The 113496-nt window shown below is 71.9% G+C and carries 111 protein-coding genes, 1 pseudogene and 1 riboswitch (2 of these 113 running past the window's edge); of the genes and pseudogenes, 69 read left to right on the top strand and 43 right to left on the bottom strand.

The genetic code is table 11. The features are described from left to right. Positions 1-571 carry the 3' portion of a cell division protein PerM gene (locus FXF68_RS39005; RefSeq protein ID WP_246179188.1) on the top strand. It extends 1340 nt beyond the left edge of the window, so the window shows 571 of its 1911 coding nt (coding positions 1341-1911); the start codon falls outside the window, past its left edge; it ends in the stop codon at positions 569-571. 9 nt (positions 572-580) lie between these two features. Here the strand turns inward: FXF68_RS39005 and FXF68_RS39010 are convergent, their stop codons facing one another. Further along, positions 581-1111 (bottom strand): hypothetical protein, encoded by a 531-nt coding sequence (locus FXF68_RS39010; protein WP_148767861.1) that lies wholly within the window; start codon positions 1109-1111, stop codon positions 581-583. A gap of 163 nt (positions 1112-1274) precedes the next feature. Between FXF68_RS39010 and purN the strand changes: the two genes are divergently transcribed. From purN to FXF68_RS39025, 3 genes are all read left to right on the top strand, one after another. Further along, positions 1275-1970 (top strand): phosphoribosylglycinamide formyltransferase, encoded by a 696-nt coding sequence (gene purN, locus FXF68_RS39015; RefSeq protein WP_148767862.1) that lies wholly within the window; start codon positions 1275-1277, stop codon positions 1968-1970. Next, the gene (purH, locus tag FXF68_RS39020; protein ID WP_148767863.1) at positions 1951-3516 is read left to right on the top strand and encodes a bifunctional phosphoribosylaminoimidazolecarboxamide formyltransferase/IMP cyclohydrolase; all 1566 of its coding nucleotides are present in this window, start codon (positions 1951-1953) and stop codon (positions 3514-3516) included. Before purN ends, purH begins: the two co-directional genes overlap by 20 nt. Positions 3517-3676: 160 nt before the next feature. Further along, entirely contained in the window at positions 3677-3856 is a 180-nt protein-coding gene (locus FXF68_RS39025; protein WP_148767864.1) for a hypothetical protein, read from the top strand. 6 nt (positions 3857-3862) lie between these two features. Here the strand turns inward: FXF68_RS39025 and FXF68_RS39030 are convergent, their stop codons facing one another. Then, on the bottom strand, positions 3863-4456 hold the full coding sequence (locus tag FXF68_RS39030) for a GNAT family N-acetyltransferase (RefSeq protein ID WP_148767865.1): 594 nt from the start codon (positions 4454-4456) through the stop codon (positions 3863-3865). Between the two features lie 91 nt (positions 4457-4547). Beyond that, a riboswitch (ZMP/ZTP riboswitch) is annotated at positions 4548-4633 on the top strand. Between the two features lie 24 nt (positions 4634-4657). On the opposite strand from FXF68_RS39030, the gene FXF68_RS39035 reads away from it, so the two are divergent. Further along, on the top strand, positions 4658-5509 hold the full coding sequence (locus FXF68_RS39035; RefSeq protein WP_148767866.1) for a bifunctional methylenetetrahydrofolate dehydrogenase/methenyltetrahydrofolate cyclohydrolase: 852 nt from the start codon (positions 4658-4660) through the stop codon (positions 5507-5509). Between the two features lie 164 nt (positions 5510-5673). Here the strand turns inward: FXF68_RS39035 and FXF68_RS39040 are convergent, their stop codons facing one another. Further along, positions 5674-6399 (bottom strand): FHA domain-containing protein, encoded by a 726-nt coding sequence (locus FXF68_RS39040; protein ID WP_083980548.1) that lies wholly within the window; start codon positions 6397-6399, stop codon positions 5674-5676. Positions 6400-6604: 205 nt separating this feature from the next. Between FXF68_RS39040 and FXF68_RS39045 the strand changes: the two genes are divergently transcribed. The 7 genes from FXF68_RS39045 to FXF68_RS39075 all read left to right on the top strand — a co-directional run bounded on the left by FXF68_RS39045 (position 6605) and on the right by FXF68_RS39075 (position 17499). After that, on the top strand, positions 6605-7033 hold the full coding sequence (locus FXF68_RS39045; RefSeq protein ID WP_148767867.1) for a DUF3017 domain-containing protein: 429 nt from the start codon (positions 6605-6607) through the stop codon (positions 7031-7033). 215 nt (positions 7034-7248) lie between these two features. After that, the gene (locus tag FXF68_RS39050; RefSeq protein ID WP_148767868.1) at positions 7249-8466 is read left to right on the top strand and encodes an NADP-dependent isocitrate dehydrogenase; all 1218 of its coding nucleotides are present in this window, start codon (positions 7249-7251) and stop codon (positions 8464-8466) included. Positions 8467-8731: 265 nt separating this feature from the next. Further along, positions 8732-9721: a malate dehydrogenase gene (locus FXF68_RS39055; protein WP_148767869.1), complete on the top strand. Its 990-nt coding sequence runs from the start codon at positions 8732-8734 to the stop codon at positions 9719-9721. 202 nt (positions 9722-9923) lie between these two features. Then, the gene (locus tag FXF68_RS39060) at positions 9924-10226 is read left to right on the top strand and encodes a trypco2 family protein (RefSeq protein ID WP_187438339.1); all 303 of its coding nucleotides are present in this window, start codon (positions 9924-9926) and stop codon (positions 10224-10226) included. A gap of 1 nt (position 10227) precedes the next feature. After that, a complete protein-coding gene (locus tag FXF68_RS39065) occupies positions 10228-12864 on the top strand; it encodes an ATP-binding protein (protein ID WP_148767871.1) in 2637 nt (878 codons plus the stop codon). 118 nt (positions 12865-12982) lie between these two features. Beyond that, positions 12983-14800, top strand: a complete 1818-nt coding sequence (locus FXF68_RS39070; protein ID WP_148767872.1) for an HSP90 family protein — start codon at positions 12983-12985, stop codon at positions 14798-14800. Next, positions 14797-17499 carry a hypothetical protein gene (locus FXF68_RS39075; RefSeq protein WP_148767873.1) on the top strand — a complete coding sequence of 901 codons (2703 nt, stop codon included), beginning with the start codon at positions 14797-14799 and terminating at the stop codon, positions 17497-17499. Before FXF68_RS39070 ends, FXF68_RS39075 begins: the two co-directional genes overlap by 4 nt. Here the strand turns inward: FXF68_RS39075 and galK are convergent. Both galK and galE read right to left on the bottom strand, forming a co-directional pair. After that, complete coding sequence (galK, locus tag FXF68_RS39080; protein WP_246179189.1) at positions 17474-18661, bottom strand: galactokinase; 1188 nt, start codon at positions 18659-18661, stop codon at positions 17474-17476. The two genes, FXF68_RS39075 and galK, sit on opposite strands and share 26 nt — an antisense overlap. Then, entirely contained in the window at positions 18637-19590 is a 954-nt protein-coding gene (galE, locus tag FXF68_RS39085) for a UDP-glucose 4-epimerase GalE (protein ID WP_148767874.1), read from the bottom strand. Before galE ends, galK begins: the two co-directional genes overlap by 25 nt. 81 nt (positions 19591-19671) lie before the next feature. Between galE and FXF68_RS39090 the strand changes: the two genes are divergently transcribed. From FXF68_RS39090 to FXF68_RS39105, 4 genes are all read left to right on the top strand, one after another. Continuing rightward, complete coding sequence (locus FXF68_RS39090) at positions 19672-20757, top strand: hemolysin family protein (RefSeq protein ID WP_246179190.1); 1086 nt, start codon at positions 19672-19674, stop codon at positions 20755-20757. Positions 20758-20775: 18 nt separating this feature from the next. After that, positions 20776-21858: a tryptophan--tRNA ligase gene (gene trpS, locus FXF68_RS39095; RefSeq protein ID WP_148767966.1), complete on the top strand. Its 1083-nt coding sequence runs from the start codon at positions 20776-20778 to the stop codon at positions 21856-21858. 133 nt (positions 21859-21991) lie between these two features. Further along, positions 21992-22519 carry a 2'-5' RNA ligase family protein gene (locus FXF68_RS39100; protein ID WP_148767875.1) on the top strand — a complete coding sequence of 176 codons (528 nt, stop codon included), beginning with the start codon at positions 21992-21994 and terminating at the stop codon, positions 22517-22519. Positions 22520-22615: 96 nt separating this feature from the next. Beyond that, positions 22616-23815: a YihY/virulence factor BrkB family protein gene (locus tag FXF68_RS39105; protein ID WP_222870304.1), complete on the top strand. Its 1200-nt coding sequence runs from the start codon at positions 22616-22618 to the stop codon at positions 23813-23815. Here FXF68_RS39105 and FXF68_RS39110 read toward each other — a convergent pair. Together FXF68_RS39110 and FXF68_RS39115 are read right to left on the bottom strand one after the other, a co-directional pair. Then, complete coding sequence (locus FXF68_RS39110) at positions 23785-24213, bottom strand: nuclear transport factor 2 family protein (protein ID WP_148767876.1); 429 nt, start codon at positions 24211-24213, stop codon at positions 23785-23787. The genes FXF68_RS39105 and FXF68_RS39110 overlap by 31 nt on opposite strands. Positions 24214-24421: 208 nt before the next feature. Next, positions 24422-25669: a D-alanyl-D-alanine carboxypeptidase family protein gene (locus FXF68_RS39115; RefSeq protein WP_246179191.1), complete on the bottom strand. Its 1248-nt coding sequence runs from the start codon at positions 25667-25669 to the stop codon at positions 24422-24424. A gap of 483 nt (positions 25670-26152) precedes the next feature. On the opposite strand from FXF68_RS39115, the gene FXF68_RS39120 reads away from it, so the two are divergent. The 10 genes from FXF68_RS39120 (at position 26153) to FXF68_RS39165 (ending at position 38745) form a co-directional block, all read left to right on the top strand. Next, complete coding sequence (locus FXF68_RS39120) at positions 26153-27319, top strand: glutamate--cysteine ligase (protein ID WP_148767877.1); 1167 nt, start codon at positions 26153-26155, stop codon at positions 27317-27319. A gap of 481 nt (positions 27320-27800) precedes the next feature. Next, a complete protein-coding gene (locus FXF68_RS39125; RefSeq protein WP_187438349.1) occupies positions 27801-29045 on the top strand; it encodes an amidohydrolase in 1245 nt (414 codons plus the stop codon). Between the two features lie 318 nt (positions 29046-29363). Beyond that, a complete protein-coding gene (locus FXF68_RS39130) occupies positions 29364-30425 on the top strand; it encodes a BMP family lipoprotein (protein WP_148767878.1) in 1062 nt (353 codons plus the stop codon). A gap of 113 nt (positions 30426-30538) precedes the next feature. Next, complete coding sequence (locus FXF68_RS39135) at positions 30539-32077, top strand: ABC transporter ATP-binding protein (protein WP_148767879.1); 1539 nt, start codon at positions 30539-30541, stop codon at positions 32075-32077. Then, positions 32074-33288 carry an ABC transporter permease gene (locus FXF68_RS39140; protein WP_148767880.1) on the top strand — a complete coding sequence of 405 codons (1215 nt, stop codon included), beginning with the start codon at positions 32074-32076 and terminating at the stop codon, positions 33286-33288. Before FXF68_RS39135 ends, FXF68_RS39140 begins: the two co-directional genes overlap by 4 nt. Further along, entirely contained in the window at positions 33285-34640 is a 1356-nt protein-coding gene (locus FXF68_RS39145; protein WP_148767881.1) for an ABC transporter permease, read from the top strand. Before FXF68_RS39140 ends, FXF68_RS39145 begins: the two co-directional genes overlap by 4 nt. A gap of 5 nt (positions 34641-34645) precedes the next feature. Further along, a complete protein-coding gene (locus FXF68_RS39150) occupies positions 34646-35053 on the top strand; it encodes a cytidine deaminase (RefSeq protein ID WP_148767882.1) in 408 nt (135 codons plus the stop codon). A gap of 3 nt (positions 35054-35056) precedes the next feature. Next, complete coding sequence (locus FXF68_RS39155; protein WP_148767883.1) at positions 35057-36325, top strand: thymidine phosphorylase; 1269 nt, start codon at positions 35057-35059, stop codon at positions 36323-36325. A 52-nt stretch (positions 36326-36377) separates the two neighbouring features. Continuing rightward, complete coding sequence (locus tag FXF68_RS39160) at positions 36378-36758, top strand: hypothetical protein (protein ID WP_148767884.1); 381 nt, start codon at positions 36378-36380, stop codon at positions 36756-36758. A 139-nt stretch (positions 36759-36897) separates the two neighbouring features. Then, on the top strand, positions 36898-38745 hold the full coding sequence (locus FXF68_RS39165) for a Xaa-Pro dipeptidyl-peptidase (protein ID WP_148767885.1): 1848 nt from the start codon (positions 36898-36900) through the stop codon (positions 38743-38745). A gap of 46 nt (positions 38746-38791) precedes the next feature. Here FXF68_RS39165 and FXF68_RS39170 read toward each other — a convergent pair whose 3' ends face one another. Both FXF68_RS39170 and FXF68_RS39175 read right to left on the bottom strand, forming a co-directional pair. Continuing rightward, positions 38792-39076, bottom strand: a complete 285-nt coding sequence (locus FXF68_RS39170) for a hypothetical protein (RefSeq protein ID WP_148767886.1) — start codon at positions 39074-39076, stop codon at positions 38792-38794. A gap of 96 nt (positions 39077-39172) precedes the next feature. Continuing rightward, positions 39173-39403, bottom strand: a complete 231-nt coding sequence (locus FXF68_RS39175) for a hypothetical protein (protein ID WP_148767887.1) — start codon at positions 39401-39403, stop codon at positions 39173-39175. 121 nt (positions 39404-39524) lie between these two features. Between FXF68_RS39175 and FXF68_RS39180 the strand changes: the two genes are divergently transcribed. The 3 genes from FXF68_RS39180 to FXF68_RS39190 all read left to right on the top strand — a co-directional run bounded on the left by FXF68_RS39180 (position 39525) and on the right by FXF68_RS39190 (position 41298). After that, positions 39525-40358, top strand: coding sequence for a helix-turn-helix domain-containing protein (locus FXF68_RS39180; RefSeq protein ID WP_187438341.1), 834 nt, complete (start codon positions 39525-39527; stop codon positions 40356-40358). Then, a complete protein-coding gene (locus FXF68_RS39185; RefSeq protein WP_148767889.1) occupies positions 40355-40567 on the top strand; it encodes a DUF397 domain-containing protein in 213 nt (70 codons plus the stop codon). The genes FXF68_RS39180 and FXF68_RS39185 overlap by 4 nt, the downstream gene beginning before the upstream one ends. Before the next feature lie 266 nt (positions 40568-40833). Continuing rightward, positions 40834-41298, top strand: coding sequence for a hypothetical protein (locus FXF68_RS39190; RefSeq protein ID WP_222870305.1), 465 nt, complete (start codon positions 40834-40836; stop codon positions 41296-41298). 304 nt (positions 41299-41602) lie between these two features. Here FXF68_RS39190 and FXF68_RS39195 read toward each other — a convergent pair whose 3' ends face one another. Next, a complete protein-coding gene (locus FXF68_RS39195; RefSeq protein ID WP_148767890.1) occupies positions 41603-42448 on the bottom strand; it encodes an SCO6745 family protein in 846 nt (281 codons plus the stop codon). Between the two features lie 244 nt (positions 42449-42692). Here FXF68_RS39195 and FXF68_RS39200 point away from each other — a divergent pair, with 244 nt between their 5' ends. Beyond that, positions 42693-43160, top strand: coding sequence for a BP74-related protein (locus FXF68_RS39200; RefSeq protein ID WP_246179192.1), 468 nt, complete (start codon positions 42693-42695; stop codon positions 43158-43160). 95 nt (positions 43161-43255) lie between these two features. Here the strand turns inward: FXF68_RS39200 and FXF68_RS39205 are convergent, their stop codons facing one another. The 3 genes from FXF68_RS39205 to FXF68_RS39215 form a co-directional block, all read right to left on the bottom strand. Then, positions 43256-43858 carry a hypothetical protein gene (locus FXF68_RS39205; RefSeq protein WP_187438342.1) on the bottom strand — a complete coding sequence of 201 codons (603 nt, stop codon included), beginning with the start codon at positions 43856-43858 and terminating at the stop codon, positions 43256-43258. Positions 43859-44043: 185 nt separating this feature from the next. Further along, positions 44044-44664 (bottom strand): hypothetical protein, encoded by a 621-nt coding sequence (locus tag FXF68_RS39210; RefSeq protein WP_148767892.1) that lies wholly within the window; start codon positions 44662-44664, stop codon positions 44044-44046. A 155-nt stretch (positions 44665-44819) separates the two neighbouring features. Further along, entirely contained in the window at positions 44820-45467 is a 648-nt protein-coding gene (locus FXF68_RS39215; RefSeq protein ID WP_148767893.1) for an MOSC domain-containing protein, read from the bottom strand. A 168-nt stretch (positions 45468-45635) separates the two neighbouring features. On the opposite strand from FXF68_RS39215, the gene FXF68_RS39220 reads away from it, so the two are divergent. The 4 genes from FXF68_RS39220 (at position 45636) to FXF68_RS39230 (ending at position 49041) form a co-directional block, all read left to right on the top strand. Next, the gene (locus tag FXF68_RS39220) at positions 45636-45989 is read left to right on the top strand and encodes a cupin domain-containing protein (protein WP_148354312.1); all 354 of its coding nucleotides are present in this window, start codon (positions 45636-45638) and stop codon (positions 45987-45989) included. Between the two features lie 104 nt (positions 45990-46093). Next, a complete protein-coding gene (locus FXF68_RS39225) occupies positions 46094-46606 on the top strand; it encodes a hypothetical protein (RefSeq protein ID WP_148767894.1) in 513 nt (170 codons plus the stop codon). Positions 46607-47161: 555 nt separating this feature from the next. Continuing rightward, positions 47162-47317: a hypothetical protein gene (locus FXF68_RS42850; RefSeq protein ID WP_187438343.1), complete on the top strand. Its 156-nt coding sequence runs from the start codon at positions 47162-47164 to the stop codon at positions 47315-47317. A gap of 212 nt (positions 47318-47529) precedes the next feature. Then, positions 47530-49041 carry an acyl-CoA dehydrogenase family protein gene (locus FXF68_RS39230; RefSeq protein ID WP_148767895.1) on the top strand — a complete coding sequence of 504 codons (1512 nt, stop codon included), beginning with the start codon at positions 47530-47532 and terminating at the stop codon, positions 49039-49041. Here FXF68_RS39230 and FXF68_RS39235 read toward each other — a convergent pair. The 6 genes and pseudogenes from FXF68_RS39235 to FXF68_RS39260 form a co-directional block, all read right to left on the bottom strand. Further along, on the bottom strand, positions 49038-49619 hold the full coding sequence (locus FXF68_RS39235; RefSeq protein ID WP_246179193.1) for a GAF domain-containing protein: 582 nt from the start codon (positions 49617-49619) through the stop codon (positions 49038-49040). The genes FXF68_RS39230 and FXF68_RS39235 overlap by 4 nt on opposite strands. A gap of 128 nt (positions 49620-49747) precedes the next feature. Next, positions 49748-50308: pseudogene (locus FXF68_RS39240) on the bottom strand (GTP-binding protein); the annotation flags it as partial. Continuing rightward, a complete protein-coding gene (locus FXF68_RS39245; protein WP_067888749.1) occupies positions 50289-50651 on the bottom strand; it encodes a DUF742 domain-containing protein in 363 nt (120 codons plus the stop codon). The gene FXF68_RS39245 and the pseudogene FXF68_RS39240, both read right to left, overlap by 20 nt. Next, positions 50648-51082 (bottom strand): roadblock/LC7 domain-containing protein, encoded by a 435-nt coding sequence (locus FXF68_RS39250; protein WP_222870306.1) that lies wholly within the window; start codon positions 51080-51082, stop codon positions 50648-50650. The genes FXF68_RS39245 and FXF68_RS39250 overlap by 4 nt, the downstream gene beginning before the upstream one ends. 31 nt (positions 51083-51113) lie before the next feature. Beyond that, the gene (locus FXF68_RS39255; RefSeq protein ID WP_246179194.1) at positions 51114-52763 is read right to left on the bottom strand and encodes a sensor histidine kinase; all 1650 of its coding nucleotides are present in this window, start codon (positions 52761-52763) and stop codon (positions 51114-51116) included. Positions 52764-53099: 336 nt separating this feature from the next. Next, the gene (locus tag FXF68_RS39260) at positions 53100-53762 is read right to left on the bottom strand and encodes a maltokinase N-terminal cap-like domain-containing protein (RefSeq protein WP_148767899.1); all 663 of its coding nucleotides are present in this window, start codon (positions 53760-53762) and stop codon (positions 53100-53102) included. 102 nt (positions 53763-53864) lie between these two features. Between FXF68_RS39260 and FXF68_RS39265 the strand changes: the two genes are divergently transcribed. Continuing rightward, positions 53865-55361, top strand: a complete 1497-nt coding sequence (locus FXF68_RS39265; RefSeq protein WP_148767900.1) for a M28 family peptidase — start codon at positions 53865-53867, stop codon at positions 55359-55361. Between the two features lie 2 nt (positions 55362-55363). Here FXF68_RS39265 and FXF68_RS39270 read toward each other — a convergent pair whose 3' ends face one another. Beyond that, positions 55364-56113: a TetR/AcrR family transcriptional regulator gene (locus FXF68_RS39270; RefSeq protein ID WP_148767901.1), complete on the bottom strand. Its 750-nt coding sequence runs from the start codon at positions 56111-56113 to the stop codon at positions 55364-55366. A gap of 141 nt (positions 56114-56254) precedes the next feature. Between FXF68_RS39270 and FXF68_RS39275 the strand changes: the two genes are divergently transcribed. From FXF68_RS39275 to FXF68_RS39290, 4 genes are all read left to right on the top strand, one after another. Beyond that, entirely contained in the window at positions 56255-57220 is a 966-nt protein-coding gene (locus FXF68_RS39275; protein ID WP_148767902.1) for an ATP-binding cassette domain-containing protein, read from the top strand. Next, positions 57217-58044, top strand: a complete 828-nt coding sequence (locus tag FXF68_RS39280; RefSeq protein ID WP_148767903.1) for an ABC transporter permease — start codon at positions 57217-57219, stop codon at positions 58042-58044. Before FXF68_RS39275 ends, FXF68_RS39280 begins: the two co-directional genes overlap by 4 nt. A gap of 112 nt (positions 58045-58156) precedes the next feature. After that, on the top strand, positions 58157-59248 hold the full coding sequence (locus FXF68_RS39285) for an adenosine deaminase (protein WP_148767904.1): 1092 nt from the start codon (positions 58157-58159) through the stop codon (positions 59246-59248). A 7-nt stretch (positions 59249-59255) separates the two neighbouring features. Next, positions 59256-59903: a PH domain-containing protein gene (locus tag FXF68_RS39290; protein WP_148767905.1), complete on the top strand. Its 648-nt coding sequence runs from the start codon at positions 59256-59258 to the stop codon at positions 59901-59903. Here the strand turns inward: FXF68_RS39290 and FXF68_RS39295 are convergent. Genes FXF68_RS39295 through FXF68_RS39305 form a run of 3 tightly spaced genes read right to left on the bottom strand, consistent with a single transcriptional unit; the run spans position 59896 to position 62787 of the window. Then, positions 59896-61527: a phospho-sugar mutase gene (locus FXF68_RS39295; RefSeq protein ID WP_148767906.1), complete on the bottom strand. Its 1632-nt coding sequence runs from the start codon at positions 61525-61527 to the stop codon at positions 59896-59898. The two genes, FXF68_RS39290 and FXF68_RS39295, sit on opposite strands and share 8 nt — an antisense overlap. Further along, positions 61524-62324: a purine-nucleoside phosphorylase gene (locus FXF68_RS39300; RefSeq protein WP_148767907.1), complete on the bottom strand. Its 801-nt coding sequence runs from the start codon at positions 62322-62324 to the stop codon at positions 61524-61526. The genes FXF68_RS39295 and FXF68_RS39300 overlap by 4 nt, the downstream gene beginning before the upstream one ends. A gap of 10 nt (positions 62325-62334) precedes the next feature. Further along, complete coding sequence (locus tag FXF68_RS39305; RefSeq protein ID WP_067889720.1) at positions 62335-62787, bottom strand: gamma-glutamylcyclotransferase family protein; 453 nt, start codon at positions 62785-62787, stop codon at positions 62335-62337. An 83-nt stretch (positions 62788-62870) separates the two neighbouring features. Here FXF68_RS39305 and FXF68_RS39310 point away from each other — a divergent pair, with 83 nt between their 5' ends. Then, the gene (locus FXF68_RS39310; RefSeq protein WP_148767908.1) at positions 62871-64256 is read left to right on the top strand and encodes an NAD(P)H-quinone dehydrogenase; all 1386 of its coding nucleotides are present in this window, start codon (positions 62871-62873) and stop codon (positions 64254-64256) included. Between the two features lie 31 nt (positions 64257-64287). Here FXF68_RS39310 and FXF68_RS39315 read toward each other — a convergent pair whose 3' ends face one another. Beyond that, the gene (locus FXF68_RS39315) at positions 64288-65571 is read right to left on the bottom strand and encodes an ArsB/NhaD family transporter (protein ID WP_148767909.1); all 1284 of its coding nucleotides are present in this window, start codon (positions 65569-65571) and stop codon (positions 64288-64290) included. A 22-nt stretch (positions 65572-65593) separates the two neighbouring features. Beyond that, a complete protein-coding gene (locus FXF68_RS39320; RefSeq protein WP_148767910.1) occupies positions 65594-66052 on the bottom strand; it encodes a CBS domain-containing protein in 459 nt (152 codons plus the stop codon). A 369-nt stretch (positions 66053-66421) separates the two neighbouring features. Between FXF68_RS39320 and FXF68_RS39325 the strand changes: the two genes are divergently transcribed. Beyond that, on the top strand, positions 66422-67081 hold the full coding sequence (locus FXF68_RS39325; RefSeq protein ID WP_148767911.1) for a response regulator: 660 nt from the start codon (positions 66422-66424) through the stop codon (positions 67079-67081). On the opposite strand, the gene FXF68_RS39330 is transcribed toward FXF68_RS39325, so the two are convergent. The 3 genes from FXF68_RS39330 to FXF68_RS39340 all read right to left on the bottom strand — a co-directional run bounded on the left by FXF68_RS39330 (position 67078) and on the right by FXF68_RS39340 (position 71533). Then, positions 67078-68079: a sensor histidine kinase gene (locus FXF68_RS39330; protein ID WP_148767912.1), complete on the bottom strand. Its 1002-nt coding sequence runs from the start codon at positions 68077-68079 to the stop codon at positions 67078-67080. The genes FXF68_RS39325 and FXF68_RS39330 overlap by 4 nt on opposite strands. Positions 68080-68225: 146 nt before the next feature. Beyond that, entirely contained in the window at positions 68226-69656 is a 1431-nt protein-coding gene (locus FXF68_RS39335; RefSeq protein WP_148767913.1) for a hypothetical protein, read from the bottom strand. A 116-nt stretch (positions 69657-69772) separates the two neighbouring features. Beyond that, positions 69773-71533 carry an acetyl/propionyl/methylcrotonyl-CoA carboxylase subunit alpha gene (locus tag FXF68_RS39340; protein WP_148767914.1) on the bottom strand — a complete coding sequence of 587 codons (1761 nt, stop codon included), beginning with the start codon at positions 71531-71533 and terminating at the stop codon, positions 69773-69775. 183 nt (positions 71534-71716) lie between these two features. Here FXF68_RS39340 and FXF68_RS39345 point away from each other — a divergent pair, with 183 nt between their 5' ends. Further along, complete coding sequence (locus tag FXF68_RS39345; RefSeq protein ID WP_148767915.1) at positions 71717-72259, top strand: hypothetical protein; 543 nt, start codon at positions 71717-71719, stop codon at positions 72257-72259. Positions 72260-72527: 268 nt separating this feature from the next. Then, a complete protein-coding gene (locus FXF68_RS39350) occupies positions 72528-72797 on the top strand; it encodes a WXG100 family type VII secretion target (protein ID WP_067888689.1) in 270 nt (89 codons plus the stop codon). Between the two features lie 132 nt (positions 72798-72929). On the opposite strand, the gene FXF68_RS39355 is transcribed toward FXF68_RS39350, so the two are convergent. After that, positions 72930-73655 carry a winged helix-turn-helix domain-containing protein gene (locus FXF68_RS39355; RefSeq protein ID WP_187438344.1) on the bottom strand — a complete coding sequence of 242 codons (726 nt, stop codon included), beginning with the start codon at positions 73653-73655 and terminating at the stop codon, positions 72930-72932. A gap of 584 nt (positions 73656-74239) precedes the next feature. Between FXF68_RS39355 and FXF68_RS39360 the strand changes: the two genes are divergently transcribed. From FXF68_RS39360 to FXF68_RS39390, 7 genes are all read left to right on the top strand, one after another. Then, positions 74240-75019 carry a hypothetical protein gene (locus tag FXF68_RS39360; RefSeq protein ID WP_148767917.1) on the top strand — a complete coding sequence of 260 codons (780 nt, stop codon included), beginning with the start codon at positions 74240-74242 and terminating at the stop codon, positions 75017-75019. 32 nt (positions 75020-75051) lie between these two features. Further along, positions 75052-75894 carry a hypothetical protein gene (locus FXF68_RS39365; protein WP_148767918.1) on the top strand — a complete coding sequence of 281 codons (843 nt, stop codon included), beginning with the start codon at positions 75052-75054 and terminating at the stop codon, positions 75892-75894. A gap of 330 nt (positions 75895-76224) precedes the next feature. After that, positions 76225-76485, top strand: a complete 261-nt coding sequence (locus FXF68_RS39370; protein ID WP_148767919.1) for a hypothetical protein — start codon at positions 76225-76227, stop codon at positions 76483-76485. Beyond that, positions 76454-76972 (top strand): DUF6879 family protein, encoded by a 519-nt coding sequence (locus FXF68_RS39375; RefSeq protein WP_246179195.1) that lies wholly within the window; start codon positions 76454-76456, stop codon positions 76970-76972. The genes FXF68_RS39370 and FXF68_RS39375 overlap by 32 nt, the downstream gene beginning before the upstream one ends. Positions 76973-76994: 22 nt before the next feature. Beyond that, the gene (locus FXF68_RS39380) at positions 76995-77849 is read left to right on the top strand and encodes a helix-turn-helix domain-containing protein (RefSeq protein WP_148767920.1); all 855 of its coding nucleotides are present in this window, start codon (positions 76995-76997) and stop codon (positions 77847-77849) included. Between the two features lie 90 nt (positions 77850-77939). After that, positions 77940-78395, top strand: a complete 456-nt coding sequence (locus FXF68_RS39385; RefSeq protein ID WP_148767921.1) for a glycine-rich domain-containing protein — start codon at positions 77940-77942, stop codon at positions 78393-78395. Positions 78396-78551: 156 nt separating this feature from the next. Then, positions 78552-79274 carry an aminoglycoside phosphotransferase gene (locus FXF68_RS39390; protein WP_187438345.1) on the top strand — a complete coding sequence of 241 codons (723 nt, stop codon included), beginning with the start codon at positions 78552-78554 and terminating at the stop codon, positions 79272-79274. Between the two features lie 27 nt (positions 79275-79301). On the opposite strand, the gene FXF68_RS39395 is transcribed toward FXF68_RS39390, so the two are convergent. From FXF68_RS39395 to FXF68_RS39405, 3 genes are all read right to left on the bottom strand, one after another. Further along, a complete protein-coding gene (locus FXF68_RS39395) occupies positions 79302-79856 on the bottom strand; it encodes an RNA polymerase sigma factor (protein ID WP_148767923.1) in 555 nt (184 codons plus the stop codon). 332 nt (positions 79857-80188) lie between these two features. Beyond that, positions 80189-80557, bottom strand: a complete 369-nt coding sequence (locus FXF68_RS39400; protein WP_222870307.1) for a hypothetical protein — start codon at positions 80555-80557, stop codon at positions 80189-80191. Positions 80558-80721: 164 nt separating this feature from the next. After that, positions 80722-81156, bottom strand: a complete 435-nt coding sequence (locus FXF68_RS39405; protein WP_148767924.1) for a nuclear transport factor 2 family protein — start codon at positions 81154-81156, stop codon at positions 80722-80724. An 83-nt stretch (positions 81157-81239) separates the two neighbouring features. Here FXF68_RS39405 and FXF68_RS39410 point away from each other — a divergent pair, with 83 nt between their 5' ends. Further along, complete coding sequence (locus FXF68_RS39410) at positions 81240-81620, top strand: winged helix-turn-helix transcriptional regulator (RefSeq protein WP_148767925.1); 381 nt, start codon at positions 81240-81242, stop codon at positions 81618-81620. 284 nt (positions 81621-81904) lie between these two features. After that, positions 81905-82453, top strand: coding sequence for a DUF1062 domain-containing protein (locus FXF68_RS39415; protein ID WP_148767926.1), 549 nt, complete (start codon positions 81905-81907; stop codon positions 82451-82453). A 66-nt stretch (positions 82454-82519) separates the two neighbouring features. Here the strand turns inward: FXF68_RS39415 and FXF68_RS39420 are convergent, their stop codons facing one another. The 4 genes from FXF68_RS39420 to FXF68_RS39435 all read right to left on the bottom strand — a co-directional run bounded on the left by FXF68_RS39420 (position 82520) and on the right by FXF68_RS39435 (position 89235). Continuing rightward, positions 82520-82726: a DUF397 domain-containing protein gene (locus FXF68_RS39420; RefSeq protein ID WP_148767927.1), complete on the bottom strand. Its 207-nt coding sequence runs from the start codon at positions 82724-82726 to the stop codon at positions 82520-82522. After that, on the bottom strand, positions 82723-83520 hold the full coding sequence (locus FXF68_RS39425) for a helix-turn-helix domain-containing protein (RefSeq protein WP_148767928.1): 798 nt from the start codon (positions 83518-83520) through the stop codon (positions 82723-82725). Before FXF68_RS39425 ends, FXF68_RS39420 begins: the two co-directional genes overlap by 4 nt. Before the next feature lie 245 nt (positions 83521-83765). Beyond that, positions 83766-88250, bottom strand: a complete 4485-nt coding sequence (locus tag FXF68_RS39430; protein WP_148767929.1) for an FtsK/SpoIIIE domain-containing protein — start codon at positions 88248-88250, stop codon at positions 83766-83768. Between the two features lie 43 nt (positions 88251-88293). Next, positions 88294-89235: an NAD-dependent epimerase/dehydratase family protein gene (locus FXF68_RS39435; protein WP_148767930.1), complete on the bottom strand. Its 942-nt coding sequence runs from the start codon at positions 89233-89235 to the stop codon at positions 88294-88296. A gap of 111 nt (positions 89236-89346) precedes the next feature. Here FXF68_RS39435 and FXF68_RS39440 point away from each other — a divergent pair, with 111 nt between their 5' ends. From FXF68_RS39440 to FXF68_RS39490, 11 genes are all read left to right on the top strand, one after another. Beyond that, entirely contained in the window at positions 89347-90057 is a 711-nt protein-coding gene (locus FXF68_RS39440) for a TetR/AcrR family transcriptional regulator (RefSeq protein WP_148767931.1), read from the top strand. Positions 90058-90311: 254 nt separating this feature from the next. Beyond that, positions 90312-91205, top strand: coding sequence for a CpaB family protein (locus FXF68_RS39445; protein ID WP_148767932.1), 894 nt, complete (start codon positions 90312-90314; stop codon positions 91203-91205). Between the two features lie 2 nt (positions 91206-91207). Beyond that, entirely contained in the window at positions 91208-92110 is a 903-nt protein-coding gene (locus tag FXF68_RS39450) for a hypothetical protein (RefSeq protein ID WP_246179197.1), read from the top strand. Next, complete coding sequence (locus FXF68_RS39455) at positions 92111-93409, top strand: TadA family conjugal transfer-associated ATPase (RefSeq protein WP_148767933.1); 1299 nt, start codon at positions 92111-92113, stop codon at positions 93407-93409. A gap of 19 nt (positions 93410-93428) precedes the next feature. Further along, complete coding sequence (locus FXF68_RS39460) at positions 93429-94415, top strand: type II secretion system F family protein (RefSeq protein ID WP_148767934.1); 987 nt, start codon at positions 93429-93431, stop codon at positions 94413-94415. Beyond that, positions 94412-95329 carry a type II secretion system F family protein gene (locus FXF68_RS39465; protein WP_148767935.1) on the top strand — a complete coding sequence of 306 codons (918 nt, stop codon included), beginning with the start codon at positions 94412-94414 and terminating at the stop codon, positions 95327-95329. The genes FXF68_RS39460 and FXF68_RS39465 overlap by 4 nt, the downstream gene beginning before the upstream one ends. Before the next feature lie 51 nt (positions 95330-95380). Further along, entirely contained in the window at positions 95381-95602 is a 222-nt protein-coding gene (locus FXF68_RS39470; protein WP_148767936.1) for a Flp family type IVb pilin, read from the top strand. Positions 95603-95661: 59 nt separating this feature from the next. Further along, positions 95662-96054, top strand: coding sequence for a TadE family protein (locus FXF68_RS39475; RefSeq protein WP_148767937.1), 393 nt, complete (start codon positions 95662-95664; stop codon positions 96052-96054). Positions 96055-96083: 29 nt separating this feature from the next. Continuing rightward, entirely contained in the window at positions 96084-96542 is a 459-nt protein-coding gene (locus FXF68_RS39480; RefSeq protein ID WP_148767938.1) for a TadE/TadG family type IV pilus assembly protein, read from the top strand. Next, positions 96539-96979, top strand: coding sequence for a TadE/TadG family type IV pilus assembly protein (locus tag FXF68_RS39485; protein WP_148767939.1), 441 nt, complete (start codon positions 96539-96541; stop codon positions 96977-96979). Before FXF68_RS39480 ends, FXF68_RS39485 begins: the two co-directional genes overlap by 4 nt. Before the next feature lie 64 nt (positions 96980-97043). After that, positions 97044-100136 (top strand): bacterial transcriptional activator domain-containing protein, encoded by a 3093-nt coding sequence (locus tag FXF68_RS39490; protein WP_148767940.1) that lies wholly within the window; start codon positions 97044-97046, stop codon positions 100134-100136. A gap of 66 nt (positions 100137-100202) precedes the next feature. Here the strand turns inward: FXF68_RS39490 and FXF68_RS42855 are convergent, their stop codons facing one another. From FXF68_RS42855 to FXF68_RS39510, 4 genes are all read right to left on the bottom strand, one after another. Further along, complete coding sequence (locus FXF68_RS42855; RefSeq protein ID WP_187438346.1) at positions 100203-101507, bottom strand: YncE family protein; 1305 nt, start codon at positions 101505-101507, stop codon at positions 100203-100205. A 106-nt stretch (positions 101508-101613) separates the two neighbouring features. Next, positions 101614-102675, bottom strand: coding sequence for an NYN domain-containing protein (locus FXF68_RS39500; protein WP_148767941.1), 1062 nt, complete (start codon positions 102673-102675; stop codon positions 101614-101616). A 108-nt stretch (positions 102676-102783) separates the two neighbouring features. Then, on the bottom strand, positions 102784-103023 hold the full coding sequence (locus FXF68_RS39505; protein WP_148767942.1) for an acyl-CoA carboxylase subunit epsilon: 240 nt from the start codon (positions 103021-103023) through the stop codon (positions 102784-102786). Positions 103024-103070: 47 nt separating this feature from the next. Beyond that, positions 103071-104663 carry an acyl-CoA carboxylase subunit beta gene (locus tag FXF68_RS39510; protein WP_148767943.1) on the bottom strand — a complete coding sequence of 531 codons (1593 nt, stop codon included), beginning with the start codon at positions 104661-104663 and terminating at the stop codon, positions 103071-103073. Between the two features lie 102 nt (positions 104664-104765). Between FXF68_RS39510 and FXF68_RS39515 the strand changes: the two genes are divergently transcribed. The 3 genes from FXF68_RS39515 to FXF68_RS42860 are packed head-to-tail and all read left to right on the top strand — an operon-like array spanning position 104766 to position 108021. Continuing rightward, positions 104766-107390, top strand: coding sequence for a phosphoenolpyruvate carboxylase (locus FXF68_RS39515; protein WP_148767944.1), 2625 nt, complete (start codon positions 104766-104768; stop codon positions 107388-107390). 5 nt (positions 107391-107395) lie between these two features. After that, positions 107396-107845 carry a GNAT family N-acetyltransferase gene (locus FXF68_RS39520; RefSeq protein WP_148767945.1) on the top strand — a complete coding sequence of 150 codons (450 nt, stop codon included), beginning with the start codon at positions 107396-107398 and terminating at the stop codon, positions 107843-107845. A gap of 11 nt (positions 107846-107856) precedes the next feature. Further along, positions 107857-108021: a hypothetical protein gene (locus FXF68_RS42860; RefSeq protein ID WP_187438347.1), complete on the top strand. Its 165-nt coding sequence runs from the start codon at positions 107857-107859 to the stop codon at positions 108019-108021. On the opposite strand, the gene FXF68_RS39525 is transcribed toward FXF68_RS42860, so the two are convergent. After that, positions 108018-108791, bottom strand: a complete 774-nt coding sequence (locus tag FXF68_RS39525) for an enoyl-CoA hydratase/isomerase family protein (protein WP_148767946.1) — start codon at positions 108789-108791, stop codon at positions 108018-108020. The genes FXF68_RS42860 and FXF68_RS39525 overlap by 4 nt on opposite strands. Positions 108792-108886: 95 nt before the next feature. Here FXF68_RS39525 and FXF68_RS39530 point away from each other — a divergent pair, with 95 nt between their 5' ends. Together FXF68_RS39530 and FXF68_RS39535 are read left to right on the top strand one after the other, a co-directional pair. Then, positions 108887-109759, top strand: a complete 873-nt coding sequence (locus tag FXF68_RS39530; RefSeq protein WP_222870308.1) for a biotin--[acetyl-CoA-carboxylase] ligase — start codon at positions 108887-108889, stop codon at positions 109757-109759. Between the two features lie 168 nt (positions 109760-109927). Further along, a complete protein-coding gene (locus FXF68_RS39535; RefSeq protein WP_148767974.1) occupies positions 109928-110965 on the top strand; it encodes an adenylate/guanylate cyclase domain-containing protein in 1038 nt (345 codons plus the stop codon). Between the two features lie 82 nt (positions 110966-111047). Here the strand turns inward: FXF68_RS39535 and bfr are convergent, their stop codons facing one another. Together bfr and FXF68_RS39545 are read right to left on the bottom strand one after the other, a co-directional pair. Then, positions 111048-111545 (bottom strand): bacterioferritin, encoded by a 498-nt coding sequence (gene bfr, locus FXF68_RS39540; RefSeq protein WP_148354260.1) that lies wholly within the window; start codon positions 111543-111545, stop codon positions 111048-111050. 97 nt (positions 111546-111642) lie between these two features. Continuing rightward, positions 111643-112017 carry a (2Fe-2S)-binding protein gene (locus tag FXF68_RS39545; RefSeq protein ID WP_222870309.1) on the bottom strand — a complete coding sequence of 125 codons (375 nt, stop codon included), beginning with the start codon at positions 112015-112017 and terminating at the stop codon, positions 111643-111645. A 172-nt stretch (positions 112018-112189) separates the two neighbouring features. Between FXF68_RS39545 and glgX the strand changes: the two genes are divergently transcribed. Next, positions 112190-113496: the 5' portion of a glycogen debranching protein GlgX gene (gene glgX / locus FXF68_RS39550; RefSeq protein ID WP_148767949.1), read on the top strand. Its footprint extends 856 nt past the window's final position; only the first 1307 of its 2163 coding nucleotides appear in the window; the start codon lies at positions 112190-112192; the stop codon falls past the right edge of the window.

Here is a 113496-nt window from a genome sequence, read left to right on the forward strand (position 1 = left end):
CTGGATGGTGCTGCGCCGCCCGGCCGACGCGCCGCCCGCGAAGCGGAAGCGCAAGAAGGCCGAGAAGAAGGCGGAGAAGCGGGCGGCGAAGGAGTCGGCGGGGCAGCGGAAGGGGATGCGGGAGCTTCCGGCGCCGCTGCCGGTGCCGCTGTCCGCACCGGTTCTGGGCGACTATCCGGAGCAGGCGTCCGCGCCGAAACCCGCGCCCAGACCCGCGCCGAAGGCCGCGCCGCCGAAGGCGCCGTTCGGGCATGATCCGCTGGAGTTCGAGGAGGCCGACCCCGTCCTCGCGCCGCGGCGGCGGCCCCGCCGCCCGCTGGACCCGCTGCCGGACCTCGCCGAGGAGGAGCGGCCCGCGCCCGCCCCGCCGCCCCGGGACGGCACGGTCGTCCTCGAAGGCCACCTCATGGACGACCCCATGGACGATCCCATGAACGAGGCGGACGAGCCCGTGCGGGAGGCGCCGCCGGACCGCGTCCCGCCGCCGCGCGAGGACCCGAGCCGCACCGAGAACCGGGGCGGCGCGATCTACGTCCTGCGCGAGGAGCCCGACGAGCGCCCCGACGACTAGAAACGGGGACTAGAGCAGGTCGCCGTACTTGTCCATGCTCCCGGCGGGCAGGTCGAGCTTCTTCTCGATCCGCGGGTAGTACTTGTCCTGGCACGCCTGCTTGTCGGCGGTCGTGTTGGACCCGCTGACGCAGCTCTGGTAGCCGCTGAGCTCCGACCACAGGTACACGGTCAGCGACACCGACAGGATCGAGAACACCAGCCCGATCGACCCGAGGACGATCCCCGGGACGGCCCCGGGAGCGGCCCCCCGGCTGCGCCGGGCCGCCCGCCGGGCGCGGATGCCGACGACGAGCGCGGCGATCCCGAGCACCAGGCCGAGCGGGTAGAAGAAGAACGCGGTGATCAGCGCGATGCCGCCGAGCCACAGCGCGCGCCATCCGGTGCGGTGCCGCTCCGGCGGCGTCCCACCGGGCACGCCACCGGGCACGCCACCGGGCACACCGCCGGGCATGAGGTCAGGGCCCGCGGGCGGCTCTCCCACCGGCCGCCCAGCGGGGCGGTCTTCGGGCGGGGCCGGACGGCCCTGGTGCTCGCTCACGTCTCGTCTCCTCCTGGCCCTGTGTGCGTTGGCGTGTCAGTCGGCGGGTCCGTTGGCGCGGGTCCCGTGCCCGGACGCCGAAACGCGGCCGACGTGGGTTCGGGCGCCGTCGAGCCCGCCCGATAGGCTGCGTGGTGTCCCAAGCTACGTCCACTGGGGAGTCATGGTGTCCGCCCGGCTCGTCGTCCTCGTCTCCGGCGCGGGGACCAACCTACAAGCGCTGCTCGACGCGTGCGCGGATCCAGCCTACGGGGCGACCGTCGTGGCCGTGGGGGCGGACCGTCCCGATATCGGGGGGACCGAGCGCGCCGAGCGCGCCGGCCTGCCCACCTTCACGGTGCGGGTCCGCGACTTCCCGTCCCGCGCCGACTGGGACGCCGCCCTCGCCGAGACGGTCGCGAAGTACGAGCCCGATCTCGTCGTGTCCGCCGGGTTCATGAAGATCCTCGGCCCGCTGTTCCTCGCGAGGTTCGGCGGCCGGACGGTCAACACCCATCCCGCGCTGCTGCCCGCCTTCCCCGGCGCCCACGCCGTACGGGAAGCCCTGGCGTACGGCGTGAAGGTGACGGGCTGTACGGTGCACTTCGTCGACGAAGGAGTGGACACCGGTCCCGTCATCGCCCAGGAGACCGTCCCCGTGCGGTGGCATGACGACGAGGACTCCCTGCACGAGCGGATCAAGCAGGTGGAGCGCAGCCTCCTCGTGGACGTCGTCGGGCGGCTCGCCCGCGACGGCTGGACCGCGCACGGCAGGCGGGTCTCGATGAAGTGCAGGACCTGTGGCGACGCGAGCGGCAGTGGCTCGTCCGCGGAATCCGATCAAGAGGGGAGCTCGGCCGGTGAGTCGGGTGGCGATTAAGCGCGCGCTGATCAGCGTGTACGACAAGTCCGGGCTGGAGGAGCTGGCCCGGGGCCTGCACGAGGCGGGCGTGGAGATCGTCTCCACCGGGTCCACGGCGGGCCGGATCTCCGCCGCCGGGGTGCCGGTGATGAAGGTGGAGAAGCTCACCGGGTTCCCCGAGTGCCTGGACGGCCGGGTCAAGACCCTGCACCCGATGGTGCACGCGGGCCTGCTCGCCGACCGGCGCAAGGAGGACCACCTCCAGCAGCTCGACGACCTGGCCGTCGAGCCGTTCGACCTGGTCGTCGCGAACCTGTACCCGTTCGCCGAGACGGTGCGGTCGGGCGCGACGCCGGACGAGTGCGTCGAGCAGATCGACATCGGCGGCCCGACGATGGTGCGGGCGGCGGCGAAGAACCACGAGAGCGTGTCCGTGGTCGTCGACCCGTCCGCCTACGGGACGGTCCTGGACGCCGTCCGCGCGGGCGGTTTCACGCTGGACGAGCGCCGCCGCCTGGCCGCGCAGGCTTTCGCGCACACCGCGTCCTACGACGTGGCGGTCGCGTCCTGGTTCGCCGGCGCCCACGCCCCGGACGAGACGGCCGCCGAGACCGGCTGGCCCGACTTCCTCGGCGCGACCTGGGAGCGCTCGAACACCCTCCGGTACGGCGAGAACCCGCACCAGCGCGCCGCCCTGTACCGCACGCCCGGCGAGACCGGGCTGGCCGGGGCCGAGCAGCTGTACGGCAAGGAGATGTCGTACAACAACTACGTCGACACCGACGCCGCGCGCCGCGCCGCCTACGACTTCGCCGAGCCGTGCGTCGCGATCATCAAGCACGCCAACCCGTGCGGGATCGCGGTCGGCGCCGACATCGCCGACGCGCACCGCAAGGCGCACGAGTGCGACCCGGTGTCCGCGTACGGCGGGGTGATCGCGGCGAACCGGCCGGTCACGGCGGCGATGGCGCGGCAGGTCACCGAGAGCTTCGCCGAGGTGGTCGTCGCGCCGTCCTTCGAGGACGAGGCCGTGACCGTCCTCAAGGAGCGGTTCAAGAACGTCCGGCTGCTGGTCTGCCCGGACGCGCCCGCCGGGGCGACCGAGTACCGGCGCGTCGACGGCGGCGTCCTGCTCCAGGGCGTCGACCAGGTGGACGCGCCCGGCGACGACCCGTCCGCGTGGGAGCTGAAGACAGGCCCGGCCGCCGACGAGGCCACGCTCGCCGACCTGGCGTTCGCGTGGCGGGCGATCCGCTCGGTCAAGTCGAACGCGATCCTGCTGGCCGCCGACGGCGCCACGGTCGGCGTCGGGATGGGCCAGGTCAACCGGGTCGACTCCGCCAAGCTCGCCGTCGCGCGGGCGGGGGAGGAGCGCGCCGCGGCCGCCGTGGGCGCGTCCGACGCCTTCTTCCCGTTCCCGGACGGCCTTGAGGTGCTGACGAAGGCGGGCGTCCGCGCGATCGTCGAGCCGGGCGGCTCGGTGAACGACGACAAGGTGATCGCCGCCGCCGAGAAGGCCGGGATCACGCTGTACTTCACCGGCGTCCGGCACTTCTACCACTGATCGCACTGCTCGACGGGCAGGCCCGGTGTGGCGCAGAACACCGCCGCACCGGGTTTAGCGCCGGATTTTTTGCTTTTTCCTCCGGGTAGCCTCGGCGCGAACCGCGCCTCCGCATGACCTGTGTCCCCCCTGGCGCGGGTGGTTGCGTGTTGGAGGCGCGATGGATCTGCTGATGTCCCTCATGCTCGGCTCCGTGTCCCAGGCGGACGCGCTGCTGATGGAGTCCCGGCAGCTCATCGGGCTGGCCGCGGCGATCCTCGCGGCGATGCTGGCCGCGCATCTCGGCTGGCACGGCACCGACCGCGTGATCGCCTGGCGCGGCCGCTCCGAAGAGGACTGACCCGCCTCACCGCAGCCGGGCGCGCAGGGCGGCGGCCGCCGCGGGCCAGTCGTCGTCGGTCATCCCGTACGCGGCGGTGTCGCGGATCGAGCCGTCCGCGCGGATCCGGTGCTTGCGGTGGACGCCCTCGAACGACGCGCCGAGCCGCTCGATCGCCGCCCGCGACCGCTCGTTCCGGACGTGCGTGTGCCACCCGACCCGGATCGCCCCGAGCTCGTCGAACGCGCGTCCCATCAGCAGGAGCTTCGCCTCGGTGTTCAGGCCCGTCCGCCACCACCGCGCGCCGAGCCACGTGTGCCCGACGCACAGCCCGCGATGCGCCGGGGCGACGTCGTGGTACGAGGTCGACCCGGCGACCTCCCCGGTAGCGACGTCGATCTGCGCCCACGGCACGCGGGCGCGCCGCGCGTGGTCGGCGAGCGCGCCGTCCACCCAGGCCGCCATCTCCTCGGCGGTCGCGGGCTGCCGCTCGCTCGTCCACGTCCAGATGGCGGGATCCTTGGACGCCGCGAAAAGCCCCTCGGCGTGCTCCCGCGAAAGCGGCTCCAGCCGCACGTAACGCCCGGTCAGGACGGGCCGCTCGAACCATGCGTCGGTCATGCGGACCACGCTACGAGCGTCCCGGCGGCGACCGGCAGGGCCACTCGCCGCCGATTTCCGCGAGCCACTCCGCGTGACGGCCGACTACGATGGATGCTCACGCGACTGGCGCGGTCAAGGTGGGGCACCACCGGGGAGCGAACCACAGTCCGTACACCGCGCGCCTGGGTGGAGGACGGGACCTGCCACGCGGAGGTACGCATGACCGCACAGATTCTGGACGGCAAGGCCACGGCCGCCGAGATCCGCTCCGACCTCAAGACCCGCGTCGAGGCGCTGCGCGACCGGGGCGTGGGCGTCGGGCTCGGCACCGTGCTCGTCGGCGACGACCCCGGCAGCCACTCGTACGTGAACATGAAGCACCGCGACTGCGCCGAGGTCGGCATCGAGAGCATCCGCCGCGACCTGCCCGCCACCGCGTCCCAGGACGACGTCGAGCAAGCCGTCGCCGAGCTGAACGCCGACCCCGCCTGTACCGGGTACATCGTCCAGCTCCCGCTGCCGAAGGGCCTGGACGAGCAGCGCGTCCTGGAGCTCATCGACCCCGCGAAGGACGCCGACGGCCTGCACCCCACCAACCTCGGACGGCTCGTCCTGATGCAGCCCGGCCCGCTGCCCTGCACCCCGAAGGGGATCATCGAGCTGCTGCGCCGGTTCGACGTCCCGATCAAGGGCGCCGACGTCACCGTCGTCGGGCGCGGCATCACCGTCGGGCGCTCCCTCGGCCTGCTGCTCACCCGCCGCACCGAGAACGCGACCGTCACCCTCTGCCACACCGCGACCCGCGACCTCGCCGCGCACACCCGCGCCGCCGACATCGTCGTGGCCGCCGCGGGCGTCCCCGGCCTGATCACCGCGGACATGGTCAAGCCCGGCGCGGCCGTCCTCGACGTCGGCGTCTCGCGGGTGGACGGAAAGCTCGCGGGCGACGTCGCCGCCGACGTCCGCGAGGTCGCCGGATGGGTCGCGCCGAACCCCGGCGGCGTCGGCCCGATGACCCGCGCGATGCTGCTCGCCAACGTCGTCGAGGCGGCGGAGAAGAGCCTCGCTTAGACGGCGGGCGTGAACGAGCGGGAGCCGCCACCAGCACCCCGGTGGCGGCTCCCGTCCGCGTTCTCCGCCGGACGGAGCCACGCCGTCACTTGCGCGGCCCCGCACGACCCGTCAAGCGATCGCCCTCCAGTCGCGCTGCCGTCGAGGGCGACCGCGGACCTACCTCAGCTCGCCCTCCGTCCCGCCGGGCTCGGCGCCGGGCGGGCGCCGGTGTGGTGGGCGTGCGGCGCGCCCGCCCGCCGCGTCTCGGCCGTGCCCCGGACCCCCGGTACGCGGCCGTCCATCGGAGGGCGGCCCTGCGGGACGTGCACCGGCGGCAGCGGCCGGACGAGGCCCATCGCGATGACCTCGTTGGCGAGCCTGGTCCGCCGGTTGGCGCCCTCGGGAATCCGGAACTTCTGGTAGAGGCGCAGCAGGTGCTGCTTGACGGCGGCCTCGGTGACGACCAGCTCCCCGGCGATGTCGCGCGCCGTGGCGGGGGCCACGAACGCCTCGTCGGACAGGGCTGGACGGCACAGCGAGGTCAGCACGTCGACCTCGCGTCGGGTGAGCTCCGGCGCGACCGCGCGCCGCAGTTCGACGTCCGGGTCGACCTCCTCACGGGGGATGCCCCCCATCCGGCAGCGCGCCGTGCCGAAACTCACGACGTCGCCGTCCTCCAGGACTCGGCGGGCGATCGGCCGCCCGTTGACGCGGGTCCCGTTGCGGGACAGGCCCATGTCCACCACGTAGACGTACGGACCGCGTCGGACGATCTCAGCGTGCAAGCGGGACACACTCGGGTCGTCGAGGCGGATATCCACTCCTCTCCCTCTCCCGACCGTCGTAACGTCGGGGCGCAGCGGCACCACCAGCCCGCTGTCCTCGATCCGCATGAACGGCCCCTCCACGGCAGTCCTCCCAGCTAGTTAGCGACCCCTGTCTGCCGGGTTACCCGGGCGCCGTGTGGTCACACCCTCCTACTGGCGAGTAGGCACGATGGCGCAAGGGATTCCGGCCTCTCGGACATCACCCGCGCCCCATCCGTCCCACCCCTTGGGGACGGTGGTCCGCCCGATGTCGTGCGGTGGGCCGAATCGCTATACCGTGAAGCCCATGAGCACCGAGGTGCGCAGGCGCCGCCGCAGGGCCCCGCGCCGCAGGGAGGCGGCGCCGCACTGGCTCGCGCAGCTTCCCTACCTGCTCGTGCTCAGCGGCGTGGGCGCGGGTCTCACGCTGTGCGCGTTCAACTACTTCCGCAAGGGGTCGGGGCTGATGGCCGCCGCGCTGCTGCTCGGCGCGCTCGCCCGGCTCCTGCTGCCGGAGTCGCAGCTCGGGCCGCTCGCCGTCCGCAGCCGCTCCATCGACTGCTGGACGCTCGTCATCCTCGGCGAGATGGTCGCGTTCGTCGCGCTCAGCATCCCGCCGATGAACAAGCCGGGGCTGATCCTCGCCGGGGCGTTCGGGGTGCTGATCCTGCTCACGATGGTCGTGCGCGGCGCGCGGCTCATCCTCGCCGGACGCCGGGAAGGTTCACCCAAGTAGGGCATCGCCCCAGGTCAGCGGGCGTTTCAGGGTGGGTTGGCGGTGGCCGGGTCCAGACCTTCCGGGCGGCTCGGCTAGCCTTGCCAGTTGAGCCTTACAAGGACTGAGTCTCTTCTCATCCGGCGCGAACCGGACGGCCGACACCGCCCCTCGCCCGCGGCAGGATGAGGAACAGCTCACTAGCTGGCCAGGTGTAGGAAAGGGACAGCAGCAGCATGCCCAAGATCAAAGTAGCGGGCCCGGTCGTCGAGCTCGACGGCGACGAGATGACCCGGATCATCTGGAAATTCATCAAGGACCAGTTGATCCTGCCCTACCTCGACGTTGACCTGAAGTACTACGACCTGGGGATCGAGCACCGTGACGCCACGGACGACCAGGTCACGGTGGACGCGGCCAAGGCCATCCAGGAGCACGGCGTCGGCGTGAAGTGCGCCACCATCACCCCCGACGAGGCCCGCGTCGAGGAGTTCGGCCTGAAGAAGATGTGGCGGTCCCCGAACGGGACGATCCGCAACATCCTGGGCGGCGTGGTGTTCCGTGAGCCGATCATCTGCTCCAACATCCCCCGGCTCGTCCCCGGCTGGACGAAGCCCATCATCATCGGCCGCCACGCCCACGGCGACCAGTACCGCGCCACCGACTTCGTCGTGCCCGGCCCCGGCAAGGTGACGATCACCTACACGCCGTCCGACGAGGGCGAGCCGATGGAGTTCGAGATCGCCGACTTCCCCGGCGGCGGCGTCGCGATGGGCATGTACAACTACGACTCGTCCATCCGCGACTTCGCGCGGGCGACGATGCGGTACGCGCTGGAGCGCGGGATGCCGCTGTACATGTCCACGAAGAACACGATCCTCAAGGCCTACGACGGCCGCTTCAAGGACATCTTCCAGGAGATCTACGAGGCGGAGTTCAAGTCCGACTTCGAGTCCAAGGGCCTCACCTACGAGCACCGCCTCATCGACGACATGGTCGCGGCGGCGCTCAAGTGGGAGGGCGGGTTCGTCTGGGCCGCCAAGAACTACGACGGCGACGTCCAGTCCGACACGCTCGCGCAGGGCTTCGGCTCGCTGGGCCTGATGACGTCCGTCCTGATGACCCCGGACGGCAAGACCGTCGAGGCCGAGGCCGCGCACGGCACGGTCACCCGGCACTTCCGCCAGCACCAGCAGGGCAAGCCGACGTCGACCAACCCGATCGCGTCGATCTTCGCCTGGACCCGCGGCCTCGAACACCGCGGCAAGCTCGACAACCAGCCCGAGGTCGTCGACTTCGCCCGCAAGCTTGAGGCCGTCTGCGTCGAGACGGTCGAAGCAGGCCAGATGACCAAGGACCTCGCCCTGCTCGTCGGCAGGGACACCCCCTTCCTGACGACGCAGGAATTCCTGGAGGCGCTCGACACCAACCTCCAGAAGAAGATCAACGGCTGACCGCGCCCGGTCTTCGAAGGCCGTCCTGGACGTCGTCCGGGGCGGCCTTCCGTGTGCGGGGCATGCCGGGTTGCGCACCTGGACGGTGGCGGGGCCGGGGCGCGCGATAGCCTGGCCCCGGACTATCTCGACGGCGAGAGAACGGCGAGAGGACCCGCGCGGCGGCGGGCTCAGGTCATCACCAGCCTCGGGTCATCACCAGCCTCAGGTCATCACCAGCCTCAGGTCATCACCAGCAGAGTCACAGCAGAGGATGAAGAAGGAAATGACGCGCACCCCAGTCACCGTCACCGTCACCGGCGCCGCGGGCCAGATCGGCTACGCGCTGCTGTTCCGCATCGCGTCGGGGCAGCTCCTCGGCCCGGACGTACCCGTCCGGCTGCGGCTGCTGGAGATCCCGCAGGCGGTGAAGGCCGCCGAGGGCACCGCGATGGAGCTGGACGACTGCGCGTTCCCGCTGCTCGCCGGCACCGACATCTTCGACGACCCGAACCAGGCGTTCCAGGGCGCGAACGTGGCGCTGCTCGTCGGGGCCCGGCCGCGGACGAAGGGCATGGAGCGCGGCGACCTGCTGGAGGCCAACGGCGGGATCTTCAAGCCGCAGGGCGAGGCGATCAACGCGGGCGCGGCGGACGACGTGAAGGTCCTGGTCGTCGGCAACCCGGCGAACACGAACGCGCTGATCGCGCAGCAGCACGCGCCGGACGTCCCGGCCGAGCGGTTCACCGCGATGACGCGCCTCGACCACAACCGCGCCCTCGCGCAGCTGTCGAAGAAGGCGGGCGTCTCGGTCGCCGACATCCGCCGGATGACGATCTGGGGCAACCACTCCGCGACCCAGTACCCGGACCTCTTCCACGCGGAGATCGCGGGCAAGAGCGCCGCCGAGACGGTGAACGACAAGTCCTGGCTGGAGAACGACTTCATCCCGACCGTCGCCAAGCGCGGCGCGGCGATCATCGAGGCGCGGGGCGCGTCGTCGGCGGCGTCGGCCGCGTCCGCCGCGATCGACCACGTGCACACGTGGGTGAACGGCACGGCGGACGGCGACTGGACGTCCATGGCCGTCGTGTCGGACGGCTCCTACGGCGTCCCCGAGGGCCTGATCTCGTCCTTCCCGGTCACGACGAAGGACGGGAAGTGGGAGATCGTCCAGGGCCTGGAGATCGACGACTTCTCCCGCGCCCGGATCGACGCCTCGGTGAACGAGCTGGCGGAGGAGCGCGACGCCGTCCGCAAGCTCGGCCTCATCTGACCCGGCGCGCGAACGAACGAACACGAGCCCCGGACCACGACCGGTCCGGGGCTCGTTCGCGTCCGCGTGAATTGGCCTTGTCCGGCCTTGTGTCTCCGAGCCGTTCCGCAGGGTGACGGAGGTCGTGGAGGATCGCGGCAAGGCGTCCGCGTCGCGGGGAGCGCCGCCGCACCTCGGCGAATCGCGGATACAGGGGGAATTGATGGGGCAGCTCGGACTTTCCGAAAGCATCGCCGCGCTCCGCGCCGAATTGCTGGAGGCATTGGAGGCGGGGGAGGGCGCGGAATTCGGTTTCGACGTCGGGCAGATCCAGCTCGAATTCCACGTCGGAGTCACGCGCCAGGCCGGGGGTTCGGGCAAGGCGAAATTCTGGGTCGTTGAGCTGGGCGGCGACGGTTCCTACCGGCGCGAGGAGATCCACCGCGTCACGGTGACGCTGGAGGCTCCGCGCGACGACGACGGGCGTCCGATCAAGGTGGCCCGCGGACTCGGCGTCAAGCCCTGAGATGCCCGAGCTCACCGACCGTGCCGTCGAGGTCCTGCGGCACGGCCCCGGCGGCAGGTGGACGGTCGGTTCCGGCTTCCTGGTCGGCCGCCGGTGGGTGCTGTCGGCGGCGCACAACGTCCTGGACGCCGGGGTGCTGCTCGTCCGCCTGCTCGACGAGTCGGAGCATCCGGCCGAGCCGGTCATGGTGGACGAAGCCGGAGACATCGCCCTTCTGGCGGTGACGGGGGACCCGCCGCTGGTCGACGTCCCCCCGATCCGGTTCGCCCGCGTCGACCGGTCGCGGACGAGCGTCCTCGCCCCCTGCTGGACGATCGGCTTCCCCCGGTGGAAGGAGCGCGAGCGGCGGCCGGGGAGCGTCCGGCTGCGCGAGAGCGCCCAGGTGGACGGCGAGATCCCCACGGGTTCCAACCTGCGCGCGAACCTGCTGGAGCTGCGGAGCAGGTCGATGCCCCGTCCGGCGGGCGGGCGCGGGCTGAGCGAATGGCGGGGGATGTCCGGCGCCGTCGTGTTCGCCGAGGATCCGGCGGGCGGCGCGTTCGCCGTGGGCGTGGTGTCGGAGCACCACGCGGCCCAGGGGAACGCGGTGCTCACCGTCGTCCCGCTGGACCGCTGGGCGGACGCCGCGCGCGGCACGCCCTGGGGCCGCGACCTCGGCCTGAACCACTTGATCGATCTTCCGCGCCCGGCCGCCGCGCTCTCGTCCGGGCACACGAACCTCCGCCGGTCGCTGCCGGACTTCACCGACCGGGACGAGACGATCGCGAGGGCGAAGGCCCTGCTCACCGACCGGCTGACCGAGACGTGCCCGCTGGTCGTCCTGCACGGGATGGCCGGGGTCGGGAAGACCGAGCTGGCCAACGAGGTGGCGCACCGGCTCGCCGCCACGTTCACGCACGCGCGGATCCGGGTGGACGTCGCCGCCGCGCCCACCGCCGACGCGGCCATGGTGGAGGTGCTGGCGGCGTTCGGGCTGTCCGGCGACGAGCTGCCGCGCGACCCCCGGCTGCGCCGGATCGAGTACCAGAAGCGGTTGCGGCAGGGCCCGTGCCTGCTGCTGCTCGACAACGTGTCCGAGGCGCGGCAGGCCGCCCCGCTGCTGCCCGAGTCGCCCGGCACGGCGGTGATCGTGACCAGCCGCAGCACGCTGGCCTCGGTGGACGGCGCCGACCGGCTCCGCCTGGAACCGCTGCCCGACCCGGACGGGCTCCGGCTGTTCGAGCGGATCGTCGGCCCCGCGGACGTGGCCGCCGACCGGCCGTCCGCGGAGCGGATCGTCGAACTGCTGGCCGGGCTTCCGCTGGCGATCCGCATCGCGGGCGCCCATCTCGTGATGCGGCGCGGTTCGCTGGCGCGCTATCTTTCCGCCCTCATGGACGAGAACCGGCGTATTTCCCGCCTCGAAGGCGAGGACAGGGGGGTGCGCGGCAGCTTCGAACTCAGCTACCGGTCCCTGCGGCCCGACACGGCGCGGCTCTTCCGCCATCTGGGCGTCCTCGCGGGCGCGGACTTCACCGCCGGGGTGGCCGCCCGCGCCGCCGGCGTCGACGACGAGGACGCCGAGCGCATGCTCGGCGAGCTGACCGACCGCCATCTGGTCGAGGTCTCGGGCGCGGACCGCTACCGGCTCCACGACCTCCTGCGGCTGTACGCGAGGGAGCGCCTGGCGGACGAGGAGTCGCCGTCCGACCGGCGCGCCGCGTTCCGGCGCTCGCTCGCCTGGTACGGCGACAGGCTGCGCGACTGGATGTCGCGGCCCGGCGCGCACGAGCAGCCTCCGGCGGAGGCCATCGCGTGGTTCGCCGGCGAGTCCCTCAACGTGCAGGCGAACCTCCGCGCCGCCGCCGAGGCCGGGGAGGACGAGCTCGTCGTCGGAATGGCGGAGTCGCTCTACGGCCTGCTGTTCTACCGCGCCCACTGGGAGGAGATGGAGGCGGTCAAGGACCTCGCCGTCGCGGCGGCGCGGCGCCGCGGGGACGCCCCGGCGGAGCTTGGATCGCTGATCCACCTCGCGGAGGCGCGCCGGATCCTCGGGCGCGGGGACGAGGCGCCGCCGCTGTACGAGCGGGCGCTCGAGGTCGTCCGCTCCATGGACGATCCCGGCAAGGAGGCGTGGGTGCTGGTCCACTTCGGCGACTTCCAATGCGATCTCGACCAGCCGGAGCGGGCCCTCGACCGCTACGCCGAGGCGCAGGCGATCTACCGGGCGCGGGACGACGCGGCGGGCGAGATCTGGCTGGCCGCGCACATCGCCGACGCGCACCGCCGGCTAGGTCAATACGCGGACGCGGCCCGCGTCCTGGAGCACGCGATGGCGATGGGCGAGCGGCGCGGCGACCGCGACGAGGTCGTCTGGTGCGCCTGGCATCTGGCACTGGCCTACGACGGTCTCGGCCGGTACGCCGACGCCGTGGACGTGCTCGGGCCCGCCGTCGCCTTCCACCGCGAGACCGAGAGCAGAAAGGCCGGGCTGGCCACGATGCTCACCATTCTGGGCGACGTCCACCGCCATGCCGGACGTCCGTCCGAGGCCCGGACCGCCTACTCCGAGGCGCTCGATCTGCTCATCGGCATCGACGCCCCGAGCAGGGTCCGCGAAGTGCGGGAACGCCTCGCGAACCTCCCCGGAGAGGGCTAGCGCCGGGCCTCGGAGCCCTTCCCCGCGTCCGGCCGGTCTAGGGGGCAAATGATCTGTGTGCGCCGGTATCGGTCGCTAGGGTGTGATCGCCAAGAATGGTGATCGGGGAGGCGCGCCCGTGGCGGAACAGGCATTCCAGGTCGATCTACGCGGCGTGGTGGATCTGCTGAGCCGGCATCTCTACGCGAGCCCGCGGGTCTACCTGCGGGAACTGCTGCAGAACGCGGTGGACGCGATCACCGCGCGCGGCGGCGACGGCGGCCGGGTCGAGATCGAGACCTCGGGCGGGACGCTCCGCGTCCACGACGACGGCATCGGGCTGACCGCCGACGAGGTCCACACGCTGCTCGCGACGATCGGCCGCTCGTCCAAGCGGGACGAGCTGGGCTTCGCCCGGCACGACTTCCTCGGCCAGTTCGGCATCGGCCTGCTGTCGGCGTTCCTCGTCGCGGACGAGATCGAGGTCGTGACCAGGTCCGCGCGGGGCCCCGGCGACGGGCGGGGCGCCGTCCGCTGGACGGGCCGCTCCGAGGGCAGCTACCGGGTCGAGCCCGGCGAGCGCGACGAGCCGGGCACGACGGTCACGCTGCGGGCCCGGCCGGGGTCGGCGGAGCTGCTGAGCCCGCCGGTCGTGGCCGAGCTGGCCCGCGTCTACGGGTCGCTGCTCCCCGTGGAGCTGGTCGTGGACGGCGTGCCGATCACCGGCGACGGCCCGCCCTGGCAGGTGCGGCACCGCGACCCGGCGTCGCGCCGCCGCGCGCTGGAGCGGTACTGCGAGGACCTCTACGGCTTCGTGCCGTTCGACGTCGTCGACCTGGAGGTGCCCGAGGCGGGCCTGACGGGCGTGGCGTTCATCCTGCCCGAACCGGTGTCCCCGGCGGCCCGCGCGTCCCACCGCGTGTACCTGAAGCGGATGCTGCTGGCCGAGGGCGTCGAGGGGCTGCTGCCCGAGTGGGCGTTCTTCGCGCGCTGCGTCGTGGACGCGGGCGAGCTGCGCCCTACCGCGAGCCGCGAGGCCCTCTACGAGGACGAGCTGCTCGACTCGGCGCGGCAGGGCCTCGGCGGCGCGCTGCGGCAGTGGCTCGTGCGGCTCGCCGAGACCGATCCGGCCCGGCTGCGGGCGTTCCTGCGGCTGCACCAGCTCGGCGTGAAGGCGATGGCGCTGCACGACGACGAGATGCTGCGGATCGTCGACCGGTGGCTGGACTACGAGACGTCCGCCGGTCCGATGACGCTGAGCGAGTTCCGCCGCCGCCACCCGGACGGCCGCTACACCGCGAGCGTGGAGGAGTTCCGCCGGCTGTCGGCGGTGGCGGGCGCGCAGGGCGTCGGGCTCGTCAACGGCGGCTACGTGCACGACACGGAGATCATCGAGCGGCTGCCCGACCTCGACCCGGACGTCCGGCTGTCCCGGCTGGAGGCGGCCGAGCTGACGACGACGTTCGGCGTCCTCGACCCGGCGACGGAGCTGGCGCTGCGGCCGTTCATCGCGGCGGCGCAGCGCGCGGTGGAGCGGCTCGGCTGCGAGGTCGTGGTCCGCGAGTTCGACCCGGCGTCGCTGCCCGCGCTGTTCCTGACCAGCCGCGACGCGCAGTTCCGCGAGGAGCTCAAGCGTGCGCGGGAGGAGGCGGACGAGCTGTGGGCCGACGTCCTCGGCGCGGTCGGCGCGAGCGCCGGGGTGGAGCGACCGCAACTGGTGCTGAACTACCGCAACCCGCTGGCGCGGCGCGTCACGTCCCTCGGCGACGGCGACACCGGCGGCGGCGCGGAGACGACCCACCGGACCGAGCTGGTCGAGCTGGCCGTCCAGGCGCTCTACGGGCAGGCGCTGCTGCTCGGCCACCATCCGCTGCGGCCCGCCGACACGGCGGTGCTGAACCGTTCCTTCATCGGCCTGCTGGAATGGGCCGTCCACTCCCCGGAGGCTCCCGAGTGACCAGCGATCCCAGCGAAGACGTCGCCGCCCTGATGGGCCGGGCGGCGGAACTGCCCTACGGCGAGGCCCGGACCGTCCTCGTCGAGGACGCGCTCCGCCGCGCGGAGGCGGCGGGCGACGAGGTCCTTGCGTTCCAGGTCCGGGTCCGGCTGACCAACGCGTACCGGTACGGCGGCGAGCCGCTGAAGGCGTTCGCGACGTTCAGCCGGACGCTCGCCGACCACGACCGCGACCCGGCCCGGTTCGACGAGACGCACGGGCTGATGTGGCAGATGAAGGCGGCCGTCAGCTCCCTGACCCTGTTCCCGGAGATCCCGCTCGACCGCGCCTACGCCGTCCTGGACGACATGGAGCGCCGCTACAAGGCGGGCGGGCACAGCCTCCAGGCCGTCTACCACTACCGCAACATCGTGGCGCGGCACGTCGGCGACGGCTCGGCGGACGAGTGGTACACGAAGTGGCGCGCGGCCGAGCGGGACGAGCTGTCCGACTGCGAGGGCTGCGACCCGACCGGCATGGCCCGCCATCTGGTGGAGGCCGGCCGGTACGAGGAGGCGTTCGAGGTGGCGGCGCCGGTGCTGAGCGCGCGGCTGTCCTGCAACGAGCAGCCGCAGTCGATGCAGACGACGCTCCTGCCCGTCTACCTGCGGACGGACCGCCCCGAGCAGGCCGCCGACGCGCACCGCCGCGCCTACCGGGTCCACCGGGGACGCCTCGCCGACCTCGGCGACATCGCCGAGCACCTGGAGTTCTGCGCGGTCACCGGCAACGAGGCGCGCGGGCTGGAGATCCTCCAGCGGCACGTCGGGTGGCTCGACAAGGCGCCGAGCACGCACGCGGAGATGGAGTTCTGCGCGGCGGCGGCGCTCGTCCTCGCGCGGGTGGAGGCGGCGGGGCACGGCGGGCTGACCGTCCGGCGGCGCGCCGCCCAGGACGGCCCGGCGGCGGACGTGCCGGTGCCGGAGCTGCGGGCCGAGCTGGCGGAGCGCGCGACCGAGCTGGCCGCCCGGTTCGACGCCCGGAACGGGACGTCCTGCCAGGGCGACAAGGTGCGCGCGACGCTGGCGGGCGAGGAGGTCTTCGACTACGTCCCGCTGGCCGCGCACCACCGGCGCCCGGCGCCCGCGCCGAAGGCGGAGAGCGTCCCGCAGGGCGGGCCCGGCGACGACCTCGCCTCGATCGACGACTTCGACGCGCTGCTCGGCATCGCCGACGCGCGGCGCAACCGTCCCGGCCTGGACCGCGCGATGGCGGCGTGGCGGCGGTTCGACGTCCTCGCCGAGACGGCCGAGCCGACGCCGCTGCAACGGGCCCGCCGCCTGGACGGCGAAGGCGTCCAGCACGCCGTGGCCAACCGCGACCAGGCCGCCGTCGACTGCTGGGAGCGGGCGCTCGCGCGGTTCGCCGAGCTGGGCGACGAGGCGAACCGGCACCGCGTGCTCAGCCGTCTCGGCGCGATGCGCGCGAAGGCGGGCGAGGGGCGCGGCCTGGCCGACATGGCCGCCGCCGCCGAGTACTTCGTGGCGAACCCGAGCGGGGAGGGCGACACGATCGGCACGCTCCTCCGGCTCGCGACCGCGCACGTGGAGCTTGAGCGGCCCGCCGAGGCGCTCGCCGTGCTCGACCGGGTCGTCCTGGACGAGGAGGGCGCCGACCGGGCGGGCGAGTACTGGTTCGTCCGCGCGCAGGCGCTGCTGATGTCCGGGCAGGTGGACGACGCGGTCGCCGCGCTGCGCAAATCGGCCGGGGAGGCGCGCCGGTCCGAGGACCGGGAGGAGGTCGCCGCGCCCGCGCTGCTGCTCGCCCGCACGCTCGCCCGCCGCGAGGGCGGCGCGGACGAGGAGACGTTCGCGCTGTTCGACGAGGCGCTCGGCGCGCTCGCGGGGCCGTCCCCGATGCGTGCGGCGGCGCACACCGAGCGGGGGCTGGCACTGCTGGCCCGGGACCGTCCGGGCGACGCGATCCCCGACCTGGTCGAGGGCATCGCGGGCTGGACGGCCGAGGGCATGCCGATGCGGGCCGTCCACCTGCGGGTCGACCTCGCCGCCGCCTACCTGTCGACCGGCCGGCACCTGGAGGCGGCGGAGGCCGCCGAGGAGGCGCTGCCCGCGCTGCCCGGGTTCGTGGACGCGGGCGACCCCGACGCGGAGCGCCGCTGCCGCCTGATCCTCGCGCACGCGCAGAAGGAGCTGCGCGAGGCGGACGCCGCCGCGTCGTTCGAGGCGCTCGCCAGGGACGCCGCCGAGGCCGGGCGTCCGGACGCCGTCGCGCACTTCCTCAACGAGGCCGCCGACGTCCTGACCGACCTCGACCGCGACGCCCAGGCCGCCGAGCGGTACGCCGAGGCGGCCGCCGCGTACGAGAAGGCGGGCGACCCGTACGGCGTCGTCCGGACCCGCCGCCGGTACGCGATGTGCCTGCTGTGGACCGGCGACCGCGAGGGCGCCGTCACGGCGGCGGAGACGGCCCGCGCCGCGCTGGCCGGGCTGCCCGCCGACAACGAGCCCGCCCGCGTCTGGGAGACGGCGTTGCTGTCCTACGACCAGGCCCGCATCCTCGCCCAGGCGGGACGGCTCCAGGAGGCGGCCGAGCACGCGTCCGCCGCCGTGGACGGCTTCACCACCCTGGACGAGACCGGCCCCGCCGAGGAGGCCGCGACCCTCCGCGACGACATCAGGGCAGCGCTGGCGGAGGACTGAGACGTTCCGCGCCCCCCGCCGGGACGGCGTCGATGAACCGGGGGGACGCCCAGCCGCGCCGGTCGTAGGCGGCGGCGACGGCGTCCCTCACCCGGTCGGCCCGGCCCGCCGGGGCGAGGACGAGCACCGACCCGCCGAACCCGCCGCCGATCATGCGCGCGCCGCGCGCCCCGGCGCGCAGCGCGGCGTCGACGGCCGCGTCCGCCGCGGGCCAGGACACCTCGAACTGGTCGCGCAGCGACAGGTGCGAGGCGTTCAGCATCGCGCCCAGCTCGGCGACGGCCCCGGCGCGGAGCAGGCCCACGGCGGCCTCGACCCGGTGGTTCTCGGTCACGACGTGCTGGACGCGCCGCCGCAGCACCGGGTCGCGGAGCGCGCCGAGCGCGGCGGGCAGGTCCGTCACGTCGCGGAGCGCGGGGACGCCGAGCAGCGCGGCCGCCTCCTCGCACTCGGCGCGGCGGCGCCCGTACTCGCCGCCGGTCAGCGCGTGCGCGGCGCGGGTGTCGACGACGAGGAGCGCCAGCCCGGCGGCGGCCGGGTCGAACGGGACGCGCGACGACAGCCCGCTGCGGCAGTCGAGCAGCAGCGCGTGCCCGGCCCCGCAGAGCAGGGACGCCGCCTGGTCCATCGGCCCGCAGGGGCTTCCGGCCTGCTCGTTCTCGGCGCGCTGCGCCAGCCGGGCCAGCTCGGGACGGTCGATCCGCACCCCGTGCAGGTCGCACAGCGCCAGCGCGGTCGCGCATTCCAGCGCCGCCGACGACGCCATGCCCGCGCCCTGCGGCAGGTCGGAGTCGATCAGCAGGGACGCGCCGCCCGTCCCGCGCTCGCGCAGCACCCGCGCGACGCCGACCGGGTACGCGGCCCACGCGCGGTCGGCGGGCCAGCCCTCGGACGCGACCGTCCCGCCGTCGACGGGCGCGGACACCGCGGTCGCGGCCTGCCGCGACCGGACCTCGACCACGCCGTCGTCGCGCCGCGCCCCCGCCACCGAAATCCCTTGGGAAATGGCGAACGGCAGGACGAGCCCGTCGTTGTAGTCGGTGTGCTCGCCGATCAGGTTCACCCGTCCCGGCGCCCGCCAGACGCCCTCGGGCGCGCGCCCGAACGCCTCCGCGAACGCCGTTTCGAGCGCCCCGGTCAGCGGGAGCGCAGGAACGTCCACGCGTCGTCGATCATGGTGCGCAGGTCCCGCTCGGGCTTCCAGCCGAGCTCGGCGCGGATCTTCTCGGAGGAGGCGACCAGCACCGCCGGGTCGCCGTCGCGGCGCGGCGCCACCTCGGTCGGGATCTCCCGGCCGGTCACCTCGCGGCACGCCTCGACGACCTCGCGGACGGAGTTGCCCGTCCCGCTGCCGAGGTTGAAGATCTGGTGGGAGCCGGGCGCGGCCGCGTCCAGCGCGAGCAGGTGGGCACGGCCGAGGTCGGTCACATGGATGTAGTCGCGGATGCACGTCCCGTCCGGCGTCGGGTAGTCGTCGCCGAACATCTTCACGGCGTCGCCGTCCCCCTGGGCGATCTTCAGCACGTTCGGGATCAGGTGCGTCTCGACCGTGTGCCGCTCGCCGTGCCGCCCGTAGGCGCCCGCCACGTTGAAGTACCGCAGCGAGACGCCGCCGAGGCCGTGCAGCCGCGCGTACTCGGCGAGGGTCGTGTCGATCGCCAGCTTCGACGCCCCGTACGGGTTCGTCGGACGGGTCGGGTCGGTCTCCAGGATCGGCGTCGACTCCGGCTCGCCGTACGTCGCGGCCGTGGACGAGAACACGATCCGCGGGACGCCCGCGACGCGCATCGCGTCCAGCAGGGCCAGCGACTCGCCGAGGTTCTTGTCCCAGTACAGGCCGGGGTTCCGCACCGACTCGCCGACCAGGGACTTCGCGGCGAAGTGCAGGACGGCGTCGAACCCGGCGCCCGCGAGGACGTCCGCCGCCGTGTCGCGGAGCGTGCCGCGCACCAGCCGGGCGCCGTCCGGCACCGCGTCCTCGTGCCCGGTGGACAGGTCGTCGAGCACGACGACCTCGTGCCCCGCCTCCAGGAGAAGAGCGGAGACGACGCTGCCGATGTAGCCGGCGCCTCCGGTGACGAGCAGCTTCACGAATGGACCTCCATGAGACGACTCTCTTACGGCGGGGTCAGGCCAGGCTATCCGCAACACGGGACGGGGAACGCTGAACTCATGGACAGGACGCCGTCGCGGCGGCCCCGGGGAGCCGCGCGGCCGCTGCTGTGGCTGCTGTCGGGCGCGGCCGACCTCGTCGTGCGGCTCTCGGGCGCCGACCCGGACGCGCTCCGCGAGGAGCTGACCGCCGAGCGGATGCGGGCCCTCGTCGCCCGGAACACCCAGCTCACCCCGGACGAGCGCGCCCTGATCGAGGAGGTGTTCGCGGCGGGGGAGCGGCCGCTGCGGGAGGTGCTCGTCCCGCGCACCGAGGTGGTGTTCCTGGACGCCGCGCAACCGCTGTCCGACGCCGCGCGGGCCGCCGCCGGGAGCCCGCACTCCCGGTTCCCGGTCTGCCGCGACTCGCACGACGAGGTGATCGGGTTCGTCCACATCCGCGACCTGCTCGCCCCCGACCCGCCCGCGGCGGACGCCCCGGTCGGCGAGCTGGTGCGGCCGGTGAAGTTCCTGCCGCCGTCCAAGCGGGTCCTGCCCGCGCTGTCGGAGATGCGCCGCGAGGGCTGCCACCTGGCGATCGTCATGGACGAGTACGGCGGCGTGGCCGGGATCGTCACCCTGGAGGACCTCGTGGAGGAGCTCATCGGCGACATCCGCGACGAATATGATGTCCAGGACGCGCAGGCGCGGCGCCTGCACGGCGGCGTGGTCGAGGTCGACGGCCTGCTCAACCTCGACGACTTCGCCGCCGAGACCGGCATCCGGCTGCCCGCCGGGCCCTACGAGACGGTCGCCGGGCACATCATGGCGGTGCTCCGCCGCGTGCCCGCCGAGGGCGACTCGGTGGACGCCGCCGGGCACCGCCTCGCGGTGGCCCGGATGGACGGCCGCCGGGTGGCCCGCGTGCGCGTCACCCCGCGGGCGACGCCGCCGCAGACCGTGACGGCGCCGCCCGGCACCCCGCCCGCGACCCCGCGGGCGGCCGTCGGCCCCGCCGCCACCGGCCAGGCCGCGACCGGTCCCGCCGGCACGGGCCCGGCCGCCTCCGGCTCCGCCACCGGTCCCGCGACCGGCGGCGCGGGCGGGCGGGCGGCGGGCCGGGCGCCTGGTGGGGCCACCCGCGGCGGCGCCTCGGGCGGCGCCTGAGAGAATCGGTCCGTGCACATGTCCGAAGCGTCCAGCCCCGCCGCTCCCGGCGCGTCCCGGCCCGGCGGCGCGCTCACCCCGCGCGTGCTGTCCGGCATCCAGCCCACCGCCGACTCGTTCCACCTCGGCAACTACCTGGGCGCGTTGCGGCAGTGGGTCGCCATGCAGGACACGCACGACGCCTTCTACTGCGTGGTCGACCTGCACGCGATCACGATCGAGCACGACCCCGCCGTGCTGCGCCGCCGGACGCTGGTCGCCGCCGCCCAGCTCTTCGCGATGGGCCTCGACCCCGACCGCGCCACGGTGTTCGTGCAGAGCCACGTCCCGGAGCACACGGAGCTGGCCTGGGTGCTCGGCTGCCTCACCGGGTTCGGCGAGGCCGGGCGGATGACCCAGTTCAAGGACAAGTCGTCCAAGCAGGGCACGAGCGGGACGAGCGTCGGCCTGTTCACCTACCCGATCCTCCAGGCCGCCGACATCCTGCTGTACTCGCCCGAGCCGGGCGAGGGCGAGCGGGCGCTGCGCGTCCCCGTCGGCGAGGACCAGCGCCAGCACCTGGAGCTGACCCGGACGCTCGCGCAGCGCTTCAACCACCGGTTCGGCGACACGTTCGTGCTGCCCGAGGCGCACATCCCGCCCGGCGCCGCGAAGATCACCGACCTCCAGGAGCCGGACGCCAAGATGAGCAAGTCGGCGTCCTCCCCGCAGGGGATCATCGACGTCCTGGAGGAGCCCGGCCCGATGCGCAAGAAGATCATGCGCGCGGTCACCGACACCGGCTCCGAGGTCGTCTACGACGAGGAGAAGAAGGCCGGGGTCACCAACCTGCTGCGGATCTTCTCCGCGCTGGACGGCGCCTCCGTCCCCGACCTGGAGAAGCGCTACGCGGGCTCCGGCTACGGGCAGTTCAAGAAGGACCTCGCGCAGGTCGTCCTCGACACCTTCGCGCCGATCAGGGAGCGCACGCTCACGCTGCTGGACGACGAGCGGCACCTCGACGAGCTGCTGCGGCGGGGCGCGGACCGCGCGTCCGAGGTCGCCGCGCGGACGATGGAGACCGTGCGCGAACGGGTGGGATTCGTGGGACGTGGCCGCTGACCGTCCGGCGCGCGACGATGCGGGGGGGCGACCCCCCGCACCCACCGGGACGCCCCCCGCACCCACCGGGACGCCCCGCGACGCGGCAGCGGAGGGCCCGAACGAGGCGCCCTCCGCGGCCGCCGCGCCCCCCGTGCCCGGCGAGGGCGTCCGCGCGATCGGCGTCGCCATTCCGATCCCCGACCCGCACGGCGCGTTCCTCCAGGCCAGGCGGGCCTCGTTCGGCGATCCGATGGCGCACGCCATCCCGACGCACATCACGCTGCTGCCGCCGACCGAGGTCGGCGACGCCGAGCTCGCCGCCATCGAGGAGCACCTGAGGGAGATCGCGCGCACCGAGCGTCCGTTCCAGATCAAGCTCCGCGGCAGCGGAACGTTCCGACCCGTGTCACCGGTCGTGTTCGTCGCGCTCGCCGAAGGAATCGGCGGCTGCGAGCGCGTCCAGGCGAGGGTTCTGTCGGGGCCGCTGGCGCGCCCGCTGCCGTTCCCGTACCACCCGCACGTGACGATCGCCCACCACCTCCCGGACGACGTCATGGACCGCGCGTTCAAGGACCTGGCGTCCTACAGCGCCGACTTCGACGTGTGGGGCTTCGCCCTGTACGAGCACGGGCTGGACGGCGTGTGGCGTCCCCAGCGCGACTTCGTCTTCGGCGGCTGATCCCGCCGGGACCCGTCCGCGCTGGTCACCCACGGTCGTTTACCACTCGATTACGGTCTGCCGCATCGAGTTACCGCATCGGGGTACGTTGCCGACATGCGCCAGGCGATCAGCGGGGTCCAGCGGAAGGCCGACGCTCTGTTCGGCGGCGCGAAGGACGCGCTGCGGGCGGCCCGCGCGCGGTGGCGCTGGGTCGATCACCAGGGCAGGGCGCTGCAACGCTACCGGGAGCGCCGCGGCGACCGGCTCGCCGCCGCCCTGACCTGCTACGGCTTCCTGTCGTTCTTCCCGCTGCTGGCGCTCGCGTACGCGCTGCTCGGCTACCTCGTCGGGATCAGCAACGAGGCGCGCGACTACTTCGTCCGGGCGGTGAACTCGCTGCTCCCCGGCCTCTCCGAGGACCTCCAGGTCGAGCAGATCGCGCAGTCCAAGACGACGGTCGGGATCATCGGGCTCGCCGCGCTGCTCGTCACCGGGCAGGGCTGGGTGCAGGTGCTCCGCGAGGCGCTGCGCGACATGTGGGGGTACGAGCCGGGCGGCGGCGGGAACTTCGCCGTCAAGCGGGTGTGGGACCTGGCCGTCCTCGCCTTCCTCGGCGTCGTGCTGATCTGCGGGATGGCCGTCTCGACGGTCACGACGTCGGCGACGCACACCGTCCTCGGCTGGGTCGGGCTGGAGGACGTCCCCGGCGCGGGCACCGCGCTGCGGCTGCTGTCGCTCGCCTGCGCGACCGCGTTCAACACCGTGATCTTCCTGGTGCTGTTCACCCGGCTGTCCGGGACGCGGGCGCCGTGGCGGCGGATCATCCGCGGCGCGCTGTTCGGCGCGGTCGGCTTCGAGGTCCTCAAGCAGATCGCCTCGCTGCTCCTCGCCCGGACGACCGGAAACCCCGTCTACGGCGCGTTCGCCGTCCTCGTCGGGCTGATGGTGTGGATCAACCTGGTGTCCCGGTTCGTGCTGTTCGTCGCCGCGTGGACGGCGACCCGCCGCGTCGTCCTCACCGCCGACGCCGAGGCCGCGCCCGGAGCGGACGTCAACGCGCTGGCGGAGGCGGAGGAACCGTCCCCACCGAAACCCGCTGAGCAGAAGCCGGCCGAGCCGAAGCCAGCTGAGTCGAAATCAGCGGGGCCGAAACCGGCGGCCGGGACGAAATCGATCGAGGCGAAACCGGCGACCGAGGCGGAGCCGGGCGGGCCGAAACCGGCGACCGGGGCGGGACCGGCCGGGGTGAAGCCGACGGGGACGGGGCGGCGGCCGACGCCCGGTCAGGACCAGAAGGCGTCGTCGGCGTACTGATCCTCGGCCAGCGTCCGGATCTCGGTGATCCGGCCGTCCGCGATGCGGAACAGGTCGACGGCGCGGCCGTCGAGGACGCGCCCCGGCCGCTCCGCGTAGGTCTGGACGAGCGCCGCCCCGTACTCCTCGTTCGCCATCACCGCGTACGGCTCGGCGCGGAACGTCCCGCCGGACAGCTCGAACAGGCGGACGTAGAAGCCGAGCACCTCGGCGGGCGTCCGGTACTCCCCGGCGAGCGGCCCGTTCCCCGGGACGCGGTGCACGACGTCGTCGGCGAGCAGCCCGCGGATGAGGCCCATGTCGCCCTTGGCGAAGGCGGTGTAGCCGTCCTTCAGCAGCGCGACGTTCGGATGTTCGAGCGCGGGCGCGCCGGATGTGGAGACGTACATGTCGGACATGCCGGGCTTCCCTCCGCGCTTCCCCTCGCGCCTTCCGCCACCGCGAGCGTAAGCCCGCCCGGACGCGCGGACCAGCGCCCGACGACGCCCAGAGCGAACCTTTACCGCAGGTCGAGCGACCGATACGGGCGCAGCGACCGGCCTCAGCGACCGGCCTCAGCGACCGGCCTCAGCGACCGGCCTCAGCGACCGGCCTCAGCGACCACGATCAGTGACCGGGGTCGTCGGGGGTCGCGGCCGAGCGGTACCGCAGGCCCTCAAGCCGCCTGCGCCGCCGCAGCACCACGAACAGGACGAGGATCGCGAGCAGCGCGCCCACCGTCCCGCCGCCGACGAGCAGCCACGCCCGGTGCGTGCTGTCGGACGCGAGCGGCTCGTCCGGCAGCATGCCGTCGGCGCGGTCCTTCTCCGAGCTCTTCGGCGTGCCGGGCGCGACGAGGACGCCCACCGGCTGCACCTTGCCGCGCGCCGCGAAGCCCCAGTCGAGCAGCTTGGCCGCGTACGGGGACGGCGGCCGGTCCGCCTTCATCAGCGCGATCACGACCGTGTGCCCGCCGCGCCGCGCCTCGGCGACGAACGTCTGCTGCGCGGCGACCGTGTAGCCGTTCTTGCCGCCGATCATCCCGGCGTACGCCTCGCGCTCGCCCGGCAGCATGTGGTTGTGGGTGTGGATCGGGTACCCGCCGACCTTCTTGCCCTTCTTGAGCTCCTTCTTGCTCGGCGGAGCCGGGAACTTGAAGTCGATCGCCCGCATGTAGGAGAGGTAGGCCGGGTTCCGCATCCCCTCGCGCAGGACGAGCGCCAGGTCGTACGCCGACGTGTGCTGGGTGCGGACGTTCAGCCCGAGGTCGGTGTCGAGCCCGTTCGGCGACCCGGCCAGGGTGTCGTGCGCATTGATCCGCTTGGCCTCGGCGTTCATGTCGGCGAGCGTCTTGCGCATGCCGCCGTTCGCCTCCGCGAGCGTCATCGCGGCGTCGTTGGCCGACATCATCAGCATCGCGTGGAACAGGTCGGAGACCTTGTACTGCATCTTCGGGGTCAGCCCGACCTTGGTGCCCTCCACGTCGCAGGCGTGCTGCGACGGCCGGACGAGGCGCGCGGCGTCCAGCCTCGGGATGAGCGCCAGCGCGGTCAGCGTCTTGATCGTGCTGGCCGGGAGGTACTGGCCGTGCGCGTCCTTGGCGGCGAGGACGTCGCCGGTGTCGGCGTCCGCGACGACATAGGAGCCCGCGTTGATCTTCGGCAGGGCGGGCACGCCGGGCGCGCGGTTGACGACGACGCCGCGGCCGGCGAGCTGCGGGCCGCCGAGCGGGCCCGCCGGGTCGGCCGCGGGCGCCGCGGTGGCGGGCGCCGCCACGAGGACGGGCCCCGCGGACAGCGCGACCGCGGTCAGCGGCACGGTGATCATCGTCACGGCGCGGCGGACGCTCGTCCGCTCCCGTCGCTCTGCTCGCAAGCTTCCGACGCTCCTCGATCCCGTGGAAGCCCGTTCGCTCCCCACGCGCATGCGCGTACCGCCCATGACTCCCCCCGAAGACTAGGCGACGTATCCGGCGAAGGGGTACCCGAACGTGAACACGGCAAGCGCGGGACGTACGCGACGCCGGGCGCACTCCGGTGATGCACGGTATGTAACGGACGCCCCCTATCCGTTACGCTTAGTCGCCGCAGGTATTTTGGGACGCACTGACTAGTTCGATCGGATGGTGCCCCAGACAAGATCAATGACCGAAAAGTATGGCACGGGATGCCCGCCGACCCTCCGCATGAGTCAATTGATCCGCAAAGGGCATGAGACCCGGCAGGGCGGGGAGCACGGACGCCATCATGGAACGAACACGTGACCTGGACCGGCGTTTGTCCAGGCTTAGGGACCCGCTGGCTGAATTGCGCCACGTGCCACGCAACGACCTGCAAGGATTGTGGACGGAGGTTGGCCGTGGCCATTGACTTCAACGCATCGGACGGGGCGACGCTGGGCGTCGAGTGGGAGATCCAGCTCGTCGATGCGGAGACCAGGCACCTGCGGCAGGACGCACGCGAGGTGCTCGCCGCCCTGCCGTCGCTCAGCGAGAACGGCGACAACCCGCCCGTCCGGCACGAGCTGATGGAGTCCACGGTCGAGGTCGTGACCGGGATCCGGCACACCGTCGCCGAGGCCAAGGCCGACCTCGCCGGCACCCTCACCGCCCTCCGAGGCGCCGCCGCCGACCGCGGCATCGCGCTGGCCTGCACCGGCACCCACCCGATCAGCGACTGGCGGGACGCGGTCATGGCGCCCACCCGGCGCTACGCCGAGCTGATCGAGGAGATGCAGTGGCTCGCCCGCCGCATCCAGACGTTCGGCGTCCACGTGCACGTCGGCGTCTCCGACGGCGCCAGGGCGATCCCGATCGTGAACGCCCTGTCGGCCTACCTGCCGCACTTCCTCGCGCTCACCGCGTCCAGCCCGTTCTGGAAGGGCAGCGACACGGGTCTCGCGTCCAGCCGGGCGATCGTGTTCGGCCAGCTCCCGACCGCCGGCCCGCCCCACCTGCTGGACGACTGGGCCGCGTTCGAGGATTACATGGACACGCTCCTGCGTTCGGGAACCATAAGGAGCATCAAAGAGGTGTGGTGGGACATCCGCCCGCATCCCGACTTCGGCACGGTCGAGATCAGGATGTTCGACGGGATCCCCACCATGCGCGAGGTCGGCATGGCGGTGGCACTGTGCCAGAGCCTGGTCACGCTGTTCGAGCAGCAGCTCGACCGCGGGTACACGCTGCCCCGGCCGGCCGCGTGGGTCGTCCGCGACAACAAGTGGCGCGCCACCAGGTACGGGCTCGACGCCATCGTGATCACCGACGACTCCGGGAGCACCGCCCCGCTGCGGGACGACCTCTACGAGCTGATCAGGGAACTGGAGCCCGTCGCCGACCGGCTCGGCTGCGCCGAGGAGCTCAAGGTCGCGGGGGAGGTACTGGAACACGGGGCGCCGTACGAGCGGCAGCGCGCGATCCGCGCCGAGGGCGGCACGCTGGAGAACATCGTCGACGCCGCGATCACGGAGCTCGCGGAGGACAGGTTCGTCACACTGGGGGAGGTCGCACATGCCGGAGCGTGAGGACCCGGCCGGACGGGGGCCCGACCCAGGTGACGCGGGCCGCGAGCCCGGACGCGATGCACGACGCCAGGCAGGACGTGAGACAGGGCTCGACACCGGCCGCGGGGCGGGCCGGGACGCGGGCGCCGAAGCGGACACCGACACGGCGAGCACCGGCACGGCGGGCACCGACACCGCGAACACCGACACCACCGGGCGGAGACCCTTCGGCTCCGCCGTCGCACAGGGGGCGCACATGACACCACACCCGGCACCCGGGGTGATGCCCGGCCTTGAACCGCCCGCCGCCTCGGGGCCGACCGGCCCGGCGGCCCGCGGCACCGAGGCCCACGGCACCGGATCGCACGGCACGGGGACGCGCGGCACGGCGGCGGGGGAAGCCGCCGAGACGCTCGCCGCGCAGGACCCGGCCGACGAGACCGTGACCGGCGGCGTCGTGCCGAGCCCGGCCGTCCCGGGCGCGGCGTCCGCGGGCTCGGCGGTGCTCGGCGGCGCGGTGCTCCAGCCGCAGCTCGACGCGTTCCTCGCCGCGCACGAGGACGAGCTGATCGCGTTCCGCCGCGACCTGCACATGCACCCCGAGCTCGGCTACGCCGAGCACCGCACCACCCGCAAGCTCGCCGAGCGGCTGCGCGCGGCGGGCCTCCAGCCGGTGATCCTCCCCAAGGGCACCGGCCTGTTCTGCGACATCGGCCCGGCCGACGGCACCACGGTCGCGCTCCGCGCCGACATCGACGCCCTCCCCCTCCAGGACGAGAAGGAGAAGGCCCCCTACCGCTCGACGGTCCCCGGCGTCGCGCACGCGTGCGGCCACGACGTCCACACCGCGATGGTGCTGGGCGCGGGCCTGTTCCTCGCGCAGCAGGCCGAGGCAGGGCTGCTGCCCGGCCGCGTCCGGCTGCTGTTCCAGCCCGCCGAGGAGACCCCGGGCGGCGCGCTCGACGTGATGGCGGCGGGCGGCATCGTCGGCGTCGACCGCGCGTTCGCGCTGCACTGCGACCCGCGCATCGAGGTCGGCCAGCTCGGCCTGCGCACCGGCCCGATCACCGCGGCCTGCGACAAGGTGTACGTCAAGGTCACCGGGCCCGGCGGGCACACCGCCCGGCCGCACCTGACCGCCGACCTCGTGTACGCGCTCGCCAAGATCGTCACGGAGCTGCCGTCCGCGCTGTCCCGGCGGGTCGACCCGCGCTCCAGCCTGTCGCTCGTGTGGGGACGGGTGTCCGCCGGGTCGGTCGCGAACGCGATCCCCGACGACGGCATCGCCGAAGGAACGGTCCGCTGCCTCGACGACGACGCCTGGCACCGCGCGCCCGAGATGATGAAGGCGCTGCTCCAGTCGGTCGCCGCCGCCTACGACGTGGAGGCGTCGCTGGAGTACGTCCGGGGCGTCCCGCCGACCGTGAACGAGGCGGCCAGCGTGCAGATGTTCCGCGACGCGGCCGCGCAGGTCATCGACGAGGAGGGCGTCGTCCCGACCCCGCAGAGCCTCGGCGGTGAGGACTTCGGCTGGTACCTGGAGTCGATCCCCGGCGCGCTCGCCCGGCTCGGCGTCCGCACCCCCGGCTCGCCCGGCGAGTACGACCTGCACCGCGGCGACTTCGACGTCGACGAGCGCTGCCTCGCGGTCGGCGTGCGGGTGCTGAGCGCGACCGCGCTGACCGCGCTGTGGGAGGGCGGCCGTCCCGGCGACGCCGAACCCATCGAAGGCGCCGCCCTTGCCTAGCCGCGGGCGTCATCACGACCTGGTGTAACGAACCCGGGGTGACGGGCAGGGTGGCGTTCCGGCGCAGCGAACACTCACCCTGCGGACACGCTCACTCCGGGTAATCTCCGTCCCCGCGACTCCTCGCTGGCCGGGAGCGGCCGTCCATGCCCTGACCTGGGGCGCTGACCTGTGGCGATATGCGTACGCCTTGGTAACGGACCTGTTGCGAAACGGTGCACGCGGGAAGTTTGCCCGCATTCGCGAGGTAGCGTCCGATCGATTTCGGTGGCCGGACCGGTCGCCGGACCGTGGGTGGGGAACGGAAGGAGCGCTACCTTGCGCCGTGGACTGAAGATTTCGCTCGTCACTCTCACGGGTGCGGCGCTGACGCTCACCGCTTCCGCGTGCGGCGGCAAGAAGGCGGACAGCGGCGGCGACGCCGACAAGGGCGGCAAGAAGACCCTCAAGATCGGGCTGGCCTTCGACATCGGCGGGCGCGGCGACCAGTCGTTCAACGACTCCGCCGCCGCGGGCCTCGACAAGGCCAAGAAGGACCTGAGCGTCCAGACCGAGGAGATCTCCGCCAAGCCGGACGAGCCGGACGCCGACAAGGAGTCCCGCCTGCGGCTGCTGGCGAACAAGGGCTACAACCCGGTCATCGGCGTCGGCTTCGCCTACACCGCGTCGATCATCAAGGTCGCCAAGGACTTCCCGAACACCAAGTTCCTCGTCGTGGACGCCGACCAGTGCAAGGTCGAGGGCGCGAACGTGAGCGGCGCGTGCTTCGCCGAGGAGCAGGGCTCGTACCTGGTCGGCGCGGCGGCGGCGCTGAAGTCGAAGACCGGGACGATCGGCTTCATCGGCGGCGTCAACGTCCCGCTGATCCAGAAGTTCTACGCCGGGTACCAGGCCGGGGCGAAGAAGGCGAAGCCCGGCATCAAGGTCCTGCCGCCGAAGTACCTGACGCAGCCGCCGAACTTCAACGGCTTCAAGGACACCGGGCTCGGCAACGAGGCCGCGAAGGGCCAGCTCGACGCGAACGCGGACGTCATCTACCACGCCGCGGGCGGCGCCGGCATCGGTGTGATCAACACGGTGGGCGCGGCCGGGAAGTGGGCCATCGGCGTCGACTCCGACCAGTACAACCAGCCCGCGGTCGCCGGCGCGAAGCAGCACATCCTCACCTCGATGCTCAAGCACGTCGACCTCGCCGTGTACGACTTCGTGGAGGGCGTCGCGAAGGGCACCTTCCAGGCCGGCACCAAGCAGTACGACCTGAAGAACGACGGGGTCGGTTTCTCCACGACCGGCGGCAACGTCGACGACATCAAGGCCAGGCTCGACGAGCTGAAGGCCGACGTCGTCAGCGGCAAGATCACGGTTCCGACGAAGGCCTGACCTTCCCGTCCGCCCGGGCGGCGCGGCCGGGCGCCATCCGCCGATGGCGCCCGGCACGGCGCGGCGGGCGGGCGGCGGCGCGTCCAGGATCCGAGGCGGGAGGAGGGGCCCTCGTGCCCGAGCAGGTGCCGGCCGTGCGGCTGACATCGATCACCAAGCGGTTCCCCGGTGTGGTGGCGAACCGCGACATCAACCTCGCGATCGAGCGCGGCGAGGTGCACGCGCTGTGCGGTGAGAACGGCGCGGGCAAGTCGACCCTGATGAAGATCCTCTACGGCATGCAGAAGCCGGACGAGGGGACGATCGAGGTCGACGGCGAGCAGGTCTCCTTCCGCACCCCGGCGGACGCGATCGCCCGCGGCATCGGCATGGTCCACCAGCACTTCAAGCTGGCGGACAACCTGACCGTCCTGGAGAACGTGGTGCTCGGCGCCGAGCCGCGCGGCGCCGGGTGGCGGCGCGGCCGGATCGACTTCGCCGCCGCCCGCGCGAAGATCACCGAGATGTCGCGCGCCTACGGGCTGCACGTCGACCCGGACGTGCTGGTCGAGACGCTCGGCGTCGGCGAGCGGCAGCGCGTGGAGATCCTCAAGGTGCTGTACCGGGGCGCGCGCGTCCTGATCCTGGACGAGCCGACGGCCGTACTCGTCCCGCAGGAGGTCGACGAGCTGTTCGGCAACCTGCGGGAGCTGCGGGCCGAGGGCCTGACCGTGCTGTTCATCTCGCACAAGCTGGACGAGGTGCTGACCGTCGCCGACACCATCTCGGTGATCCGGCGCGGGACCACGGTCGCGACCCGGCTCGACCCGGGGGAGGTCACGTCCCGGCGGCTGGCCGAGCTGATGGTCGGATCGGAGCTGCCCACCCCGGAGCTCCGCGAATCGACCGTGACCGAGGAGGTCCAGCTCGACGTCGCCGGGCTGACCGTCCTCACCCCGGAGGGGCGCCCCGTCGTGGACGACGTGTCCCTGCGCATCCGGCGCGGCGAGATCGTCGGGCTGGCGGGCGTCGAGGGCAACGGGCAGACCGAGCTGATCGAGACGATCATGGGCGTCCGGCATGCCGACTCGGGAACGATCCGCTACGGCGGGGAGGACGTCACCCACTGGTCGACGCGGCGGCGCCGCGAGGCGGGCATCGCCTACATCCCGGAGGACCGGCACCGGCACGGGCTCGTCCTGGAGGCGACGCTGTGGGAGAACCGCATGCTCGGCCACCAGACGCAGCGGCCGAACGTGCGCGGCCCGTGGACGGACCGGCGCGGCGCCCGCCGCGACACGACCCGGATCGTCCGCGACTACGACGTCCGGACGCCGGGCATCGAGGTGCCCGCCGCCGCGCTGTCCGGCGGCAACCAGCAGAAGCTGATCGTGGGCCGGGAGATGTCCGGCGACCCGCACCTGCTGATCGCCGCGCATCCGACGCGCGGCATCGACGTCGGCGCCCAGGCCGCGATCTGGGACCACCTGCGGCGGGCCCGCGCGGCGGGGCTGGCCGTGCTGCTGATCAGCGCCGACCTTGAGGAACTCATCGGTATGTCCGACACCCTGCACGTGATCCTGCGGGGACGGCTGGTCGCCGAGGTCGACCCCCGCACCGTCACCCCCGAGGACCTCGGCTCCGCCATGACCGGCGCGGAGGCCGCCACATGAGCGACCCGAAGGACCCGGACCTCGCCGAGAAGAAGGCGCCGGACGTGCCGGAGCCGGTGCCCGCGTGGAAGGCGATCCTGCGGGGTCTCGGCCCGCGCGGACTCGGGCTGCGGATCGGCGCGCCGGTGCTGGCGCTGCTGATCTCGCTCGGCATCACGATGATCCTGCTGCGGGTCACCGGCGCCGACCCGGTCAGCTCCATCCAGAGCATGATCGACTACGGCACCACCAGCAACTCGATCGTCGACATTGTCAACCGCGCGACCCGCTACTACCTGTCCGCGGTCGCGGTGGCGATCGGGTTCCGGATGGCGCTGCTGAACATCGGCGTGGACGGCCAGTACCGGCTCGCCGCGTTCCTCGCCGCCGCGCTCGGCGGCGCGCTCACCCTCCCCGCGCCGCTCGGCCAGCTGCTGGTGATCGCCGCGGCGATGGTGGTCGGCGGGCTGTGGGCGGCGATCGCGGGCGTGCTGAAGGTGACGCGCGGGGTCAGCGAGGTGCTGTCCACGATCATGCTGAACGCGATCGCGACCGGGCTGATCGCGTACCTGCTGAACGACCAGCGGCTCGCCGAGCTGCGGCCGGGCAGCAACAACGTCGCGACCCCGAAGATCCCGGCGGACGGGCGGGTCGGCTCGCTGAACGGCTTCCTCTCCTCGATCGGGATCGACCTGCCGGGCGACGTGTACGGGCTGCTGCCGCTCGCGATCGTCGTCGGGATCGTGTTCTGGGTCGTGATCAACTACACCCGGTTCGGGTTCGACCTGAAGGTGTCGGGGCTGTCGCAGTCCGCCGCGCAGGCGAGCGGCGTCAACGCCCGGCGGATGATCGTCTACACGATGATCGCGTCCGGCGTGGTGGCCGGGCTGATCGGGATGCCGGAGCTGCTCGGCGCGTCCTACGAGTACTCGCTGAACTTCCCGGCCGGGCTCGGCTTCACCGGGATCACGGTCGCGCTGCTCGGCCGCAACCATCCGGCGGGCATCGCGCTCGCCGCGCTGCTGTTCGCGTTCCTCGACCAGACCTCCGACGTGCTGCAGGAGGTCGACGTGCCGAAGGAGATCGTCGGGGTGATGCAGGGCGTGGTCGTGCTGACCGTCGTCATCGTGTACGAGCTGGTCAGACGCTGGGAGATCCGCCTCCAGCAACGGACGGTCGCCGCCGAGCTCGCCACCGGCCATGACCTCGCTCGCGCCGGGGAGACATCATGAGTGCGGCTGCTGAGACGGTCTCGCTGGCGAAGGCCGCCGCCAAGGGGCGGCGGTTGCGGTGGCCGCACTACCTGCTGATCGCGTCCGGGCTGCTGGTGCTGCTGTCGCTGGTCCGGGTGATCGACGACGCGGACCCGGTGACCTCCAGCGGGACGGTCAGCGCGTCCCTCCGGCTCGCCGTCCCGATCTTCCTGGCCGGGCTCGGCGGGCTCTGGTCCGAGCGCTCCGGCGTGATCAACATCGGCCTCGAAGGCATGATGATCCTCGGCACCTGGACGGGCGCCTGGGCGGGCTACCAGTGGGGCCCGTGGATCGGCGTCCTCGCGGGGATCATCGGCGGCGCGCTCGGCGGGCTCCTGCACGCGATCGCGACCGTGTCGTTCGGCGTCGACCACATCGTGTCCGGCGTCGCGATCAACATCCTCGGGCTCGGGCTGACGCAGTTCCTCGCCGGGCTGATCTTCGACAAGGGCGAGGCGAAGGCGCTCGGCGGCGGGCCCCGGCAGTCCCCGCCGGTCGATCCGATCAACACGCTGACGCTGCCGGTGCTGTCCGGCGGGAAGATCGGCGGCTGGGACAGCCCGGACTGGCTCGGCTCGCTGGAGCGGCACCACTGGTTCCTGGTGTCCGACCTCGCGGGCATCGTGCGCGGGCTGACCAGCGACATGTCGCTGCTGACGCTGGTGGCGCTGCTGCTCATCCCGCTGAGCTTCGCCGTCCTGTGGAAGACGCCGTTCGGGCTGCGCATCCGGTCCTGCGGCGAGGACCCGTACGCCGCCGAGTCGCTCGGCGTGCACGTGTACCGGATGAAGTACGCGGCCGTCATCATCTCGGGCGGGTTCTCCGGCCTCGCGGGCGCGTTCCTCGTCACCGTCGCCGCCCCGCTCTACCAGGACGGCCAGACCAACGGCCGCGGCTTCATCGGCCTCGCCGCCATGATCTTCGGGAACTGGCGGCCGGGCGGGCTCGCGGCCGGGTCGCTGCTGTTCGGCTACACCGACGCGATGAACGTGCGCGGCGGCGGGCAGTCCGTCCACGCGCTGCTGCTGTTCGTGGCGGTGCTGCTGATCGGCGTCGCGATCTGGCAGGGGTTCCGGGCGACCCGGCTGCGGCCGGAGGTGGTCACCGACCTCGGCCGCCGGGAGCTGCGGGGCGCCTACGCCGGCGCCGCGCTGTCGCTCGTCGCGGCCGCCGCGCTGCTGGTCTGGTTCATGATGAGCGAGATCGTCCCGGGTGAACTGGTGTCGTTCACGCCGCACCTGACGACCCTTCTCGTCCTGGCACTGGCGAGCCAGCGGCTCCGAATGCCCGCCGCGAACGGGCTCCGTTACAGGCGCGGTGAGGCACGATAACGCTTATGGAGATCGACTGGTCCGCCCTGCGCGACGCCGCGCGGGACGCGATGAAGCGCGCCTACTGCCCGTACTCCGGGTTCCCGGTCGGCGCCGCCGGGCTGGCGGCCGACGGACGCATCGTCACCGGCTGCAACGTCGAGAACGCCGCGTACGGGGTGGCCCTGTGCGCGGAGTGCGGGCTCGTGTCCGCCCTGCACGGCCCCGGACGCCCGGAGGAGAACCCGCGCCTGCTCGCGGTCGTGGTCGTCGACGGGCACGGGACGACGCTGATGCCGTGCGGGCGCTGCCGCCAGCTCCTCTGGGAGCACGGCGGCGCGTCGATGCTGCTGGAGACGACCAAGGGGATCCTGCCCATGTCGGACGTCCTGCCGGACGCGTTCGGCCCCGACGACCTGATCGAGAGGGCGTGATCGGTGGACGCGATCGACGTCATCCGCGCCAAGCGCGACGGCGGGGCGCTCAGCCCCGAGCAGATCGACTGGGCGGTCGACGCCTACACGCGCGGCGCGATCGCCGAGGAGCAGATGGCCGCGCTGGCGATGGCGATCCTGCTGAACGGCATGTCCCGCGCGGAGGTCGCCCGCTGGACGGACGCGATGATCCGCTCCGGCGAGCGGATGGACTGGTCGTCGCTCGACCGTCCGACCACCGACAAGCACTCCACCGGCGGCGTCGGCGACAAGATCACGCTGCCGCTGGCGCCGGTGGTGGCGGCGTGCGGGGCGGCCGTCCCGCAGCTGTCCGGGCGGGGCCTCGGCCACACCGGCGGGACGCTCGACAAGCTGGAGTCGATCCCCGGCTGGCGGGCGTCGCTGTCGAACGCGGAGATGCTGGACGTCCTGCGCGCGGCGGGCGCGGTGGTCTGCGCGGCGGGCGGCGGCCTCGCCCCCGCCGACCGCAAGCTCTACGCGCTGCGCGACGTGACCGGGACGGTGGAGTCGATCCCGCTGATCGCGTCCTCGATCATGTCGAAGAAGATCGCGGAGGGGACGGGCGCGCTCGTCCTGGACGTCAAGGTCGGATCCGGCGCGTTCATGAAGACGGTCGAGAACGCGCGTGAGCTGGCCGAGACGATGGTCGCGATCGGCGCCGACCACGGCGTCCGCACGACCGCGCTGCTCACCGCGATGGACCGGCCGCTCGGCGCGGCGGTCGGCAACGCCGTCGAGGTCGCGGAGTCGGTGGAGGTGCTCGCGGGCGGCGGGCCGTCCGACGTCGTCGAGCTGACGCTGACGCTGGCCCGCGAGATGCTCGCCGCCGCCGGGCTCACCGCGAAGGACCCGGCGGACGCGCTCAAGGACGGCTCCGCCATGGACGTCTGGCGCCGCATGATCACCGCGCAGGGCGGCGATCCGGCCGCGCCGCTGCCGTCCGCGCGCGAGACGCACACGGTCACGGCGCCGTCGTCCGGCGTCCTGACCGGCCTGGACGCGTACGGCGTCGGCGTCGCCGCGTGGCGGCTCGGCGCGGGCCGCGCCCGCAAGGAGGACCCGGTGTCCGCGGCGGCGGGGATCATCTGCCACGCCAAGCCCGGCGACACGGTCACCGCGGGCGCGCCGCTCCTCACCCTGCACGCGGACGACGCGTCCCGCATCCCCCGCGCCCTAGAAGCCCTGGACGGCGCTTTCGAGATCGACGGCCCCTCGTCCCTTCATCCTCTGATCATCGACCGCGTCTCCTGACGGGCGGGGACGCGGAATCGCATAACGGAATAGGGCAGAAAGAAGGACGACCATGGCTCTCGCGCGTCCGAAGGACTGGGTGCCGAACCGCGCCCTCCAGGACTCCCGGCTCGCGTGGGAGGCGGCGCGGCCCGAACTGTCGCGCCGGGCCACGCCCTGGTGGACGGTTCCGCTGCGCATTCTCAGCGCGGGCGCCACGGCCAACGCCCTCAGCAGGAGCCGGACGCGGGGCGACACGGTCGGGGACGCCCGGAAGATCTCGAACGAAGCGGTCAGCGGACGGCTCGCGACGTTCGCCGTCCCCGTCGACGTCGTCACCGACCGGCTGAGCCCGGCGGAACTGAAGCTCCTCCGCGCCGAGGGCACGCTTCCCGACTGGTTCTTCGACGCCGTGGAAGAGGAGCGCCGGGCCCGGCGAAAGCGCCGGTCCTGACGGCTTCATCGGAGCGCGCGGACCCGCCTACGAAACGCCACCGCCGCAACCGGCAGGTTTGTTAACAATTACCGTTGACCGCCCGCGTTCGCCGCCGGAAGGCTGATCAGGTTTCTTTCAGTGATCAGGGGAGCGGACGTTGAGACACAAACTCCTGCCCGTCGCGGCACTGGCGGGCCTGACCGGCCTCGTGGCGGGCGCACTGCCCGCCAATGCCGATACGGCGCGTCCTCACATCGTCGTCAAGGACGGCAAGACGCAACCCGTCTTCTCTTTCAAGGACGCCGTCCGCGAAAAGGTGTTCGTCGAGACCAAGGTGGACAGCGACGGGGACGGGAAGCGCGACCGCGTGTCCATTTACGTCACTCGTCCCAAGGAGACGAACGGCGGACTGAAGGTCGCCTCCATCATCGAGGGCAGCCCGTACTACGGGGGCCTCCAGGACCCGCCCTACCACCCGGCCGACGTCACCGACTATCCGCGCCTCGCGAAATGGACGCCGCCGCCCGGCCCGCCCGGCCCGGTGAGCTACTCGTTCCCGTACTACGACAATTACTTCGTCTCCCGCGGTTACGCCTTCGTCGCCGCCGACACGCTCGGCACGGGCGACTCCGACGGCTGCCCCACCGCCGTCGGCCCGAACGAGGCGCAGGGGATGAAGTCCGTCATCGAATGGCTCGCCGGTAAGGGCACGGCCTACGACGAGAACGGCCAGAAGGTCAGCGCGGGCTGGTCGACCGGGAACGTTGCAATGGCGGGCAAGTCCTATGACGGGACGCTTCCGCTCGCCGCCGCCGCGACCCGCGTCCCCGCTCTCAAGACCGTCGTGTCCGTCTCCGGCGTCTCCAACTGGTATGACGAATACCGCGCCAACGGCGGAGTGGTCGCTCCCGACGGATGGGAGGGCGAGGACCTGGACCTGCACGCCAAGGCCGTTCTCAGCCGCAAGGACCCGGCCGTCTGCGCGCCCGTCATGCACGACCTCGAAAAGAAGATGGACCGGGTCACCGGCGACTACAACCGCACCTGGGACGCGCGGAACTTCGCCAAGAGCGCGCCGAAGTTCCGCGCCAGCGTGTTCCTGACGAGCGGCCTCGCCGACTGGAACGTCAAGCCGATCCAGATGTCCCAGCTCTGGGACGGCCTCAAGAAGGCCGGAGTCAATCGGAAACTGTGGATTCACCAGGGCGCCCACGACGACCCGCTGGACATTCGCCAGAGCGCCTGGCTCGAAACCCTGAACCTCTGGTTCGCGCACGAGCTGTACAACGTCCGCAACGACGTCATGCGGCAGCCGCGCGTCGACCTCGAGCGCACTCCCGGCAATTGGGAGACGCACAAGGAATGGCCTGACCCGTCCGCCCGTCCCGTCTCGCTCGGCCTGAACGCCAAGGGCCTCGGCGCGCCCGGGAAGGGCACGCAGCAGCTCGTGGACGACCCGTCCCGCAAGGCCGAGGACCTCGCCGCCAAGCCGGACGAGGCCGACCCGAACCGGCTGATCTACCTCACGCCCGCGCTGACCAAGGCGACGAAGCTGAGCGGCACCGCCCGCATCAAGCTCCGCGCCTCCGTCGACGGCCGCTCGCCGTACCTGTCGGCCGTGCTCGTCGACTACGGCACGGACGAGCGCGTCTCGGGGTTCGTGTCCACGTCCGACAGGTGGTGCTACGGCGACTCGATCCCCGGTAACGAGGGATGCCGCGCCGTCCGCAAGTACACGACGGCGGTCACACCGTTCAAGATTGTGACCCGTGGCTGGCTGGACGTCCGCAACCGCACGTCCATCTGGCACAGCATTCCGGTGAAGGCGGGCAAGGACTACACCTTCTCCTGGACGATGCAGCCGTACGACTACGTGTTCAAGCCCGGACACCGCATCGGCCTGATGGTCCTCGCCACCGACCACGCGTACACGCTGCGCTACCCGGCGGGCACCAAGGTCAAGGTGGACCTCCACAACAGCACCCTGACCCTGCCCCTCCACTAGCAGGAAGTCGGCCCCGCCGCGCGTCCACGCGGCGGGGCCGTTCGCCTTACGCCAACTCCCGGACGAGCACGGCGACGACACCGTCCACGTTCCGCACGGACCCGATCGTCCGCCCGTCCGCCCAGGTGAACCACCACTCGGCCCGGAGGAAGTCGCACCCGACCTCCACGAGCCGCTGCGGCGCGCCCACCCGGACGACACTGATCCAAGAGACCCCGCGCCGTTCCACGACGCCGCACGCGAGCCCTGGGTGCGCCTCGATGGCCGCGCGCAACTCGCCCAGGTGCGCCTGCCGGTCACTCCGCACCGGCAGCACGTTCTGCCACTCCATTGAGCTCACCTCTCCGTGTGGGACGACGCGGCCGGTGAACCGGGGGGAGGGCCACCGGCCGCGCCGCGTTCGATAGGCGGCATGGCGCCGCCGCGTTCACCCGTTCCTGACCCGCGCCTTCTCGGCCTGCCGGATCAGCGCCTTCCGGAGCAGGGGCGCGCTGGGAAGCATCAGCGTCGGCTCGACCCCGACCGTGGGGTCGTGGAGGCTGGCGACCCATTCACCGAGCCCGCCGTCCCGCCTGACGGCCCGCCAGATCCGCCACCCACCGAAGTCGGCCCGAAGCCGCCCCAGTTCCCGCTCGTCCCGCCGCGCCTGCGCATCCATCCCAAAACCTCTGGTCGCTCACCTGCTCGAATCCGTGTGACCACCCTCACACGCTCGACTACGCTCAGCTATGGGACCAACGCACCCCAGAACGCACCCCGAGGCGGCAGGAAGACCCCCCATGACGAGTGACGAGGGCAATTACACGCGCGATCCGCTTCTCCGAACCTTCGGCGCGGTCCTCCGCGGCTTCCGCGAGGACGCGGGCCTCTCACGCCGCCAGCTCTCGGACGCCCTCGGCTGTAGGCCCGGGTGGATCGAAAAGCTGGAAACCGCCCAGAAGCCGCCGTCAGAGGCCACGGCGGACGACCTCGACGTGTACTTCAAGACGCCGAAGCGGATGTTCTGGCAGATGTGGCGCGAGATCAAGCGAGAGGGCAAACACCTCGCCGCTCCACCCGGCTTCGAGCGATACACCGACTTCGAGGCACAGGCCGTCGCCATGCGCTCCTACGAAGCCCAGGTGATCCCGGGAATCCTCCAGACGCCTGCCTACGCTCGCGCGGTCCTGAGTTCCGGGCTGCCTCTCGACGCACTTGACGAGCGTGTCTCCGCCCGCATGGAGCGACAGGAACTCCTCACCCGAGACAACGCGCCCCGCATGTGGTTCGTCCTCGACGAGGCCGTCTTACGCCGCAGCGTCGGCGGCCCGCCCGTGATGGCAGAACAGTTGTCGCGCCTAGTCGATACGGCCGCTACAAATCCCCGAGTGGAGGTCCGAGTACTTCCGTTCTCGTCGGTGACTTATGCGGCGCTCGACGGTGCATTCAAGGTGTTGAGCCTGCCCGGCGGTGAGGACCTCGCCTACCACGAGGGTCCTGAAATAAGCCAGGTGATAGAGGACGGAACCACGATTGCCGAATACAGAGTACGCTTCGACTTGGTAATGGGAGAGTCCCTCCGCAACGAGGAGTCTCTCAGGATGATCAGGAAGATTCTGGAGGACTACACGTGAGCATCCCGGATCTACTGGACCTCCAGTGGCGTAAGAGCAGCCACAGCAGCGGCCAGGGCGGTGACTGCGTAGAGGTCGCGAGCCTCACATCTGCGGTCGCGGTGCGTGATTCCAAGGACCCGGACGGGCCCAGATTGGCATTCGACCTCGCGTCGTGGCGTGCGTTCACGCGCCGTGTGAACGCGAGCGAGTTCGACCTGAACGTGTAGGTAGTGGCGTCGGGTTCAGTGTTGATGACGGGTGTATGTATGGAGTCGTATCCCATCAGGGAGGCGCGGAAGCGCCTTGCCGAGATGCATGCAGCTGTGGTGCGTGGCGGAGCTCGTCCTCCAAACAACCCGGACTTGTGTGAGCGTGACGTCAGGCGCGCCGATCAGGAGGCGAGCCGCATCAAGCAGTATCTGGACGCTGGTCGGATCCCGCCCGCCTACGAGGTGTATACCCGCGAGCAGGTTCTTTCGGGTGACTGGCTTGTGTGATCGAGGGCGCGTCCATCAGGGCGGCCGTCCCCGTGAGTGACGCCGTGGATCGCCGTGAGCATGGCGGCGGCGCGCCGGTGCCTCGGGGGCTGAGGGTTCTTGATACGGCCTCGTTGGTCGGGCTGGAGGCGCGGGCCTGGGGGCTTGGGCTCAGCCAGCGGCTGGACCCGGAATGGGTGCGGGCTACGGCGGCGCCCGACGGTGTCCATTACCTGTGGCCCGCCCTATGGCACGACCTGTCGCACCGTCCCGACGTCCCTCGCCATTTGCGGTGCGAGCTGCTGATCAGCCTGCGTGCGGGGGAGCGCCTGAAGAGTCTGCTGGACGTCCTGCCCGACGACTTCGCTCCGCTGCCGGTATTGGCTTCGCGCGAGGAGGTCATGGAGGCCGGCCGTCGCTGGGAGAACGCGACGAGCGTCAGGGAATGGCTAGAAGCCGAAGGCGTCCGAGGCGAAGCTTGACGTTCGCTGTCGGCTTTTGGTGGTTCGTGGTTCCTGGGGGCGTCCACCCTGCGGCGCCGGTTAGTGTCTCGGCGGTTGTGCGGGACACGTGCGAACCACTCAGCGAACTTTCTTGCGGTCATTCGCGCCACCTCCTTGACCTGACCGAACAGCTCGAGCTGTGTAGACGGAGCTTGCACGGTGGTAGGGGATAGGTGAACCAGTAAAGCGGCGCAGGATGGACCGGCCAGGAACCACGAACCGAACCCCATATTAGGCCACCGCATCAGGGCGGCGATCGGGTGTTCCTGGTGTGATTCAGGAGTTATGTGGGGCGGGGGACGCCGATGGGGTTGGGGAAGGGGATTTCTCCTGTTTCGGCTAGGGCGCGGGCGAACGGTTTGAGGAGTTCGAGGACGGTTTCGGGGGCGTCCAAGGTCAGGTAGGGCGGGGCGGCCAGGGCGTTTGTTCGGTTCTCTATTTCGGTGCGCAGGGTGCGGCCCTTTTGGGTGATGCCGTTCTCGTCCAGGAGGCCGCGGGTTTTCAGGGCGGCGATTCCGTTCGCCCATTCTTCGGCCGACCAGCCTCGGCTGTCTCGGATCCGGTCCGTGGGGACCAGGTCCATTGCGGACGCCAGGACGTTGGCTTCCAAGCCGTTCAAGCCCGCGGAGGTCAGGGCCGCTATGTGGCCGTCGCCTCGGTGTTCACGCAGGGTGGTCGCCAATTGCCAGAGGGCCTCGACCGGGTCCTCGGGGAGGGCTAGGTCGCGGTTGGCCGCGAACAGGACACGTCCGGCCGCGTCGGCTGTGTCCGCCACGGTGCGAAGGGGCGGTATGGCTTCCGGGGCGACGGCTTCAATCCCCGGGGCCACTCGGCGCAGCGCCTTCGCTGCGGTGGCGCTGCGCGTTCGGAGGATGTCGTCCGGGGACGCGAAACTCCATGCGTCAGGTATCGCGCGCCGGACGCGGGACGGGTGGAAACCGAAGAAGGACGCTTCGATCACACCGGCGGGGACGGGGCCGAGCGGCGCGCCACGGCTGCCGAAATAGCCCATCCAGAATCCCTTGAGGCCGATCTCCTTTGAGCCGTCCAGGCATTCCGGTGAGAAGTACGTGACGGCGTGAATCGGTTCGAGGACCATCCAGAAATCCCGTGCGACGGACGCGTCCACCCTGATTCCCCTCCCGGTAGGCATCCCCACGAACGCTAAGCGCCCGGACAACCCGGAGCAATCCCGGCTTCTCGTCCATCGCGGCGGGCGACCCGGTGATTACTTAACGTTGCAATGTATCCACGATGCGTGGCTCTAGGGGCGAGGATTCCGGATCTGGACGCGAAGAGTAGTTGATCATGCACGGTGGGTATGCGTCGGGCGGGCCGGATCAAGCCGGTCCGTCGACTCCCATGGAGGAACCTTGTTCCAGTTCTCTGCCCCGTTGCGGACGGCGAAGCGGCGCCTGCGGGCGCTCGCCGTGGCCGCGGTCGTCGCCCTGGTCATGCCGCTGACCGTGGGCGTCGCGCCGCCCGCCCGCGCCGACGAGGCGGCGTACTTCGTCTTCACCGACATCACCCGGGAGGAGGCCGTCCTCAAGCTCACCGACCCCGCCAAGATCCAGCACGCCCGCGACCTGGTCAACGGCGAGACCACCGACCGGCCGCACGTCATCGGCAGGATCCTCAAGCGCCAGGCCGACTACAACCCGCGCTGGAGTTTCCACTACAACCCTGACACGGTGGACTTCTTCGACGTCGCCATCGAGGTGTGCGACGCCACCATTCCCTATGTCGAAGAGCACCTCGACGAGGCGGGCGGCGCATTCCTGCCCGGACTGGTCTGGTGCCCCTGGACGTCCCGCCTGATCCGAGAAATCCCCGCGCCGTGACCTAGCGTCGCATCACGCCGGTGAAAAGGGCCGCCCCCGGAGCGAACCGCTCTGGGGGCGGCGGTCCGTTGCGGGGGCGGCGGTCAGGTTCGGTCTCAGACCTTGACCAGCTTGGAGTCGAGCGTCCAGAACCACTTGACCTTTCCGGTGCCGAGGAAGTGGCGCGGGACGCCGTCCCATTTGCACGTGTAGACCTTGTGGTTGGGCCAGTGGATCGTGCCGCGCCTTTCGTAGGCGTTGAAGATGTAGTTCTTGTAGAAGCGACCCACGCGAAGGGAGTAGTGGGCCTTCTTCGGCAAGTTCGCGCTAAAGGACTTGGTGACCGAGTGGGTCACTGTGACGTCACCGCCGATCGTGGCCACGATGATCGACGGCGAGATGCCGAACGACCCCTGGATGCTGGTGGCACGCTGCGCGGTCACGGTGATGTTGAGCTGCTGGTTGGGGCCATAGCCGGAGACCCGATACTCGGAGTTGTTCGGCCACTCTTGCGTGGTATTGATGAACTTCTTGTATTGGGACCACTTCTTGATCGTGCAGGGCGAGCCCTCGCCCCTGGCCTTTGCCTGCGTGGACGTTCCCGCCACGGTCGACGCGTTCTGCGCGCTCGGCTGGTCGTCGCCCTGGGCGGCGAGGATCGTCCCTCCGACGACCGTGGCGGTGGCGCCGACCGCCGCGATCGCGGCGAATTTCTTCATCATCCCTCTGTGCCCTTCGAATTCGCTGGTTCCTTGATCGAGCAATTGGAACGATATGAATTCGAGTTCCCCCGCCTCTAGGGTCCTAGGGCCCAACGTCCATCACCGGGGACCCCAAGGTCCGGCGATCCCGCAGAAGGAAAACCGCCCCGGGAGTGAACGCCTCCAGGGGCGGTGTTCCGTTTTCAGGCTTTGCGGCCCTTGGTCAGCCTGTAGTCGAGCGTCCAGAACTTCTTGGCGGTGCCGGTGCCGACGTAGTGGGGCGGCTTCTGGTCCCAGACGCAGCGGACGGCGGTCGGGGTGAAGAATCGAGTGGTACCGCGCTTCTCGTAGACGTTGAACACGTACACCTTGTGGACGGTGCCCGCGCGAAGGGTGTAATGCGCCTTCTTCTTCAGTTCCGCGGTGTAGGCGATGGTGGTCGAGAAGGTCTTCGTCACGTTGAACCCGACCGTGGCGCTGATCCCCTCGACCGAGACGCCGAACGTCCCGCTGACAGTATTGGCGACCTGTACCTGCTTGCTGAGTTGCAGCGTCGAGTGGGGGCCCCAGCCAGAGGCCCGCCAACCCGGCTGGTTCGGCCACGCCTTCTCCGTGCGGACGAATTTCTTGTACTTGGAGAATTTGCCCAACGAGCAGGGCTGGCCCGCACGGGCCTTCTTCTGCGTCGACGTCCCCGCCGCCACGACCGACGCGTTCCGTGGGGTCGGCTGGTCGCCGCCCTGCGCGAGTACGACCGTTCCTCCGGCCACCGCGGCGGCGCCCGTGACGCCGAGCACCGCGATCGTCGCCAAGTTCTTCCTCATTCGCCACACCTTTCGGAATGTGCTGTATTCGCTATTGAGCACTCCGAAGGCTACGAATTCGCGCTTCAGTGCAACCAGGGTCCTAGGGCCCCAACGGTCAATCGCCGAGGCCCTAACGAGATGATTATAAAGATCAGCTCCGCCAGTAGTTGCTTTTAGTTGGTGCGGCGGCGCACGACGTCTTTCGCGTATTCGGGGAGGGCGTCGGCGGCCAGCAGGCGCGGGAGCAGTTCGGGCTCATTGGTGAGGGCGCGGAACGCGACGGCCACCGTCACGTCGTGGTCCGGGCGGTGGACGATCTCGACCGGGTCGGCTGCGCGGATCTCGCCCGGCTCGATCACCCGCAGGTACGCGCCGGGACGCGCCTCCGCCGTGAACCTCTTGATCCAGCCCTTCTCCTCCAGCCAGCCCTGGAAGGTGGCGCAGGGAATGCGCGGCAGGCTCACCTCAAGGACGACCCGCGAACCGAGCCGCCACCGCTCGCCGATCAGGGCGCCGTTCACGTCGACCCCGGACGTGGTGAGGTTCTCGCCGAACACGCCGTTCGGCAGCGGACGGCCCAGCTCGCCCGCCCACACGTCGAGATCCTCCCGCGCGTAGGCGTAGACGGCCTGGTCGGGGCCGCCGTGGTTGCGCGTGTCGTACACGCGGTCTCCGGCGAGGCCCACCTCGCCCGTGTCCTCCGAGACCGGCGCGGTGACCATGACCGGGCCGTCGACCGGACGCTTGTCGATGCCCGTCAGGGCGGGCGCCTGCCAGTGGTTGGCGCGCGGCCTGCCCACGTTGACCGAAAGGAGCTTCACAGGGCGACGATACGGAGCCCTCCCGCCCCGCCGCGACCGATTATCCGGCGGGCTCCCGCACCGCGAATGCCGAATCTTGACCCGCGTCCGGGCGAGCGGCGTCCCCGACTTCTTGACGCAGGTCAGGGCCGGTGCGAGCGTGGAAATGATGGTGAAAGGGGGACCATCATGACGGAAATCAAGAGCATCGAGAAGCCGGACGAGCGCCGCGACTTCCCACGGGGGCACCTCGAAGTCCTCAACATGTCGGGTCTGGTCTTCGGACGCGCCACGTTCGAGCCCGGATGGCGCTGGACGGAATCGGTGAAGGACATCGCCGGCACCGAGCTCTGCGAAGTCCACCACAACGGCTACGTCGTCGAGGGACGGATGCGCGTCCGCATGCGCGACGGCTCGGAAGGCGAGGTCGGCCCCGGGGACGTGTTCGTCCTCCCGCCGGGCCACGACGCCTGGGTCGTCGGCGACGAACCGTGCGTGATGTTCGACTTCGCGGGCAACATCGGCGACTACGCGAAGGCCTAGCAAGCCGACCCGCACGCCGCCCGCCCCGTCCCCGATCAGACGGGACGGGACGGGCGAGCGTTAGCCTGACCCGGACGAAACTCCGCCGGAAAAGAGCCCCCCGAATGCCCGTCGAATACGAGTACGTGGGGCCTGCGGAGATCCTCGCCGCGGTGCGGCCCGGGAGCGAGGGAGCGCGGATCGCGTCGGGTGGCGACTTCGCCGCTTGGGTGGCGGCGCGGGGCGACGACGAGTTGGCGGAGCCGTTCACGTTCGTCGTCGGGCTGGACGGTGTGCTGCGGCTCGCGCCCCGGCGCAGCGAGCATGTCGCCTGCGCCGATGGCTGGCCGGTGCTGAGCGCCGGGGAGATCAGCTTCGTCCTGGACGACGGGCGCCCGCGTGTGGACGAGATCAGCAACCAGTCGACGGGCTACTGCCCCGACCCGGCCTCGTGGCCCGCCGTCGCCGACGCGCTCGACCGGGCGGGCCTGCCCCATCCGGGCCATTTCACCGACCCGATCATCTTCCGCCGCTGCCCCGAGTGCCGGGAACGCAACCTGGTCAAGGACGGCCACTTCTTCTGCGCGGTCTGCAGCGCCGAACTGCCGTCCACCTGGAACTTTAGACCTCAGAAGTAAGGTCGAATGCGCCCGCCCGCGGCCCGCGAAAACGTCGGCCCGTTTGGGGCGGCCGAAACGGTCCACGACTAACGCGGGGCCGACCGTAAGCAATGGTCCGCCGGGCACTGCCAAAGGAGGTCCGCGAGCGTGACCATCGTGTCGAATCCGTCGGGGAGCGAGCCGGTGCATCACGTTTCGCTGGAAGGCGGCCTCGCGGACGTGCGGGAGCGCGCCGTCCACCCATGCCAGGCCCTCGGGGCGAGCGGCCTCCGGAGCCCTGTTCCAGGACCCGATTACGCCGCCTTCAAGTCCGCTTTCGCCGATTCCGGCGTCGAACTAAGGCTGATCATCTCGGATCGGCTCTATAGCGCGACTCGCGGACCCGTTGGGACCGATCCACGGCGAGCACTGCGCGTCTTTTGGCGGGAGACCTCGCTCTCGCCTTCCCTTGGCCCAACGAACCCGAAGGTCAGGGCGTTCCCAATGCCGCCGCGACGGGCTTTCGGCGAATGGCGGAACTGGACAACGCAAACGGTTTACGATCAACTTTGTCCTGATGAAGGAGAGTCTCACGTGGCCGATGCGGCTGAGCTGCCCGGAGAGGCGTCCGCGGCGCGGCCCGCGCCCCTCGCGCCCGCCCGCGCGCCCGCCCGGACGCCCGCCGCGCCCGGCGCGCCCGCCCGCGCGCTCGCGTGCGCGGGCGACACCCTCTGCTGTTCGTGTCCCTAGCACAAGGACCGCCGGGGGATTGGCCGAATCCGGTTACGGTGAGCAAAACCTGTCTTGCACGTGGTGATGAGCCGGTTGACGATGACGTGAGAGTCTCAAAAGGGAAGGAGGTTCGCATGGTCGGTTCTTTGTAGCGAAACGGACACGCTCATAGATCGCCGGAGTCCGACGACTTCCCCCGCACGACCCGCCGACCCGTGAGAGCGGACACCATGACGAACGTCCTTCAGTCGATGTCGAGCAGCGAGTTCCTCGCCGGCATCGCAGCGATCGCCCCCAGGTTCGATACCGCGACCTACCCCCAGGAAAACCTCCCCGCCGACGACTGGACGCTCCTCACGCGAGCCGGTGTGCTGCTCCCGACGCTGCCGAGGGAGTACGGCGGCCGAGATAGCCATCAAGAAATGTGCCGGGTTGTAGAGACTCTGTCCGAATGGAACCTTCCGCTCGGCATGTACGTCACGGTCATCACGGGTGTGGCGTTGCGGCCCATCGCCCTCTGGGCGGGCGCCGAGGCCAAACGGGAGGTGCTGCCCCAGTACGCGGGCAGCGACCCCATGATCGCCGGATTCGCCTCGACCGAACCCGGCTGCGGCTCCGCCATGTCGGGCATGACCACCACGTTCGAGGAGGTCGACGGCGGCTACCGCATCCGCGGCCGCAAGCACTGGCAGGCGTTCAGCAGCAGCGCGCACTGGTGGCTGGTCAGCGCGAAGAGCGATCAGGGCGGCGAACGCGAGTACGGGTACTTCATCGTCAAGCGCAGCGAGGGGTTCCGCACCGTCCAGCCGTACGAGCCGCTCGGCCTCAAGGTCATCGACTACGGGCTGAACGAGATCGACGCGGTCGTCCCCGAGCACCGGCGGATCCGCGCGGACGGCCGCAACCTGCGTCCCATGGTCGAGATGCTCATGGCGTCGCGGGCGATGATGGCGGCGATGGGCTGCGGGTTCCTGCGCCGCATCAGCCGCGAGGCGCACGCGTACGCCGACCGCCGCCGGATCGGGCCGGGACCGCTGTCGGCGATCCGCTTCGCCCGGTACCGGCTGACGGCGATCGACACGTCCTACGCCGTCTGCCAGGCGCTCAACCACTACCTCCAGACCGCGCTGGACATGAAGACCGACATGATCGGCGCGTTCCCGGCCGTCCAGGCGATCAAGACCGTCGCGACCGAGCGGATGCTCAGCGCCGCGGAGCACTACCAGCAGCTCGTCGGCGGCGAGGGCTACCGCTGCGAGTCGCCCACGAACATCTCCGCGCAGGCGTTCCTCGACGCCCGCGTCTACACGATCTTCGACGGCACCAACGACCTGCTCAGCCAGCAGCTCGCCGAGTACTGCCTCGCCCGGACGCCCGGACGCCCGCTGAGCGAGTACCTGGCGAACTGGGCGCTGACCGCGCCCGCCGTCGCCGCGCACCGCCTCGACCTGCGCTTCCTCGACCGCGAGCTGAGGCAGGAGCACCTCGTCCTCGCCGGTCGCGCGATCGCCTACACGTTCGCGATCAGCCAGGTCATGCGGTGGGCCGCGGAGACGGGGGCGGACGTCGACCGGGCCCGCGCGGCGATGGAGTTCCTCAAGGCGGACATCGCCGGCGTCGAGACGGAGTTCGGCCTGCTCGCCGCGGGCGTGCTCGACGTGAAGGACGGCGTCCCCGCGTCGCCGGACGACCCGCCGTTCTCACGTTCCATCCCGCTGCCCGCGGACGCGGCGCGGCGCTAGGGAAGCAGTTCCTCGCGGCGGCGGATCATCTGGACGAGATCCGCCGCCCTTTCCTTGATCAGGTGCAGCCCGGGGTGGCCCCACGGGCGCGGCTCGCTGTCGACGATGCAGATCGTCCCGAGCGTGGTGCCCGTGTGGTCGATGAGCGGGGCGCCGACGTAGGTGCGGATGCCGAGCTTGTCGACGACCGGGTTCCCGGCGAACCTCGGGTAGTCGCACACGTCGTCCAGGACGAGGGCCTTGCGCCGCACCACCACGTGCGGGCAGTAGCCGTGGTCGAGCGGCACCTCCCGGCCGAGCTGGACGGCGCCGCCCGGGTCGGCGCCGGGCGCGGGCGGGGCGTACAGCCCGGCGAGGAACTGCCGGTCGGTGACGAAGTTGACCATCGCGAACGGGGCGTGGTCGGCGTCGGCGAGCCGCCGCGCGGCCTCGGCCAGCTCGCGGGCGAAGGCGTCGAACTCGGGGTCGGGCGCCTGCCCGAGGCCGAGCTCGCGCAGCCGCGTCACCCGCTGCGGGACTTCGCGGTCGTCGGGGGTGAGCAGGTGGCCGGGCGGCTCGAACAGCGGGTCGTGGATCACGGGGCATCTCCCTGTGCGGCGGGGACGGCGGTGTCGGCGGCGGCGGGATCGGCGGCGGCGGATTCAGAGGGGTCGGCGGCTTCGGACGGGACGGCGGCTTCGGACGGGACGGGGGCTTCGGACGGGACGGCGCTCAGCAGGTGCCGGATCAGCGCCTGGAGCACGGAGATCGCGGACCGGCGGTCGCGCGCGTCGCACAGCACGATCGGCACCCGCTGGTCGAGTTCGAGCGCGGCCCGGACCTCGTCGGGCTCGTAGCGGAACGCGCCGTCGAACTCGTTGACCGCGACGAGGAAGCGCAGCCCCCGGCTCTCGAAGAAGTCGACGGCCTCGAAGCACGCCTCAAGGCGGCGGGTGTCGGCCAGCACCACGGCGCCGAGCGCGCCCGCGGACAGCTCGTCCCACAGGAACCAGAACCGCTCCTGGCCCGGCGTCCCGAACAGGTAGAGGACGATCCCGTGCAGGCTGATCGTGATCCGGCCGAAGTCGAGCGCGACGGTGGTCGTGGACTTCTGCTCGACGCCGCCGAGGTCGTCGATGCCGACGCTCGCCGTCGTGATGAGCTCCTCGGTGCTGAGCGGCTCGATCTCGCTGGCCGCGCCGACGAACGTCGTCTTCCCCACGCCGAAGCCGCCGGCGATCAGGATCTTGACCTGAGTGGGGAACACCTCAGGCTCGTTGTAGGCCATCGAGCAGCTTCTCCAATAGGTCTCGGTCGGTGAGTTCCGCCGCGGGCCGCGGCGCTTGGCTGGTCATCGCCCGGCAGCTCACCAGGTCGGCGAGGAGCACCTTCGTGACCGCCACGGGAAGCCCCAGGTACGCCGACACCTCGGCGACGGAGGTGGGAGCGCGGCAGAGGTCGAGCGCCTTCTCGTGCTCGAGGTCGAGGCCGGCGGGACGCGGCCCGGTCGCCACGACTAAGGACAGCAGGTCGAGCCGGACGGCCGGCCGGGTGCGCCCCGCGATCACCGCGTACGGGCGCACCAGCCGTCCGGCGTCGTCGTCGAGCCAGAGCTCGTCGCCGGTGGTCATGACGTCCGGTCGGCCCGGCCGGTCGCGGCGGCCGGGCGGGCCGCGGTGTCCAGGAAGGGCCGGACGGACTTGATCAACCGGGCCATCTCGAAGCCGACGACGGCGGGATCGGCGTCCGACCGCGCGAGCACCGCCAGCACCGAGTTGAACCCGGCCCACGCGATGAAGAGCTGGCTCTCCCTCAGCTCCGCGACCACCTGGCGGACGTCGTTGCTGCCGTCGAACTTCGTGCCCGCGCTGCGCGCGATGGAGAACAGCCCGGACGCGAGCGCCGCGAACTGCTCCGCGGTGGCGCGGTCGAAGCCGTCCGATGCCTTCAGCATGCCGTCCGACGACAGCAGCACGCTGCCCCGGATGACCGGAACCTCCTCGCCTAGCCCCCGCAACAGCCAAGCAAGATCCTGGGACTGGTTCGGGGAGACAGCACTCAATGGACGCTCCTTCATGGCTTGTGGTGTTCCGTCAACCCGTCGTGCCGGCGTCGTCGTCGGCACCGTCACTCTCCTGGGCTCCGCGGACACCTCGCTTGAAGGCGGCCATCAGCCCGGGGTTGTGCTCGATCTCCTGATCGTCCTGCTGTGGCGCGGGCGGGTTGTGCAGCTCTGGGGCGAGGCTCGCCTGCGCCTGGCGGCGCGGCAGCTCGGGGCGCGCGCCGGTCGGCGCCTGCGGGGCCGCGCCCGCCCCGGCGGCGGGACGGTCCGGCCTGCCGAGCCGCTCGGGCCGCGCGGGCGGCGCGGGGCGTTCGGGGCGCGGCGGCTCGGTCGCGAGGGGGCCGCGCCCGCCGGGGGCGGACGCGCGCGGGACGGGCGGCGCCGCCGCGCCGTTGCGCTCGCGGCCCTGGTCGTCGACGTCCAGCAGCGAACCGGCGAGGGACGCGGTCGGCGGCGGCGCGGACAGCGGCGCGCCCGCGGCGGCGGGGACGGCCCCGGCCGTGGCGGGCGCCCGCCGCTCGGACTCGTCCGCCTCGGCGCCGACCAGCTCGTTCGGCACGACGACGACGGCCTGCGTCCCGCCGTAGAGGTTGCCCTGCAACTGGACGCGGACGCCGTGCCGCCGGGCCAGCGCGGAGACGACGAGGAGGCCGATGCGGCCCTCCTGCAGCAGCTCGCTGGAGTCGACGTCGGCGGAGTCGGCGAGCAGCTCGTTCAGGCGCCGCCGCTCCTCCGGGGGGATGCCGAGGCCGCGGTCCTCGACCTCGACGGCGAGGCCGGCGGCGACCGGCCCGACGCGGATGAGCACCTGCGTCTGCGGCGGCGCGAACCGGGTGGCGTTCTCGATCAGCTCGGCGAGCAGGTGGACGATGTCGGCGACGGCGCCGCCGTGCAGCGTCCCCTCGACCGGCGGGACGACCTTGACGCGGTTGTAGTGCTCGACCTCGGCGATCGCGGAGCGCAGCACCTCGTAGACGGTGACCGGCCTGCTCCACTGGCGGCGGGACGCGGCGCCGCCGATCACCGCGAGGCTCTCGGCCTGGCGGCGCATGCGGGTGCTGAGGTGGTCGACCTTGAACAGTCCCTTGAGGAGGTCGGGGTCTTCCACCTGGTTCTCCAGCTCGTCGAGGCCCTTGATGGTGCGGTGGGCGAGCGACTGCATCCGGCGGGCGAGGTTGACGAACACGTCGACGCGCTGGTCGGCGTGCGCCCCGGACACGTTGCCCGCCGTGTCGAGGACGGCGTTCCACGCCTCGCCCTGCGCCTTGCGCAGCTCGTGCGCGAGCCGCAGGAAGGGGTCGCCGGTGTCGACGGCGGGCGTGTCGTCGATGTGCGGCGCGATCGCCTCGCCGGACTTGACGCGCTCGGTCAGCTCGCGCAGCCCGTGCCTGCCGCGGGCGATCAGCAGCCACAGCTCGCCGAGCCGCCGCTGCACGTCCTCGCGCTCGCGGACGGACAGCAGGGCGTGCTGCCGGTGCGCCCTGCGCGTCGCGACGTCCGCCGAGTACGCGGCGGCGCCGAGGGCGATCACGATGCCCGCCGCGGCGGCGATGAGGACGAGCTGCGTGGTGCGGCTGACGGTGACGGTGTCGGAGGTGTAGAGGACGGCCACCGCGACGAGCCCGAGCGCCGCGACCGCGGCCGCCGGGAGGACGGAGATGCACAGGTGGAGGCCGCGCATGCTGCTCTCGCGGCGTGCCCCGCCGCCCTCGCGGTGCGTTCCGCGGGACGGGGTCCCGCCGTGTCGCCGGACGTCCCGGCGCTCGGCACCGGCAGCAGTTTCGGAAAAGTCAGGCATCGGCGTCCTCGGTGCGATCGACGACGGGCACATTTGCTGAGGAATGCATACGCGGCAGGTACAGTCCGTATCCAGGCTGACACAGGGTTCGATCGTGTAAGTACAGATCGCCGAAATTGGGGATAAACAGGCGCTCTCCCGCGTCCGCTGTCCATCTACGCCCAATTTGTCCGAAAATTATGACGGTCTTGTCCTAAATGTGGGAGCTTCTCGGCGGCGTCAGCGGGCCGCCGGGGCGAGGACGGCGAACGTCCCGCGCGCCTGGTCGCCGCCCGGCGGGCTCCACGCCGCCTCGACCCGTCCGAGGGCGTCGGCCGGGGTCGCGCCGCTCGGCGGCAGCGCGCGGGTGAGCTTGATCGTCAACGGGCCGTGCGGATCGGTCTCCACGTGGATGTCGGTGCCGTCCGGGGTGTTCGCGACCTTCGCCAGGCTGACCAAGGTCAGGGCGGCCTCTCCCGTGTAATGGCTGGTCACGGACGTTTCCCGGGTGTCGCTCCTCGTCTGGTGCTGCGGTTCGGCGCGGCCCTGGAGGAGGGCGAGCAGCTCACCGGCGAGGACGGGGTCGTGCGCTCCGTCGTAGACCCAGCGGCGTCCGAGCACGCCGTGCTCCGTCGTGCCGACGAGCCCGTCGGCGGCCCCGTCCAGCGGCGCGCCGCGGTAGCTCAGCGGGACGTGGTACGACACCGGACGGCCGCCCGACGTGTCCGTGACCACCATGAACTCCATCCCGACCTCGCCGTCCGGGTCGTCGAGGCGGAAGCCACCGGCCCTGCTCAGCTCGGGCGCGCCCGCATTCTTCGTGTACCACTGCTGCGCGGGGAGCCATGCGGCGAGGAGTTCCAACTTGCCGGGGGACAACGTGGTCTCGTGGATGACGGCCATGGGCCGAACCTATCGGCCGCGTGCAATTCTCGACACCGGCGGCCCCCCATCGCTGTCGCCTCTCGTCCTGGACACGGCCGTGATAGGGAGAAGGATCAATTCGTGACCTCCAACACATCCCCCGCCGAACCAGCCGAACCAGCCGAGCCCGCCGAGCCGACCGCCGCCGGAGCCAGCCGGAGATCGTTCCTGTCCCTGTCGGCGGCGGCGACCGCCGTCACCGCGGCCGCGGCCGGGACGGGCGTCGCGCTGACCGCCGCCCCCGCGTCCGCCGCCGGACCCGGCCCCGGCTGGCCGAAGGGCCCCGGCAAGCCCGTCGAAGACCAGCCGCCGGACGCCGAGCTGCGCGCCCTCCTGCGCGAGATCGACCCGGACCGCGTCGAGGCGAACATCCGGAAGCTGGTCGGGTTCGGCACGCGGCACACGCTCTCCGTCCAGGACGATCCGGAGCGCGGCATCGGCGCGGCCCGCGACTGGATCCTCGCCGAGATGAACCGCTACGCGGAGGCGTCCGGCGGACGGATGAAGGCCGAACTCCAGTCGTACGTCCAGGAGCCCGCGACGCGCATTCCCGTCCCGACGCGGATCACGAACGTGGTCGCGACGCTGCGCGGGTCGGCGTCCCCTGACCGGATCTACGTGGTGTCCGGCCACTACGACTCGCGGGTCACCGACGTCATGGACGCCACCTCGTTCGCGCCCGGTGCGAACGACGACGCGTCCGGCGTGGCGGTCGTCATGGAGCTGGCCAGGGTGATGGCGAAGCGCCGTCCCGAGGCGACCCTCGTGTTCACCGCGGTCGCGGGGGAGGAGCAGGGCCTCTACGGGTCGCGGCACCAGGCGAAGCTGTACCGGGAGGCCAAGGCCGACGTGCAGGCCATGTTCACCAACGACATCGTCGGGAGCAGCACGGCGGACGACGGCGCCCGCGACCCGCGCTCCCTGCGGCTGTTCGCGGAGGGCGTCCCGACCGCCGAGACGCCGCAGCAGGGCGAGACGCGGCGCTCGGTCGGCGGCGAGAACGACTCGCCCGCCCGGCAGCTCGCGCGGTTCGTGGCGTCGGTCGCCGGGCCGCGCGTCACCGCCATGAACGTCCGGACGATCTACCGCCGCGACCGCTACCTGCGCGGCGGCGACCACATCGGCTACCTGGAGCAGAACTACCCGGCCGCCCGCTTCACCGAGCCGAACGAGAACTTCGACCACCAGCACCAGGACGTCCGCGTCGAGAACGGCAAGCAGTACGGCGACCTTCCTGAGTTCTGCGACTTCGACTTCGTCGCGCGGGTCGCGAAGGTGAACGCCGCCGCGCTGTGGTCGCTGGCCCAGGCGCCGGGGACGCCGAAGAACGTCCGCGTCCTGACCGCGCGGCTCACCAACGACACCGACCTGGCCTGGGAGCGCGGCCCCGAACCCGACCTCGCCGGGTACGAGGTCGTCTGGCGGGAGACCACCAGCCCCGACTGGACGCACGTCATCCCCGTCGGGGACGTCACCGGCGTCACGATCGACCTGTCGAAGGACAACGTGTTCTTCGGCGTCCGCGCCGTCGACCGGGACGGGCACCGCAGCCCCGTCGCCTTCCCCGTCCCCGGGTAGCGCTAGCCCAGGTGGGACGCGAAGCCGTCGTGGAGGCGCTCCAGGCCGAACTCGAAGAGGTCCTCGTAGGAGAAGTCGAAGGCGTCCATGGGCAGCTCGGCCATGGTGGGGAACGCGCCGCTGTTCAGGGCCTCCACCAGGGTCGGCTCCTGGGCGCGCCAGAACTCCTCGTTGCTGACGCCCGTGCGCGCCTCCGCGCGGCGCTCGTTGATGTACCGGCGCGCGACGCCCTCCACGAAGTCGTTCTGCGCGCTGATCATCATCATCAGCGTCCGGTCGGGGACGCCGCTCGGGCGTAGCAGGGCGAGGAGCCGGTCCAGGCCGCGCAGCCCGTTCGGGCCGAGCAGCGGACGGCTCTGGTCGACGAACGGGTACCAGGGGTGGTCGAGGCACAGCCGCCAGTGGTGGCGGGCCCCGGCGGCGAAGATCTCGCGCCAGCCCGACGCCTCCCCGGCGGTGAACTCGGCGACCTCGCTGACGTGGTCGAGCATGAGGTCGAGCAGCTCGCTCTTGCCGGGGACGTAGCGGTACAGCGTCATCGTCCCGACGCCGAGGCGGTCGGCGATGATCCGCATGGACAGCGCGTCGAGCCCCTCCTTGGCGCCCAGCTCGTCGGCGACCTCGACGGCGGCGGCGACGATCCGGTCGAGGGTGAGGCCGGGCGGGCGGCCGCGCGGCGGGCGGGCCCGGTCGCCCCACAGCAGCTTGAGGCTCCGTCCGAGGTCGCGGTCCGCGCCGTTCTCCGTCGTCATCGTCCGTCCTGCCCGTTCCCGTGCGCTCCCCAGCGGGCCGCGCCTGTCTCGACGCTACAACCCTCCCCGGCAGGCCGCCGACCGCACTTCGGGTATGGTGTACGCTAATTTGCGTATGGCATACCCGAAGTGGAGGCGGTCATGCCGGAGAACGCGATCCTCGCCACGGGGGTCCGCAAGAACTACGGGACGAAGAAGGCCCTCGACGGCCTCGACCTGGCCGTGCCCGCGGGCATGGTCTACGGCCTGCTCGGGCCCAACGGCGCGGGGAAGACGACGGCCGTGCGCATCCTGAGCACGCTCGTCCGGCTGGACGGCGGGCGCGCGGAGGTCGCCGGGATCGACGTCGCCGCCCGGCCCCGCCAGGTCCGGCGGCGGATCGGGCTCGCCGGGCAGCACGCCGCGCTCGACGAGGTCCTCACCGGGCGGCAGAACCTGCGCATGTTCGGCCGCCTGTTCCACCTCGGCAAGCGCCGCGCGGCGGCCCGCGCCGACGAGCTGCTGGAGCGGTTCGACCTGGTGGAGGCCGCCGACAAGGGGATCAAGGAGTACAGCGGTGGGATGCGCCGCAGGCTCGACCTCGCGGCCAGCATGATCCTCGCGCCGGACGTCCTGTTCCTGGACGAGCCGACCACCGGCCTCGACCCGCGCGGCCGGAACGAGGTGTGGGACGCCGTCCGCTCCCTCGTCGCGCAGGGCACGACCGTCCTGCTGACGACGCAGTACCTGGACGAGGCCGACCAGCTCGCCGGGCGGATCGCCGTCCTCGACAAGGGCCGGGTCATCGCCGACGGCCCGCCCGAGTCGCTCAAGCGGCTCATCGGCGGCGACCGGATCGAGGTCGTGGTGCGCGACCCGGCGAGCCTCGCCGCGACGGCCGCCGTCGTCGCGCGGGTCGCGTCCGCCGAGCCGCGGATCGAGGAGGTGGCGGGCCGCGTGCACGCGCCGGTGTCCGACCGGGTCGCCGCGCTGACCGAGGTCGCCCGCACGCTCCAGGACGACGGCGTCGCCGTGGAGGACATCGGGCTCCGCCGCCCCACCCTGGACGAGGTGTTCCTCCAGCTCACCGGCCACAAGACCGACGAGAAGGAAGAGGTGCGCGCGTGACTTCGCAGCCGAACGCCGCCGAGGAGACCGTGGCCGCCCGGCTCTACTGGGCCGCCGCCGACTGCTGGACGATCGTCCTACGCGGCCTGACGCACTACGTCCGGCAGCCGTCCAACCTGGCCTGGCAGCTCGGCTTCCCGATCGTGTCCGTGCTGCTGTTCGGGTACGTGTTCGGCAGCGCGATGTCGGTGCCGGGCGGCGGCGACTACCGCGAGTTCCTCATGCCGGGCATGTTCGGGATGACCATGGCGATGGGGTTCATGAACACCGCGTACGTCGTCGTCTACGACAGCGCGCGCGGGGTCACCGACAGGTTCCGGTCGATGCCGATGTCGCCGTCCGCCGTCGTCACCGGGCGCGGCGTCGGCGACCTGATCGGCGCGAGCCTCGACCTGGTCGTGCTGGGGCTGACCGCGCTCGCGGTCGGCTGGCGATCCAGCGGCGGGGTGCTCGACACGCTCGCCGCGTTCGGCCTGCTCCTGCTGCTGCGCTTCGCGCTGATCTGGATCGGCGTGCTGCTCGGCCTGCTGGTGCCGAACGAGGAGGCGGCCGGGAGCCTGTTCGCGGTCGCGTTCCCGTTCGCGATGATCTCCAGCGCGTTCGTGGCGCCGTCCCTCATGCCGGACTGGCTCGGCGCGGTGGCGCGGTGGAACCCGGTGTCCTCGACGGTGACGGCGTCCCGCGAGCTGTTCGGGAACCCGGCGGCGGTCGGCGGCACGTGGGTCGAGCAGCACGCCCTGCTGATGTCGGTCGTCTGGCCGATCGTGATCACGGCGGTGTTCCTGCCGCTGGCCGTCCGGCGCTACCAGCGCCTGAGCCGCTGACCCGGCGGGCGTGACGGCCGGGCCCGGTGTGCGGGAGGCCGGGGCCGGGGCCGGCGGGAACGTCCCGTCGCGGCGCCGGTCGCGGCCGGGTCGCCGGGAGTAGATTCGGGGGATGAACGTTCGGCCGACCCTCGACGACGTCCGGCGCGCCCCGAAGGTGCTGCTGCACGACCATCTCGACGGCGGGGTGCGGCCCGCGACCGTCGTCGACCTGGCCCGCGAGTCCGGTTACGGCGACCTGCCCACCACGGACGCCGACGGCCTGCGCGCGTGGTTCGAGGACTCGTCCAACTCGGGGTCGCTGGAACGCTACCTGGAGACGTTCGGCCACACGGTCGGGGTGATGCAGTCCGCCGAGGCGCTGACGCGGGTGGCGTACGAGTGCGGCGAGGACCTCGCGAAGGACGGGATCGTCTACGCCGAGGTCCGGTACGCGCCCGAGCAGCACCTGCGGGCGGGGCTGACGCTGGAGCAGGTCGTCGAGGCCGTCCTGGACGGCTTCGCCCGCGCCCGCCGCGACTTCGGCATCCGCGTCGGGACGCTCGTCACCGCCATGCGGCACCAGGCGCGGTCCATGGAGATCGCGGAGCTGGCCGTCCGGTACCGGGACGCTGGCGTCGTCGGCTTCGACATCGCGGGCGCCGAGGCCGGATACCCGCCCACCCGCCATTTGGACGCGTTCGAGTACCTCCAGCGCGAGAACGCGCACTTCACCATCCACGCGGGCGAGGGGTTCGGGCTGCCGTCGATCTGGCAGGCGATCCAGTGGTGCGGCGCCGACCGGCTCGGCCACGGCGTCCGGATCATCGACGACATCGACGTCACGGGCGGCGAGGCGCGGCTCGGGCGGCTCGCCGACTACGTCCGGGACAAGCGGATCCCGCTGGAGATGTGCCCGACGTCCAACATCCAGACGGGCGCGGCGAAGTCGATCGCGGAGCATCCGATCGGGCTGCTGCGGCGGCTGAGCTTCCGCGTCACCGTGAACACCGACAACCGGCTGATGAGCGGGACGACCCTGTCGGAGGAGTTCGCGAAGCTCTCCGACGCGTTCGGCTACGGCTGGGACGACCTCCAGTGGTTCACCGTCAACGCGATGAAGTCGGCGTTCGCGCCCTTCAATGAGCGCCTCGAACTGATCAACGGGGTGATCAAGCCCGGTTTCGCCCAGCTCAAGTGGAGCGGCGGCCGTCCCCTGGCATGATCGTGCCATGACCATTCGTTCCACCGGCGGGCGCGTCGCGGCGTACGCGTGGCTGGTGTTCGCCGCGCTCAACCTCGTCGACATCGTGTTCGGCGTCACCGGCGACGCCAAGCTCTCCGCGAACACGTTCGGCCTCGGCGCCGTGCTGCTGCTCGGCTGCGGCGTCGCGTACACGGTCGGGCTGCGTCCGGCGATCATCGGGGACGACGACGGGATCACGCTCCGCAACCCGCTGCGGGACGTCCGCGTGCCGTGGGCGGCGGTCCGCCGGATCGAGGGCGGCCACGTGCTGACCGTGAGCTTCACCGGCGCGGACGAGACGGAGACCGTGTCCCGCGCCTGGGTCCACCAGACGTCGCCGCGCGCCCAGGCGAAGGCGGACGCGCGGGCCCGCAGGGAGCAGACCGGCGGCCAGAGCCACGGCGCCGACCTGCGCGGACGGACGCCGACCCGCTACGCGGCCCAGCAGCTCGAAGAGATGCGCGACCGGCTGCGGCCGAAGACCCGGTCCGGCGCGCCGGACAAGGCGGCGGCCGCCGAGGCCGAGGCCGGGGACGCCCACGGGACGGTCACCTGGTCGGTACCGGCGCTGGCGTCGCTGCTCGTCCCCTTGGTGGCGCTGATCGTCATCGTGGTCGTGTCGAGCGTCAGCTGAGGGCGGCCGAAACGTCGGCGCGGAGCGCGTCGAGGTCGGCGGCGGCCTTTGCGCGTGCCGCTGCGACGTCGTCTCCGGCGGGGTGGACGACTTCCAGGTAGCACTTGAGTTTGGGTTCTGTCCCGGACGGTCTGATCACGACTCGCGCGCCCTCGGCCAGGCGGAATCTGAGCCCGTCGGTGGGTGGGAGGCCGTCCGAGCCGTGGGTGAGGTCGTCGAGTGACTCGACGGTGCGTCCGCCGAGCCGGGACGGTGGGGCCTGGCGCAGCCGCGCCATTGTCGCGGCGATCACCTGCGGGTCGGCGGCCCGGACCGACACCTGTGCGGTGGCGTGTAGCCCGTACCGGCGGGCTTGGTCGTCCAGGAGGTCGGGCAGGGTGCGGCCGTCGCGCCGGGCCCCGGCGGCGAGCGCGGCGACGGCGAGTGCGGCGCTGATGCCGTCCTTGTCGTTGACGATGACGCCTCGGTCGTCGCCCACGCTGTACCCGAGTGCCTCCTCATATCCGAACACCATCCGGTCGGACGGGGCCCCGGCGCGCATGATCCATTTGAAGCCGGTAAGGGATTCGGCGAATCGGACGCCGTGCCCGGCGGCGATCGCGCGTAGCAGCGAGGACGACACGATCGTGGTGACGACGAGGCGGTCGTCGCCGGTCGTGTGGTGGAGGATGTGTTCGGCGAGCAGGCCGCCGAGTTCGTCGCCGGTCAGGGTTCGCCAGCCGTCGGCGTCTGGGACGGCGATGGCGCAGCGGTCGGCGTCGGGGTCGTTGGCGATCACCAGGTCCGCGCCGCGCTCGCGGGCCAGGTCGAGGGCGAGGTCGAGCGCGCCGGGCTCTTCGGGGTTGGGGAAGGCGACGGTTGGGAAGTCGGGGTCGGGTTCGGCCTGCTCCGGCACGACGATCGGGGCGCGGAATCCGGCGCGGTCGAACGCGGCGAGCAGCACGTCCCGCCCCACCCCGTGCATCGGCGTGTAAACGATCGACAAGTCCCCGCCCGCGTCGCCAAGGCGCAAGGACGACACCGCGTCCAAATACAGGTCGGCGGTGTCGTGGACGGGCCAGCCTTCGCCAAGGGGGAGTTCGTTGACGGGGCCGACCGCGTCGATGGCGGCGGAGATCTCGGTGTCGGTGGGCGGGACGATCTGCGCTCCGTCCGCCTGGTACACCTTGTAGCCGTTGTCGCGGGGCGGGTTGTGGCTGGCCGTCACCATCACCCCCGCCACCACATCGTCGAAGCTGCGGGTGAAGTGCGCCAGCACCGGCGTGGGTACCGGGTCGGCGAACACTTCGGGGTGCAGTCCGGCGCCGCTGAGCACGGCGGCGGTGTCGTCGGCGAATTGGCGGGAGCCGTGCCGGGCGTCGAACCCGACGATCACCCGCCCGCCGGGCGGCAGACACGCGGCCAGACCCGCCGCCGCCCGCATCACCATCACCCGGTTCATCCGGTTCGGCCCGGCGCCCAGCTCGCCGCGCAGCCCGGCCGTCCCGAACTCCAACCGCGCCCCGAACCGGTCGGCGAGCGCGCCGCCGTCGCCTGCGTCCAGGATGGCCTGCAACTCGGCGCGGGTGTCGGGGTCGGGGTCTTGGGCGAGCCACTCTTCGGCGCGCGTCCGCAGGTCGCTCACAGCTTCCCCAGCACGGTCGCCAGCAGGGCGCCCATCCGCCCGGCCGAGGCGCGGCCCGCCGCCAGGACCTCCTCGTGGTCGAGGGGCTCGCCCGCCAGACCCGCCGCGATATTGGTCACCAGCGACACGCCCAGAACGTCGGCGCCGCCTTGCCGGGCCGCGATCGTCTCCAGGACGGTCGACATGCCGACCATGTCCGCGCCGAGCGTGCGCAGCATCCGGATCTCGGCCGGGGTCTCATACGACGGGCCGCGCAGCGCCGCGTACACCCCCTCTGACAGTGTCGGGTCGACCTCCTTGGCCAGCGCGCGCAGCCGCCCCGAGTACGCCTCGGTCAAATCCAGGAACGACGCCCCCGACAGCGGGTTGGCGCCCGACAGGTTCAGATGATCGGCGATCAGCACCGGGTCACCGACCTTCTGATGCTCGGGCCGCAGCCCACCCGCCGCGTTCGTCAACACCACCGTCCCCACCCCGGCCGCCAACGCCGTCCGCACCGGATGCGCCACCGCATCCACACCGCGCCCCTCATACAGATGCGTCCGACCCAGAAACACCAGCGCACGACGACCAGAGACCTCCAGCACCCGCACCTGCCCGGCATGCCCCTCCACCGCAGGCGGCGCGAACCCGGGCAGCTCGGCGAAGGTCAACTCGGCGACCGGGGACCCGAGCGCGTCCGCGGCCGGGACCCAGCCCGAACCCATCACCAAGGCGACATCGAAAGAGTCCACGGACGCGCGGGCGCGCAGCGCATCCGCCGCCTCCCGCGCCAGCGCGAAAGCGTCTTTGCTCACAGACCCGACATTAGTCGCCCAGTGACTTGCAAGGACGCGTGCGCAGGCCCTTCACGTAGTCGTCGGGGGCGCCCGCCTTCTCGGCGGCGTCGGCGAGGATGCCGAGGTAGCGCGCGGACGGGAGCCCGCCCTCGTAGTCGTCCAGGACGTACATCCAGCAGAGGACGTCGCCGTCGAGCGTCTGCACCCGGACCCTGACCTTGTGGTAGACGCCGAGCGCGGCCCCCTCCCAGGCGTCGAGCTCCTTCTCGTCCCAGGCCGGGACGTCGTAGTAGACGACGAAGACCTGCTCGGAGTCGTCCTCGACGACGGTCGCGAGCGCGCCGTCCCAGCTCTTGTCCTGCCCCCCGAAGGTCAGCCGCCACCCGGCCAGCCAGCCGGTGCCGCGCATGGGCGAGTGCGGAGCCCGGATCGCCATCTGGTCGGGGTCCATGTTGGAGGCGTACGCCGCGTACAGTGCCACGCCGCCCAAGGCTACTGCCCAGATCGGAGGGGCGCGGGGGCCGCCGGACTTTTCACCGCCGCCTGTAGGAAAGAATGGAAGACGTGACCCGAATCGTGATCATCGGAGGAGGCCCGGGCGGCTACGAGGCCGCGCTCGTCGCGGCGCAGCTCGGCGCCGACGTGACCGTCGTGGAGCAGGACGGTCCGGGCGGCGCGTGCGTGCTCACCGACTGCGTCCCCTCCAAGACGCTCATCGCCACCTCGACCCGGATCTCGGTCATGTCGGAGTCCGCGGGCCTCGGGCTGAGGTTCAACGGCGGGCCGGACGGCATCGTCGGCGCCCTCGAAGCCGACATGGCGACGGTCAACAAGCGTGTGAAGGACCTCGCCCGCGCCCAGTCGTTCGACGTCGCCGAACGCCTCTCCTACGAGGACGTGAAGATCGTCCGCGGTGCGGGACGGCTGGTCGAGCCGCACGTCGTGGAGGTCGGCGGGCGGCGCATCGACGCCGACATCGTGCTCGTCGCGACCGGCGCGACGCCGCGCGTGCTGCCCGGCGCGGAGCCGGACGGCGAGCGCATCCTGAACTGGCGCCAGCTCTACGACCTGCCCGACCTGCCCGAGGAGCTGATCGTCGTCGGCTCCGGCGTCACCGGCGCCGAGTTCGCGGGGGCCTACCTGTCGCTCGGGTCGCGGGTGACGCTGGTGTCCTCGCGCGACCGGATCCTCCCGACCGAGGACGCCGACGCCGCCGCCGTCCTCCAGGAGGTGTTCCTGCGGCGCGGCATGAACGTCATGTCGCGGTCGCGGGCCGCGGCGGTCGAGCGGTCCGGCGGCGGCGTGATCGTCACGCTGGAGGACGGCACGAAGATCGAGGGCACGCACTGCCTGATGACGGTCGGGATGGTCCCGAACACCTCGGGCATCGGCCTGGAGGAGGCGGGCGTCCGGCTCGACTCGCGCGGGTTCATCGAGGTCGACAAGGTGTCGCGGACGTCCGTCCCGCACATCTACGCCTCCGGCGACTGCACGGGCGTGCTGATGCTGGCGTCCGTCGCGGGGATGCAGGGGCGCATCGCGATGTGGCACGCGCTGGGCGAGGCGGTGCAGCCGCTCAAGCTCGGGTGGGTCGCGTCCAACATCTTCACCGACCCCGAGGTGGCGTCGGTCGGCGTGACGCAGCACATGGTCGACTCCGGCGACGTCAACGCCCGGACGGTCATGCTCCCGCTGTTCACCAACGCCCGCGCCAAGATGCAGGGTTTCGAGGACGGCTTCGTGAAGGTGTTCTGCCGTCCGTCCACGGGGATCGTGCTCGGCGGGGTGATCGTGGCGCCGCGGGCCAGCGAGCTGATCCTCGGGCTGTCGATGGCCGTCCAGCAGCACCTCACCGTCGACCAGGTGGCGCACACGTTCGCGGTGTACCCGTCGCTGTCGGGGAGCGTCACCGAGGCGTCCCGGCGGCTGATGGCCGAGCACGCCTACTGAGACTGCTGAGAGACGCGCCCGGCCGCCCGGGTCAGAAGTAGCGCAACGCCACGTAGGCCCAGGCCAGCACGGTGCTGAACACCGTGACGACGATCCCGTACCGGGTGAACTGCCAGAAGCTGATCGGATGCCCCGTCTTCGCGGCGATGCCGATCGCGACCACGTTGGCGCTCGCGGCGACGGCCGTCCCGTTGCCGCCGAAGTCGGCGCCGAGCGCGAACGACCACCACAGGGCCTCCGCCGTCGTCGGGTCCGGCGCGTTCGCCGCCATCCCCTCCACGATCGGCGCCATCGTCGCCGCGTAGGGGATGTTGTCGAAGAACGCCCCGAGGACGGCCGAGCCGAACAGCAGCGCCGTCGCCGCCGCGAAGTGGTCGTCGCCGACCGAGTCCGCCGCCCACGTGCCGATCTTCTCGATGACGCCCGTGTGGCCCAGGGCCGCCACCATCACGAACAGGCCCATGAAGAACACCAGCACGGGCCATTCGACCTCCTCCAGGACGTCGGAGACCTCAACCCGCGAGACGAGCAGCATCACGCCCGCGCCGACCAGCGCCACGATCGACGGATCGAAGTGCAGCACCGAGTGCAGCGTGAACCCGACCACGACCAGCGCCAGGACGATGAGGCACCGGACGAGCAGCGCCGGGTCGGTGATCGCCTTGCGCTCGTCCAGCGACATGACCTCGGCCGCGTACCGCTCGTCGTAGGTGAACGACTTGCGGAACAGCACCCGCGCGAGCAGCACGAACGCCACGAAGATGATCACGACGATGGGCGTCATGTGGACGAGGAAGTCGTTGAACGTCAGCCCCGCCCGGCTGCCGATGATGATGTTCGGCGGGTCCCCGATCAGCGTCGCGGCGCCGCCGATGTTGGACGCCAGCACCTCCGCGATCAGGTACGGCGCGGCGGGCACCCGCAGCCGGTTGCAGACCACGACCGTCACCGGCGCGACCAGCATGATCGTGGTGACGTTGTCCAGGAACGGGGACGCCACGGCGGTGATGAGCATCAGCATCACCAGCAGCTGGTACGGCCTGCCCTTCGACCGCTTCGCCGCCCAGATCGCCAGGTAGTCGAACAGCCCGGTCCCTTTGATCACCCCGACGATGATCATCATGCCGAACAGCAGGAAGATGACGTTCCAGTCGATCCCGTCGTGCTCGGAGAAGAACACGTCCGCGCCGGGGGTGAGCCCGAGGACGGTCAGCACCCCGGCGGCGATCAGGACGACCTTGACCTTGTCGACCTTCTCGGTCGCGATGAAGAAGAACGCGACGACGAAGACGGCGAGTGCCGCGGCCGCGCTCACCGCGCGCTCCCGCGCGGGAGGGTCAGTCGTCGGGCCTGGTCAGCGCCAGCGCCGACAGCAGCCGGTCGAGCGTGATCGCGCCCGCGAGGAGCCCGGCGTCGTCCACCACGGCGACGAGCGGGCTGCGCTGCCGCGCCATCAGCGTGGCGAGCTCCAGCAGCGTCGCGGACGCCTTGACGATCACCGGGCGGGCCGTGTGCGTTCCCAGGCAGTCGCCGACCGTCCGGTCGCGTATCTCGTGCCAGAACACGTCCGCGTGGGCCTCGTCCACGGTGCGGGTCAGCGCCGGGTCCTCCTGGTAGGCGACCGGCACCGCGAGGCGCAGCACCTGCGTCCCCGGCAGGACGACGCGGGGCCGCTGCGCGTCGTCGACCACGATGAGGCCGGGCAGCCGGCCGAGCGCCATCACCTGGATAGCGTGCGCGATCGAGTCGCCGAGCGTCACGGTCGGCACCTGTACGGCGATGTCCCGCGCCTGCATGCGAGTGTCCTTCCGGCTCCCGGAGAGCCTTGTCCTTCGCGCTGATAGGTCCCTCCTCCTGGCGCCGGGGGCCGTTCCGTCGCAGGACGGCCGCCGTCGCGCCGCGGGCGGGGGACGGTGTGCGCCGCCAGAGAGTCGACCCATGCGTCCGCCCCTTCCGCTTCCGCTTTCCGCGCCCTTGCCGCACCCGGTTCCGCGTCGTTCCGCGAACGCCTTTCACGTCCGCGCCGTCCAGTCTTCGCGGCGCCGGTCCGGCCCGATATCGGGGCGAGCCCCCATATCGGCGGGGCGGAACCATGTATCCGCAGGTGGAGGAGGCCGCCCGCGGATACCCGACCCTACGATGGTGGACGAGACCGGAGGTGACGGGTGCACACTCGCGAGTCCGCGACCCGGATTCTGCTGGCCGACGACCACGCGCTGGTGCGGCGCGGGCTGCGCCTCATCCTGGACGCCGAGCCCGACCTGACCGTCGTCGCCGAGGCCGCCGACGGGGCCGGGGCGCTCGACGCGCTCGCCGCGGGCGGTGTCGACCTCGCGATCCTCGACATCGCGATGCCGCGGATGACCGGGCTGCAGGCCGCGCGGGAGATCGGCCGCCGGTTCCCGGACGTCCGGACGCTGATCCTGTCCATGTACGACAACGAGCAGTACCTGTTCGAGGCGCTGAAGGCGGGCGCGTCCGGGTACGTGCTGAAGTCCGTCGCCGACCGGGACCTGCTGGAGGCCGTCCGGTCCGCGATGCGCGGCGAGCCGTTCCTGTACCCGGCGGCCGTCACCGCGCTGATCCGCGAGTACCTGGCCCGCGACCGGGACGGTGGTGCGCCCGGCGGCGTCCTCACCCCCCGCGAGGAGGAGATCATCAAGCTGATCGCGGAGGGGTACTCGTCCAAGCGGATCGCGGAGACGCTCACGATCAGCGTGAAGACCGTCGAGCGGCACCGCGCGAACATCCTCGGCAAGCTCGGCATGCGCGACCGGCTGGAGCTGACCAAGTACGCCATCCGCGTCGGCCTCGTCGAGCCCTAGCCGGGACGGCGCGGCGGGACGTTCCGGGGCGGGGCGCCCCTGGGCGGGACGACCAGTCTGACCTCGGTGCCGCCGCCGTCGGCGGGGCCTATGGTGAGCCGCGCGCCGATCAGCATCGCCCGCTCCCGCATCCCGTGGATCCCGGTGCCGACCCTGGTGGGCGGGCCGTCGCCGTCGTCCGCGACGCGCAGGACGACCTGCCCGTCGTCGTCCTGCGTGAGAGACAGCTCGGCGTTGCGGGCGCCGGAGTGCCGCCACACGTTCGTCAGGCCCTCCTGCGCGATTCGGTAGATCACCAGCTCGGCGTCCTTGCCGATCCCGGCGAGGCCCTGCTGGACGCGGCGGGTCACCCGCGGGCCGCCGCCGGTCTCCGAGAAGTCCCCGGCGAGGGTGGTGAGCGCGCTGGTCAGGCCCAGGTCGTCGAGGACGCCCGGACGCAGCCGCCGCGCCACTCGGCGCACCTCGTCCAGGCTCGACCGGACCGTCTCCTGGACGTCGCGCAGCTCGTCCGCCACCTCGTCCGGGGCCCGGTTCACCACCGACTTCAGCTCCAGCAGCACGACCGTGAGGCTCTGCCCGATCTCGTCGTGCAGCTCCTGCGCGATGCGGCGGCGCTCGGCCTCCTGCGCGTCCAGGACGACGGCCGTGCTCGTGCTGCGGTCCGCCTCTAGCCGGTCGAGCATCGCGTTGAACTGGTCGACCAGGTGGAACAGGTCGCCGTTGCGCCCGGACTCCAGCCGGTCGCCGGAGCGCAGCGAGTCGAGCCGCGCCATCAGCGCGGTCAGCCCCGCCAGCGGCGCGAGGCTGGCGCGCAGCAGCACCGCGTTCGCCGCCATCATCACGACCAGCCCGATCACCAGCACGGGCAGCTCGCGCAGCAGCACGAGCGAGGACACGGTGACGGGCGCCACCGCCAGCGCTGCCGTGCCCGCCGTGAAGATCAGCCCGTTGATGCCGAGGATGCGCCAGTACAGCGCGGACGCCGGTGTCCCGCTCATGTGCCCAGCCCGCTCATGTGCTCAGCCTGCTCATATGTCCAGCCTGCTCATATGTCCAGGTCATCGCATGTGGGCGGGTGTTGTCCATGCGTGACGCCCGGCGCGGGTCTGCATGGCGCGCCCCCGCCGGGATGGGGCCCGGCGCGTCAGAAGCCGCCGAAGTCGCCGCCGCCGCCGAAGTCGCCGCTGCCGAAGTCCCAGCCGCCGCCGATGTCGCCGCCGTCCCCGCCGAAGCCGCCCATGCCGTCGCCGCCGAAGCCGTCGCCGTAGCCGCCGCCCCAGCCGCCGCTCATCATCGAGCCGAGCGCGGTGCCGATCAGCAGGCCGCCGAGCAGGTCGAACCCGCCGTAGCCGTAGTAGTAGCCGCCCGCGTAGGGCGCGTAGGCGGGGCCCGCGTCCCAGTACGGCCGCCGGATGCCGCCGGACGGCACCATCCGGACGTCCGGGTCGAACCCGTGCAGGACGGCGTCCGCGTCCGCCGCGCACGCCGGGACGGACCTCGCCATGCCGCCGGGCGGCGCCCACGTCACGTCCCGCACCGAGGGCCCGTGCTGCGGGTTGAAGAAGCACGGCGCTCGGCGCTCGGGGACGGGATCCCCGGCGAGCCGGGCGCGGGTCGCGGTCATGTAGTAGCGGCCGTCCTCCAGCGCGGCCGTGACGTCCTGCATGTCCTCGGGACGGGCGGCGCGGTCGGTCTCCCGTTTGGCCTTGTCGTAGGAGTCCATGGCGTGCTCGTAGTCGGCGCGGATCTCGGGATCGAGCCCGGCGTCCATGACGTTGAGGTCGAGGCGGGCGATGTCCTCGCCGAGGAGGGTGACGTCCTCCTGCACGCCCGCCTTGAGGTCGGCCATCTGCTGGGCCTCGCGCTCCCGGCGCCGCTTCCGGACGACGAGGAACGCCCCGAGCGCCCCCGCCACCACCAGGACCAGCACGCCGAGCGTCACGAACCCGCCGATCATGCCGGACCGGGAGTCGTCGTCGACCTTCTTCTCCGCCAGCCCGCCGAACCGGATCAGCCGCTCCTTCAGCGGCGCGCCGTTCGTGCGCGTGACGAGCTGGTTGATCTCCTTGCTGTCGAGCTTCTTGGAGATCCCGCCCATCCGGCTGCCGTCGGCGGTGATCGCGATGTACGTCTGGCCCTTGCCGACGCGGTTCGCGACGGCCTGGAGCATCGGCCCCACCTCGGCGCGCGTCACGTTGTTCCCGACGACGACGGCGCGGATGTCGGCGTCCGAGTCACCGGCCAGGGACGTCTTGATCTGGTTCTGGTCGGCCGGGGACAGCACGTTCCCCGCCTCGCTCGTCACGTACAGCCGCGAGTCGATCAGCCCCTTGGCGATCTGCCCCACGTTGTCGGCGGCGGCCCGCTGCTGCGCGATCTTCACGACATGCGGCTGGCCCGCGGGCGCGGCGGCCCGCTCCGAAACGGTCTGGGTGGAGGCCGTCTGCGCCACGGCGCCCTGCGCCGGGGCGGCGAAGGCGAACGCCGGCACGGCCACGGCGGCGACGAGCAGCGGGACGGCGCCCCGGCGCACCGTCCGCCTGCCCCGGTCATTGGCCCGGTCATCGGTCCTCATGCACCCAGTCTGCCCACGTGGACGGGTGGATACGTCGTCCGGAGGAGGGATTCGGGATCGTCCTCGATGGGGGCCGTCCCCCATCCGGACCCGCCGGACGGAGGACGCCCCTCCGGCTAGCTGTCCTTGATCTCGCAGATGGCCGCGCCCGCGGAGACGGTCTGGCCGACGCCGGCGGACAGGCCGGTGATCGTCCCGGCCTTGTGCGCGGTGAGGGGCTGCTCCATCTTCATCGCCTCCAGGACGACGATGGTGTCCCCGGCGGCGACGGTCGCGCCGTCCGCCGCGACGATCTTGACGATGGTGCCCTGCATGGGGCTGACCAGGGCGTCGCCCGACGCCTGCGCGCCGCCGCCCCTGCGGGAGCCGCGCCGCCGTCCGGGCGCCGCCTTCGCCGGGGCCGCCGCCGCGCCGAGCCCGGCCGGGAGGACGACCTCGATGCGCCGTCCGCCCACCTCGACGGTGACGCGCTCCCGCTCGCCCTCCGCCTCGTCGCTTTCGGCCGGGGCCTCGTGCGGCGGGATCCGGTTGTCGAACTCGGTCTCGATCCACCGGGTGTGGACGGTGAAGGGCGTCGTGTCGTCGTCCGGGACGAACGCGGGGTCGTCCAGGACGGCGCGGTGGAACGGCAGCACGGTCGGCATGCCGTCGATGGTGAACTCGGCGAGCGCGCGGCGGGCCCGCTCGACCGCCTGCCGCCGGGTCGCGCCGGTCACGATCAGCTTGGCGATCAGCGAGTCGAACGCCTGCGGGACGGTCTGCCCCGCCACGTACCCCGAGTCGAGCCGGACGCCGGGCCCGGTCGGCGGGTCCCAGGCGGTCAGCGTGCCGACGGCGGGGAGGAAGCCGCGTCCCGCGTCCTCGGCGTTGAGCCGGAACTCGATCGAGTGCCCGCGCAGGACCGGGTCGCCGTAACCGAGTTCCTCGCCGTCGGCGACGCGGAACATCTCCCGGACCAGGTCGACGCCCGCGACCTCCTCGGTCACCGGGTGCTCGACCTGGAGACGGGTGTTGACCTCAAGGAAGGAGATGGTGCCGTCCTGCCCGACGAGGAACTCGCACGTCCCCGCCCCGACATAACCGGCCTCTTTCAGAATGGCCTTGGACGACGTGTAAAGAAGCTCCACCTGCTGCTCGGAGAGGAACGGCGCGGGGGCCTCCTCGACCAGCTTCTGGTGCCGGCGCTGCAACGAGCAGTCGCGGGTGGACACGACGACCACGTTCCCGTGCTTGTCCGCCAGGCACTGCGTCTCGACGTGGCGCGGCTTGTCGAGGTACCGCTCGACGAAGCACTCGCCGCGCCCGAACGCGCCGACCGCCTCCCGGACGGCCGACTCGTACAGCTCGGGGACCTCCTCCAGCGTCCGCGCCACCTTCAGGCCGCGTCCGCCGCCGCCGTAGGCCGCCTTGATCGCGATCGGCAGGCCGTGCTCCTCGGCGAACGCGACGACCTCGTCCGCGCCCGACACCGGGTCCTTCGTCCCGGCGACGAGCGGCGCGCCGACCTTCTGCGCGATGTGCCGGGCCTGCACCTTGTCGCCCAGCGCGGTGATCGCGGCGGGCGGCGGGCCGATCCACGTCAGCCCGGCGTTCTCGACGGCGGTGGCGAAGTCGGCGTTCTCGGCCAGGAACCCGTAGCCCGGGTGGACGGCGTCCGCGCCCGCCTCGGCGGCGATCTTCAGCAGCTTGTCGATGTTCAGGTACGTCTCGGCGGCGGTCTGCCCGCCCAGCGCGAACGCCTCGTCGGCGACCCGCACGTGCAGCGCGTCCAGATCGGGCTCCGCGTACACCGCGACACTGCCCAACCCCGCGTCACGGCAGGCACGGGCTATACGGACCGCTATCTCACCACGATTGGCGATCAGGACCTTGCGCACGTTGGGTCTCCTCCCTCAACCTGGCAGGCAGTCTAGATAATCGCTTTTTCTCGTTTTCGTAAGGGCCACCTCATCTGGCCCCCGCGCCGCGACGGCGCCCCGTGCGGAGGGCCGTGCGGAGGGGCCCGCCGGGTGTATCTTCGGCTCGGATCTGCTCGCCCCTCGTCCGCGCGGGAGAGGCCGATGCTTCGCCGGTGGCCCCTGACCGGCCTGACCGCCGTCCTGGCGCTCTGCCTCGTGGCGCCCTCGTCCGGCGTCCGGCGGGGCAGCCCCGTCGTGGACGCCGACGTCACGCGGCAGCTCACGATCGCCGCGTCCGCGCTGGTCGACCGCAGGTCGCAGGCGCTCGTCCAGAACCACGGCCGCGACCGGCGGGACACCCCGGCCGAGGTGTACGGGGTGCGGATCTCGCCGGGGCTCGCCGAGTCGCAGGAGCAGGCCGTCCGGGAGCTGGAGAACCGCAACCGCGCGCCGGTCGAGGGCGGCCCCGCCTACACCGGCGCCCGCACCAGCCTGGAGGACGGACGCGCCGTCCGCACCGGCGACCGCATCACGCTGGACGCGGTCGAGCACACCGAGGTCCGCTACGGCAGCGGGCGGGTGACCCAGTCGGTGCGGCGCCGGTTCGACTTCCGGACGAGCGGCGACCAGATCATCCTGGTCGGCGAGCGCGTCCTCGACCCGGGCGCGCATCCGGTGAACGACCCGGGCGACCCCGAGCGCTGAGCCATTCGGACGCGAAAAGGGCTCTGGATATCCCTTTGACGGTGGGCCGTCAGAATCGTCACAACGGATGTTGTTCGGCGTCTCTGGCCACATCCGGACACCCCGTAATGGTGCCCCACGCCCGTTTCGGACACCACGGTGCGTGGTGGCGCTGGCTCCATGTGAACGATGGGGCGTAAGCTGTCGCCATTCTTTCCGCACCACTCGAAACGTTCCAGCGACGGGACGCGACACCGTCGAAACGAGCAGTGACGAAAGGGCCGGAGCGATGGGCGACAAGCGCGGCGCCAACCTGGGCGAGCTCGAAGAGCTGTCCCGCATCTTCAGCAAGCACTCCCGCAACCTCGACGCCCTGATCAAAGACCTCAACGGCCGGACGGTGAGCAGCAGCGCGTCCTGGTGGGGCCCCGGCGCCGACCGCTTCCGCAGCGCGTGGGCCGAGGCCAAGACCGCCTTCGACAAGATGGCGGTGGCCCTCGAAGAGGGCGGCCAGGACATCCGCAAGTCCCGCCAGAACATCGAGGCCGCCACCCGCTGACCCCCCTGAGCCGCGGGTCCCGGCCCATCCCCCCGAGGCCGGGACCCGCACACCCTCCGCACCACGAGCCGAGCCCCCGACCCTCCGGTCGAGGGCTCGCTCCACGTCCGGCCCGCCGTGTGGACCGGTCCGTCACATGATCAGCGAAGGGGCCCCCTTGGCGGGACGCCGGGGCGGGTTGGCGGCCAGGAGGGCCGTCGCGGCGGGCGTGAGGTGGTGGATGACCTTCTTGCCGTCGCGGATCGACTGGATGAGGCCGCAGTCGCGGAGGGCGGTCGCGCTCATCGAGGCGGCCGGGACCGACACGTTGAGGCGCTGGGCGAGCTGCGAGGTGGACGCGGGCGACTTCGCGAGCTCGCGCAAGGAGCGGGCCCGGCCCGCACCGATCAGAGACGACAGGGTGTCCCGGAGCGCCGAGGCGGGCCGCACCGGGCCGGGGGCGATCGAGTAGACGAGGATCGGGACCCGCCCCGGCGACAGGATCGGGTGGAGCCTGGCCTGGCCGAACGCGCAGGGCATCGCCACCAGCCCGCCCGTCCCGTCGAAGTCGGGGACGTCGGGGCCCGGAATGATCAGTTGCCCGTCCTTCCAGGTCAGCCCTTCGCAGAGGCCGGCGAGCGCGGCCGCCGGGCCTTCGGCGAGGAGGGTGGCGGCGCGCCCGCCGAGGTCGGCGTGCAGTTCCCGCGAGATCTGCGCCCAGTCGTCGGCCAGGCACGCGTCATAGAGCTTCCGCAGCGGGTCCACGATGCCGACGAGGTCGGGCGACGACGCCTCCAGAGCTTGAAGTTCGGTGTCGAAACTGGGCTCCAGGTATCCCTGGCCCGCTAAGGGAGGCGCCAGAAAGGCCGGCGACGCCAACGGGTCGGCATTGATGCGCGCGACGAGGTCGTACGCGGCCGAAGGAACATTGCGGCGCGCCGTATGCCACCAGGCGCGACGCAGTGAAGAGCCACGGCTGCACGCGGAATCGTGGACGCCGTGTACAAGATGGCCCAGTGGTGAGAGAGCGAACCTGGTCTTGGCCAGATCCGCGGCAGGATAACTGATTGTCGTCACATCACGCCCCCGGAGACGCATTCGAACGTTTTCCAGCGTAGAAGGCGGGGCGCGACCGTGATCAACTTCTGGCCGCATCAGGTCATGTGAACGGGCTGGCGAGGGGCCCGCAGGTGATCGTTTAACTCACGGACTTAAACGATCGCACCTGTGTTCGGCTGCTGCGCATAATGGCCGAGCGTGTCGGGCCGAAAGAAGTGAGAGCGCTGATTCCCCCGAATTCGCCGCCCGGATCACCGCCGGAAGTCTCCCATTCTCAATCGCCGATACGCATCCCCTGGCCGAGGTCGGCGCCGCCTACCGCCAACGTGAGGCGGCACGCTGCGCCGCCCCATGTGACGGCCATCTGAACGCAACGAAAATCCCCCGCGGTAAAGGAGCCGAACATGCATCTCAGCCTGCCCGCGTCGCGGAAGGCGGCAGCCTGCCTGGCCGCCTGCGCGACCGCCGCGCTCACCCTCGCAGCAGCTCCCGCCCACGCAGCCCCCGCCGCCCGGGTCGCTCCCGCGCACGGCGGGTCCGACGCGACCACCCAGCGGCTCGCCCGCCTCATCAGCACGATGTCCCGCGCCCACGCCGGCCAAGCGGAGATCGACGCCGCCGTCAAGGCCCAGCTCGGGGGCGTCCGCGTCGACCGCGCCGGTACGGCCCCGTCCGCACGGGCCGCCTACACGACGATCCACGGCAACACCGTCAGCAACCCGACCATCTACAAGTTCGGCAGCGACTGGTACGCCTCCTTCGGCTGGCGATGGATCAACAACCTGTCCGACGTCGCCGACGGTACCCACTGGGACAGCGTCGCCCTGAGCTTCGACCAGCAGATCCGCCGCCTCGGATTCGCCGACTGCCACTGGGGCGACGCGTTCCCCACCGACTGCTCGATCGACAACCTCCTTCCCACCGCGAACGGGGGAATGGGCATGGTGTTCAAGAACCGCGTGTCGGGCAGCGACGGCTCCGGAAAGTACGGGACGGGCGTCATCCGGTTCCGCAGTACCGAAGGCTGCAAGACCTACACCGCCGACGGCGCCTTTGCGCACGCCCCCCTTGAGACCGGCATCGACAGCTGGACCGTCGGCCCCGGGTTCCTCCAGGCCAACTTCTCCGGCAGTTCCAAAGGCTGGACCAATGCCGCAGGAACCGCCACCGCAAATGTCTGCTGACCCCATCCCTCACGAGACAAGGCCGACTCACCATGATTTCTCTGCTCTCAAGCTCACGAACCCGCAAGGTCGCGCGGACCGCTTCCACGCTGGCGACGGCCATGGCGGCGTTCGCCATCACCTCCACCATCCCCGCCTCCGCGTCGCCGGCGCCGGGCGGCACCGCGCTGCGACCCAATCATGTCGTCGGTGTCGACGCCCGTGACGCCGAGCTGACCGGGAAGATTCACGTCAAATACTCCAACGGAACCACGCGGACCGAGCCATCGTCGATGCTGTCCTACTTCCGGCAGGCACTCGCCGCGACCAGAAGTGGGCGGGTGCTGCAAGGCCACAAATTCCAGCAGACGATGCATACGGCCTATGTCACGTCTCTCGATACCAAGGACGCCGCGCGTACCGGCAAGATCCGGGTCACCTACAGCAATGGCGCCAAGGACACCGCGCCGACCAAGATGTTGAGCTACTACCGCAAGGCGCTCGCGCTGTCCAAGGCGAAGCGAACAGGTCCTCACACCTTCAGCGAAGAGGGCATGTCGTGCGGCACCGCCTGGATCGTCGTCGGGGAGTACTACAACCACAACACCGAGCCGGTCGTCATGAACACCGGCTGGGAATCCAACAGCACGGTGCTCAGCATGTCCTGGCACGCATATATCTACGGGCCGGACTACACCTACCTATACGACGCCTCGCCGTCGCTCCTCTTCAGCAAGTCGTGGGCCGGATCGCACCACAGCCATAAGGCATACCCGCACGGAAAGTGGGGCGCGACTCTCTTTCACGGGAGCGCCGCCGGCGGCTCACACCTCGACATGTGGTACGGCGCGTCCTGCTGGCCGGGCAGCGACCTGACCGATATCGAATATCTCTAACACCCACTGCGATCACAGCCTGGCTCGGCCCCGCGCCAAAGCGCGCCGACCGAGCCAGGCACCCATCCCCACTGGCCAACTCCCAGCGCTGCGGAGGAAATCTCCGTGCACAATCAGCCGTTCTCAACCTTCTCGTCCGGCGCTGCTCACCAGTAGCGACTCGTGGGCGGTCGATCAGAGGGCTGGTGGGGACGGACGAAAAGGGCTTTTCCCGGCATGGATCAGACCCCTGTGGTGACTTGTTGGTGTCCTCAGTCTTGACGGTGAAGCCCTCGCGGATGAGAGTCGGCCCAGGCATAACCGCGCGTAATTCCCGACTGGGAGGCTCCTGTGGCGCTGGTCTTGATCGCGCTGGACCCCGACACCGATGGCGGCGACTGCCCGGCGGTCTTCCTGGACACGGACACGGGCGATCTGGTCGTACAGGGGGTGGATGAAGAAGACCCGCTCCTCTTGAGCCAGATCGACGGCACTAGCCGGATCAAGCCCGAGGAGTCGATCGTCCGGTTACCTTCGAGGATGCGTGCAGTCCTCTTGCGAGCACTGTTGGAGGTTGAAGGTGGCGGAGCTCAAACCATTCCCACACAGTGAGCTGATCGGACGAGCAACCGTGTCGGCGGTGCATCTGGAGATGCGGGACGCCTATGTTCCGGCTGACCCTTCTTTCATCGCGTTCATGGGTGGACCACCGTATGACCGTGGTCCACGGGAGGCCGAGTGGCATTCGCTGATCAAACCGGCGGTTGCGCGGGGCGTCGTGGTGAGGCGGGCACGGATCGTCAGTGAGCCCGTGACGGATTACATCCGGTACGAGCACGCGGTCACGGAGTCGATGAACTTGTCGGCCGGTGAGCAGGTTCGATGGCTGTCCCGACGCAGGGCCGCCGACCTGTGCCTGCCAGGGACGGACTTCTGGCTGATCGACGACAGGCTCGTTCGATTCGGTCATTTCTCTGGGGTCGGCGACCTGCTCGGCCATGAACTCACGGAGGACCGGTCGGTTGTGAAGCTGTGCTCGTCGGCCTTCGAGGCCGTATGGGAACGCGCCGTCGACCACCAGGACTACCGGCTGGTCTGAGCGTCCGTCGCAAACTGTCACCGTGCCTTCGTCTCCATCCCCTTCGTCGTCGGTCCAAGCGGCCCGGCAAGCGCTCGCTGATCGCTTGCGCGAGATCCGGCAGGACGCCGGCCTGTCCGGGCGTGCCCTGTCGGAGGCCGCTCAGTGGCACCCGGCCAAGACATCGCGCATTGAGCGGGGCGGCCAACCGGCAACGGCCGCGGACATCCAGAAGTGGTGCGAGGTCTGCGGGGTCATTGATCTGGCGCCCGACCTTGTGGCGTCGCTTCGCGCCGTCGAGGGCGCCTACGTCGAGTGGCGGCGGTTGGAACGTACTGGACTGAGTCGGCTTCAGCAGACTTACGTTCCGTTGTATGAACGAACGACGCACTTTCGTGTGTATCAGTCGCATGTCGTTCCAGGGTTGCTTCAGACGGTGGAGTATGCCTCAGCCCTGCTCTCGGCCATCACAATGTTCAGAAGGATCCCAAATGATGCAGAAGCGGCGGCCAGTGGTCGTGTCGAGCGTCAGCGGGTGCTCTACTCCGAACGGCGCTTTGCGTTTCTGGTCGAAGAAGCCGTCCTGATGTACGGCGTAGGCGACAGCGATGTGATGGCGGCCCAGCTTCGTCATTTGCTGACCATGATGCGCCTGCCCTCCGTTTCCTTCGGCGTTATCCCGATGAACGCACGGCCCCGCCGGATATGGACGCTTGAAGGGTTCACGATCTTCGATGACGTCGAAGTGCAGATCGAGCTTCTGACCGCCAAGGTCACGGTGTCCGCGCCCGGCGAGCTGTCGGTCTACGCGCGGGCCTTCGGCGAACTCGCAACCCTCGCCGTCACTGGTGACCAGGCCCGCGCGCTGATCGAGCAGGCGTTGGACGCGTTGTCCTGACCCGCGCGCAATAGGGCGCAATGTTGTTGGTCTGGTGGGTCCCTCCGGGGCATCGTCGAGCGGACGACTTCCTTCTTGAGGGGGGAACACGTGATCACCACCGAGGACCGGACGGCCGATGCCGCCACAGGGGCGATCGATCCGAGGAAATTGCTCGACGCCGAAACATTCGAGTCGCTTGTCAGAGATCTCGTGGAAGAGGAACACGAGAACTTGGAGGCTGCCACGCGAATAGTAGGGCAGACCCTCGTGTTCTTGCGGGCGTGTGCGGACAGTCCTGGCGCGATGCTGTCCCCGTCCAAGCGTGTGGACAAGGGCTGGCACAGGTTCATCCTGCGCACCCACCTCTACGCTGAGTTCTGCGAACGTGTCGCCGGGCGGTTCCTGCACCACGACCCGGTGTGCACGGCCGACATCCAGTCCGGCGCGGCTCTGGCGCGCACGGTCGCGGCTCTTCACGCCACGGGTTTCCACGTGGATGACGAGCTGTGGGACGTCTCTGGGGACTGCTCACAATGTCACGCCAAGTGTTACGACTCTCCGTGACTTTCGTGTGTGTACCTGACGGGCCGCCCCTACGCTGGGGCGGACCCGTCCCCTCGGTGATCGGAGATGGCCTTGGCCGTTGAGCGTGTCGCTTGGGAGAGGCTTCCGGAGTTGACTCGGCTTGCGGTTGAGAAGCACGCGGGGACCGTCCGTGGAGTGCGTCCGATATCGAAGGGGCTCAACTCGGCGGTGGCCGTCGTTCTCGACACCGATAATGGTCCGGTGTTTCTCAAGGGGCTTCCTGTCGACCATCCGCGCCGGTGGACGCAAGACATGGAAGCCGTGATCAATCCGTACGTCCGGCACCTCGGGCCGCGGCTGCTCTGGCGGGTACGGGACGAGTGGGACATCCTCGGCTTTGAATACATCAAGGGGCGTCACGCCGATCCGACTCCCGGTTCGGCCGACCTGCCCAAGGTGGTGGAGACGATCTCCCATGTCGGAGAGATTCCCTGCCCAAGCCTGCCGCTCAAGGAAGCCACCAGCAGGTGGCGGAACTACGTGGACGATTCGCTGGATCTGGCCCTGCTTGACGGTGATCGGCTTCTGCATACCGACTACAACCCACTGAACATCCTCATGGCCGAAGGTCGCGCGCTCCTGGTGGATTGGGCATGGCCGACCCGTGGGGCGGGGTGGATCGATCCGGCGTGTTTGGTGCTGCGGATCATGTCTTATGGCCACACCGCCGAACAGGCCGAAGCCGTGGTGGCCGACCTGTCGGCCTGGAGGCAGGCCGACCCCAGAGGGCTTCAGGTGTTCGCCGAGGCCAATGCCAGGTTCTGGGCCGGGGCCGCGGCGGACAACCCGGCAGATTGGCCGGTCAGGATGGCTGCCGCCGCTCAGTCCTGGCACGCCTACCGTCTCAACCAGGATTGATGCGCGCAGCAGGACGGCTCTTGACGTTCATGGACTTTCCTCGACCTGGGGCTTGGGGCTGAGTGACTTCGGTAGGAGTTGGGTGGCGGGGATTTTGGTCCACTCGGCTCTGTGGATCACTTCTGCCACCTCGGCGTAGCTTAGGTCTCCGAGGGCGATGAGGAGTAAGACGTCTCGGTCGCCGTGTTTGAGGGCGGCCAGCGCCTCGCTCAGAGGGCCGTCCATTGCGGAGGTCGGGTCGAGCGTGTGTTCTTCGTGCTCGTTCGCCGGGGCTCGTGCTCGTAGGCGTGCCATTGCCCTGTATTTTCGCGTTTCGGTTCGACGGTGTCGGCTGATGAGGTGGGTCGCTATGCCGTACAGCCAGGGCCGCGCCGAGTCGCTTGCCGGTTGGAACTTTGCGCGTGAGCGAAATGCCACGAGGAACGTCTCTGCCGCGATGTCGTCCGCGATGTCCGGGCCGAGGCGACGGTCAACGTACCTGTGGATTTCGGTGTAGTACCGATCGAAGATCATTGCGAAGTTCTCCGGCCGCCGCCATGAGGTGACGATGGTCTCCGCGTCTGGCGGCGGCGCCGCGGTCACGTCCGATCCAGGAGGGACCCATGGCTGATCATCTGAGCTCCTTGCGGGGCTACGGGAGGACTTGAGCACACCCTTGATTGCCCGCTGCGCCCTAGATCCTTCTCGCTGGGGCGGCCCGTCCGGGCACTGCGGCAGTGAGGGGGCGCGCGGCGGCCGGACCCGGCTAAAGGAGCCGGTCGGCCGGGGCTCTGAGGTGCTGCTTTACGGCTCGGGCTCGTCCAACATCAGGAGGCCCGGTTGCTTGCGTGAGGTGGAGCATTCCTATTGTCGGGGCCGCTTGTGGTCGGCGTCCGAGACAGTGGCGGTGGACCCGCACACCCTTTCCCAGGCGGCTACCTCGGGTCATCGGTCTCCCAGGGATAGCGGAACCGCCCGGCATGCAGCCCCCACGCCTCAAGCGTCGCGGCCAACTCACCCTCCCCGACTACTGACGCGCTCCGAACCAGGACGGCTCCGACGTCGTAATCAAGGCCGCCAATGCCCTCAGCGTCGTACTCCCAGTGCTGCAGACGAATCGTGCGCGCACGGTCGGCCCGTTTCCAACCTTCTCGCCCGGCCTGAGCGTCACCCGGTGTCACGACCGGCGTGATGTCGACGAACGCACGCCGACCGGTCCCAGAGGCCGAGACCTCGGCGACGAGCCGCTGCCCGACCCGCAACGCGTTCAGCTTGTCCGCAGGCCAGTCTTGGACGCTGTCCATGATCGGCACTCTACGCGTGCTACCGCGGAACCCAAGCCGTCGAACTTGGCGTCCACCAGCCGCCGATACGCGGTCCGGACGTCCCCGGCACTTCCTGAGCGAACCGCGAACCCGAGGGATTCCGCCGCGTAGCCGCAACCCGGCAGCTCGATCCTGGGCTGCCGTCAGGACGCGAACACGGCGGGGTTTCCCTCGCTCCAGACGGTGGTGATCGTGCGGTGCGTGAATCGCCAGCCGTTCGGGGTGCGGCGCAGACGGTCGACGTAGCGACCGGCACCGAGGAACTTCTCGCCATCGGGTAGGCCATGGCGGACATGCTGGGCTTGGTAGTAGCACGTGTGCTCGGCCTCGTCACCGTGCACCGAGGCGACATGGTTGCCGTTCAGGTGATGGGTGGCGTCGAGTCGCTCCAAGCTGGTGCTGATCCTGGCGACGATCGCATCGGGTCCGAAGAGCTTCTCTCCCGAACCGCTGTACTCCCAGCAGGCGCCGTCGGTGAACAACGCGCCCAGCTTCTCCCAGTCCCTGGTGTCCAGGGCCGTCGCGTACGCGATGACGGCGTCCAGGATCGCGGCGCGGTCTGCCAGTTCCCGAAGCATCGAGCTGCCTTCCGGTTCGGTGCACGATTTGATACGGAGTACATGATTGGTGACCATCGAGGCCGGCGGAAGAAGGCACCTTTATGTCCCAGCGTCACATCGATGTGTCAGTCCTGGCCAGCGAGGCGTGCCCGGTCTCGGAGGTCCTGGATCACGTCTCCGGGAAGTGGAGCATCGGCATCCTGGTGGCCGCCGCGCAGGGTCCGGTCCGGTTCACGGAGCTGGAACGTTCGATCACGGGGATCAGCAGGCGCATGCTCACGCTCAAGCTGCGCAAGCTGGAGCGGGACGGCCTGCTCGTACGCACCGTCCATCCGGTCGTCCCGCCCAAGGTCGAGTACACCCTGACGGAGATGGCCCAAGAGCTGCACAAGTCGCTGCTGGAGCTCACCGACTGGGCCAAACGACACGGCGGCGCCGTCGCCGCCGCCCAGGCCGCCTACGACCGCGCCCACAACGACTGACGACACTCCGGCACCCGACGTGATCGCAGACCGGAATGCTGCCTCGCTCGACACCTCGCGGCGGCTTCGCCTGTGCTCGCCGATCGGAGGCGCCGGGCGTTCGGGCGGCGAAAAATGGGTGGTGGTGGGAGACGGGGGTGTCTACCGTCGGAGGTTCGCCTACGTGAGGACATCGCGCGCATGACGCCGCCTGCTCTTTAGACCTGACTCTTCTTCGCGCATTGATTGCCGACGTGTGACGTCGGCTCTGTTTTCTGTGCTCTCGTCAGGTCTTCAGAGAGATCATGTCTTCACATCGCCATATCGTGCTGCCCTGGGTGGTGCGGCGGACTCGGCTGCCTTCGCTCGTTCTGCGGTGCGTGGCTTGCCCGTCCGAGCGCGCCAGTACCGGGAGCGGCAAGTTCCGTGTCAATGCCAACGGCAAGCTGCTTTCTGTCTGGCTGCTGGTCATCTGTGTCGGGTGTGAACGGACCAGCAAGGTCAGCGTGTACGAGCGGGTGCCGGTGCGCTCGCTGTCCGCTGAGCTGCTGGCCGGGTACACGGCCAACTCGTCCGAGCTCGTCGTGGACGCCCTGTTCGATCCGTTGATCGCTCGGCGCAACCGGTTCGAGCTGGACTGGGACGGGTGCTGGGAGCTCGTCGCGGCACCTGTTCCGGATGATCCGTGGCCCGTCCAGATCGAGGTCACCTTCGAGGATCCCGTGCCGGTCCGTCCCGACTGGCTCATCGCCCATGAGCTGGGCCTCAGCCGGAAGGAGGTCGCTCGGAGAGTAAAGATCGACATCCCGCTCAAGCGCAAGACGAAGGCGGACTTCTCCTTCGTGCTGGTGTGAGAGAGCCGAGCCCTCGACCGTTTCGTCGCGGTCGAGGGCTCGCTTCATTCGGGGCTGTGGGGGACATCAGGGCAGGTCGTGGGCGTTGCCTTTAACATCGCGCGTGAAGACCGCCCAGGCTGCGGGGGAGATGGTGAGTTGGGGCCCGTTGGGGTCCTTGGAGTCGCGAACGCCGATCAATGCGGCCAGGTTGGCCACCTCGACGCATTCGCCTCCTTCGGGGCCGCTGTGGCTGCTCTTGCGCCATCGGCTTGGCACGTTCGAGGTGCTCATAGCTGCTCCATCGCGTGTTGGATCATGGCCAACGACTCCTCGGAAGGGATCGTGTGGCACTGGATCAAGTCCCACCTTACGTTTTGGAGCGCGACCCTGTCGCTTTGCCTTAGGAGTACTCCCTCCCCGGACGATTCGGTGTACGCGACCTCCGGCCCGTTCTCGAAGCCAAGGATGATGGAGCTTCCGGTCAGCCCGACGTGGCATCCGGACTTGTAGGGGACGATTTGGAGCATCATTCTCGGGCGTTGCGCGACCTCCAGCAGATAGGCGAGCTGCTGGCGCATTATTTCCGGGCCGCCGACCGATCGCCGGATAACGCTCTCGTCCAGGACGAGGAAGGTGTGCGGGGGGTCGTCCTTGGCGAATATCGACTTTCGTTCCATGCGCTCGGCGACGAGCCTGTCGGCGTCTGAGCCCATCATCGCGCTGATGACGGTGTATGCGTACCTCTCCGTCTGGAAGAGCCCGCTGATCAGCCCGGTGCTGAAGATGCGGATGCGGTCGGCCGTCTTCTCGTAGCCGACGTACTCGGTGAAGCCGGGTGGGACGACGGTCTGGATCTCGATCTCCATGGCCAGTTCCCACATGCGGTGGAAGAGGCCGTCCGTCTTGAAGAAGGTATCGAGGTCGTGGGCGCTCTGCTCGGACGCCTTGCGGCCGTTCTCCAGGGTGCTGACCCATTGCGGGGTGCAGCCGAGGGCGTCGGCGAGTTCTTTGCCGGTGAGGCCCGCCGCCTTGCGCTTTCGGCGGAGTTCGTCGCCGAAGAAGTCGCGGGCTCGATTCTCGCTCATGGGAGCCTCCGGAATGGTTAACCCGGGGGGTGGGTTGAGTTGATCTCCGCCCAGCTTGAGGTGGGTCTGGAGTGGCTGCCGCTCCCACTAATAACCGCGCCGACCGGCTTGCTGCAAGCCTTTTGTCGAAGCGATTATTGAAGATGCCTCAGAGGCACTATATTGTCCTTCATGTCCCGTTGGTCGGGATCACAAAAAACTGCTAGAGCGTCCTCTGGAAAAAATGCTGAATTTCGAGGTCGATGTCAGTCGGTGGTGGGTGGTGGTAGGGCGACCTGGATTTGGGTTGTCATGCCTGTGGCCACGAAGAGGCCGCGGCCGGTGGGGCCGCCCAAGGGAGCGTTGCGGGGGAGGCGGAGGCCGAAGAGGTCGCCGTCGTCGGGGGACTCGATGGAGAGCAGCACGCCTGAGCGGGAGCGGCGGGTGTCGGAGAGGAAGCCTCGGTAGCCGCGGCCCAGGTCGGCGGTCGTCCCGCCGATGATGACGGCGTGCTCGCCGTCGCGGGCCGTGCGGAGGACGTCGCGGAGGGCGTCGTCGAGGTCGGTCTCGTCCAGGAGTTCGGCGTCGTCCACGACCACGGCGTAGCGGTGTTCGTCGCCTATCGCGTCGATCAGGTCGTCCGGGTCGGAGTCGGCGGTGAGCAGGCCCAGGACGCCGGGGTGGCCGGACAGCAGGCGGAGCGGGGAGCGGCGCGGCGTCACCAGAACGACTGGGACCAGGCCGCCGCCTACCGCCGGGTCCAAGAGGGAATGGACGATCGTCCGGAGGGTGGTCGAGCGGCCCGAGCGGGGTGGTCCCGCTACCGCGAAGCCGGGGCCGTCGTCCAGGAGGTCGATGCCCACCGGGGCCAGTGTGTCGCCGCCTACGCCTACCAGCGCCCAGAGCGCTGAGGGGGCCAGGAACTCGGGGTCCAGCGACATCGCCTCGCGATACGTGACCCGCACGGGCAGCTCGTCCACCCGGAGGGGACGGCGGCGGCGCGGCAGGCGGCCGTAGCGGGACAGGGAGGTTCGGGCGATCTCCTGCAACGCCGCCACCTGCCCAGGCCCGGACGGGTCGTCGCCCAGGACGCCGATCTGCGACTCGCGCGGCGGGGCGCCCGGCACGGACGGCTCCAGGGCACGGCCCGGTGGCATCGCGGCGGGGACCTGTTTGTCCTGGAGGCCGCCGTAGGCGTAGTCGTTCGGGTCGGCCATGCGCAGGATGAGGCGGCGGTCGAAGACGGTGGAGACCTGTCCGCCCAGGCCGGAGCGGTCGCCGGTGAAGACGGCGCGGAGCCCGGCGGCGGCGCCCTCGCGCAGGAGGCGGACGACCTGGTCGACGAGCCGTCCGTAGTCGTAGTGCTCGAACGCGCCGAGGAAGCCCTCCCAGCGGTCGAGGAGCAGGACCATCCAGGGGAGCCGGTCGGTGGCGGCCACGGCGGCGCGCTGCTCGGCGACGGACGCGAAGCCCGCCTCGGCGAGGAGCTGCTGGCGGCGGGCGACCTCGGCGGTCAACGCGGTGAGGAGGCGTTCGCAGCGGTCGAGCTGGTCGCGGGTGACGACGGCCCCGCAGTGCGGCAGGGACACCAGTGGGAGGAGGGCGTTCGCGCCGCAGTCGACCGCGTACAGGTGCGCGTCGTAGGGGGAGCAGGCGGCGGCGAGCGAACCGGCGATGGTGCGGAGCGCGGTGGAGCGTCCCGACTGGGCGGATCCGGCGAGGTAGAGGTGGCCGCCCGCGGTGAGGTCGAGCGTCAGGGCCTCGCGGGACTGGACGGCGGGCAGGTCGGTGATGCCGAACGGGATCGGCGGGACGTCCACGACGGAGCCCCCGGCGGCGGTGCGCGGGGTGAGCGCGACGGTCTCGGGCAGCGGGCTCAGCCACGGGGACGGCTGCCGCGCGATGCCCGCCCGGCGGGCCGCCTCGTCCACGGCCTGGACGAGAACGCCCAGGTCGGTGGCCTGGACGGCGTCGTCGGCCGGTTCGCGGGGGCCGGGCAGCGGGTGTCCGAGGCCGCGCCACGGCAGGACGTGGACGTCGGTCGTCCGGCGTCCGGCCACCGCGCCCGGGCGACGGCCGCCGATCCGCGCCGACTGCACCGGCTGCGGCGTCGACCCGCCGGAGCGGATGTAGCAGCGGCCGGGGGTCGACTTGGAGATCTGCGCGGCCTCGGGGCCGTCGAGCACGTCCACCGACTCGTCGGGGTCGGTGACGCGCAGCGCGATCCGCAGGTTCGTGTTGGCGCGGATGTCGGCCGTCACCACCCCGGCCGGACGCTGCGTGGCGAGGACGAGGTGCACGCCGAGGGAGCGTCCCCGGCGTCCGATGTCGACCAGTCCGGCGACGAAGCCGGGCAGCTCGGTGACCATCGCGGCGAACTCGTCGATCACGAGGACGAGGCGCGGCATGACCGGCAGGCCGGGGTCGCCAGGGCGCAGGTCGTTGTAGTCGTCGATGTCCTTGGCGCCCGCCTTGAGCAGGATCTCCTCGCGGCGGCGCAGCTCGGCGGCCAGGGACTCCAGGGCGCGTTCGGTGGCGTGCCCGTCCAGGTCGGTGACCATGCCGACGGTGTGCGGGAGGCGGGCGCAGTCGTTGAACGCGGCGCCGCCCTTGTAGTCGATCAGGACGAACGTCATCTCGTCCGGGCGGTTCGCCACGGCGAGCGACGCGATCAGCGTTTGCAGCAGCTCCGACTTGCCCGCCCCGGTGGTTCCGGCGATGAGGGCGTGGGGGCCGTCCGCGCGGAGGTCGATCTCGTGGCTTTCGGCGGCGGAGCCGTGCCCGCCGGGGCCGACGCCGATGGGGACGCGGGTCGTCCGGCCGCCGGTCCGGGTCCAGGTCTGGAGGATGTGCTCGGCGGTCGGCTCCGGCATGCCGAGGACGTCCAGCAGCCGCACCTCGGAAGGGACAGACTCCGCCGCGTCCTCGCGCGACACGTCCCGGACGGGTGCGAGCGCCCGCGCGACCCGGTCGGTCCAGACAGGGGACACCTGGTCGGCGAGGACGTGCCCGAGCGCCTCCAAGCCCTGTCCGCGCAGGTTGACGGCGGAGTGGTACTGCGGGTCGAGGGCCGCGACGGCGCTGCATTCCTCGGGGAGGAGGCGCTCCTCGTCGTCCACGCAGATGGCGTAGAGGCCGAACTCGGCGCCGCGCGACAGGAGCATCGGCATGCCGGGGATGCGGCGGAGGGCGCGGGCGCCGTCCAGCACGATCAGGATATTGTACGGGACGGACCCGGCCGGTTTCGCCTCGCCCTTGCCGAAGAACGACGACTCGGCCTGCGCGGCGCGCCGCCGCTCCGTCACGCGGATCGCCAGCTCGGTCACCCGGTGCGCGGCCGACTCCTGATCGGTGCCGACGAGGGCGACGCAGTCCTCGCCCTCGCGGGGCGCGCAGTGCGGGAGCCAGCGCACCCAGTTCCACTCCTCCCCGGCCTCGGCGTCCGCGGACAGGACGACGATCGCCAGGTCGCGCGGGCTGTGCAGGACGGCCGCCTGCGCGACCATCCAGCGGGCCAGCGCGCGGGACGCCCGGCGCGGCCCGGTCAGCCCGATCACGCCGAGGTCGGCGAGCGGCAGCGCGACCGGCACGTGCCGCGCGGTCGGCGGCGCGAGGTCGGCCTTCGCCCCGGTGAACTCGATGCGGGCGGGCAGGTCGGCCAGCCCGACCCGCAGGTGCAGGACGTCGGCGTCGCCGCGCCGCCGCTCCCACAGCCGCCGCCGCGGACCGGTCGCGGTGAGCAGCACCTCGGCCGGGTCGGGGTGCAGGGCGCGGCGCTCCGCCTCGTCCTCGCGGCGGAGCCGCTCCACCTCGCCGTCGAACTCCCCGGCGCGGCGGTGGTAGTCCTTCAGCGCCTTCTTGTACGACTTGCGGCCGTGGATCCGGTCGCCGATCCATTCGCCGAGCGTCATCAGCGGCCAGGCCAGCGCGAACAGCGCCCACCACCACTGGCCGAGCCCAAACGCCATCGCCAGCCCGAACGCGGAGAACAGCAGCGCGCCGAAAAGGCGGAGGCGCTCGCGCGGGTTGCGCTCGGGACGCTCCGGGACGTCCAGCCGGCGCGCCCGGTGCGCCGGGTTCAGCCGGGGCGGACGGTTGAACGCCAGCCCGCCCTCCGGCAGCGGCTCCAGGTGCGTGTCGGGGGCGGCGCTCGGCACGAGCACCAGGACGCTGGCGCCGACCGCCAGCAGCGCGCCCGGCCGCCAGGTCGCGGGCTCGGTGAGCGGCGTGCCGTCGAGCGCGACGCTGCCCTGCATCGTCAGGGCGGACGCCTCCACCTGCACCGTCTCCCGCCCGACCGTGAGGCGCAGCGACCGGGCCGGGACGGACGGGTCGTCCAGCACCACGTCCACGTCGAGGCCGGAGCCGAGCGTGCTGACCCCGAGGCCGAGCCGGTGCACCGACCCGGCGGCCGGACCGCCGATGACGCGCACCTCGACCAGTCCGGTCGGCTCGGCGAGGACGGTCGCCGCCGCGCCGCGCCGCTCGACCGCGACGACCGCGCCGTCCCGCAGCTCCTTCACGGCGAGGGCCTGCGGGTCGAGCATGCGGCCGTCCATCCAGAGCGCGCGGCGCCGCCCCGGGCCGGAGCCCAGGGCCTCCTTGGACAGGCGCGGGGAGAGCGCGGGGGCCGGGGCGTCGAGGAGGGCGGCGAGGGAGTGCGCGACACCGTCCACGGTGGCCTCCGAGTCGACGTCGAGCACGACGTCGCGCGGCCCTCCGCCGGTCAGCGCCGTGAACGAGATCCGCATCCGAGCCTCCGACGTCCGCGTCCGCAGCACGATCGGAGTCAGCTTAGTTACCCGCCGCGGCCGACTCCCGGTAGGCGGCGACGATCGTGCGAAGCGCGTCGTCCATGGGCGTCGGCCTCATCCCGAATGTCGTCTCGAAGGCGGACGAGTCCAGGATGTACGGCTTGTCGAACTGGTAGCGGGTCTCGCGCAGCTCGCGCGCCATCGGGTTGACGAGCCCGGCCGCGTTGAAGACGAGGCGCGGCACCTCGAAGACGCGCGGGGCGGGAGCGTCCGCAATCTCGCACAGCCGCCTCGCGACGTCGAGCGTCGAGACGGCGGGCCCGGTCGGGACGTGCCAGGGCCGTCCCCACGCGCGCTCGTCGGTGCCCGCGATGGCGAGGGCCTCGGCGACGTCCGGCAGGTACGTCCAGGCGTGCGGGACGGACGGGTCGCTGAAGTACGGCACCCGCTTGCCCGCCAGCAGCGGCTTCACGAACCGGGTCTCGCCGATGTACGCCTGGTCGGTGCTGCGCGGCCCGTAGTAGTCGGACGGCCGCAGCTCGGTGGTGCGGATGCGGCCGGCCTCGTGCGCGGCCAGGGCGTCCCGCCACATCTTCGCCCGCACCTGGCCCTTCACGCCGGGGGCGGCGAGCGGCAGGTCCTCGGTCATGGGGCCGTCGACCGGGCCGTACCCGTACAGGTTGCCCAGGATCACGAGGACGGCGCCGGTCGCCTCGGCGGCGCCCAGGAAGGACGCGGCCAGCGGCGGCCAGTCCTGCGTCCAGCGGTGGTACCGCGGGTTGACGCAGTTGTAGAGCGCGTCGGCGTTCGTGGCGATCTCGGTGAGCCGCGCCCGGTCGGAGGCGTCGGCGGCGATCCGCTCGACGCCCTCGGGGCCCGTCCCGGACCTGGTCACCACGACGACGTCATGGCCCTGCCCGGCCAGCCGCTCGGCCAGATGGCCGCCGACCTGCCCGGCTCCGACGATCACGTGCTTTCCCATGGCTCAGTCTCCAATCGGTGCTCCGTTATGAGAGCAATGCTCTCTGAGGAGAGCGGCGTTGTCAAGAGCGATGCTCTCGGTTAGGTGCGGCGCTCTGCTAGGCTGCCGCCCATGAGCGCGGGGCGGACGGCACGGGAACGGGTACGGGCGGAGCTGATCGGCGAGATCACCGAGCTGGCCAGGCGGCAGCTCGGCAGCTCGGGCGCGGCGGGGCTGTCGCTGCGCGCGATCGCCCGCGAGATGGGCATGGTGTCGTCGGCCATCTACCGGTACTTCCCGAGCCGCGACGACCTGCTCACCGCGCTGATCATCGACGGGTACGACGCCATCGGGGACGCGGTCGAGCGCGCCGACGCCGAGGCCCGCGCGAACGACGCGGACGACTTCGCCGGACGCTGGCTCGCCGTGTGCCGGGCCGTCCGCGAGTGGGCGCTCGCGCACCCGCACGAGTACGCCCTGCTCTACGGGTCGCCCGTCCCCGGGTACGAGGCGCCGGAGGACACCGTCCCCGCCGCCCTGCGCGACACCGTCGTCTTCGCGCGGATCGTCACCGAGGCGCACGCGGCGGACGCCCTCGACCCCGCCGGGCCGTGCCCGCCCGTCCCGCCCGGCCTCGCCGGGGACGCGGCCCGCGCGCGCGAGGCCGTCGGCATGGACGTGCCCGAGGAGATCGTCGCGCGGGCCCTCACCGCGTGGTGCGGCCTGTACGGGACGGTCAGCTTCGAATTGTTCGGACAATTCACCGCGGTGATCGAAGAACGTGCCGCCTATTTCCACCATTCCATGACACTTCTCGGCCGCCTCATCGGCCTCCGCGCCTGACCGGAGGCGGGCTCCGCCGCGCCCCGCGCGCGGTCAGTGACGGGTGTGACTGGTGGTAAGCGGCCAAGTGACCGGCGAATGCGCAGGTCACCGTGGAAACCCCGGAGAACGGGCGGCTCGACTCCACCGAATCCATTGACGTGACCTCACCGCCCCCGCAAGCATGGATCGCTCGGCGATGGCCGGGAGCGGGACCAAGCCCAGCAGGACAGGGTCCAGGAGGACCAGGACAGGGTCCAGGAGGACAGGGCGCGATGAAGGCCAACCAGACGACCGTCTCCGGCGGCGGGGCGGGCTCGTCCGGCGGGACGCCGGGCCTCGGCCGCTCCGGGCTCGGCACCTCGGGCGGGCAGCGGCTCCCCGCCTCGCAGCGCGAGCGCAAACCGGCCCTCGCGGCGCTCGCCGTCCTGCTGATCCTCGGCGGCGCGCTCGCCAGCGCCTACCTCGTGATGGCGAGCGGCGAGCGGGTGTCGGCGGTCCGGATCGCGCAGCCGGTCGCGGCCGGGCAGCGGATCCCGGCGAACGCGCTCGAGGAGGTCCAGGTCGGCGACACCGGCATCCAGTACATCGCCTGGTCGGAGCGCGCCAAGGTGACCCGCTACTTCGCGGCCGTCCCGCTGGTGAAGGGCGCGCTGCTGACCAACGCCATGATCAGCCCGGCGGACGGCCCGGCGAAGGGCCGCCTCATCGTCGGGCTCGCGCTGAAACCGGGGCAGTTCCCGTCCGGCGGGCTGGAGACCGGCAAGCACGTCACCCTCTACGCGGTCGGCGGCGGGACGAACGGCGGGCCCCGCGCGGGCACCGTCCTCGCCCCGGACGCGATCGTGATGGCCGTCGGCGGCGGCAGCGGCGGCAGCGGGTTCGGCGGCGCGCGGCTGCGCTCCGACCAGACCAGCGTGGACGTCGCCGTCCTGCCCGCGGAGGCGGCGCTCGTCACGCAGGCCGCGTCCGGCGGGACGGTCGCGCTCGCGCTCGTCCCGGACGGCACGAAGGCCGCCCTCCCGCCGCCCGCGACGCCGGGCAAGAACGGCGAGCAGAACCAGGGCGGCACTCAGAACCAGGGCGGCAACCAGCAGAACCCCACCGGCGGGACGGTGCCCGTCCCGCCGCAGAGCGGCGCGCCGCCCGCGGGCAACGGCGGTAACTGACGGTGGCCCTCATCGCGCTCGCCGCTGACAAGGGGGCGCCGGGCGTCACCACGGCGGCCGTCGCCCTCGGCGCCGTGTGGCCGCGCCCGGTGCTGGTCGCCGAGTGCGACCAGGCGGGCGGCGACCTCGTGTACCGGCTCCCCGCGCAGGACGGCGACGGCGCCGAGGCCATGCTCAACCCGTCCCGCGGCCTGCTCAGCCTCGCCGCGACCGCGCGGCGCGGGCTGCGCCCCGACCAGATCGCCGAGCACTGCCAGCGGCTCGTCGGCGGCCTCGACGTCCTCGTCGGGATCACGAACGCCGAGCAGGCGCAGGCCATGACGTGGCTGTGGGGGCCGCTCGGCCGCGCGTTCGCCGGGCTCGCCCCGGTGGACGTCCTCGCCGACTGCGGACGGCTCGGCGCCGACACCCCGCTGACCGAGCTGATGCGCGAGGCCGACCTCGTCGTCCTGCTCACCCGCGCCACCCTCGAACAGGTCGCGCACCTGCGCGAACGGGTCGCGGCGCTGACCGAGTCGCTGCGCGGCGGGCCGCCGGTCGGGGTGCTCGTGCTCGCCGACCCGCGCGACTTCCGCGCGCCGATCGCCGAGGTCGACCGGATCCTCGCGGGCGCCCGCAACCGCGGCCACGCGGTGGACGCGGGCGGGCAGCCCGGCCCGCCGCCGCCCCCGGTGTCCGTCCTCGGCGGCCTCGCGCTCGACCCGAAGGGCGCGGAGCTGCTGTCCGGCCAGTGGGGCGGGCGGCTCGACCGCTCGCTGCTGATCCGCTCCGCCCGGGAGGTCGCGGGCGACCTCGTCGGACGGCTCCCGTCCGCCGGGCACGCGCCCGAGCAGCCGGTGGGGCCCGGCGTCCCGGACGGCGCGCCGCGGCGGGACGTCCCGCAGCACGTCGAGGGGAGGCGCTAGATGGACCACGGACTCGTCAAACGGCTCCGCCAGGAGGTCGGCGACCGGCTCGCGCAGCAGCGCAGGCTGGACGCCGCGAACGGGCTGGCGCCGATGTCCGGGGAGGACGAGCGCCAGTTCGCCCGCGCGCTGATCGGCCGGGTGCTGGAGGAGTTCGCGCGCGGCGAGATCACGTCCGGGCGGCGTCCGCCGAACGCCGAAGAGGAGGAGGCGCTCGCCGCCGGGGTGCACGCCGCGCTGTTCGGCGTCGGCCGCCTCCAGCCTTTACTGGAAGACCCCGAGATCGAGAACATCGACGTCAACGGCTGCGACCGCGTGTTCATCGGCTACGCCGACGGGCGCGAGGTGATGGCCGAGCCGGTCGCCGAGAGCGACGAGGAACTGGTCGAGCTGATCCAGATCCTCGCCGCCTACAGCGGGCTGTCGTCGCGGCCGTTCGACACCGCGAACCCGCAGCTCGACCTGCGCCTCCCGGACGGCTCCCGGCTGTCGGCGGTGATGGACGTGACCGTCCGCCCGGCGCTGTCGATCCGGCGCGCGCGGCTCGGCAAGGTGTTCCTCGCCGACCTGGTCGGCAACGGGACGTTCAGCCAGGAGATCGGCCAGTTCTTCCGCGCCGCCGTGCTCGCCCGCAAGAACATCATGATCGCCGGGGCGACCAACGCGGGGAAGACGACGCTGCTGCGCGCCGTCGCCAACGAGATCCCGCCGCACGAGCGGCTGATCACCGTCGAGCGGGCGCTGGAGCTCGGCCTCGACGCCTTCCCCGAACTGCACCCGAACTGCGTCGCGTTCGAGCAGCGGCTGCCGAACTCGGAGGGGCAGGGCGCGATCTCGATGGCGGAGCTGGTCCGCCGGTCGCTGCGGATGAACCCGTCCCGGGTGATCGTCGGCGAGGTCCTCGGCGACGAGATCGTCACGATGCTGAACGCCATGACGCAGGGCAACGACGGGTCGCTGTCCACGATCCACGCGAACTCGTCGGTGGAGGTGTTCAACCGCATCGCGACCTACGCGATCCAGTCGGAGGAGCGGCTCCCCGTCGAGGCGACCCACATGCTCATCGCGGGCGCGATCGACTTCGTCGTGTTCGTCGAGAAGCAGAACGACTACGCGACGGGCGGGCGGCTGCGCCGGTTCGTGTCGAGCATCCGCGAGGTCACCGGCGTGGACGGCCGCGTCCTGTCGTCGGAGGTGTTCGCGCTCGGGCCCAACGGGTACGCGGTGCCGAGCGCGCCGATCGCCTGCGCCGACGAACTCGCCCACCACGGCTACGACCCCTCCGGAGGCGCGTGGTGAACCCCCGGGAGGACGGCTGATGTACGCGCCGGACGTGCTGCTCGCCGTCGCCGCCGGGGCGGTGGCGGGCGGCGGGCTGCTGCTGTTCGCCGTCGCGCTGCGCGGGCTCCCGCCTCGCGCGAAGCCCGTCCGCGGGCGCAGCCGCGAGGACCTCGTCCGGACCCTCACCACCCGCACCGCCGTCGCCGTCATCGTCGGCGTCGTCGTGCTCGTCCTGACCCGCTGGCCCATCGCCGCCGCCGGGACGGGCGCGCTCGTCCTCGCCTGGAACGGCCTCGCGGGCGGCGCCGCCGAGGAGCGCAAGGGCATGGCGCGACTCGAAGCCCTCGCCGGGTGGACGGAGTCGCTGCGCGACACGATCGCGGGCGCCGTCGGCCTCGAACAGGCCATCCCCGCCTCGCAGCGCGCCGCCGCGCCCGCGCTCCGGCGGCCGCTGCGCGACCTGGTCGACCGGCTGCACACCCGCGTCCCGATGCCGGACGCGCTGCGCCGGTTCGCCGACGACCTGGACGACCCGTCCGCCGACCTCGTGATCGCCGCGCTGGTCCTGAACGCCAAGCTGCGCGGGCCCGGCCTGCGCGACATGCTGAGCGCCCTCGCCACGTCCGCCCGCGCCGAGCTGGACATGCGGCGCCGGGTGGAGGCCGACCGGCGGTCCACGCGGCGGAGCGTCCGGATCGTCGTCGCCGTCTCGGTCGGGACGGCCCTCGCCCTCGCCGTGTTCAACCACTCGTACGTGCAGCCGTACGACGACGTCCTCGGGCAGCTCGTCCTGTGCGTGGTCGTCGCGCTGTACGCGGCGGCGTTCCTGTGGCTGCGCCGCCTCGCCCGCTACGAGCTGCCCGGACGCTTCCTCACCGAGTCGCGCAAGACCGCCCATCCGGGCGTGCCGGGCGAGGTGCCGAGCACCGTCGCGGGCTGGCAGGGCGACGGGTCCGCGGGCCCGCAGGAGCTTCCGCTGCGCGGCCGGCACACCATGGACGCGGGCGGGGGTGGCGGGACGTGAACGCCGCCCTGCTCGCGGGAGCCGTCGTCGGCTTCGGCCTGTACGTGCTGGTCCGCGCGCTGTTCCCGGCGCGTCCCGGGCTCGCCGCGCGGATGGCCGCGCTCGACGCCGCCCGGCACCGCGACCTGGAGGAGCAGGCGGCCGGACGGCTCTCCCCGACGCTGGAGAAGGTCGGCGGGGTGCGGGCGCGGCTCGGCCGCGAGCTGGTCAAGTTCTGCGAGTCGCGGGGCTGGCGGCTGCGCTCGGTGCGCGCCGACCTCGCGATCACCGAGCGGTCGCTGGAGGCGTTCCTCGCGACGAAGTTCCTGCTGCCCGCCGCCGCGCTGGTGTTCATCCCGCTGGTCGTCGCGTGGTTCGCGCTGCTCGGCCTCGGGTCGTCGGTCGCCGTCCCGGCCTGGATCTGCGTGCTGTTCGCCATCGTTTTCTTCTTCTTCCCCGACATGCAGCTCCGCCAGGAGGCACAGGCCCGCCGTCAGGACTTCCGGCACGTCGTCGGCGCGTTCCTCGACCTCGTCTCGATGAACCTCGCGGGCGGGCGCGGCGTCCCGGAGGCGCTGATGACGGCGGCGGGCGTCGGCGAGGGCTGGGCCATGCACCGGATCCGGGACGCGCTCGGCAACGCCCGGATCACCGGGCAGACGCCCTGGCAGTCGCTCGGCCGGCTCGGCGAGGAGCTCGACATCGCCGAGCTCCGCGACCTCGCGGGGGCGCTCGCGCTCGTCCAGGACGACGGCGCGCAGATCCGCAAGTCGCTCGGCGCGCGGGCCGCGTCCATGCGCAGCCGCGAGCTGTCGGAGCTGGAGGGCAAGGCGGGCGAGCGATCCCAGTCGATGCTGGTCGCGCAGCTCTTCCTGTGCGCCGGATTCCTGATCTTCCTGGCCTATCCGGCCCTGATGCGGGTGCTGGCCTCATGACGCCGCCGCCCCTGTTCGACCTCACCTCGACCGGCCCCTGGAGGTGCCACGATGAGTCCGCTCAACCCCCTGCACGACCCGTTCGTCGTCTATCTGCGCGCCATGGTCTCGGCCCGGATCGCCCGGCTGCGCGCCGAGGAGGACCGCAGCCGCGGCGCGTCCGCGATCGAATGGGCGATCATCACCGCGATCCTGGCGCTGCTCGCGATCACGATCGGCGCGATCATCACGAAGAAGGTCACGGACAAGGCGAACAACATCAACACCGGCTGAATCGACACCGGCTGAATCGGCACGGGCGGAGCCTCCGGTCGGACGCCGGGGTGACGGCGATGGAATGGGCGTTACTGACGCCCGTCCTCATCCTGCTGATGATGGTCGTGGTGCAGTTCGCGATGGTGTTCCACGCCCGGCACGTCGCGCTCGCGGCGGCGCAGTCGGGCGCGCGCGTCGCGCGGACCGCGCCCCTCGGCGACGGCTGGCAGGGCCCGGCGACCGCGAAGGCGTCCGGCGACGTCCGCAAGATCGGACCCGAGCTGCTGAGCGGCCTCCAGGTCCAGGCGGGGGAGGCGGACGACGAACGCTGGGTCGAGGTCAGCGGGACGGCCGTGTCCGTCATCCCGTTCATGACGTTCCACGTGTCGCAGCGCTCGCGCGGGCCGATCGAGTGCTTCCGGCCGGACGTCGGCTCCGGGACGGCGTGCGAACCTGGGGGCGGGCAATGAGGCGCCCGCGGGGTGGGGACCGGGGGTCGATGTCCCTGGAGATGGTGCTGGTCACGCCGCTGTTCGTCGCGTTCCTGCTGCTCCTCGCCGGGGCCGGGCGGATGGTGGACGCGCAGAGCCAGGTGGACGGCGCCGCCCGGGACGCGGTGCGCGCCGCGTCCATCGCGCGCAGCGCGCTGTCCGCGCGGGACCTCGCCGCCGAGACCGCCGCCGCCGGGCTGCGCGGCAACGACTGGTGCTCGGGCGGGCCGACCGTGGAGACCGACGTGTCCCACTGGCAGCCGGGCGGAAGCGTCGGCGTCACGATCACCTGCGACGTCGACCTCGGCGACCTGTCGTTCATCGGGCTGCCGGGCAGCAAGCGCATGCAGGGGACGGCGATCGCGCCCATCGACACGTTCAGCTACCGCGGCACCGACCCCAGCGCCCCGCCGGACCCCGGCGGCGGGACGGAGCCGGGCGGGCTCGATCCGGGAGGCGCGCCGTGACGCGGCTTCGCGGGCTCCTCGGGCGCGGGCGCGATCGAGGGACGATCGCGCTCTACACCGTCCTGTTCACCCCGATCGTGTTCCTGCTGGCCGGGCTGCTGGTCGACGGCGGCCTCGCCATCCACGCGCGGCAGCGCGCCGCCGACATGGCCGAGCAGGCGGCCCGCGCGGGCGCCAACCAGATCGACGCCGAGCGGCTCCGCGCGACCGGCGAGCCCGTCCTCGATCCCGGACGGGCCCGCGCCGCGGCCTGCGACCTGCTCGCCGCCTACCGGGACCAGGTCACGGCGTCCACCTGCGACGCCGACGAGCAGGAGGTGGCGGTGACCGTGCAGATCACCGTCCGGCCGCAGCTCCTCGGGATCATCCCCGGGTTCAGTGAGTTCCGCCTGACCTCGGGGGCCACCGCCCGTCCCGTGACGGGAGGCAACCCTTGAGCCCGATCGGACTTACCATGAGTGCGACGTCCAGGCGTGCAGCGAGCCGAACGGCAGGGGCGCGATGACGACTCGGCAAGAGCGGCGGACCCCGGTGCGGGTGAGCGGACGGCGCGGCGCCGGCGAGGTCCTCGCCGGGCTCGGCTCGGTGGTGGCGCTCGCGGCGCTGATGATCGGCGTCCCCCTCCTGCTGCTGTCGGTGTTCGGGTCGCCGCTGCCCGGCCATGTGCCGTCCGCGTCCGACCTGACGCACCGGGTGGGGCCCGGCGCGCTGATCGGCATCCTCGTCGCGCTGGTGTGGCTGGCCTGGCTCCAGCTCGCGGCGTGCGTGGTCGTCGAGGTGTACGCGGGGATCCGCGGCGTCGGCGTCCCGGCGCGGGTGCCGCTCGCGGGCGGGACGCAGTCGCTCGTCCACCGCCTCGTCGTGGCCGCGCTGCTGCTGTTCAGCGCGACGGCGGCGGTCGCGCCCGCGTTCTCCGCCGCCGGGCTGGCGCAGCGCCCGCCCGCGCAGACGCAGGCCCAGGGGCAGGCGTTCCAGGCCGTCCCGGTCGCGAACGTCGAGCGGACCACCGTCAGCGACCGCCTCGCGGAGAGCCCCGCCGCCGGGACGACCATCGAGAAGGCGGAGACCACCAAGATCTACCGGGTGCAGCCGCCCGAGGGACGCCACCACGAGAGCCTCTGGGAGATCGCGGAGAAGTGCCTCGGCGAGGGCCGCCGCTACAAGGAGATCTACTCGCTCAACAAGAACCACGTGCAGCCGGACGGGTCGCGGCTGACGATCGCGAGCCTGATCCGTCCGGGCTGGATCCTGGAGATGCCCGCCGACGCCAAGGGCGCCCGCGTCATCCCCGCCAAGGATCTGCAGGACTACTTCCGGTACGGGCACGACGTCCCCGACAAGCCCGCGAAGAAGCCCGCGCAGCCGCCGCCGGAGCAGTCGGCGAAGCCCGACCCGAAGCCCGCGCAGCCCGCCCCGCCGTCCACGGCGAAGCCCCCGGCGACGCCGCCACCGGCAACGCCGCCTCCCACGACGCGGGCCCCGGCCACCCCGCCGCCCGCGAGCCAGGCGCCGCCCGCGAGCCAGGCGCCCGCGACGAAGGCCCCGGCGTCGAAGGCCCCGGCCACGCAGGCGCCGCCGCAGAAGTCGGAGCCGAAGCATCCGCCGGTGCACGGGGATGCGCCGTCCAGCGAGATCAGCGGCGGCGCGGCCGTCCCCGGCCAGGGCGCGCAGCACGACGACGGGACGGGCATCGCCCGGCCGGCCGGTCTCGCGGCGGCCGGGCTGGTCGCCGCCGGGCTGCTCGCCGTGCTCGCCAAGCGGCGCCGCGCGCAACTGCGGCGGCGGGCCGACGGGCACATGATCGTCCGGCCGGAGGGACAGGCCGCGGAGGCGGAGCGGGCGCTGCGGCTCGGCGCCGACGACGAGGCGGCGAAGCTCCTCGACCTCGGGCTGCGGCACCTGTCGAAGTCGATGGCGGCGGGCGGCCGGGCGCTGCCGACCGTGTACGGCGTCCACCTCGGCCGGTCGCGGAGCGAGGCCCACGAGGGGCAGAGCAGCCTCGACCTGTGGATCGCGCCCGCCGACCTCAACCCGCCCGCCCCGTGGCAGGCGTTCGACGACGGCCAGGTGTGGCGGCTGCACGGCGACGCGCTGCCGACGCTGGAGGCGTCCGACCTCGGGGACGTCCTCGCCCCCTACCCCGGCCTCGTGTCCATCGGGACGAACGACAACGGCCGCATCCTCGTCGACCTGGAGGCCGCGCACGGACTGATCGCGCTGCGCGGCCCGGAGGACGTCCGGCGCGCCGCGCTGTCGGCCATCGCGCTGGAGCTGGCGACGAACCGCTGGTCCGACCACATGCGGATCACGCTCGTCGGATTCGACGCCGAGCTGGGCGAGGGCCTGGCCGACCTCGCCCCGGACCGCGTCCGGTCCGTGCCGACGCTCGCCGACGCGCTGCCCGAGCTGGAGGAGCGCGGCGAGGAGGTGCGGCAGGCGCTCGCCGCGTCCGGCGTCGACTCGGTCCTCACCGGACGCTGCCGCGGCGTGTTCGGCGAGGCGTGGATGCCGCACTACCTGATCATGGCCGACCAGCCCGCCGAGTGGGACGCCGACCGGCTCGTCGCGCTCGCCCGCACCGGCACCCGGATGGCGATGGGCTACCTCGTCCCCGGCGACGTGCAGGGCGCCACCTGGACCTGGGACGTCGACGACGCCGGACGGCTCCGCGCCGGGGTGCTCGGCTTCGACGTCGCGGCGCAGCTCGTCCCGGACGACGACTACCGTCGCGTGTTCGAGCTGTTCCGGACCGCGAACCGGCTCGACTCCGTCCAGCTGCCCGGCCTCGCCGAGAGCGCGGAGCCGCCCGCCGCGCGGCAGTCGTCCGCCGAGGTGCGGCTGCTCGGCCCGATCGAGGTCGAGGCGCCGGGCCCGATGGACGAGGGCCGCCGCGCCCTGTGCACCGAGCTGCTCGTGTACCTCGCGGCGCACCCGGAGGGCGTCCACCCGACCGTGCTGTCCGGGGCCGTCTGGCCGCGCGGGGTGAGCACGGCCGTCCGGGACGCGACCGTCGCCCGCGTCGCCGACTGGCTCGGCCAGGACGCCCGGGGCCGCCCGAACCTGTACTACGACGAGCGCGGCCGGATCAGGCTCGGCTCGGAGGTGCGGGTCGACCTCAACGTGTTCCGCTGGCTGGTGTGGCGGTCGGCGGCCGAGCCCGCGTCCGAGACCGCGTACATGTCGTACGCGCTGGACCTGGTGCGCGGGCCGCTGCTCGCGGACCGCCCGCGCGGCCGGTACTCGTGGCTGGCCGACCACGACCTGGAGTACGAGGCGTCCGCGCGGGTCATCGACGTCGCGCACCGGCTCGTCGTGCTCCGCCTGGACGAGGGCGACCCGCGCGGCGCGGTCGGCGCGGCCCGCGCCGGGCTGCGGCTCTCGCCCGGCGACGAGGGACTGTGGCGCGACCTGCTCCGCGCCACGCACGCCACCGGCGACGTCGCGCAGGTGCGGGTGGTCGTCGACGAGCTGCGCTCCCGCGCGGCCCGCGACCCGATGCTCGGCGGCCTCCAGCCGGAGACGGAGGCGCTGATCGAGGAACTCCTCCCGGACTGGCAGGCCGCCCACGACTGGCACGGCGTCAGCTCCCGCTGAGCTCCTGTGGGGGGACGCCCCGCAACCGCTGCCCCGGTTCAGTCCGCCACCGCTCCGGGAGTCGGGTCAGCGGTAGAGGCCCGTGCCGCCCAGGGAGTAGCGGCCTGGCTGGGGGTTGAGGCGGAGGCTCGTCGGGCGTCCGCCCACCCAGAGGCGGCGGACGACCCGTCCCGTCCGGGTGGACACGGCGTAGACGAGCCCGGCCGCGTCCGCGAGCCATAGGACCGTTCCGTCCGACGACACGCCGCCGGGCGCCGGGGACCCGACGCCGGGCAGCGGCCACCGGGACGCGACCCGCCGCGCCGCGAAGTCGACGGCCGCCAGGATGCCGTTGCCCACGACGAACAGGCGCCGTGCGTCCCGGCTGACCGCGAGGCCGCGCGCGCCCGGCACCGCCGGGACGAACCCGAGCAGGACGAACCGCCGCGCGTCCACCAGCCACAACCCGCCCTTCACCGGGTCGGCGACGTAGAACACGGCGCCGTCGGGGGAGAGCCGCAAGTCGCCGGGACGTGCCCCGTCCGGCAGCCGGAGCACCCCGGAGACGCGGCGGCCGGCGAGGTCGACGCGGGCCAGGCCGCCCGCCGCCGGGCAGGACGCGACGAGCGCGGAGCCGTCGGCGACGAAGTCGGCGTGCCCGGCGGCGCACGGCAGCGGCACCGTCGCCTTCCGCAGCATCGTGCGCGGGTCGCGGACGTCGACCCGTCCCGGATCATTGTGGGGGGACGACCCTCCACGCCCCCCGGAACGGCTCGGATCATTGTGGGGGGACCACCCCCCACGCCCCCCGGAACGGCTCGGAGGGACGGCGAGGACGAGCGCGTCCCGCCCGTCCGGGGTGAAGTACAACCCGGCAGGGCTCGCGACCGGGACGAAGAACGCCCGCCCCACACCGTGCGACCCGAACGGGACGAGCAGGCCGCGCATCGGATCGGCCGCCCACAGCCGCCGCAGGTCCCACGACGGGACGACCGCCGCCGCCCCGGCGGGAAGCCGCGCGACGAGGCGCGGTCCGGACGGGTCGACGACGTCCACGCGCGGGCCGTTCGCCACGTACAGGCGGGGCGGCGTCCCCCGCGCGCCCGGTGCGATCATGCCGGGCCCGGCGGCGGCGTAGACGTCGACGACGGCCGGGGCGGCGCCGCGCCGCCCCGAGTCGGGCGCCGTGCGGCGGCCCCGGTCCGCGCGGGGCGGCTGGTAGGGGGCCGGGCCGCCGAGGCCGACGACCGGCTGGTCAGGGGGGCCTTCGCCGGGCCGGTAGAACGGGACGGGCGACGAGCACGCGCCCGCCGCGCCGCCGGTCAGCGCCAGCCCGAGCGCCGCCGCGACCGGAAGCGCGGCGTGCCGCGTCCGTCGTCGGCGCGGTCCCATCCCCGGTCACCCCCTCGTCGTCGGCGGGGACCTTACCGAGTGGCGACGGGGAGTGTCCGGTCAATCGCAAAACGTGTTCGCGTTCGTGGCCTGAGCCGGGGAAACGTCAGTCGGACTTGCCGATCCCGATGCCGAACTCGCGGTAGACGCGCTCCCAGAAGCCGTCCCGCAGCCAGGTGCGGGCCTCCTGGTAGGGGCGCAGCGACCCGCCGAGCTCCTTCTCCGCCTCGATCAGCAGCTCCTTGTCGATGACGGGCGGCAGGATCGGTCCGGGCAGCAGGTCGCGGATGTTGTCCCGGCCCCGCTCGAAGATCCACTTCTGTGCGACGTGCTCGCCGATCTCCAGCATGTGGTCGCGGTCGGGCCCGAGCTTGCCGTCGGACACCGCGGCGGCCGCCGAGTTCATCGACGCGGCGACGGTCGCGGGCGTCACGCCGCCCGCCACCTGCACGGCGGTGCGGGCGCCCACCCCGGCCGCGGGCTTGACCGCCGGGGGACGTCCCGCGAACACCTGCGACGGCGACGGGACGGGGCTCGTCCGCTGCGCGGCGGCCGCGGCGTCGCGGGCGGCGGCCGGGCTGCCCGGCGCGGGCTGCGGCAGCAGCTTGGCCTTGGTGAAGTACGGGCGCAGGAAGTCGGCGGGCAGCACCTCGACCGTGTCGGACTCCCACACGAGCCACTCGGCCTGGTTCGAGCCGTGCGTCGGCTCGACGCCCCACAGGTGGACGCGCACGCCGTACCGCTGGGCCGCCTCGACGGCGGGCAGCATGTCCTCGTCGCCCGCGAGCAGCACGGCGTCGGTGATCGCGCGGTGCCGGGCGAGGGCCTCGAGGTCGGCGCGGAGCTGGGCGTCCACGCCCTTCTGCTGGCCCTGCGCGTTCAGGTTGCCGAGCCGCAGCTTCACCAGCGGAAGGTTCGCGATGACCCGCTGGTCGACGGTCGGCTGCCGCTTCGGCGCCGCGTCGAACCAGTACACCCGGAGCAGTTCGCCACGGCGCTGCTCGTCCGCGTGATCGGTCAGCGCCTTGATCAACTTTTCGGCCGCCACCCGGTATTCGCGTCTGGAACCGCAGCTCAGCAGCAAGGCGCCGGAGGCCGCGTAGAGGTACCCCGCGTCGACGAAAATGGCGTAGCGCGCGGGCTGTGGGACGAACTCCGAGGTGGCCATGGCCTTCCACCTTATTCGTGCCCGGCCCCCACTGGGCGTGAACCGGGGTTGTCCGTCACCCCGGGCACCGCGACTGTGGCGGGTCGGCGGGGAGCCCTCGGCGGCGGGTCAGCGCGGGAGGGCGCTGGCGCGCCACGCGCCGGGGCCGCGCGGCCGCAGGTCCCCGGCGGCCGTCCCGCGGACGAGCCGCGTCCGGTCCGCCCACCGGGACGGCCGGGCCGGGCCGCCGCCGTCCCGGGCCGCGGCGGCCCTGGCGCGGCGGGTCAGCACGGCGACGAGGGCGGCGATCTCCGCCGGGCCCGGCTCGCCCCGGACGATCTGGACGAACGGCTTGTCGGCGTCGGTCACCGTTTCTCCTGGGAGTGTCGAGGCAAAGCGGGCGATCAAAGCGGACGTCAGAGCGGGATGTTCCCGTGCTTCTTCGGTGGCAGCGTCCTGCGCTTCTCGCGCAGCGCCCGCAGGGCCCGCACGACCTGCCCGCGCGTCTCGGCGGGCCGGATCACGTTGTCGACGTAGCCGCGCTCGGCCGCGATGTAGGGGTTGGCGAGCGTGTCCTCGTACTCGGTGATCAGCTCGGCGCGGCGGGCGTCCGGGTCGTCGGCGGCGGCCAGCTCGCGCCGGTACAGGATGTTCACCGCGCCCTGCGCGCCCATCACCGCGATCTGCGCGGTCGGCCACGCCAGGTTGATGTCGGCGCCGAGGTGCTTGGAGCCCATGACGTCGTACGCGCCGCCGTACGCCTTCCGCGTGATGATCGTGACGAGCGGGACGGTCGCCTCCGCGTACGCGTACAGCAGCTTCGCGCCGCGCCGGATGATCCCGTTCCACTCCTGGTCGGTGCCGGGGAGGAAGCCGGGGACGTCCACGAACGTCAGCACGGGGACGTTGAAGGCGTCGCAGGTCCGGACGAACCGCGCCGCCTTCTCCGAGGCGTCGATGTCGAGCGTCCCGGCGAACTGCATCGGCTGGTTCGCGACGACGCCGACCGAGTGGCCCTCGACCCGTCCGAAGCCGGTGATGATGTTCGGCGCGTACAGCTCCTGGACCTCCAGGAACTCGCCGTCGTCCAGGACGTGCTCGATCGCGACGTGCATGTCGTACGGCTGGTTCGGCGAGTCGGGGATGAGGGTGTCGAGCTCCTCGTCCAGTTCGGAGGGGTCGACCTCCGCCGGGAGGACGGGCGCGTCCGACAGGTTGTTGGACGGCAGGTAGGACAGCAGCGCCTTGACGTACTCGATCGCGTCGTCCTCGTCCGACCCCTGGTAGTGCGCCACGCCGGACTTGGAGTTGTGCGAGTGCGCGCCGCCCAGCTCCTCCATCGTCACCTCCTCGCCGGTGACGGTCTTGATCACGTCCGGCCCGGTGATGAACATGTGGGACGTCTGGTCGACCATGACGATGAAGTCGGTGATCGCGGGCGAGTACACCGCGCCGCCCGCGCACGGCCCCATGACCAGCGAGATCTGCGGGATGACGCCGGACGCGTGCACGTTCCGCTTGAAGATCTCCGCGTACAGGCCGAGCGCGACGACGCCCTCCTGGATCCGCGCGCCGCCGGAGTCGTTGATCCCGATCACCGGGCAGCCGTTGGTGACGGCGTGGTCCATGACCTTGCAGATCTTCTCGCCGAAGACCTCGCCGAGGGAGCCGCCGGAGACGGTGAAGTCCTGGCTGAACACGGCGACCGGACGTCCGTCCACGGTGCCGTGCCCGGTCACGACGCCGTCGCCGTAGGGCCGGTTCCTCTCCATCCCGAAGTTCGTGGACCGGTGCCGCGCCAGCTCGTCGAACTCGACGAATGAGCCGGGGTCGAGCAGCGCGTCGATCCGCTCGCGGGCCGTCATCTTGCCCTTGGCGTGCTGCTTCTCGACGGCGCGGGCCGATCCGGCGTGCACCGCCTCGTACCGGCGGCGGGCCAGGTCCGCGATCTTTCCCGCCGTGGTGTGGACGTCGTACTCAGCGGGGGGTTCAGGGGCTTCCATCGCCATGCGGGCCAGGGTAACCGGACCCGGGCCCGGCCCCGGCGCGCGGGGGCCGCCGACCGCTGACCGGGCCGAACGCGGCGGGACGCGGCTCGTTACGCTGGCCGGGTGGCTACGAAGACGCGCGACACCTTCCGGCAGGACCTGCCCGAGCCGCTCCGCCGCGACGTCCGCCTGCTCGGCGCGATGCTCGGCGACGGCCTGGTCGAGTACGGCGGCCCCGGCCTCCTGGACGACGTCGAGCGGCTGCGCCGCGCGGTGATCGCGGCGCGCCGCGGCGAGGCGTCCGGGGACGAGGCCGCGTCCCTCGTCGCCGGGTGGACGCTGGAACGCGCCGAGCAGGTCGCCCGCGCGTTCACCGTGTACTTCCACCTGACGAACCTCGCGGAGGAGCACCACCGCATCCGGACGCTGAGGGAACGTGACACCGGCGACACCGTCCCCGGGTCGGTGGCGGCGGCCGTGGAGGAGATCCGCGCGACCGGCGAGGACCGGCTCGACGCACTGGTGGGCGGCCTCGAGTTCCGTCCCGTCTTCACCGCGCACCCGACCGAGGCGCGCCGCCGCGCCGTCGTCACCGCCATCCAGCGGATCAGCGACCTGATGACGCGGCTCGACGCCGGGCCCGGCTGGACGGAGCGCGAGGAGATCGAGCGCGCCCTCCGCGAGGAGATCGACCTCCTCTGGCGGACGGCCCTGCGCCGCGAGACGCAGATGGACCCGCTGGACGAGGTCCGCACCGCGATGGCCGCGTTCGACGAGACGATCTTCCGCGTCGTGCCGCGCATCTACCGGACGCTCGACCGCGCGCTCGACGGCGGCGACACCGGCGCCCGCCCGCCGAAGGCCCGGCCCTACCTGCGGTTCGGGAGCTGGATCGGCGGCGACCGGGACGGCAACCCCTACGTCACCGCGCAGGTCACCCGGGACGCGGTCATGATCCAGGCCGACCACGTCCTGCGCGCCCTGGAGGCGGCGTGCGGGCGGATCGGGCGGGAGCTGACCGTCAACGAGGGCACCACGCCCGCGTCGCCGGAGCTGCTGGGCGCCCTCGCCGCCGCCCGCACCGCGCATCCGGAGCGCGTCCGCGAGATCGCGAAGCGGTCGCCGGGCGAGCCGCACCGCCAGTTCCTGCTGCACGCCGCGTCCCGGATCGCCGCGACCCGGGAGCGGGACGCCGACCTCGCCTACCCGTCCCCGGACGAGCTGCTCGCCGACCTGCGGACCGTCCAGGAGTCGCTGGCCGCGGCGGGCGCGCCGCGCCAGGCGTACGGGCGCGTCCAGCAGTTGATCTGGCAGGTCGAGACGTTCGGCTTCCACCTCGCCGAGCTGGAGATCCGGCAGCACTCCGAGCTGCACGAGAAGGCCCTGGAGGAGGTCCGCGCGGGCGGCGAGCGGTCGGAGATGACCGAGGAGATCCTGGAGACGCTCCGCGTCGTCGCGTGGATCCAGCGGCGGTTCGGCGTCCGCGCCTGCCACCGGTACATCGTGTCGTTCACCCGCTCGGCCGCCGACATCGCGGGCGTGCACGAGCTGGCCGCCTCGCTCGGGGACGGCGCGCCCGTCCTGGACGTGATCCCGCTGTTCGAGACCGGCGAGGACCTGGAGCGCGCGCCGTCCGTCCTGGACGGGATGCTGGAGATCCCCGCCGTCCGGCGCCGCCTGGACGACACCGGCCGCCGCCTTGAGGTCATGCTCGGCTACTCCGACTCGGCCAAGCAGCTCGGCCCGGCGAGCGCGACCCTGCGCCTCTACGACACGCAGGAGGCGCTCGCCGCGTGGGCCGCGCGCAACGACGTCACGCTCACGCTGTTCCACGGCCGGGGCGGCTCCCTCGGCCGCGGCGGCGGGCCCGCGAACCGGGCGATCCTCGCGCAGGCGCCGGGCTCGGTCGCGGGCCGCTTCAAGGTCACCGAGCAGGGCGAGGTGATCTTCGCGAGGTACGGGCACGGCGAGATCGCCAAGCGCCACGTCGAGCAGGTGACCAGCGCCGTCCTGCTGGCCTCCACGGACGCCGTGCAGGATCGCGCCCGCGCGGCCGCCGCCCGCTTCCGCCCGCTCGCGGACCGGCTCGGCGAGGCGGCGCGCGCCGCGTTCCGCGCGCTGATCGAGACCGACGGGTTCGCCGCCTGGTTCGCCCGCGTCAGCCCGCTGGAGGAGATCGCCGAACTCCGGATCGGGTCGCGTCCGGCGCGCCGCAAGGCCGCCCGCGGCCTGGAGGACCTGCGCGCCATCCCGTGGGTGTTCGCCTGGACGCAGACCCGCGTCAACCTCCCCGGCTGGTACGGCCTCGGCAGCGGCCTCGCCGCCGTCTCCGGCGACGGCGCCGACCTCGCCGGGCTCCGCGACGCCTACGAGACGTGGCCGCTGTTCAACACCCTGCTCGACAACGCCGAGATGAGCCTCGCCAAGTCCGACCGCGCGATCGCCGAACGCTACCTGGCGCTCGGCGAGCGTCCCGAGCTGACGGAGACCGTCCTCGCCGAGTACGACCGGACCCGCCGCCTCGTCCTCGCGGTGACGGGCCACGAGCGGCTGCTGGAGAACCGGCGCGTCCTGTCCCGCGCCGTGGAGCTGCGCAACCCGTACGTGGACGCCCTCTCCCACCTCCAACTCCGCGCCCTACAGGCACTCCGCGCGGGCGTGGCCAACGACGACGAGCGCGCCCACCTGGAGAACCTGCTCCTCCTCTCCGTCAACGGCGTCGCCGCGGGCCTCCAGAACACGGGATGACGCTGATGACCTCCCCCCGGATCAGACCTGCGACCCAGGACGACCGCGCCCGGATCGAGGAGATCGTCGAGGCCGCCTACACGCCCTGGGCCGAGCTCATCGGCGCCCGTCCCCTCCCAATGGACGCCGACTACGCGGCCCTGATCGACGCGGGCCGGGTGTTCGTGACGGACGACGGGCCGCACGGCGTGATCGTCCTCATCCCCGAGGACGGCGCCCTCCTGGTGGAGAACGTCGCCGTCGCCCCCGACCGCCACGGACGGGGCCTCGGCGGCGCCCTCCTCGCCTTCGCCGAAGACCACGCCCGCGCCTTGGGCCTGCCTGACCTGCGGCTCTACACGAACGAGCTGATGACGTCCAACATCGCCCGCTACGAACGACTCGGCTACCGCGAGACCGGCCGCCAGGACATGGGCGGCCGCTACGTCATCCACATGTCCAAGCCCCTCGCATAGCATCGCGACCCGTGGACGAAGTCACCGAAGGCGGAGTTGCCAGCGAGGCCGAACGGCTACGCCGGGCCCGCGATCTCAAGGGCGAGGCGGCGGCGGTCGCGGCCGATCCGGTCGATCGTGCGGAGATCGCCGCCATCCTCAAGGACATGGAGCCCCTGCGGCCCTGTGACTCTTAGGAGGGCCAGTCGGGGGTGCGCTTTTCGTTGAAGGCGGCTATGCCCTCGCGGCGGTCGGGGGAGAAGGCGGCGGTGCGCCAGGCGTTGTCCTCAAGGTCGAGGCCCGCTTCCAGGGGGGAGCCGATGCCGAGGCGGAGGGCGCGCTTCGCGGCGCGGACGGCGACCGGCGAGTTGCCCGCGATCACGCGGGCGATGGAGAGGGCCTCCTCGCGGGCCGTGCCCGCGGCGACCTCGCGGTCGGCGAGTCCGTAGGCGACGGCCTCGGCGGCGCGCAGGCGGCGGCCGGTGAGGACCAGCTCAGCGGCCCTGCCGGGGCCGAGCCGGTGCAGCGCGAGCTGCGTCCCGCCGCCGCCCGGGACGAGCCCGACGGTCACCTCGGGCAGCCCGAACACGGCGGTCTCGTCCGCGACGATCATGTCGGTGGACAGCGCGAACTCGCAGCCGCCGCCGAGCGCGTAGCCGTGCACGGCCGCGATCACGGGCTGCGGGAGGTTCAGCACGCCGCCGAACGCCGACCGGAAGATCGGCCGCTGCGCGAGGATCTCCGCGTCCGTCATCGCGTTGCGCTCCTTGAGGTCGGCGCCCACGCAGAACGCCTTCTCCCCGGCCGCGCTCAGCACCACGGCGCGGGCGGACGCGTCCGCCGCCACCTCGGCGCACACCGCGGCGAGCCGCCGCGCCATCGCCGTGGACAGGGCGTTCAGGGCCTCGGGCCGGTCGAGCACGATCTCCGCGACGTGACCGTCGCGCCGCAGCGTCACACCATCCATGGGAGGCACCCTAGCCACGGTCCTCCGACCACGGGCGTCCGGGACACTCGACGCCTGCCCTCATGATCGGGCCGCGGGTGATGTTGGATGGACGCGTGAGCGACTCACCGTACGGAGACCTCGACCGGCCGCCGCTGCACGAGGCGGCGCTGCACCGCGCGCTCGTCCGGGACGGCGGGCTCTGGCGGGAGGTGGGGGTCGTTCGGGAGACGGGGTCGACCAACGCCGACCTCGCCGAACGGGCGCGGGACGGCGCCCCGGAGGGCACCGTCCTGGTCACCGAGGTGCAGACGGCCGGGCGCGGTCGGCTCGGCCGGACGTGGACGGCCCCCGCGCGGTCGGCCCTGACGTTCTCGATGCTGCTGCGCCCGGAGGTGCCGGTGCGGGCGCTCGGCTGGGCGTCGCTGCTGACCGGCGTCGCGGTCGCGATGGCCGTCCGCCGGATGACGGCGTGGTCGGAGGCCGGGGAGGGGTTCCTCGGCGCGGACGCGGGCCCCGCCGGCGACGCGGCCGTGGACGCCCGCCTCAAGTGGCCGAACGACCTGCTCGTCGGCGACCGCAAGCTCGCCGGGATCCTCGTCGAGAAGGTCGACGCCGGGATCGTCGTCGGCGTCGGCCTGAACGTGGGCCTGCGCGAGGACGAGCTGCCCGTCCCGACCGCGACGTCCCTCGCCATCGAGGGCGCGCCGCTGAGCGACCGGGCGCCGCTGCTCCGCGCGATCCTCCGCGAGTTCTCCACCTGGTACCGGGAGTGGACGGCCCTCGACGGCGACCCTGAAACCAGCGGCCTGCGCACCGCGTACAAGGAGCTGTGCGTGACGCTGGGCCGCCGGGTGCGGGTGGAACTGCCGGGCGGGGAGTTCCTGCCCGGGACGGCGACGGACGTCGACGAGGCCGGGCGGCTCGTGGTCGCCGGTCCGGGCGGGGAGCGCGCGATCAGCGCGGGCGACGTCGTGCATGTCCGATGACGGATGGACGTCCGGTGAGGGGTGCACGTCCGATGAACGGAGGACGTCCGGTCCGGGTCCCGGCGGTGAAAGCGCGGTTGATCTGCAACGATATGTCCCGATACCGAGTCGGGACGCCGCCGCCACGGCCGTGGGCGGCGCACTGAGGGGCGGAGGATGACGGCCGGCATGCCGGACCCGAAGGAGATCGAAGAGCTGCTGCTCGGCGGCGAGCTGCGGTACAACCGCGTCGACGCCGTGCGGCTCGCCGGCGTCTCCCGCGAGTTCTCCGGCCGGGTGTGGCGCGCGTTCGGCTACCCCTCGATGCCGGACGACGCGATCGCCTACACCGAGGGCGACGTCGCCGCGCTGGACCGGATGCGCCGCCTGGTGGACGACGGCGTCCTCGACGAGGACGGCGTGATCCGGCTGGTCAGGGCGTTCGGCCAGACCATGACCCGGCTCGCGGAGTGGCAGGTCAGCCTGTTGCGCGACATGCTCGCCGAGGACGTGCACGACGCCGCGTCCGCCGAGGCCGTGCAGACGATCGTGGACGTCGCGGAGAAGCACATCGGCGAGTTCGAGCCGCTCGTCGTGCACGCCTGGCGGCGCCAGCTCGCCGCCGCCGGGACGCGCGCCCTCGCCGCCGCCGCGACCCGCGAGAACGGCGACCCGGCGGGCCGCCCGCTGACCACCGTCGGGTTCGCGGACATGGTGTCGTTCACCCAGGTCAGCCGGGAGCTGGAGGAGATCGAGCTCGCCCGGATCGTGGAGTGGTTCGAGGAGACCGCCGCGGACATCATCGCGTCCTGCGGCGGGCGCCTCGTGAAGACGCTCGGCGACGAGGTGCTGTTCAGCGCGGAGACGCCGGAGATCGGCGCGGAGATCGCGCTGACCGTGGCGGCCGCCATCCAGGACGAGACGGAGGTCCCGGACGTGCGGGTCGGCGTCGCGCACGGGCCCGTCCTGCCGCTGATGGGCGACCTGTTCGGGACCACGGTGAACCTCGCGGCCCGGCTGACGTCGCTGGCCCGGCCCGGCTCGGTCGTGATCGACGGGGAGCTGGCCGGGGCGCTGGAGGCGAGCACGGAGTTCGAGGTGACGCGGATCGTGCGGCGCCCGGTCCGCGGGCTCGGCATCATCCAGCCGTACGTGCTGCGCCGCCGCCGTCCGGGCGCGGCCGCCGTGGCCCCGGCGCCCGCGCCCGCGGAGCCGGAGGCGTCATGACCGGAGCGAAGCGAGGATCATGACGCCGCCCCGCGGGGGTCTGGGGGTCGCCCCCCAGAAAGGCAGGGCGTCGTGACCGTCGTCAGACGGGCTTGATGCTGTCTTCGCCGGGAGCGTCGGTGAGGCGCTGGAGGTAGTTCTGCTCGCCGAGCGCCTGGACGAGGCTCAGCTCGGTCTCCAGGTAGTCGATGTGCTCCTCCTCGTCGGCGAGGATGTCCTCGAAGATCCGCGCGGAGGTGATGTCGCCGCGCGAGCGCATCAGCTCGATGCCGGGCCGCAGCCGGGCGACGGCCTCCATCTCGACCGCGAGGTCCGCTTCGAGCTGCTCGAAGACGGTCTGGCCGATCCGCAGCGTGCCGAGCTTCTGGTAGTTCGGCAGCCCTTCCAGGAACAGGATCCGGTCGGTGAGCCGCTCCGCGTGCTTCATCTCGTCGAACGACTCGTCGCGGGTGTGCTCGGCGATGCGCGTGTATCCCCAGTTCGCCTGCATCTTGGAGTGCAGGAAGTACTGGTTGATCGCCGTGAGCTCCGCGGTGAGCTGGTCGTTCAGCAGCGCGATGATGTCCTTGTCGCCTTCCATGGGCTCCATGCTTCCACGGCGGGCTGGTTCGGGACAGCACTAACCCCCCGCAGGAGCGTGTCCGCCCTGGTGGCGGGCCACTGCGGCGGGCGGAGGCTCAGGCGGCGGTCGGCGGGGCGGCCCCCTCTTCGGCGGCCTCGGCGAGCACCGGCTCGGCGATGATCGGTTCGCCGGCGACCGGGTCGGAGAGCGCGGGCTCGGAGAGGTCGGGCTCCGGGACGGCGGTGAGCGCGGCGGGCCCGCCGGTGAGGGCGTCGGCCAGTTCGCTCGCCGTCCTGTACTCGCTGACCATGCGGTGAATGCGCTTGGTGCAGGACCCGCATCCGGGCTTGAAGCCGCAGGCCGCCTTGACCTGCTTGGCGGAGGCGCAGCCGCTCGCCATGCAGCCGTTGACGTCGTCCTCCGTGATGGCGTTGCAGATGCAGACGTACATCGGCAGGCGGACCTTCCATGCGGCTCGTGTCCCGGACAAATGCCCACCAGGGGTTCTTAGGTGACCCTCATTAAGGTAAGGCTCCCCTAAGGTAGCTCAGAGATGTCCGTTCTGACCAGAGGGCTCCTAATCGGTGTGATCCACCCCTCAGCGGGAAGGGCTTCCACCGCGTGCGCGCCCCCGCGTGCCGCAGTGACGAGAGGGCGACACATTGGCTCAGGTCTGGCCGGGCGACGCCTACCCCCTCGGTGCCCGGTTCGACGGCGCTGGGACGAACTTCGCCGTCTTCTCCGAGGCCGCCGAGCACGTCGAGCTGTGCCTGTTCGACGGCCCGGCGGGCGAGGGCGCCGAGACCCGGATCCCGCTCCCCGAGGTGGACGCCTTCGTCTGGCACGGCTACCTGCCGGGGATCATGCCGGGGCACCGCTACGGCTACCGGGTGCACGGGCCCTACGACCCGCGCCGGGGCCAGCGCTGCAACCCGGCGAAGCTGCTGCTCGACCCGTACGCGCAGGCCGTCGAAGGCTCCATGGACTGGGACGAGTCCTGCTTCGGCTACCGGTTCGGCGACCCGTGGTCGCGCAACGACGCCGACTCGGCGGCCCACACGATGCGGTCGGTGGTGGTCAGCCCCTACTTCGACTGGGGGGACGACCGTCCGCCGCGCATCCCGTACCACGAGACGGTGATCTACGAGGCGCACGTCCGGGGCCTCACCGCGCGGCATCCGGACGTCCCGCGCGCGCTGCGCGGCACGTACGCGGGCCTCGGCCACCCGGTGGTCATCGATCATCTCCGCTCGCTCGGGGTGACGGCGGTGGAGCTGATGCCCGTCCACCAGTTCGTCCAGGACGACATCCTGGAGCGGCGCGGCCTGCGCAACTACTGGGGCTACAACAGCATCGGGTTCTTCGCGCCGCACAACGAGTACGCCTCGTCCGGGCAGCGGGGCGAGCAGGTGTTCGAGTTCAAGGCGATGGTGAAGGCGCTGCACGAGGCGGGGATCGAGGTGATCCTGGACGTCGTCTACAACCACACCGCCGAAGGCGATCATCGCGGGCCGACCCTGTCGTTCCGGGGCATCGACAACGCCTCCTACTACCGGCTCGCCGACGACGACCCCCGCTACTACACGGACACGACGGGCACCGGGAACAGCCTGCTGATGCGCGGGCCGCACGTCCTGCAAATGATCATGGATTCGCTGCGGTACTGGGTGACCGAGATGCACGTGGACGGGTTCCGCTTCGACCTGGCCGCGACGCTCGCCCGCGAGCTGCACGAGGTGGACCGGCTGTCGGCGTTCTTCGACCTCGTCCAGCAGGATCCGGTGGTGTCGCAGGTGAAGCTGATCGCCGAGCCGTGGGACGTGGGCGAGGGCGGCTACCAGGTCGGCAACTTCCCGCCCCTGTGGACGGAGTGGAACGGCAAGTACCGCGACACGATGCGCGACTACTGGCGCGGGGAGCCGGGCGCCATGCCCGAGTTCGCGTCGCGGCTGACCGGGTCGTCCGACCT

Origin of the sequence: Actinomadura decatromicini (assembly GCF_008121305.1) — a bacterium.
In the GTDB taxonomy this organism is placed as follows: Bacteria; Actinomycetota; Actinomycetes; order Streptosporangiales; family Streptosporangiaceae; genus Spirillospora; species Spirillospora syzygii.

Bases quoted from the DNA above. Each gene is read 5' to 3' on its own strand.
- purN (WP_148767862.1), top strand. From the start codon at position 1,275: ATGGTGTCCGCCCGGCTCGTCGTCCTCGTCTCCGGCGCGGGGACCAAC.
- FXF68_RS39025 (WP_148767864.1), top strand. From the start codon at position 3,677: ATGGATCTGCTGATGTCCCTCATGCTCGGCTCCGTGTCCCAGGCGGAC.
- FXF68_RS39030 (WP_148767865.1), bottom strand. From the start codon at position 4,456: ATGACCGACGCATGGTTCGAGCGGCCCGTCCTGACCGGGCGTTACGTG.
- FXF68_RS39035 (WP_148767866.1), top strand. From the start codon at position 4,658: ATGACCGCACAGATTCTGGACGGCAAGGCCACGGCCGCCGAGATCCGC.
- FXF68_RS39045 (WP_148767867.1), top strand. From the start codon at position 6,605: ATGAGCACCGAGGTGCGCAGGCGCCGCCGCAGGGCCCCGCGCCGCAGG.
- FXF68_RS39050 (WP_148767868.1), top strand. From the start codon at position 7,249: ATGCCCAAGATCAAAGTAGCGGGCCCGGTCGTCGAGCTCGACGGCGAC.
- FXF68_RS39055 (WP_148767869.1), top strand. From the start codon at position 8,732: ATGACGCGCACCCCAGTCACCGTCACCGTCACCGGCGCCGCGGGCCAG.
- FXF68_RS39060 (WP_187438339.1), top strand. From the start codon at position 9,924: ATGGGGCAGCTCGGACTTTCCGAAAGCATCGCCGCGCTCCGCGCCGAA.
- FXF68_RS39065 (WP_148767871.1), top strand. From the start codon at position 10,228: ATGCCCGAGCTCACCGACCGTGCCGTCGAGGTCCTGCGGCACGGCCCC.
- FXF68_RS39090 (WP_246179190.1), top strand. From the start codon at position 19,672: ATGGACAGGACGCCGTCGCGGCGGCCCCGGGGAGCCGCGCGGCCGCTG.
- trpS (WP_148767966.1), top strand. From the start codon at position 20,776: ATGTCCGAAGCGTCCAGCCCCGCCGCTCCCGGCGCGTCCCGGCCCGGC.
- FXF68_RS39105 (WP_222870304.1), top strand. From the start codon at position 22,616: ATGCGCCAGGCGATCAGCGGGGTCCAGCGGAAGGCCGACGCTCTGTTC.
- FXF68_RS39110 (WP_148767876.1), bottom strand. From the start codon at position 24,213: ATGTCCGACATGTACGTCTCCACATCCGGCGCGCCCGCGCTCGAACAT.
- FXF68_RS39140 (WP_148767880.1), top strand. From the start codon at position 32,074: ATGAGCGACCCGAAGGACCCGGACCTCGCCGAGAAGAAGGCGCCGGAC.
- FXF68_RS39145 (WP_148767881.1), top strand. From the start codon at position 33,285: ATGAGTGCGGCTGCTGAGACGGTCTCGCTGGCGAAGGCCGCCGCCAAG.
- FXF68_RS39150 (WP_148767882.1), top strand. From the start codon at position 34,646: ATGGAGATCGACTGGTCCGCCCTGCGCGACGCCGCGCGGGACGCGATG.
- FXF68_RS39160 (WP_148767884.1), top strand. From the start codon at position 36,378: ATGGCTCTCGCGCGTCCGAAGGACTGGGTGCCGAACCGCGCCCTCCAG.
- FXF68_RS39170 (WP_148767886.1), bottom strand. From the start codon at position 39,076: ATGGAGTGGCAGAACGTGCTGCCGGTGCGGAGTGACCGGCAGGCGCAC.
- FXF68_RS39175 (WP_148767887.1), bottom strand. From the start codon at position 39,403: ATGGATGCGCAGGCGCGGCGGGACGAGCGGGAACTGGGGCGGCTTCGG.
- FXF68_RS39180 (WP_187438341.1), top strand. From the start codon at position 39,525: ATGACGAGTGACGAGGGCAATTACACGCGCGATCCGCTTCTCCGAACC.
- FXF68_RS39205 (WP_187438342.1), bottom strand. From the start codon at position 43,858: ATGAAGAAATTCGCCGCGATCGCGGCGGTCGGCGCCACCGCCACGGTC.
- FXF68_RS39210 (WP_148767892.1), bottom strand. From the start codon at position 44,664: ATGAGGAAGAACTTGGCGACGATCGCGGTGCTCGGCGTCACGGGCGCC.
- FXF68_RS39220 (WP_148354312.1), top strand. From the start codon at position 45,636: ATGACGGAAATCAAGAGCATCGAGAAGCCGGACGAGCGCCGCGACTTC.
- FXF68_RS39225 (WP_148767894.1), top strand. From the start codon at position 46,094: ATGCCCGTCGAATACGAGTACGTGGGGCCTGCGGAGATCCTCGCCGCG.
- FXF68_RS39230 (WP_148767895.1), top strand. From the start codon at position 47,530: ATGACGAACGTCCTTCAGTCGATGTCGAGCAGCGAGTTCCTCGCCGGC.
- FXF68_RS39245 (WP_067888749.1), bottom strand. From the start codon at position 50,651: ATGACCACCGGCGACGAGCTCTGGCTCGACGACGACGCCGGACGGCTG.
- FXF68_RS39255 (WP_246179194.1), bottom strand. From the start codon at position 52,763: ATGCGCGGCCTCCACCTGTGCATCTCCGTCCTCCCGGCGGCCGCGGTC.
- FXF68_RS39260 (WP_148767899.1), bottom strand. From the start codon at position 53,762: ATGGCCGTCATCCACGAGACCACGTTGTCCCCCGGCAAGTTGGAACTC.
- FXF68_RS39270 (WP_148767901.1), bottom strand. From the start codon at position 56,113: ATGACGACGGAGAACGGCGCGGACCGCGACCTCGGACGGAGCCTCAAG.
- FXF68_RS39275 (WP_148767902.1), top strand. From the start codon at position 56,255: ATGCCGGAGAACGCGATCCTCGCCACGGGGGTCCGCAAGAACTACGGG.
- FXF68_RS39285 (WP_148767904.1), top strand. From the start codon at position 58,157: ATGAACGTTCGGCCGACCCTCGACGACGTCCGGCGCGCCCCGAAGGTG.
- FXF68_RS39290 (WP_148767905.1), top strand. From the start codon at position 59,256: ATGACCATTCGTTCCACCGGCGGGCGCGTCGCGGCGTACGCGTGGCTG.
- FXF68_RS39320 (WP_148767910.1), bottom strand. From the start codon at position 66,052: ATGCAGGCGCGGGACATCGCCGTACAGGTGCCGACCGTGACGCTCGGC.
- FXF68_RS39330 (WP_148767912.1), bottom strand. From the start codon at position 68,079: ATGAGCGGGACACCGGCGTCCGCGCTGTACTGGCGCATCCTCGGCATC.
- FXF68_RS39335 (WP_148767913.1), bottom strand. From the start codon at position 69,656: ATGAGGACCGATGACCGGGCCAATGACCGGGGCAGGCGGACGGTGCGC.
- FXF68_RS39345 (WP_148767915.1), top strand. From the start codon at position 71,717: ATGCTTCGCCGGTGGCCCCTGACCGGCCTGACCGCCGTCCTGGCGCTC.
- FXF68_RS39350 (WP_067888689.1), top strand. From the start codon at position 72,528: ATGGGCGACAAGCGCGGCGCCAACCTGGGCGAGCTCGAAGAGCTGTCC.
- FXF68_RS39360 (WP_148767917.1), top strand. From the start codon at position 74,240: ATGCATCTCAGCCTGCCCGCGTCGCGGAAGGCGGCAGCCTGCCTGGCC.
- FXF68_RS39365 (WP_148767918.1), top strand. From the start codon at position 75,052: ATGATTTCTCTGCTCTCAAGCTCACGAACCCGCAAGGTCGCGCGGACC.
- FXF68_RS39400 (WP_222870307.1), bottom strand. From the start codon at position 80,557: ATGGACAGCGTCCAAGACTGGCCTGCGGACAAGCTGAACGCGTTGCGG.
- FXF68_RS39405 (WP_148767924.1), bottom strand. From the start codon at position 81,156: ATGCTTCGGGAACTGGCAGACCGCGCCGCGATCCTGGACGCCGTCATC.
- FXF68_RS39410 (WP_148767925.1), top strand. From the start codon at position 81,240: ATGTCCCAGCGTCACATCGATGTGTCAGTCCTGGCCAGCGAGGCGTGC.
- FXF68_RS39415 (WP_148767926.1), top strand. From the start codon at position 81,905: ATGTCTTCACATCGCCATATCGTGCTGCCCTGGGTGGTGCGGCGGACT.
- FXF68_RS39420 (WP_148767927.1), bottom strand. From the start codon at position 82,726: ATGAGCACCTCGAACGTGCCAAGCCGATGGCGCAAGAGCAGCCACAGC.
- FXF68_RS39425 (WP_148767928.1), bottom strand. From the start codon at position 83,520: ATGAGCGAGAATCGAGCCCGCGACTTCTTCGGCGACGAACTCCGCCGA.
- FXF68_RS39430 (WP_148767929.1), bottom strand. From the start codon at position 88,250: ATGCGGATCTCGTTCACGGCGCTGACCGGCGGAGGGCCGCGCGACGTC.
- FXF68_RS39435 (WP_148767930.1), bottom strand. From the start codon at position 89,235: ATGGGAAAGCACGTGATCGTCGGAGCCGGGCAGGTCGGCGGCCATCTG.
- FXF68_RS39440 (WP_148767931.1), top strand. From the start codon at position 89,347: ATGAGCGCGGGGCGGACGGCACGGGAACGGGTACGGGCGGAGCTGATC.
- FXF68_RS39445 (WP_148767932.1), top strand. From the start codon at position 90,312: ATGAAGGCCAACCAGACGACCGTCTCCGGCGGCGGGGCGGGCTCGTCC.
- FXF68_RS39455 (WP_148767933.1), top strand. From the start codon at position 92,111: ATGGACCACGGACTCGTCAAACGGCTCCGCCAGGAGGTCGGCGACCGG.
- FXF68_RS39460 (WP_148767934.1), top strand. From the start codon at position 93,429: ATGTACGCGCCGGACGTGCTGCTCGCCGTCGCCGCCGGGGCGGTGGCG.
- FXF68_RS39470 (WP_148767936.1), top strand. From the start codon at position 95,381: ATGAGTCCGCTCAACCCCCTGCACGACCCGTTCGTCGTCTATCTGCGC.
- FXF68_RS39475 (WP_148767937.1), top strand. From the start codon at position 95,662: ATGGAATGGGCGTTACTGACGCCCGTCCTCATCCTGCTGATGATGGTC.
- FXF68_RS39480 (WP_148767938.1), top strand. From the start codon at position 96,084: ATGTCCCTGGAGATGGTGCTGGTCACGCCGCTGTTCGTCGCGTTCCTG.
- FXF68_RS39490 (WP_148767940.1), top strand. From the start codon at position 97,044: ATGACGACTCGGCAAGAGCGGCGGACCCCGGTGCGGGTGAGCGGACGG.
- FXF68_RS42855 (WP_187438346.1), bottom strand. From the start codon at position 101,507: ATGGGACCGCGCCGACGACGGACGCGGCACGCCGCGCTTCCGGTCGCG.
- FXF68_RS39500 (WP_148767941.1), bottom strand. From the start codon at position 102,675: ATGGCCACCTCGGAGTTCGTCCCACAGCCCGCGCGCTACGCCATTTTC.
- FXF68_RS39510 (WP_148767943.1), bottom strand. From the start codon at position 104,663: ATGGCGATGGAAGCCCCTGAACCCCCCGCTGAGTACGACGTCCACACC.
- FXF68_RS39520 (WP_148767945.1), top strand. From the start codon at position 107,396: ATGACCTCCCCCCGGATCAGACCTGCGACCCAGGACGACCGCGCCCGG.
- FXF68_RS39525 (WP_148767946.1), bottom strand. From the start codon at position 108,791: ATGGATGGTGTGACGCTGCGGCGCGACGGTCACGTCGCGGAGATCGTG.
- FXF68_RS39535 (WP_148767974.1), top strand. From the start codon at position 109,928: ATGCCGGACCCGAAGGAGATCGAAGAGCTGCTGCTCGGCGGCGAGCTG.
- bfr (WP_148354260.1), bottom strand. From the start codon at position 111,545: ATGGAAGGCGACAAGGACATCATCGCGCTGCTGAACGACCAGCTCACC.